Origin of the sequence: Halomonas sp. SCS19 (assembly GCF_040147015.1) — a bacterium.
Lineage (GTDB): Bacteria > Pseudomonadota > Gammaproteobacteria > Pseudomonadales > Halomonadaceae > Halomonas > Halomonas litopenaei.
Window position 1 is genome coordinate 4,350,122 of record NZ_JAMSHN010000001.1, and the last position, 115,343, is coordinate 4,465,464.

Genomic DNA, 115,343 nt, shown 5'->3' on the forward strand with positions numbered 1-115,343 from the left:
TGGCACTGGCCGAATCGAACCTGATCACCGAAGCCTCCAACCTGCACGATGTGTCTGCGCGATTCCAGCGTCTGGTGGGGGAATTGCCGCCGGAAGCGTTGGCGCCGGCGCCGACCTTCGCCGAGCAGCTACCCGCTGACGTCGCCCAGGCGTTGCAGCTAGCCTACGAGGGTAACCCGGACTTCCATGCCGCCATCGAGAACATCGAGGCCGCCCGCGCCGAGCGTGAAGGCACCAAGTCGCCCTTCCATCCCAGGCTTGACCTGGTGGGCCGCAGTGGTACCTACAAGGGCAGTGACACCGACGGCGACTTCATTTCCGACAATGATCATGAAGACCGTCACAGCATCGAACTGGTGGGTAGCCTCAATCTGTATCGCGGCGGCAGCGACCTGGCGTCGTTCCGCGCCGCCAGTGATCGCGTCGAGCAGGCGGTCAATCTGCGTGACAAGGCATGCGTCGACATTCGTCAGACCACCACCATCGCCTACAACGACACCCGTCGTCTGCGCGACCAGTTGGAATACCTGAACGAGCACCGTCAGACGACCGATCGCGTACGCGGAGCCTACAAGCAGCAGTTCGATATCGGTCAGCGTTCGCTGCTCGACCTGCTGGACATCGAGAACGAGTATTTCGAGGCGAGTCGTGCCTATGTGAACGCGCAGTATGACGTCGCTCTGGCAGATGCGCGCACCCTGCGTGCCACCGGTAGCCTGCTGGAGGTGCTGGAGGTGCGCAAGGATGGACTGCCGAGCCTCGCCGAGCTGGACAGCAACGGTGTGTCGATCACGCCGGATATCGTCTGTCCGGCGGTAGGTCCGCGGTCCTACAGCATCGAGGAGCTCACCGGCTCCACACGGGCTCCGGACGTCGTCATGCCTGCGGACGCTCTGTTCGAGATCAACAGCTACGTGCTGAGTGCGAGCGCCAAGCAGGAACTGAGTGCGTTGGCCGACCGTATCCGTGGCCGTAACGACCTGGTCCGGGTATTCATCGCTGGCCATGCGGACATCTCGGGTACCGATGCCATCAATGATCCACTGTCGCGTAATCGAGCGGCAGCGGTGGGCCAGTACCTGGTCAGCCAGGGCGTCAGTGCTTCGCTGATTGAAACCCGGGGCTATGGCTCGCATCGGCCTGTTCAGTCCAACGACACCGTCGAAGGTCGTCGCCAGAACCGTCGAGTGGAGATCACACTTGAACGCAGTGGCGAGAATCTGGACATGGGGGCATTGCCTGGTTCCGCCGGTGATGACAGTGTGTCCCTTGCCTGGGCGCGAGGGGAACACGGTCGCGGCCTGGAGGGCTAGAAGCTCAGTGGATGATCGCGTCCTCGCTTCTCGGGGACGCCATTTCCCGGAATATGGATGCAACTGCCACGTTCTGGTCCTTGCATTGCCGCAAAGGAAGCCGTGACGACAGCAGGGATGATAGGCCGGGTCGCACGGAAAGGGCGTTCTGGTACAGCCATCGGCCGACAGAGAGGTTTACGTGGACGATTCACGAGTTGCGGATGAAGCAGAATTTACAACACCTGAAGCGCAGGAGCAGGACGAAGACAGAGGCCCAGTCAAGGATGAGTTGCTGGAAGTGCTGCTGTCGATTGCTCACTACCACGAGCATGATGTCAGTGCGGATTCCCTGACAGCGGGCCTGCCGTTGGAAGATGGCGCACTGACGCCAGGGATATTTCCCCGGGCGTCGGAACGTGCCGGGCTGACGGCGCGACTCGTCAAGAGTCGCCTCGTTCAGTTGAACCCTGCGCTATTTCCTGTCGTGCTGTTGCTGGAGCCAGGGCGCGCCTGCGCATTGCTCGATATCGACGTCAAGGCGCGTACCGCGCAGGTGATTTACCCCGAATTGGGGCAGGCGTCTGTAGAAATCTCGCTGGACGAGCTTCACGAACGTTACAGCGGGACGGCGATCTATACGCGGCCGCGGTTCCGTTTCGACGCCCGGTCGAAGGATGTCAACGAGAAACGTTCTGGGCATTGGTTCTGGAGCGTGATCAAGGAAAACAGACGCCTTTACCGTGACGTGATACTGGGCTCCGTCGCCATCAACATCTTCGCGCTGGCGATGCCGCTGTTCGTTCTCAATGTCTATGACCGCGTGGTGCCCAATCACGCCACCGAGACGCTGTGGGTGTTGTCCATCGGTGCCCTGATCGTACTGGCATTCGACTTGACGCTCAGGTTGATGCGTTCGAGCTTTGTCGATCTTGCGGCCAGTCGAGCTGACGTCAAGCTCTCGTCGCGTATCATGTCTCGCGTCATGGGGATGCGGATGGAGGCCAAGCCTGCCTCGACCGGTTCCTTTGTCTCGATGCTGCAATCCTTCGAGTCGGTTCGGAGCTTTATCGGCTCCGCCACCGTGATCGCCATGGTGGACCTGCCGTTCGTTCTGATGTTCATCGCCATCATTGGCCTGATAGGACCTGCACTGGTCATTCCTATCGTGGTTGGCGTGCTGTTTATCTTGCTCTACGCCCTCGGTGCCCAGGGAAAGCTGCACGACTTGTCGGAAACGACCTTGAAGGTAGGGGCGCAACGTAACGCTACTCTGGTGGAATCGGTCTCCCAGCTCGAGACGGTCAAGACGCTGCGGGGCGAGAGCCGAGTTCAGGGGCAATGGGAGCAGGCCAGCGCCTTCCTTTCGCGTACCGGCGCTCAGCTGAAGTTTCTCGGAACCTCGGTCACCAGTATCGCCCAGTGGACCCAGAATACCGTCGGTATCTGCGTCATCCTTATCGGCGTCTATCTGATCATCGACGGCAATCTCTCCCAGGGCGGGCTGATCGCTGCCTATATGCTGTCGTCTCGTGCGCTGGCACCGGTCAGCCAGGCCGCCGCACTGCTTGCTCAGTATCATCAATCTGCCACGGCCCTGGAGTCGTTGGATAGAGTGATGGAAATGCCGGTGGAACGTGAGGAAAAGAGCTACATCGATCGTCCCGCCGTCAAGGGACTGGTGAAGTTCGACAAGGTTACCTTCCGCTACCCCCAGGCCGAGAATGACAGCCTTCGCGACGTCTCTCTGTCGATAGCACCAGGCCAGAAGGTGGCGCTGCTGGGACGAGTTGGCTGTGGCAAGACCACGTTGCAGAAGTTGCTGCTCGGTCTGTACCAGCCGACGTCGGGAGCGGTGCTGATCGACGATGTGGACATTCGTCAGTTCGACCCTCTGCAGTTGAGGCGACATATCGGCTATGTGCCTCAGGACGTTCGCCTGTTCTACGGCTCATTGAAGGACAACATCATCGCCGGTGCCGGCAGCGAAGGTGTGGATGACGATCTGCTGCTCAAGGCCATCCGTATCAGTGGGCTCGATGGACTCGTCAGCACACACCCTCAGGGCGTCGAGCTGCAGGTAGGCGAAGGCGGACAGATGCTTTCGGGTGGTCAGAAGCAGGCGGTAGCGATCGCGCGAGCCATCGTGCACGACCCGGCGATCTTGTTGCTGGATGAGCCGACCAGCGCCATGGACCACGCCAGCGAGGAGGCCTTCAAGCGCAACCTCAAGGATTACGCTGGGGGCAAGACGATGGTGGTGGTGACGCACCGCACGTCCCTGCTGTCGCTGGTGGATCGTATCGTGGTCATCGACTCTGGCAAGGTGGTCGCAGATGGTGAGCGTGACAGCGTCATGGATGCGCTGCGCAAAGGCCAGATCGGGAGGGCCAGCTGATGTCCAGCAAGAGTGCCGAACAGAAGGGATTCGAAGGCGTCGGTCGCGTATCACGCAAAGGTGGCAAAGTCTTTCGCCCCTTTATCGACCGGTTGTTTGCGCGTCGCGTCAGCGCATCCCATCTCAACAGAGATTGGGCGAGCGACGCTGACTGGGCGCGAATGCAGCAGGATCCTCTGCGCGCCAGGCTGATGCTGTACATGGTTGTCGTGGCGATCATCTGCGTGATCGTCTGGGCCTGCTTTGCGCCGATCGATGAGGTGACACGCGGCAGCGGCAGGGTCATACCCTCCAGCCAGCTTCAGCGGGTGCAAAGCTTCGATGGAGGCGTGGTTCAGGAGATTCGCGTCAGCGAAGGTGATTTTGTTTCCACCGGCGATCTGCTGATGCGCATCGACCCGACGCGTTTTCTCTCGAACTTCAACGAGAACCGGGCGAAGGCGGAAACCCTGCAAGCCAAGGCCGAGCGACTGAGGGCGCTGGCTACCGGGTCGGACTTCTCTCCGTCGGAGGCATTGATCGAGCAGGCGCCCAATATCGTCTCCCGTGAGCGCGAGCTATACCACAGTAGTCTGGAAACGCTGGATGAGCAGAAGCAGATACTGCAGGAGCGACTGGCACAGCGCCGGGCGGAGCTCAACGAGGCGACTGCGCGTCGCAACGCAGCCAGTCGCGAGCTGAATCTTGCCAGTCAGGAACTCAACATGACGCGCCCTCTGCTGTCCAGCGGGGCGGTCTCAGAGGTTGAAGTGCTGCGCTTGCAGCGTGAGGTCTCCAGGGCGAGTGGTGAGCGCAATCAAGCGACGGCTCAGGTGTCACGGCTGGAGTCGGCGATTCAGGAGGCGCTGGGTGAGCTTCGCGAGGTCGATGCGAAGGCACGCAATGAGTGGCGTCAGGAGCTGTCGGCGACCCTGGGTGAACTGTCGGCCCTGGACGAGTCCAGCGAGGGGCTCCAGGACAGGGTGCGTCTCTCCGAGATCCGCTCGCCGGTCGATGGTGTCGTTCAGCGTCTGGCGATCAATACGATCGGCGGGGTGGCTCAGCCCGGTCAGGAGGTGGTCGATATCGTCCCGACCGACGACGCCCTGGTGGTCGAGGCCAAGATCGCGCCGCAGGACATCGCGTTTCTACGCCCGGGCCTGCCTGCGACCATCAAGCTGACGGCCTATGACTTTTCCATCTATGGCGGGCTGGATGCCCAGCTGGAGCACATCAGCGCGGACACTACCACCGATGAAGAGGGAAACACCTACTATCGGGTTCGAGTACGAACCGAAGACAGCGCGGAAGCCGAAGCGGTGGATGTCATTCCGGGCATGACCGCTCAGGTGGATATCCTGACCGGCAAGCGAACGGTGATGCAGTTCCTGTTGAAGCCGGTACTGCGCGCCTGGGGTAACGCGATGGGAGAGCGGTGATGACTCGATACCTGGTCTATCAAGGAAGTAGCGAGGTACCGCGCTGGAATGATGCCTTCAGTGAACTGGAAGTGGTCGCTCCTCACAGTGTCATCGACCATGCCGTCAAGGGCGATCTCGCCTGGGTAGTGGTTGAAGGTGGCGACTGGACGGGACTGTGCACGCGTTTGGCCAGCAAGGGAGTGCTGGTGTCGGTGCTGTCCTTCAATCCGCATTCCGCTGAAGCGTATGAAGCCTTCACCGCTGGCGCCAGGGGCTATGTCCACGCGCTTTCTACCCCCGAAGTGCTGCGTCAGGTCGATGTCGTGCTGAGGCACCGGGGCATCTGGCTTTGGCCCGAGTTGATGGACAGCCTGGTGGGCGGTGTCTTCAAGGCCATGGGTGGGGCGCCTGCCGTGCACCACGACATGCTGGAAGGTTTGACCGAGCGCGAGAAGGATGTTGCGCTGGCTGTCGCGGAGGGCCAAAGCAACAAGCTGGTGGCGCGAGAGCTCGGTATTACCGAGCGAACCGTCAAGGCCCATCTCGGGGCAGTCTTCCGCAAGTTGGGGGTCAAGGATCGGATGCAGTTGATCCTGCGCCTCTCCAGGGATCGTTGACGGCGAAAGAAGTGGTCATTACCGCGCGACAGTTTGAAGGGGGCTTTTAGCCCCCTTTTTCTGTGGTAGAACGGTTGATCTGATGTCGTCCAGTGCAGGCGTCTCGTTCTCTGCACCTTACTCCGGAAATAGAGCCCTGGAATAGTGCCGTTACTTTTCGGTCTGGGAAAGTCGTTGGTTGAAGTAAGAGATTATCTTTATATTTTGCAATAAACACTTCTTAACTGTGCATTTGTGGGTTGTTCCGATGGAGAACTCTCCCACTTGACCTACTAGACAGTATCGCCCGCACGGGGCCGCCCCTATTTTCTGTGGAAACCCAATAAGCAGAAAGCACGGGGCTAAACCCATGAATATCATTGCTACCGCAGGAAGTGTGTGGATTGTCGACCAGGCAGGCGAACAGCGGGTGGCCAGGCCCGGCGATGTGCTGCAGCCAGGCCAGCGACTTGTCGCCGGAGATGACGGGCGAGTGGTTGTTTCGTCAAGTTCCGGACAGCTACCGCTGGTGCTTGAATCAGGCGAGACAATGGAAATGCCGCTGGGCCAGGGCGACGCCCAATCGTTTCCCTCAGATGAGTTGCTTCTTGCGCAGACTGTCCCGTCCGAGTTGATTCAGGCTTCGCTGCTGCAGGACGAGCAGTTGGAAGAAGTGTTCGAGGTGCTGGAATCGGGCCGGGACCTCTTCGATGTCTTCGACGAGCCTGACGCGGGTCCGGGTGCTGGCCCCGGCAACGACAATGGGCATTCTTTCGTCCGTCTTTTGCGTATTCTCGAGCAGGTTTCTCCACTCGCCTTCGAGTACGGCCTGGACTCGTCCGATGGACAGGAACCCCGACTATTCCTGGGAGATATCGTCGATGGCGACAACCCTGGCGAGGAGGGGGGCGAAGAGGAAGAAGACAACGATGTCAGCCTAGGCGGCTTGGAAGGTGGTCCAGACGGCTCCGGTATAGACCCAGACGCTGGTGATCTTCCGGGGGGGCTGGAAGGTGCCGAGCTCGTGGTACGAGAGTCTGCGCTAGCCCAGGGTAGTCGTCCATCGGCGGACGCCTTGGCGCAGTCCAGCAGTTTCAACTTCGACACTCCCGATGGTCTCGGCGCGCTGACGTTGGGAGGGACGCTCTCCTTGACGCTGGCGGACCTTCAGGCCCTGGAGGGGACTCCCAGGTCCCTCGATACGCCCCATGGCATCCTCTGGCTTGATGGTTTTCAGGGTGACGCCACTGGCGGGACCGTGCTTTACCACTTTGAGCTGACCAATACCGTCGACAATGACGAGACGCAGGGGGCCACCGATGGCGGCTTCCTGGAGCAGATCGAAGTGACGGTGACGGATGTCGATGGTGACGGCCGCACTGCCAGCCTGGATGTGCTGATTCTCGATGATGTTCCCGGCATCGAGCTGGGCGGTCCCGCCGAGGTGGGGGAAGGCAGTACCATCGAGGGGAGCTGGAGCGCCGTTGATTGTGCCGATGGTGTGGCCAGTCTCGTTGTGTCGGTCGCTGGCATCGATGAGTCCTTTGCGCTGGGACAGGAGATCGTGCTCGAGGAAGGACGGTTGATCGTGGAGGCTGATGGAAGTTGGTCATTCACCGCTGCCGTCGGACTCGATCAGGGAGCATCACCGTCGGTGGAGTTCAGTCTGGTACAGACCGACGGAGACGGTGATCAAGCCGATGCTCACCAGCGTATCGAGATCTTCGACGCAACCGTCCCGACCACCCCAACGGATGGCGGTGATCCGGATGCGGCACCGGACGAGGTGGTGCTCGATGAGGACGGCCTGGATGGCGGTATCCCCGGCGGTGATGGCGATGTCGCGGGCGAGGCCACGGTCATCACCGGTGCGCTCGGCTACGACTTCGGCGATGACGGGCCGGCAGTCAGCGGCGCCTTTGCCTGGTCGCAGGTGGGTCTGCCGGCGTTGAGCTCCCGCGGTGAGGTGCTGAATTTCGCCGTGTCGGATGATGGCCTGAGCCTGGTGGCGGCCACGGCAGCGGGCGAAGACGCGCTGCGCATCACCCTGACAGACCTCGCCAGCGGTGCCTTCGAGGTGAGCCTGCTGCGTCCGCTCGACCATCCGGAAAATTCCACCGAGGACGAACTGGCCATGTCGGTCGGCTACACCGTCGCCGATATTGACGGTAGCGAGGCATCCGGCCAGCTCGACGTTCGCATCGATGATGATACCCCGGTGGCGTCGGTGACCACGGGGAACACCCTGATCGACGCCAACGCCAGCTCAGGCGTTATCCAGGTGGCCGAGGGCGCCACCGTCGAAGGCAACTGGTCTCTGAGCCCCGGCGCGGATGGATTCTCCGTCATCGACGTACTGATCAATGGGGCGCCCCTGAGCTTTTCCAGTCTGCCTGGCAGTGACGAGCAGACCACGTTGACCCTGGCGCAGGGCGACCTGACCCTGAGAGGTGACGGTAGCTGGTCCTTTACAGCAGCCAGCGGGCTCGACAACAGTACGCCGCAGAACGTCGATGTCGTGCTTCGCGTGACCGATGGTGACGGTGACGTCGTCGAACTGGATATCAGTGGCGAGATCCTGGATGCATCGGGGCCCACCACCCCAACGGATGGCGGTGATCCGGATGCGGCGCCTGCCGAGGTAGTGCTCGATGAGGACGGCCTGGATGGCGGTATCCCCGGCGGTGATGGCGATGTCGCGGGCGAGGCCACGGTCATCACCGGTGCGCTCGGCTACGACTTCGGCGATGACGGGCCGGCAGTCAGCGGCGCCTTTGCCTGGTCGCAGGTGGGTCTGCCGGCGTTGAGCTCCCGCGGTGAGGTGCTGAATTTCGCCGTGTCGGATGATGGCCTGAGCCTGGTGGCGGCCACGGCAGCGGGCGAAGAGGCGCTGCGCATCACCCTGACAGACCTCGCCAGCGGTGCCTTCGAGGTGAGCCTGCTGCGTCCGCTCGACCATCCGGAAAATTCCCCCGAGGACGATCTGGCCATGTCGGTCGGTTACACCGTCGCCGATGTTGACGGTAGCGAGGCATCCGGCCAGCTCGACATTCGCATCGATGATGATACCCCGGTGGCGTCGGTGACCACGGGGAACACCCTGATCGACGCCAACGCCAGCTCAGGCGTTATCCAGGTGGCCGAGGGCGCCACCGTCGAAGGCAACTGGTCTCTGAGCTCCGGCGCGGATGGACTCTCCGTCATCGACGTACTGATCAATGGGGCGCCCCTGAGCTTTTCCAGTCTGCCTGGCAGTGACGAGCAGACCACGTTGACCCTGGCGCAGGGCGACCTGACCCTGAGAGGTGACGGTAGCTGGTCCTTTACGGCAGCCAGCGGACTCGACAACAGTACGCCGCAGAACGTCGATGTCGTGCTTCGCGTGACCGATGGTGACGGTGACGTCGTCGAACTGGATATCAGTGGCGAGATCCTGGACGCATCGGGGCCCACCACCCCAACGGATGGCGGTGATCCGGATGCGGCGCCTGCCGAGGTGGTGCTCGATGAGGACGGCCTGGATGGCGGTATCCCCGGCGGTGATGGCGATGTCGCGGGCGAGGCCACGGTCATCACCGGTGCGCTCGGCTACGACTTCGGCGACGACGGCCCGGCAGTCAGCGGCGCCTTCGCCTGGTCGCAGGTGGGTCTGCCGGCGTTGAGCTCGCGCGGTGAGGTGCTGAATTTTGCCGTGTCGGATGATGGCCTGAGCCTGGTTGCGGCCACGGCAGCGGGCGAAGAGGCGCTGCGCATCACCCTGACAGACCTTGCCAGCGGTGCCTTCGAGGTGAGCCTGCTGCGTCCGCTCGACCATCCGGAAAATTCCACCGAGGACGATCTGGCCATGTCGGTCGGTTACACCGTCGCCGATGTTGACGGTAGCGAGGCATCCGGCCAGCTCGACATTCGCATCGATGATGATGCGCCGGAGGGCATCGTCTCGGAAGCTTTACTGCTTGAAAATGGCAGCACTGGAGAACTGGCACTTCCGGGCGGGTATGGTGCGGATGGGCAAGGGGCCCCGATCCGCTTCGACGGTGCGCTGGATGGGGCGCCGGTGGAAGACGTCAATGGCAACACCATCATGTTGGATGGCGGACCACTGTCCTGGAGGCTGGCCGACAATGGGGTCGAGCTGGAGGCGGTGACAGCCACCGGACAGGTAGGCTTCAGCGTGGTGCTGGATGAATCAAGCAATCAGGCCCGTCTCGTTGTCGGGGAAGGTGAGCTGTCTGTTTTCAGTCGGCTTGATGGTGACATCGTGGCGACCGCCATTTCGCAGAGCGCGACCCAGGGTGTGCTGGATGTCTCCGAGGGCGGTCTTGATTCGCAGCTGGTGTTCTCCGCGGTGGCCGGCGTTGCGATTGCCGACGGATCACTCATCGTCGGGGCGGGACAGATTGATGAAGGAGACCAGCTGCGTGTCGATATGGTCGCGGGGGCCGAGGAAACCGGCGGTGTGGTGTCCTGGGACTCACATGTGCGCGTCGGCGAGTTTCGCCAGAGTATCTCGATGGCTGGCGCTGACAACGCGCGAGCCACCCTGCTGCTCAGTGCCCGGGCCTACTCGTCACAGCAGGGGGAAGATGAGCCTCTGCCGCTGTCGGCCGGGGACCTGCGCATTCTCGATCAACGGGGCGTGGATGTGACGTCGGAGGTTCAGATCGATGTCATCGATGGGGATCTCAAGGTTGAAGGCTTGCAGGATGGCTGGTCGTTTGTCATCAACAGCGCCGAGGGCATCCAGGCCATCATCATCGAAGGCGGGAACGGTGAACCCTTTGGGCTTGGCAGCGTCGACATCGTCCGTGGGGCTGCGCCAGGAGACGCATCGGTGCCGCTGCCCCTCGAGGCTGCCGATGGCGACGGTGACAAGGCGTCCGGTGAGCTTTCCTTGATCCTGTCAGGCCCGGGTGAGCTCGTGGTGAGCAACAATGCCAACAATACAATCACCACAGGTGGGGGCGACGATGTCGTCATCGCGGACAAGGGTGGGGCAACGATCATCATCGACCCAGCAGGCAACTATAACCTCTCCTTTATTCTCGACTCGTCGGTCAGCATGAATGCAGAAGTCGATACGCCCAGGCCGGATGGATCGGGCAACTATACCCGCCTCGAGCTGCTGAAGGCAGCAATGCTGCGACAGCTCGAGACCCTGGCAGACTTCGAAGGTACCTTGAATCTTCAACTGATCGATTTCGACGGCGTAGCACGAAATCCTGTCGTGTTCGAAGACTTCAGTAGTGCTGACCTGGCTGCGGCCAGGGCCTATATCCTCGGTATGGAAGCCAAGGGATCCACCAATTTCGATGCAGGCTTCGTTGCCAGTACGGACTTCTTCACCCGCATGTCGGATATCAACAGCTTCGAGTCAACGGCGGTCTTTGTCACCGACGGGCTACCGACAATCTGGCTGGACGAGGATGGCAAGCTGGTGATCCCGGATCCGCTGGAGCCCGGTTCTCTTGCGGCGGTGGAGGAATCGGTGGCGTCCTTCGAAGCACTGCTCGAAGTGGCCGATTCGGTCCACGGGATCGGCATAGGGGAAGATAGTCTGGTTGATTACATCCGCCATTTTGACAATACCGACATCCTGGCGAGTGACGTCGAGACTGCGTTGGAAGACGGCAATACCTATACCGGATCCGCCGGTGAGATCAACGTGGTCAACACCGAGGAAGATCTGAATCTTGCTCTTGATACGGGGTCAAGTACCTCGGATCTAGAACCCTTGGGGAGTGACCAGGTATTTGCCGGGGCGGGGGATGATCTTGTATTCGGAGACACGGTCAACTCCGATGATCTCGAATGGGGTAACGGCGATTCCGGGGAGGAGTTTTCATCGGGAGAGCACAATGGTCTAGGTTATGAAGGCCTCTATGAGTTTCTGAAGTGGTCTCCCGATTTTGGCAATGGCACCGCGCCAACGACTGATGAGGTCAAGGCGTATGTTCTGGCCAACGTAGATTCACTGATGAACCTGGAGCGCCAGGACGGTGGTATCGATGAGCTATATGGTGAACAGGGCGATGATGTCCTGATAGGCGGCGCAGGGCAGGATGTTCTGGTGGGCGGTAAAGGAGACGATGTTCTGTGGGGAGGCCTGGATAGTGATCAATTTGTATGGGATGCCGCAGACGCCGAGGTCCCTTCTGTTGATCGTATCGAGGACTTCACTCTCGGAACCACCGATCAAGCTGACAAGCTCGATCTGAGCGGTCTGTTGATCGATGGCGCTGCGTCGGACCTGTCCAGCTATCTGGTGGCTGTCGACGAAGGCGAGGATATTCTCCTGAAGATCAAGACCGATGGCGGGATTGACGCGTCCGGGAACAACGCTGACCTGACCATCGAACTGGGCGGCCTCGGTGTGGCCGGAAGTGGTGAACAGGTGCTGCAGCAGATGCTTGATGATGGACAATTGATCGTCGAGTGACGATGCGTTTTGCAAAAGGGCCTGGCGATGCCAGGCCCTTTTTGTATGCGTCAGTTCACATTCGAGTATCAACAGCAGGACTTTCCTTCAGAAGCAGCCAGTGATGACTGTGGTGGTCTTAGCGATGCCGGGAAAGGAGACATCATCCAGCTGCTGACGCCTTGTCATGTTTTGCTTTGCAGCTTCGCTATTTCTTCCTTCGTTTGTGCGAGGATTGTTCTTTAGTACGGTGCGTGTGCTCCCTTGCCTGTCATTTTTAGTGTTGTATGGATGAAATCACATTAGGAACAGGTAAAGTGTCATGGAAGATGCCGTAATCGTCGCCGCTTCAGGAGGCGTCTGGATAAAAGACGCCGAAGGAAATCTGAAGGTGGCCTTGGCGGGAGATTGCCTTGAAGAGGGGAGTGTTCTGGTAACAGGGCCGACGGGAGTGGCTCGAATAGATGGGGGAAAGGGCCTGCTCGACGAGCACAGCCTGCCCAAAGGTATCGCCGGCGGTCCCGGCGACGCCCCGGGAACCGAGGTGGTGAACACCGGCTGTAACGACAGCGCGAGCGCCAACCTCGGGTTCGACTCTGGGGCTGATGGTGCTGCCGTGCAGGGTGCTTTCCGCTGGGACCTCGACGGGCTGCCTGAGTTGACCAGCCGAGACTCTCCAGTCGAGTTTGTGGTGAGTTCAGACGGCTACACCGTGATGGGCAATGATGCTGATGGCGAGCGGGTCCTGACCATTAATCTGGTGGATGCCGAGACCGGTGATGTGGTGGTCTACCTGAGCAAGGATGTCGACCACCCGGAGGGCGCTCAGGAAAGCGATCTGTCGCTCGAGTTGGGCTACGCCATTACCGACAAGGACGGCTCGACAGTGCGCGGGACGCTTGAGGTGGTGATCAATGACGATACGCCAACCATCACCGGCATCGATCCGGAGGGATTCATTGCCGCGATGGAAGGGTCAAGCCGAGCAGCCGCGCTACCGCTATTGGCGGAAGAGGATGAGCTGGCCTGGAGTCTGGGAGAGCCTGCGTCCAGCGCTGACAGCTCCTATGCCACTGCGGTCGATGTCTTGGGCAATATGCTGGATCTAAGAGAGTTGCTCGAAGACATCGGTGATCTGGAAGGTGGTGAAAAGGTCCTGGCCATCGCAGATGGCGAAGACACCGTGGTCCACGTGAAGCTCGATGGAGGGCTCTTGCAGGACGGCAGCAATGCGGATGTTCAGGTGACGCTAACGGGGGTGTCCATGGACGGAAGCAGTGACGACTTTCTGGTCAGGCTGCTGGAGAGTTCACAGCCGGATATCGGTTGAGCGAGTGGCAGCACGCCCGGCTGTAGCCGGGCGTGCTGGCAGGATGACGGCAGTGCTTTCTGGCCAGACAGGGTTGTCAGGCCGGCTGCTGTCGGTCAACGGCAGGTTGCGGTGACGCCAGTCGTTGCACCATTGCCGTCACCATACGGCTGGAGTGATCCGCCGCCTGCTCGAGGAATTCCTCGAAGGACAGGTGGTTGTCACCTTGCCCGGCGATATCGGACAAGGCGCGAATCACCACGAAGGGGCAACCGTAGAGGTGGCAGGTCTGGGCAATCGCGGCCGCCTCCATTTCTGCCGCCAGCATGGTGGGAAAGCGGTTGCGGGTGCGCGAGACAAGATCGGGGCACGCCATGAAGACGTCGCCGGTCGCGATCAGGCCCTCGACCACCTTGACCTCAGCCATGCCTTCGACGCAGTCCCGTGCCACCCGAACCAGGCGTTCATCCGGGAGATAGGCCGCCGGCATATTGGGCACCTGGCCATGTTCGTAGCCGAATACCACCGCGTCGACATCGTGGTGGCGCACCTCGCTGGACACCACCACGTCGCCGATCGACAGTCCTTCGCCGAACCCGCCTGCGGAACCCGTGTTGATGATCGCCTCGGGCTGGTAGTTGTCCAGCAGCAGCGTCGCCCCGATGGCGGCGTTGACCTTGCCGATCCCGGATTGCAGCAGTACGACCTCGACCCCATGCAGGCGGCCGATGTAGAAGGTGGAGCCGACGTGGGTGCGGGTCCTGACGTCTTCCAGCTGGGCCGCCAGTTGGGCGACTTCCTGCGCCATGGCTCCGATGATGCCAATGCGTTTCATGCGATTCCTCTTGAGGTGGAGCTTCGGCTCAGGCGAAGACCTGGTGCCACTCGTCACGCTTGGCCAGCAGGCCTTTTGCCAGCTCCTGGGCGCCTTCCAGGCTGTGGGATGCGGCCCAGCCACACTGCATTTCGTTGCAGGCAGGAACTTCGGTCGCTGACAGCACGTCGTTGAGCGTACCCTCGATCAGTGCCAGCACGTCGTCGTAGTCGTCGTGGTTGATCATGGCGATATAAAAGCCGGTCTGGCAGCCCATGGGGCTGATATCGACAACCTTGTCCGAGTGGTTGCGCGACAGCTCGGCCATCAGGTGCTCCAGGGAGTGCAGGGCAGGCATCTCCATGTGCTCCTTGTTGGGCTGGCAAATCCGCAAGTCATACTTGTGGATGCGATCGCCGTTGGCGCCGGTCTTGATATCTGCCAGACGCACATAGGGGGCGCGAACCTTGGTGTGGTCGAGGTTGAAGCTCTCGACATTCATCTTCTTGTCGCTCATGGAGTGTCTCCGTGATCCTGTGTTGGATGGGCGCGATGCTACGTCAATTGAGTCCATCACGCATGGATGTCGCAAGTGCAGGTTCAGCCGTCGGGAGTTTCGCGATGCTGGCCGTCATGAATGTCTGCGGCCATCAAGGTGTTTTCCAGCAGGCTGGCTACCGTCATCGGGCCAACGCCACCCGGGACCGGTGTGATGTGACCTGCACGTCGGGCGGCCTCGTCGAAGTCGACGTCGCCCACCAGGCGCCCATCTTCCTGTCGATTGATGCCCACATCGATGACGATCGCGCCGTCACGTACCCATTCGCCTTTCACCAGTCCTGGTTTTCCGACCGCAACCACCAGCAGTTCCGCCTTGCGTACCTGGGCCTCGAGGTCACGGGTAAAGCGGTGACAGACGGTGGTCGTGCAGCCCGCCAGCATCAATTCCAGTGCCATCGGCCGTCCCACGATATTGGAGGCACCGACCACCGTGGCGTCGAGGCCTCGCACCGCTAGACCCGAGTGATGCAGCAGCGTCATCACGCCCTTGGGGGTGCAGGGGCGCAGCAGCGGCAGACGTTGGGCCAGCCGTCCCAGGTTGTAGGGATGGAAGCCGTCCACGTCCTTGCTTGGCAGGATGCGCTCGAGGATAGGGCGAGCGTCCAGGTGGTCGGGCAGCGGAAGTTGAACCAGAATGCCATCGATGGATGCGTCGGCGTTGAGCTGGTCGACCAGGGCTTCGAGCTCTGCCTGTGATGTGGAAGCGGGCAGGGCGTGTTGAACAGATGAAATACCCGCCTGCTCGCAGGCGCGATGCTTGTTGCGTACATAGACGTGGGAGGCGGGGTCTTCACCGACCAGCACCACAGCAAGCCCCGGGATGCGTTCTCCGGCATCGATCCGCGCCTGTACCTGACGGGCGACCTGCTGGCGTACTGTGGCGGCAATGGACTTGCCATCGATGAGCTGGGCGGTCATGGGGTTCCCTCGGTCAGAAGTGGGTGTGCTGGATGAAATTGGCGGCCACGGATTTTCGCACGCTCCGCCATCCAGGCAAAGCTTGAGCCCGAATGACAACAGGAATGTCTCGGTAGCCTGTTGACTTGGCGGGAAAGTTCCGTAGAATACGCAGCGCTTGCAGAGACTGCTTCGGCGGTTTGCATGGCCGAGCGGCTGGCCGGCGGGGTGTAGCGCAGTCTGGTAGCGCGCCTGCTTTGGGAGCAGGATGTCGGGGGTTCGAATCCCTCCACCCCGACCACAACAGCTTGTTGGAGAAGAAGTTTTTCTCGAAAAGCGGGTTGTGGTGAAGAGTTCGGTTCTGTAGAATGCGCCTATAGCTCAACCGGATAGAGCAACGGCCTTCTAAGCCGTAGGTTGCAGGTTCGAGTCCTGCTGGGCGCGCCAGTGAAGTTTGCTGGTAGCTGCTTTTGACAGGCTCGCGCAAAGGTTGTAGCGGTATTGTCCTGATATGGTGGATGTAGCTCAGTGGTAGAGCCCCGGATTGTGGCTCCGGTGGTCGTGGGTTCGATCCCCATCATCCACCCCATTCAGGCGATGCAAGTGTGGTCAAGCCCGAACGTGGGTTCGGTAGCTGACAGGTTGTGGTGGATGTAGCTCAGTGGTAGAGCCCCGGATTGTGGCTCCGGTGGTCGTGGGTTCGATCCCCATCATCCACCCCATCAACCTGATTCCTTCCCCGAGTTTCTTTCTTGAACAAGTCGTTGTCGAATCTGAAGCTGGCAGGCAAAGTTGCTTGTCCGGCGTTTTGTCGTGCCTGTGTTTCGCCCTCTGCGGCGGTCGTGTCGTCATTCGGTGGCCACGAATTTTCCGATAGCCCCTTGTAAAAGACATGCCAGGCCCCATGTTGTGGGCGTTGGCGCTTGCCAGTGCCCGGCGGGATTCTTAGAATCTCCCCTTTGACGTTTTCAATTTTTCAGTACGCCCCCAGTCGGTAGAGGATTATTCATGCAAGTTTCCGTCGATACGACCTCCCAGATCGAACGCCGCATCAACGTCCAGGTGCCGGCCGCCGAGATCGACGAGGCCGTCGCCGCCCGTCTCAAGGATGCCGCCAAGAACGTTCGTCTCGACGGTTTCCGCAAGGGCAAGGTGCCGATGTCGGTCATCCGCCAGCGCTATGGTGCTGATGTGCGCAACGAGGTGGTGGGCGAGGTCATGCGTGAGCGCTATGTTCGCGCCATTACCGATGAGAAGCTCAATCCGGCCGGCTACCCGCAGATCGAAGCCACCGTCAACGAGACCGGCAAGGACCTGGAGTTCACTGCCACCCTCGAGGTCTATCCTGAGTTCGAGCTGGCGACCATTGAAGGCGCCGAGGTCGAGCGTCCGGTGGTTGAAGTGACCGATGCCGACGTCGACGAGATGATCGAGACGCTGCGCAAGCAGAACGCTGCCTGGGAAGAGGTTGAGCGTGCTGCAGAGCAGGGCGATCAGGTCAATATCGACTTCCAGGGCTTCCTGGGTGACGAGCCGTTTGAAGGCGGCAGCGCCGAGAGCCACGATCTGGTGCTGGGTTCCGGCAGCTTCATCCCGGGCTTCGAGGATCAGCTCGAAGGTGCCAAGGCGGGTGAGGACAAGGTCATCAGCGTGACCTTCCCCGAGGACTACCAGGCAGAGCAGCTGGCCGGCCAGGAAGCGACCTTCAAGGTCAAGGTCAACGCGGTCAAGGGCCAGGCGCTGCCGGAAGTCGATGCGGAATTCATCGAGAAATTCGGTGTCGAAGGTGGTGACGTCGAGGCGTTCCGCGCCGAGGTCAAGAAGAACATGAGCCGTGAGGCTGACCAGGCGGTCGAGAATCGCGTCAAGCAGCAGGTGCTCGAGGCCCTCAAGCAGGCCAACGAGATCCCCGTTCCCGAGTCGCTGGTCCAGCAGGAGGTCGATGGCCTCAAGCGTCAGGCGGCGCAGCAGTTTGGTCTGGGCGAGGACTTCGACGTCAGCCAGTTGCCCAACGAGCTGTTTACCGAACAGGCCAAGAGCCGCGTGCAGGTCGGTCTGCTGCTGGCTGAGGTGATCAAGGTCAACGAGCTGGATGCTTCCGACGACGAGATCAAGGCAAAGGTCGAGGAGCTTGCACAGCAGTATCAGGAGCCCGAGCAGGTCGTCGAGTACTATATGGGCAACGAGCAGATGAAGACCCAGGTCAAGTCTGCACTGCTGGAAGAAAAGGCCGTCGACGCTTTGCTCGATCAGGCCAATGTGAAGGACGTGGAAATGTCCTACCAGCAGGCCCTGGCTGCCGCGCAGCAGCAGCCGGGCGACGAGGCGGAGGAAGGCGAGGACGCTTGAGGCGCCTCTCCTGGCCGGCCCCGTCGGGCCGGCTTCGTCGTTTTGTCACGCAAGGAAACAAGGACATCTCCTCATGAACACCGAGTTCGATATCAACGCTGCCGGCGGCCTTGTGCCCATGGTGGTCGAGCAGAGCGCCCGCGGCGAGCGTGCCTACGACATCTACTCCCGGCTGTTGAAGGAGCGGGTGATCTTCCTGGTGGGGCCGGTCGAAGACTATATGGCCAACCTGCTGGTCGCCCAGCTGTTGTTCCTGGAGTCCGAGAACCCGGACAAGGACATCCACCTTTACATCAATTCGCCCGGCGGTTCGGTGACGGCGGGGATGTCCATCTACGACACCATGCAGTTCATCAAGCCTGACGTCTCGACCGTCTGTATCGGTCAGGCGGCGAGCATGGGAGCCCTGCTGCTGGCCGGTGGTGCCGCTGGCAAGCGCTATTGCCTGCCCAACTCGCGGATGATGATCCACCAGCCGCTGGGTGGCTATCAGGGGCAGGCCTCGGACATCGAGATTCACACCCGTGAAATTTTGGGCATCCGCGAGCGACTGAACCAGATCCTGGCGCACCACACCGGCCAGGATATCGAGACCATCGCCAAGGATACCGATCGCGACAACTTCATGAACGGCGCCCAGGCCGCGGAGTATGGCCTGATCGACGCAGTGCTGGATAAGCGCCCGGCATCCTGATAGCGTGATAGCTCGCGCGATGACTACGTGATTACCGGTGGCCCCTGGGGCCACCGCTGCCAGAGAGGTACGCGAATGGCCGACGGCAAAGGCAAGGACGACAACGGCAAGCTTCTGTATTGTTCGTTCTGTGGCAAGAACCAGAACGAAGTACGCAAGCTGATCGCCGGTCCGTCCGTTTATATCTGCGATGAGTGTGTCGATCTCTGCAACGACATCATTCGCGAAGAAGTTCTCGATGCCGATGCCGAGAGCGACGAGGAGCGTCTGCCCGTTCCGCGCGAAATTCGACACACCCTCGACGACTACGTGATCGGTCAGGACCGCGCCAAGACGGTGCTGTCGGTGGCCGTGTACAACCACTACAAGCGTCTGCGTCACAGTGGCAAGGATGAGGTCGAGCTCGGCAAGTCGAACATCCTGCTGATCGGGCCCACCGGTAGCGGCAAGACTCTGCTGGCGGAGACCCTGGCGCGGTTGCTCAATGTTCCCTTCACCATCGCCGATGCCACCACGCTGACCGAAGCGGGCTACGTCGGCGAGGATGTCGAGAACATCATCCAGAAGCTGCTGCAGAAGTGCGACTACGACGTGGACAAGGCCGAGCGTGGCATTGTCTACATCGACGAGATCGACAAGATCTCGCGCAAGTCGGACAATCCGTCGATCACCCGGGACGTTTCCGGCGAGGGCGTGCAGCAGGCGCTGTTGAAGCTGATCGAGGGCACCACGGCCTCGGTGCCTCCGCAAGGTGGTCGCAAGCATCCGCAGCAGGAATTTCTGCAGGTTGATACCGGCAATATCCTGTTTATCGTCGGCGGTGCCTTCGCCGGCCTCGACAAGGTTATCCGGGATCGTGCCGAGACCGGTGGCATTGGCTTCAATGCCGAGGTCAAGAGCAAGGATGAGACCAAGGGTGTCGGCGATCTGCTGCTGGACGTGGAACCCGAGGATCTGGTCAAGTTCGGCCTGATTCCCGAGTTCGTCGGACGTCTGCCGGTCATCGCAACCTTGACCGAGCTGACCGAAGACGCGCTGATTCAGATCCTGACCGAGCCGAAGAACTCGCTGGTCAAGCAGTACGCTCGGTTGTTCGACATGGAAGGCGTCGAGCTGGACTTCCGCGAGGATGCCCTGCGCGCGGTGGCCCACAAGGCAATGGCGCGCAAGACCGGCGCCCGTGGCCTACGTTCGATTCTCGAGTCGGTGCTGCTCGACACCATGTACGAGATTCCCTCTCTCGAGGGCGTCAGCAAGGTGGTTATCGACGCCTCTGTCATCGGTGGGGAGAGTGATCCCCTGCTGATCTACAGCCAGGCCAGCGACGCTGAGGAAGACACTCGCGTGGACGGCACCGACGGCTAGTCCGTCAGCGCTTCCCGCGACGCCGTCAAAAGGGGCCGCAGACGCGGCCCCTTTGTCTGCCGGAGCCTTCGATGGCGATTCGGCTAGGCGTTTCCCCTTGCAATGCCTCGGGGCTGCCCCCATCCCCTTAGGTTTCACCCGCTAAGTTTGAGGAACGTCTGCGATGCAGCAGAACGCCGAACAGACTATGAGTCTGCCCCTTTTGCCACTGCGTGACGTGGTGGTATACCCGCAGATGGTCATCCCCTTGTTTGTCGGCAGAGAGAAGTCGATTCAAGCGCTGGAAGCCGCCATGGCGGATGACAAGCGGGTCTTGCTGGTCGCCCAGCGTGAGGCGAGCAAGGATGATCCCGATGACGAAGATCTGTTCGCCATCGGCACGGTAGCCGAGATCATGCAGCTGCTGAAACTCCCGGACGGTACCGTCAAGGTGCTGATCGAGGGCGAGTCTCGCGCCGATATCGGTGAGATCTCGGTAGCCGAAGAGGGTTACTCCACGGCCCAGGTGATACTGCGTTCCAGCGAGCCCCTGAGCGAGCGTGAGCAGGAGTCGTTGGTGCGGGTGCTGCTCAACCAGTTCGAGCAGTACGTCAAGATGTCGAAGAAGGTGCCCAACGAGGTACTGAATTCGCTGTCCGGGATCGAGGATCCCAGCCGCCTGGTGGATACGATCTGCGCCCATCTGTCGCTGAAGATCGGCGACAAGCAGGAATTGCTCGAGATGGATCGCGTCCGCGATCGTATCGAGCACCTGATGGCGCTGATCGAAGCCGAGATCGACCTGCTGCAGGTAGAGAAGCGCATTCGCTCCAGGGTCAAGGACCAGATGGAGAAGTCCCAGCGCGAGTACTACCTCAACGAGCAGATGAAGGCCATCCAGAAGGAGATGGGCGAGCTCGAGAACGCGCCAAACGAGGCCGACAAGTACGAGCAGGCCATCAAGGACTCCGGGATGCCCAAGGAGGCCGCCGACAAGGCCAACCAGGAGCTCGGCAAGTTGCGCATGATGTCACCTTCCTCGGCGGAGGCGACGGTGGTGCGCTCTTACCTCGACTGGCTGGTGTCGGTACCGTGGAAGAAACGTACCCGGGTCAAGCACGATCTGATCAATGCCCAGAAGGTGCTCGACGAGGACCACTATGGACTGGATGAGGTCAAGGAACGCATCCTCGAGTACCTGGCCGTGCACAAGCGGGTCAAGAAGCTCAAGGGGCCGGTGCTGTGTCTGGTGGGGCCTCCCGGCGTCGGCAAGACCTCGCTGGGCAAGTCCATCGCCCGGGCGACCAATCGCAAGTACGTGCGTCTGGCCCTCGGCGGCGTGCGTGATGAATCGGAAATCCGTGGGCATCGCCGGACCTATATCGGCTCTCTGCCCGGAAAGCCGATCCAGCGCATGGCCAAGGCGGGGGTGAAGAACCCGTTGTTCCTGCTTGATGAGGTCGACAAGGTTGGCATGGATCATCGTGGAGATCCTGCGTCTGCGCTGCTTGAGGTGCTGGACCCCGAACAGAACAACACCTTCAGTGACCACTACCTGGAGCTGGACTACGATCTGTCGGAAACTCTGTTCATCTGTACCGCCAACTCGATGAATATTCCGGGGCCGCTGCTGGACCGCATGGAGGTGATACGCCTCCCGGGGTACACCGAGGATGAGAAGCTGGCCATCGCCACGCGCTATCTGGTGCCCAAGCAGCTGGCCGCCAATGGCTTCAAGGAAGATGAGCTGAGCTTTGGTGAGGATGCGCTGCTGGAGCTGATTCGCTACTACACCCGCGAAGCCGGCGTTCGCGAGCTCGAGCGGCAGATCGCCAAGGTCAGTCGCAAGGTGTTGCGTGAGCGGCTCGAGAAGGAAGGCAAGGAAGGTGCCCTGGGCTCGCAGACGCTGGCGGCCGAGGATATCGAAGCCTACGCTGGCGTGCGGCGTTACAGCTACGGTCTGGCCGACCAGCAGGACCAGGTCGGTCGTGTGACCGGACTCGCCTGGACCTCGGTGGGAGGTGAGTTGCTCAATATCGAGTCGGTGGTGACGCCTGGCAAGGGGCGTCTCAACAAGACCGGTTCACTGGGTGACGTCATGAAGGAGTCGGTGAGTGCCGCCCAGACGGTGGTGCGGGCCCGCGCCGAGGCCCTGGGGATCGATCCCGAGCGGTTCGAGAAGGAAGACCTGCATATCCACGTGCCGGAGGGAGCCACCCCCAAGGACGGCCCCAGCGCGGGTATCGCCATGGTGACCGCCATGGTCTCGGCATTCTGCAACCGTCCTGTGCGTTGCGACGTCGCGATGACCGGTGAAGTCAACCTGAGAGGCGAAGTCATGCCGATCGGTGGGCTCAAGGAGAAATTGCTGGCGGCCAGGCGCGGTGGTATAAAGACGGTGCTAATACCCGAGGAGAACCGTCGCGATCTCAAGGAGGTCCCTGAAAATATCAAGGATGCTCTGACGATCCATCCGGTTCGCTGGATTGATGAAGTGCTCGAGCTCGCTCTGTCACAAAAGGTGGATCAAAAAACCGACGATTCACTGTCGACAGAGTCGTCTGCGACACACTCAATGGTCAGCACACACTAGTGACGTTTTTTCCATGATCTTGGGTGTAGAATGCCGAGTTCATGCGGATTGGCAAGGAAGGTTGCTTGACAGGTCTTTTGCAGCATTGCTATAAATTATCGCCATGCTGCGATCGAGCCTGTCGGCAAGAAGTATCGCCGTTTCGAATTTTTTTCTGTAATAGTCAAGGGGTGAAGTGTGAACAAGTCCGAGCTGATTGATGCCATTGCCGCGTCTGCCGATATTCCGAAGGCCGCCGCTTCTCGCGCGCTGGATGCTATGGTGGAATCCGTGACCGAGAGCCTGAAGCAGGGCGACAGCGTTTCACTGGTTGGCTTTGGTACCTTCTCCGTCAAGGAGCGCGCTGCACGTACCGGCCGCAACCCGCAGACCGGTCAGCCGATCGAAATCAGTGCCGCCAAGGTGCCGAGCTTCAAGGCCGGCAAGGCTCTGAAGGATTCCGTCAACTAAGACGCGTGGTCTCGGCGGCACGTCGAGCATCGTCACGTTGACACGAGTCTGGCGGCCACCGCCTACGCCGGACTCGCCAAGGGCGCATCGCTATCGCGGTGCGCCTTTTTCATGAGTTTGGGGGAGGTCGCGCCAGGCCCTCGGGTGCGTATACTGGTGCGCGACGAATCCCCATCCTTTCGCAGAGGCATGCATGCTGCAGAGTATTCGCGACCGATCCCAGAGCTGGATCGCAAAGATCATCATTGGTGCCGTGATCGTCACCATGGCACTGTTTGGCGTGGAGTCGTTGATTGGTCTATTCGGACAATCCGGCGATGAGGTCGCCACGGTCAATGGTGAGCCCATCAATCGCCAGCAGGTCGAACTGAATGTCCAGCGCGCCATGCGCTCCAACCAGGTGCCAGCCGACCAGGAGCGCGCGCTTCGCGGCGAAGTGCTTGAAGGCTTGATCAGTGACCGCTTGATGATCGATTACGCCAAGAACGGCGGACTAGCGGTTTCGGACAATCAACTCGACCAGTTGATCGTCAGTCGCCCGGAGTTTCAGAATGCCGATGGCCAGTTCGACCAGGAGCTCTTCCGCAGCCGTCTTTCCAGTGTCGGCTATACGCCATTGTCCTTCCGCGAGCAGCTCAGTCGTGACGTCATGCGCGGGCACATTCAGCAAGGCCTGATCGCCAGCGACTTCACCTTGCCAGGTGAACGCGAGCGGCTTGCCGAGTTGCAGCGCCAGACGCGTAGTTTCCGCTACCACCGGCTGACCGAGGCGGACCTCGAAGCGCCTGTCGAGGTGTCTCAGGCGGAAATGACAGCCTACTACAACGAGCATCAGCAGGAATTCCTGCGGCCGGAGCAGGTCAAGCTCGGTTACATCGTGCTCGATCAGGAGACCATGGCCGCCGATATCGAGGTGAGCGAGGAGGACCTGCGCGAAGCCTGGGAAGCCCAGGCGGAGAACGCCGATCGTCAGATATCACACATCATGGTGACCTTCGGCGACGAGCGCAGCAGAGACGAGGCCGAGGCCCGTATCGAAGCCATCAAGGCGCGACTGGCCGATGGCGACGCTTTCGACGATCTGGCGGCCGAGTTCTCCGATGACACATCCACCAGCGACGACGGTGGCGATCTTGGGGTGATCACCCGGGGTATCTTCGGCGAGGCCTTTGAAGAGGCCGCCTTTGCCCTCGACGAGGGCCAGGTCTCCGAGGCGGTCGAGACCGACAACGGACTGCACCTGATCAAGGTGACCGAGATCGATCGTGCGGACTTTGCCTCCGAGCGTGACCGTCTGCGTGATCAGCTTGCTCAGGCACAGGTGCGTGACGCCTTCAATGACAAGGCCCAGCAGTTGATCGACGAGAGCTTCGCTGCCGACGATCTTCAGAGTGTGGCTGACGACCTTGGACTCGAGCGTCAGACCAGTGATTGGGTCGGTCGTGAAGGCGCTGAAGGCGTACTGGCCGAACCTGGCGTGATGGATCAGGCCTTCAGCGATGAGGTGCTTGGAGAGGGCTTCAACAGCGAGGTCATCGAGCTGGATGGTTCACGGCGTCTGGTGCTGCGGGTACTCGATCACCGCGACGCGGCGACGCTCCCACTGGAGCAGGTGAAGGACCAGGTCGAAGCGGCGGTGCGTCAAGCCAAGACCCGCGACGCCTTGATCGAGCTTGCTGAAGAGCGAGTGTCGCAGCTGCAGGGGGGCCAGTCTCTGGACATCGATTGGCAGCGTGCTGACAACATCAGCCGTCAGGACGCGCCCAGCGTACCCGATGCAGTGCTGACCACCGCGTTCAAGCTGCCGCATCCTGAAGAGGGCCAGGTGGTTTACGGCCGGGCGGTCGATGGCGCCGATGTCAGTCTTATTGCCCTGGAGAGCATTGGCCAGGGTGAGGGTAACCAGCAGATGGAGCAGTTTGTCGCCAGCATGGCCGAGCGGCTGCGTGCCCAGGCGGTGCTGGATGGCCTGTTGACCCATCTACGCGATACCGGCGAGATCGAGCGTTACTAGCCAACTCGTCTAGCCAGCGCGGAGAGGGGCCGCACGCGTGTCGCGGTCCCCCTGCTGTCGAAAAGGAGCGCCATCTGGCGCTCCTTTTCGTTGGCGCCGGCCTGTGGAGTCCTGTTGGAACGATTGTTGGAGCGATGTTTCGGGTATTGCGTGCCTGCTCGATGGTTCTTTTTATACCGTTATCTTGCGTTCTATTGAAGCGCATACGGCGTTCAGGGTATAGCGTCGCACAAGGCCTCTGCATAGGCTGTTTATATTTATACCGTTATCTTATTGGTCGTCATCTGCTGCCAATCTTCTAGCCGGAGCCAAGAACCGTCATGCAACCACTGGCCAGCATCCCCACCCATGTCATCACCGGATTTCTCGGCAGCGGCAAGAGCCAGTTGATCCGCCATTGGATCGATCGCAAACCCGTTGGTGAGCGGTGGGCAATCCTGATCAATGAATTTGGTCAGGTGGGCATCGACCAAGCGATAGTCGGGGAGCGCGACGACGTCACCGTGCAGGGGGTGCCAGGAGGGTGTCTCTGCTGTCAGGTGGCGACGGTCTTCCGCTCGGTGCTGGTGCAGTTGCTGCGCCGCGAACGGCCAGATCGACTGCTGATCGAGCCCTCCGGGCTCGGCCACCCGGCCGGCCTGCTGGAGGTGCTGGGGGGCGGCGATCTTGCCCAGGTGCTGGATCTCCGCCAGGTCATCACTGTGCTCGATGCACGCCGTCTCGATGATCCCAGAGTCACTAACCACTCCACCTTTATCGATCAGCTGGCAGTGGCCGATGGATGGGTGCTGTCCATGCAGGACCTGCTCGAGAACGAGCATCGCCAAGGGGTCGAGCGATGGCGCCAGGAGAGTGGCTTGGCACCATCCTGGATGGTGCCAAGCGGCGCGAAAGGGTTGCCGATCAGCCATCTGCTCGACTCCCCGGCGCGAGGCCGTCAGAACGTCCGTGGCGATGCTCAGAGTCTGCTGCTGCGTCGGCCTTCGCTGCATGCCGAGGCGATCGACTCGTCGCCAGGTACGCCAGAGGTCCCGGCGCCCATCGCCGGTGGTGCAGCAAGACAGAACGGACACGGTCTGGGGTATCGCTCCGCAAGCTGGCATTGGCACGGCGAGGAGTGCTTCGCTCTCGCAGCGCTGGAGCAGTGGTGGAAGCAACTGCCATCTGGCGTGCGGGTGAAAGGGGTCATGCGAACCGGCCGGGGCTGGCGCACCTTCCCGCTTCCGTCCGTTCCCGGCAAGGAGGCTCAGGCGTCCTGGCGCAAGGATTCGCGGCTCGAGATGATCTGGCCAGAGGATATGGAACTCGATATCGATGGCCTGGAGCGGGCGCTCGAGCAGTGTCGACGTCGGCCGTCGGGTGAGGCGGGGCCGGACGCCTGAGCGTCCGGCGTGTCATCGATGCCCGAAGGCCCAGGGCGGGCAGGGCGTCGATAAAGACTGCGTCAGAAGGAAAAGCGGTTGAGTGATGGGGCCTCGCCGTCTTCGATGCGCACCTCCCAGCCCTGATCGCGGGTCCAGTCGCCGACCACGATACGTTGCGCCGACACGGGATCGCCCTGAGGACCGGCAAGGCTCAAGTCATGCACGGCGGGACGATGGGTATGACCGTGAATCAGCCTGCGAACCTCGTGGGCCTGCATCACGTCGACGACTTCCTCGGGGGTGACGTCCATGATGTCAGCGGCCTTGGTGCTGTTGGCCTCGCCGGACTGCTGACGCAACTGGCTTGCCAAGGCCAGACGTTCCGGGATCGGCATGGCAAGGACTCCAGCCTGCCACTGCGGGTCACGGGCCTTGGCGCGAAACGCCATGTAGGCTTCGTCGCTGGTGCACAGGCTGTCACCGTGCATCACCAGGGTAGGCTCACCGCCAAGGTCAAGTCGTTGTGGTTCGTCGAGCAGGGTGGCGCCGGCCCGCTGGGCGAAGCTTTCGCCCAGCAGGAAGTCGCGGTTGCCGTGCATCAGGAAAAGTCGCATGCCGGCGTCGCTGGCAGCCTTGAGGCGTTCGGCCACCTGGCAGGCCAGAGCCGCGTGGCCAGACGGATCCGCGGCGCCGAGATCCATCAGGTCGTCGCCGATCCAGGCGTCGAAGATGTCACCGATCAGGTAAAGATCGGTGCCTTCGGCGGTGTTGCGCTCGAGGTAGTCGAAGAATCCTTGGGTGATCTGCGGCGCCTCGGGATGCAGGTGCAGGTCAGCGATCAACAGAGTGGTCATGGTGTTCATGGTCTCCTGAACGCAGCACGCCCGCAGCGCGGGCGTGCTCGGTGGAAAGGCAGGAGGATCAGGCGTCGTCCTTGACGTAGGCGCGCTGGATGATCACGTCCTCGGCAGGGACGTCGGCGTGCATGCCGCGTCGGGTGGTGGCCACGTCCTTGATCCGGTTGACCACGTCCATGCCGTCGACCACACGACCGAAGACACAGTAGCCCCAGCCCTGCATGTTCTTGCCGGTATGATTGAGGAAGTCGTTGTCGGCCACATTGATGAAGAACTGGGCGGTGGCGGAGTGAGGGTCCTGGGTCCGCGCCATGGCCAGGGTGCCGGTGGCGTTCTTGAGGCCATTGTCCGCTTCGTTCTCGATGGGGTCACGCGTGGGCTTCTGCTCGAAGTTGCTGTCGAAGCCGCCGCCCTGGACCATGAAGCCGTCGATCACGCGATGGAAAAGGGTGCCATCGTAGAAGCCATCGCGGACGTACTGCTCGAAGTTGGCCGCGGTCTTTGGCGCCTCTTCATGGTTGAGTTCGATCGAGATGTCGCCAAAATTGGTCTGCAGAATGATCATGGAGTGGTCCTGTAGCGTTTACAGCGCCTCTTGGCGCCTTTCTCGTTCTCGGCCCGGCTTGGCGCCGGGCCCTGGCGTGACGCTATAATAGCCGTTTTGCTTCGCAGCGCGAAGCCGGGGGCGGATCTGTGCCCTTCAAAGCCCTTACTTCACCAGAGGTTGATTCATCAACATGACCACCGAGACCAGCAACGCGCCGAATTTCATTCGCAATCAGATTCGCGAGGAAATCGAGGCCGGACGGTCACAGAAGATCGTGACGCGATTCCCCCCCGAGCCGAATGGCTTCTTGCACATCGGGCACGCCAAGTCGATCTGTCTCAACTTCGGACTCGCGGAGCAGTTCGGTGGTGACTGCCATCTTCGCTTCGATGACACCAACCCCGCCAAGGAAGAGCAGGCCTACATCGACGCCATCAAGGAAGACGTGCACTGGCTGGGCTTCCAGTGGGCGGGCGACATTCGTTTCGCCTCCGACTACTTCGACCAGCTCTACGCCTGGGCGCAGCATCTGGTGAAGGAAGGCAAGGCCTATGTCGATGATCTGTCTCCGGACGAGATTCGCGAATACCGCGGCACCCTGACCGAAGCCGGTCGCCCCAGTCCCTACCGCGACCGCAGCGCAGAGGAAAACCTCGATCTGCTCGAGCGCATGCGCCAGGGGGAATTTGCCGAAGGCGAAAAGGTGCTGCGCGCGAAGATCGACATGGCTTCGCCCAACATCAACCTGCGCGACCCGATCCTGTATCGCATTCGGCATGCCAGCCACCACCAGACCGGCGACAAGTGGAAGATCTATCCGTCCTACGACTTCACCCACGGGCAGTCTGACGCCATCGAAGGGATTACCCACTCGGTCTGCACTCTGGAGTTCGAGGACCACAGGCCGCTCTACGAATGGTTTCTCGAGCAGCTGCCGGTGCCGGCCAAGCCCCGGCAGATCGAGTTTGCGCGCCTGAATCTGAACTATACCCTGACCTCCAAGCGCAAGCTCAAGCTGCTGGTCGACAACGGCATCGTCGATGGCTGGGATGATCCGCGCATGCCTACCATCTCCGGGATGCGTCGGCGCGGTTATACACCGGCGTCGATTCGCAAGTTCTGCGAGATGATCGGTGTGACCCGGGCCGACGGCGGTCTGGTGGACATCGCCATGCTGACCCATGCCATCCGCTCCGACCTCGAGGACAATGCACCTCGTGCCATGTGCGTGCTGAAGCCGCTCAAGGTGGTATTGACCAATGTCGACGCCGACCACGAAGAGGTCTACGAGGTGGCGGGACACCCGGCCCGTGACGACATGCCGGTGCGCCGTATCCCCTTTACCCGAGAGCTGTGGATCGACCGCGACGATTTCATGGAAGAGCCGCCGAAGAAGTTCTTCCGTCTGGCCCCGGGCAAGGAAGTTCGCCTGCGCAACAGCTACGTGATCCGTTGCGACGAGGTGATCAAGGACGAGGCGGGCGAGATCCAGGAGCTGCGCTGCAGTGTGGACTTCGACACCCTGGGCAAGAACCCGGAAGGGCGCAAGGTGAAAGGGGTCATCCACTGGGTCAGTGCCAGCTACGGGGTGCCGATCGAGGTGCGGCTCTACGACAATCTGTTCCTGGTCGAGCAGCCGGACAAGGACAAGGACGCCGATTTCCTCGAGCACCTGAACCCCGAGTCGCTGGTGACCGTCCAGGGTGTCGGCGAGCCGAGCCTGGCCGATGCCGGTAGCGAGGATCGCTACCAGTTCGAGCGTGTCGGCTACTTCTGTGCCGACCGCTACGCCAGCCGCCCCGATCACCTGGTGTTCAATCGCACGGTCGGTCTCAAGGACACCTGGGCCAAGATGCAGAAGAAGGGCTGACATGCAGATCTACAACACGCTGAGCCGCACCAAGGAAGAGTTCACGCCCATCGAGCCGGGCAAGGTACGCATGTACGTCTGTGGCATGACGGTGTATGACTTCTGCCACCTGGGACATGCCCGGGTCATGGTCGCCTTCGATGTCATCAGCCGCTATCTGCGCCATCGTGGCTATGACGTCACCTACGTGCGCAACATCACCGATATCGACGACAAGATCCTGCGTCGCGCCGAAGAGAACGGCGAGAGCATCGGTGAACTGACCGAGCGCATGATCGACGCCATGCACGAGGATGAAGGTCGGCTGTTTGTCCAGCGTCCGGACCAGGAGCCCAGGGCCACCGGTCACGTCGCCGAGATCATCGCCATGATCGAGGTGCTGATCGACAAGGGCTTTGCCTACGCGCCGGGTAACGGCGATGTCTACTATCGCGTGCGCAAGTTCGAAGGCTACGGCAAGCTCAATAATCGTAACCTCGACGATATGCGCTCCGGCGCCCGCGTCGAGGTCGACGAGCACAAGGAAGATCCGCTGGACTTCGTGCTGTGGAAGGGCGCCAAGCCGGGTGAGGCCAGCTGGGCCTCTCCCTGGGGCGAGGGGCGTCCGGGTTGGCATATCGAATGTTCGGCAATGTCCACCTGCTGCCTGGGCAACACCTTCGACATCCACGGTGGAGGTCCGGACCTGACCTTCCCGCACCACGAGAACGAGATCGCCCAGAGCGAGGCGGCCACAGGCGAGCGGTACGTCAATACCTGGATGCACGCCGGAGCGGTGCGGGTCGACAGCGAAAAGATGTCGAAGTCCCTGGGCAACTTCTTCACCATTCGCGAGGTGCTGGAGCACCACGATCCAGAGGTGGTGCGGTATCTGCTGGTGGCAAGCCACTATCGCAGTGCCATCAACTACGCCCCGGAGGCGCTTGGCGAGGCACGCAAGTCACTCGAGCGCTTCTACACCGCGCTTGATGGCGTCGCGCTGCCGGCGGAAATCGAAGTAGGGCCGGGCGACTACGCCGCCCGCTTCAGCGCCGCCATGGACGACGACTTCAACACGCCGGAGGCCCTGTCGGTGCTGTTCGAACTGGTACGCGAGCTCAATCGTGCGCGCAAGGAAGGCAGCGATGACGTTCCGGCCCTGGCGCTCGAGCTCAAGCGTCTGGGCGGCATCCTGGGCTTGTTGACCCAGGAGCCGGCCGCCTTCCTCAAGGGTGGTTCGGTAGCGCTGTCCGAAGACGAGATCAATGCGCGTATCGCGGCGCGGGCGGAGGCCAAGAAGGCCAGGCAGTTCGCCGAAGCGGACCGCATCCGCGACGAGCTCGCCGCCCTGGGGATCGTCCTCAAGGACTCCCGCGAAGGTACCACCTGGGTGGTCGACAAGGGCTGAGCTCAGCCCGTAGTCGCCTGTCGCTTGTGCACCGCACGGGGCGGCAGGGGGACCTGTCGGGGCCAGTCGTCGCCGACCACGAAGATGCGCCGTCCGCATGCCGCGGGCGGCGCATTTTTCATGTCCGGGGTGGCAGGCTCATCGGCATCCTGGCCAAGGACCCATGAGCCATCCAGCGGCGGGTCCAGTGCCTCTCGCTCGAAGCGCAGGGGGTCCTCGGTCAGCATCACCTGTACCGGTGTCGCATAGGTGGCAAAATGTGCCGCCAGCGCCCGTGTCAGGTCGTCACGGCTGCTCCAGTGTCGCGGTTGTGGCGGGGCCAGCCAATGGGGTTTCGCCAGGCAGGTACCGAAGCGCATGTTCTCGAATTGTCTGCACAGGGCCGACCAGTCGCGCCAGTGACACCAGAGCCCCTGTAGCGCCGAATCCGGCACGCCGCGGGGTAGCGCCATGGGACAGTGCCAGGGTTGAAACAACACCCCGGGCATCGCCAGGTGGGCCTCGATTCCGTGTTGCAGTGACGCCAGGGGAGCCCCTTTGATCGTGTTGGCGGGGCCATCATTCAGGCCCAGACGCAAAAGCTCTCGGGCGCGCTGGCTCTGCAGCAAGGGCAGTTGATGATGCAGCAGATGGCTGACCTTCAGCGCCAGGCTGTCCAGCCCCCCGGGCCCTATCCAGCGACAGGTATCGCCCGAGTCCCCCGGACCGCAGGGGAGGCCGAGAAAGAACTTGATCGCCACTTCCAGGTGTTGAAGGCGCCCATCGGCGTTGCGGTAGAGCAGGTCCAGTTCGCCCAGGGTCCGCTTTTCTTCTCGAATAGGCACATTGTGAGCCAGCAACTGGGTAGCCGGTGCCGTAGAGAGCAAAAATTGCCAAAGAAACTCGTGATATTGTCCAAGCCGGGTGGTGGCGGTGCGCCCCACCATCGCTTCCAGTGCGCTCGGGTCGGCGTCGATGGCCGCCAGATAGGCGTGTCGGTGCTCCGGCTCGCCCAGCCCGAGCTGGGTCAGACTCGGACGCCCGGGCCAGTCGGTGTCGATCAGGTCGGGAGCCGTCATCAGCCATGCCAGATCACGCACCATGGGATGGTTGGGTACTGCGCCGAGCTGGACGGCGGTGGTTGCGCCTTGGCATGAGGTCATGATGGACTCACGTTGGTGAAACGTTCAGCAGGCTTGGCCTTGCCTCCTTATACTCAGCATACACACACAAGGAATTGGGTGAGATATATGAAACGTCCCCTGGTGTTAGCCGTGATGGTCGCCTCTGCCCTGGCGGGGCAGGTTCAAGCACAGGACCCGCTGGTGGTGTCCTCCAAGATCGATACCGAGGGCTCCGTGCTGGGTCAGATGATCCTGCAGCGCCTGGAAGCGGCAGGGCTCGAGGTCGAGGATCGGCTTCAGCTTGGCGGCACCAGCATCGTGCGCGAGGCCTTGATCAACGGCGAGATCGATATCTATCCGGAATACACCGGCAACGGTGCCTTCTTCCACGACATGACCGACAGCCCGGTGTGGCATGACGCGGACAAGGCCTATGAAACGGTGAAGAGCAAGGACGCCGAGCAGGGGCTGGTATGGCTCGAGCCGGCCTCGGCCAATAATACCTACGCCATCAGCGTGCGCGGAGACGTCGCCCGTGACAACGGGCTCGAGACCCTCGAGGACATGGCTGACTTCATCAACCAGGGGGGCGAATACAAGCTCGCGGCCAGTACCGATTTCGTCGAGTCCGCCTTTGCCTTGCCGGCGTTCGAGGAGGCTTACGGCTTTTCTCTGGACGATGATGACCTGCTGGTACTCTCCGGGGGCAACACCGCCGCGACCATGCGCGCCGCGGCCCAGCAGACCAGCGGCGTGAACTCCGCCATGACCTACGGCACCGATGGTGGCCTGCAGGCGCTGGACCTTACCGTGATGACCGACACCAAGGGTGTTCAGCCGGTCTATCAGCCGGCTCCCGTCGTGCGCAAGGAGGTGCTCGAGGCTCACCCCGAAATCGAAGAGGCCCTGGCGCCGGTGTTCCAGTCGCTGGATCTGGAGACCCTGCAGCGTCTCAACGGTGACGTGGCGGTGAACGGTCTGGACCCGGCGAAGGTGGCCGCCGACTACCTGTCGACTCTCGAGGACTGAGCCATCGGTCTCTTGAGTGCAGTGAACGGTGAGCGCGGCAATACGGTATTGCTGACTCTGATGCTGGTGGGGCTCGGTGCCTGGTGGGCCTTGCCTGTGGTCAGCGTCGCACCGAATCGTATTGTGCCCGGCGAGACTCTCTACGCCTGGGAGGTGGCCGGGCCCGCCATGGCGCTGCTGGCCAGCCTGCCCATGGGCCTTGCGGCATTGTCGGCGCGTAGCGCTGACCCCGGCTGGCGCTCGCTTGGGCTGGTGCTGCTGGCGCTGGCAGGCCTGCCGCTGTGGCTGGTGTTGGCGGTGCACCAGCTTATCGATCCTGAGCTGCCCCAAGCGCGGCTCGGGATCGGTTCAGGCATCTGGTGTGCGCTGTTTGTGCTGATGTTGGCGCTTTTGGACCTGCGGACTCGACAGCGGCTGTCGACCGGGGTGTCCTGGCTCTTGATGCTGACTCCGCTGGCGCTGCTCGCCGTCTGCCTGCCGCTGGGGCTGAATCGTCTGGCGTTGTGGCAGGAGTACCAGGGCCGTGCCGATGACTTCTGGCTGGCCATCGGCGAGCACCTGCTGCTGGTCACTACCACCGTCGGCGTCAGTCTGGTCCTCGGCGCCGGCATCGCGCTGCTGATGCGGCGCTATCCCGAAGTGCAACGGGGGGCCTTCGCGGTACTCAATTTCCTGCAGACGATCCCCAGTCTGGCCTTGTTCGGCTTGTTGCTCGGACCGCTGGCCTGGCTTGCCAATCGCTACCCCTGGGTCGATTCGCTCGGCATCAGCGGCATCGGTTGGGCGCCGGCGCTACTGGCCCTGGTGGCCTACAGCCTGTTGCCGATGGTCAGAAACACCTTTGTTGCCCTGGAGGGCGTTTCCCCCGGTGTGATCGAGGCGGCGCGCGGCATGGGCATGAGTCGGTTGCAGATCTTCTTTCAGGTGCGCCTGCCACTGGCGGTGCCGGTACTGCTGGAAGGGGTGCGCATCACCACGGTGCAGGCCATTGGCCTGACCGCGGTGGCGGCCCTGATCGGCGCCGGTGGGCTCGGGCGTTTCATCTTTCAAGGGCTGGGTCAGGCCGCCATGGATCTGGTGCTGTTGGGGGCCTTGCCCATTCTGGTGATGGCAATACTCGCCGATGCGGTACTCGGCAACCTGTCGAGGCGACTGGGGAGAGGAGAGGCCGCATGATCGAATTGATCAATATCAGCAAGCGTTTCGGGTCGACCACTGCGGTGGACAGCATTTCGCTGAAGGTGGAGAGCGGGGAGTTCTGCTGCCTGGTGGGGACCTCCGGCTGCGGCAAGTCCACCACCCTGAGGATGATCAACCGGCTGATCGAACACAGCGATGGCGAGATCCATATCGACCAGCAGCCCATTCGCAGCTTCAGGGAAGAGACGCTGAGGCGTCGGATCGGCTACGCCATCCAGAGCACCGGTCTGTTCCCCCACTGGACCGTGGCGCGCAACATCGGCCTAGTGCCGCGACTGCTCAAGTGGCCAAAGGCCAGGATCGACGCACGGGTCGAGGAGCTGATGGCCTTGCTGGGGCTGTCGATGGACGAATTTGCCGGCAAGTACCCCGACCAGTTGTCCGGGGGGCAGGCGCAGCGGGTCGGGGTCGCCCGCGCCCTGGCGGCGGACCCGGATATCCTCCTGATGGACGAGCCGTTTGGCGCCCTGGACCCGATCACCCGCGAGAGCCTGCAACTGGAGCTGCGTGATCTTCAGGCGCGGCTGGGCAAGACCATCGTATTCGTGACCCACGACATGGACGAGGCCCTGACCCTGGCTGACCGGCTGGTGGTGATGCACGAAGGGCAGATCATGCAGCAGGGGCATCCATTGAGCGTGCTGAGAGACCCCGCCAACGATTTCGTCGCCTCGTTGCTGGGGGGCGAGGATCGCGGCCTCAAGGAGGCAGCGCTACTGCCGGTCAGCGAGCGGATGATGCCTCTGGGCACCGGTGGCGTGGCGCGCGAGCGGATCGACCAGGGCGCCTCGCTCAGGGAGGCGCTATCGGTGATGCTATGGCGCCGGGTCGAGCGCCTGGCAGTGGTCGATGACGATGATATTCCGATCGGCGAACTGAGCTTTCGTCGGCTGGTGGGAGCCCGGGGCCATGACTGAGCACTGGGCCAGCCGCTGGCGGGTTCCTGTCATCTGGGGGCTGTTGCTGCTGGCGGGTTGTCTGTTGATGGGGCAGCTGGAAGCGCTGTTTCGCTGGGTCGAGCCCGATAGCCGTGACGTGATCTTCTCGCGGGTGGACTTTCTGGTGTTGTTGGGACGCCATCTGCTGGTGGTCAGCGTTGCCGCCGTGCTGGCTACCTTGATCGGGGTGGGCGGCGCCATCGCCGTCACCCGTCCGGGAGGACGCGATTTTCTGCCGCTGGTCGCCCAGGTGGCATCGCTGGGACAGACGTTTCCTCCGGTGGCGGTACTGGCGCTGGCGGTGCCGGTGCTGGGTTTCGGCACCCTGCCCATCGTGGTGGCATTGCTGCTCTATGGTCTGCTGCCCATCGTGCGTAACACTCTCGCCGGGATCGAGGGTATCGATCCCTCGGTGCGGGAGGCCGCCCGTGGCATGGGCATGACCAGTGGCCAGATCCTGCGCCAGGTGGAATTGCCGCTGGCGGCACCGGTGATCCTGGCCGGTATTCGCACCTCGGTGACGATCAACATCGCCACCGCCGCCCTGGGTGCTACCGTTGGTTCAAGCAACCTTGGGGACCCGATCATCTCCGGTATCGTCAATGGCAACACCGCCTACATCGTCCAGGGCGCAGTGCTGATTGCACTGCTGGCGCTGACGGTGGACAGCGTGTTCGCGCGCCTGGCTCCTGCTCGCCGGGCCTGATGGCGTCGTCCGGGTCCGAACACCGAGACCTGGTCCGCTTTCCCTTTCCTGATCTCCGTATCCGCGAACCCCCCGTGCAGAGAGGGGGCTTCGTGGTGGCCTGCGTCTCTCACCAGCCGGTCTCCCCGTCACGGTGGCCCGGTTCGGGCGTCCCATGGTGCTCGCCGCAAAGCGGTCCATCGAGGCAATTCGAGACGAATTTTCGACCAAAGTCGCGGCTAGGCAGGCGTCTCAGTTTACGTTAACGTCAAGTCAGTGCGTTGGTCCCGCCACGGGCAATCCCCTGGCAAGGGGCGGGAATAAAGACAACACTGCCCTCAAAAGGGGCAAAGGAACAGCACGATGACGACGACCGCACAGACCCACCGCCCGGACTTTCTGTCCGGCGACGAATACAGCATTCCCACCTATGCGGTGCTATCCCAGGATGGCACCCTCCATGACGGCGCCGAAGGGCCGGATCTCGAGCGCGACAAGGCGCTGAGAATCTACCACGCCATGGTGGCCACCCGGGTGCTGGACGAGCGCATGATGGCGGCGCAGCGTCAGGGACGCCTGAGCTTCTACATGCAGTGCACCGGCGAGGAAGCGGCGGTCATCGGCAGCGCCGCCGCCCTGGACGACGCCGACATGATCATGGCTCAGTACCGAGAGCAGGGCGCCTTGGCCTATCGCGGCTTCAGCTTCGACGAGTTCATGAACCAGTTGTTCGGCAATGAACTGGACTACGGCAAGGGCCGGCAGATGCCGATCCACTATGGGTCGCGCAAGCTGCACTACATGACCATTTCATCACCGCTGGCGACTCAGATTCCCCAGGCCACGGGCTATGCCTATGGCCAGAAGCTGGCGGGAGAGGGCCTCTGCACCATCGTCTATTTTGGTGAGGGCGCTGCCTCCGAGGGCGATTTCCACGCGGCGCTCAATATGGCGGCGGTACACGAAGCGCCGGTGATCTTCTTCTGTCGCAACAATGGCTACGCCATTTCCACGCCGTCGGTGGAGCAGTTCGCCGCAGATGGCGTGGCGCCCAGGGCGCTGGGATATCGCATGCACGTGATCCGCGTCGACGGCAACGACGTGCTGGCGGTCTACCGGGCCACCGAAAAGGCACGACGTCTGGCGGTGGAGGAGAACAAGCCCGTACTGATCGAGGCCATGACCTACCGTCTGGCGGCCCACAGCTCTTCCGATGACCCATCGGGCTATCGTTCGCGCAAGGAAGAGGACGCCTGGCGGGCCAAGGACCCGATCCGGCGCATGCAGCTGTGGCTCGAGGCCCAGGGCTGGTGGAGCGAAGACGAGGAAAAGGCGTTGCAGGACGAACTGCGTCGCGAGGTGCTGGAAACCATGAAACGGGCCGAAAAGCGCCCACCTCCGGCGATCGATACCATGGTCACCGACGTCTATGCCGACGTGACGCCTGCGCTGCAGCATCAGCTCGATGCTCTCAAGCAGCATGTTCGTCGCTACCCGGAGGCCTATCCGCGTGGGGCCAGGTCGCTGGACCCGGCGTTGGGCCATCGCGATGCCGACCAGGGAGGGGACTGAGATGCCGACCATCAATATGCTGCAGGCCATCAACCAGGCGCTGGACATCGCCATGGCCGAAGACGACAAGGTGCTGTGCTTCGGTGAGGACGTCGGGGGCTTCGGTGGCGTCTTCCGTGCGACCAGTCACCTTCAGGAAAAGTACGGCAAGGCGCGCTGCTTCAACACGCCATTGGTGGAGCAGGGCATCATCGGCTTCGCCAATGGGCTGGCGGCCCAGGGATCGGTGCCGGTGGCGGAGATCCAGTTCGCCGACTACATCTTTCCGGCCTTCGACCAGATCGTCAACGAGACCGCCAAGTTTCGCTACCGCTCCGGCGATCTGTTCAACGTCGGCGGGTTGACCATCCGCGCGCCCTACGGCGGTGGTATCTCCGGTGGCCTCTATCACTCCCAGTCGCCCGAGGCCTATTTCGCCCACACCCCGGGTCTCAAGATCGTGGTGCCGCGCAATCCCTACGAGGCCAAGGGCCTGTTGCTGGCCGCCATTCGTGACCCAGATCCCGTGCTGTTCTTCGAGCCGAAGCGCCTCTATCGCGCCTCCACCGGCGAGGTCCCGGAAGAGGATTACCAGCTGCCGCTGGGAGAAGCCGAGGTGACCAAGGAAGGAGCCGATATCACGCTGCTGGGCTGGGGGGCTCAGATGGAGGTGATCGATCGGGCGGTGGAGATGGCTGAAAAGGACGGGGTGTCCTGCGAAGTGATCGATCTGCGCAGCATCCTGCCCTGGGACGAGGATACCGTCGCCGAGTCGGTACTGAAGACAGGCCGCCTGGTCATCACCCACGAGGCGCCCCGCACAGGGGGCTTCGCCGGAGAGATCGCCGCTGCCATTCAGGAGCGCTGCTTTCTTTACCTGGAGTCGCCGATCCAACGGGTGACCGGCATCGATACACCTTTTCCGCTGACGCTGGAGAAGGAGTATCTGCCCGACCATCTGAAGATCTACGAGGCCATCAAGACCTCACTCCACTACTGAGACGGCGCCGGGAGCCAAGACATGACAGAGTTCAAGCTGCCTGACATCGGCGAGGGCATCGTCGAGTGTGAGGTGATGGAATGGAAGATTGCCGAGGGTGATACCATCGCCGAAGACCAGCCTGTGGTCGAGGTGATGACGGACAAGGCGCTGGTGGAAATCACCGCCCCGGAAGCCGGCGTCGTTACCAGGCTGCACGTGGCGAAGGGTGAAATGGCGCGAGTCCATGCGCCCTTGTTTGCCTATCGTGGCGAGCCTCAGGGCGGCGATGGGCAGGGCGGAGAGGCCCAGGCAGAAAGCGAAGACAACACATCGGTGCAGGCGGAGAGCGCCGCAGAGGCGCCTGTCCAGGAGCCGGCAGAGCCAGTAGAACCGCCGTCGAGCTCCAGCGAAAAGGGCGGTGCGGGGCGACGGGTAGACTTTATTCTGCCCGATATCGGTGAGGGCATCGTCGAGTGCGAGATCGTCGAATGGCACGTGGCCCAGGGTGACGAGATCAGCGAAGACCAGCGACTGGTCGATGTCATGACCGACAAGGCCATGGTCGAGATCACTGCGCCGGAGGATGGGGTCGTCGCCGAGCTGTATGTGGCCAAGGGCGAGATGGCCAAGGTCCATGCGCCGCTGTTTGCCTATCAGGTGGCGGGTGCCGCCGCTGGTGAAGCGCCGGCGGTCGAGGAGGCGTCGCCCCCGACCCCGACCCGGAAGAGTGACTCTCCCGCGCACACGGCTGCGTCCGAGGGGGGCAAGGGCCCCTACGGGCGCATCCCGGCGAGCCCGGCGGTACGCAGACTGATCCGAGAACACCAGCTGCGACTCGAGGACATTCCCGGCAGCGGTCGCCAGGGCCGCGTGTTGAAGGAAGACGTGCTGAGCTTTCTCGATGGCGCTCGACACAGCGGTGCCGTCTCCGCGGCCGATTCCGGGTCCGATTCAGCAGGGGCGGAGTCTCCCGCCGGCACCGATGGAACAGCCCGCGACGAGGGAGAGGTGCGAGTGGAACCGCTGCGCGGGGTCCGGGCGGCCATGGCGCGCCAGATGGTGGCGGCGGCCAGCAGCGTGCCGCACTTCCAGTACGGTGAAGAGATCGACGTCACCGACCTGCTGGCCCTGCGCGGCCGGCTCAAGCCCCAGGCCGAAGCCAGGGACGTCAAGCTCACCCTGATGCCGTTTTTCATCAAGGCGCTGGCGCTGGCGATCGACGAACATCCCCTGGTCAATGCGCGTCTCAATGACGAGGCCACCGAAATCCACTATCCGCCCCACTGCAACGTGGGCATGGCGGTGGACGGCAAGGCCGGCCTGATGGTGCCCAATATCAAGGGCTGTGAGCGCCTGAGCCTGCTTGAGATCGCCGCCGAGGTGCAGCGCCTGACCGAGGCCGCGCGCGAGGGGCGGGTGGCTGCCAGCGACCTCAAGGGAGGCACGATCAGTATCTCCAACATCGGTGCCCTCGGCGGGACCTATGCCGCCCCCATCATCAATATCCCCGAGTCGGCGATCGTGGCCATCGGCAAGACCCAGTGGCTGCCACGCTTCGACGAGGCAGGGCAGGTCGTGCGTCGGGGCATCATGACGGTGACCTGGGCCGGTGATCATCGCTTGCTGGATGGCGGCACCATCGCGCGTTTCTGCAATGCCTGGAAAGGCTATCTCGAGGACCCTGAAAGCATGCTGCTTCACCTGTCCTGAACGGTTGTGACGGCGTGCGCCCGAGGCGCCGCCGTGGCATCGTGTATCGGTGGAGGATACCGCCATGCCCCAGGCCCCGTTGCAGCAGTTCTACATCCCGGAAGATCAGTCGATCTACCTGCTCAGCCAGGACGACGCGCGCAAGCTCAAGGAGTGGGTCGCGCTGTGTCGTACCCAGCTCGAGCAGCTGGGCTATCGGCGCATCGAGCTGGTCGGCAAGGGCGCCTACGGTTTCGTGTTTGCCGGGGTCAGTCCCGACCAGCGCCATCACGTCTTCAAGTTCAGCCGGGTCACGTTGCCGCAGCACCTGCAGGATCGCCTCGAGGAAGAGGCCTTCATGCTCGAGCAGGTGGTGCATCCCCGTGTGCCGGCGCTGGTCGCCTATCAACGGGTGCGCCACCAGGCGATTCTGGTGATGGAGCGGGCTCCGGGGCTCAATCTGGAAGAGGTATCGCTGCGTCAGGGTCGGCTGTCACCACGGCTGGTGGTGCGTATCGCCACCCAACTGGCCGATATCCTGCGTGAGCTGAGGCGTGAAACCACCCCCGCCGGCGCCCCGAGAAAGCCGGTGGTCCATGGCGACATCAAACCGTCGAATCTGGTGTTTGACGCCCGCGACGAAACGGTGGCGCTGATCGACTGGGGGTCGTCGGTATTTGCACAGCTCGACGCACGGCTGCAGTTCGTCACCGCCAACGTGATGGAGCTGATGTCCGACAATCTGCAGCAGACCAATGCCAGGCTCGGGGACGTCTATTTCATCGGCGAGGACCAGCTTGGGGGCGCGCTGTCATCACCGCGCTTCGACGAGCAGGGTGTCGCCGGGACCCTCTACGCCCTGGCCTCGGCGCAGTCCTGCCGTTTTGGACATCGCGCCATCCCCGCCACCTCGCTGGGTCTGCCGATGGAGTTTGCCAGGACCCTGGACGGGATGCTCGATCCCGACCCCGAGGTGCGGTTGAGGGCCGGCGACCACTTCATTACCGAAATGCCGCGCCTGGGACGGTTGGTGATGCTCGATCTGCCGCGGCCCCAGGAAGTGGCACAGGTGCCGGTGTGGAGCCGCGCGCTGAGTCGCGAGATCGATACCGTGGTGTACAGCTCGCGCAAGGCATTTCTGAGGGAAGAGGGCGTGGAGGAGACGCTCAATGACGTCAACGATGTTCAGCTCGATCGCTACTATCGCAACTTCATGCAGGGCATGGGGGAGACCGAAAAAGCCTTTCTGGCCGCCGTCAGCCGGCTGGGCAAGTACCCGGTGGTCGGAGGACTGGCGGTGCGCTGGGAGGCCGATGGCGTCTATATCGACTCGTCATTGAATCTGCACGACGCAGGGCTCAAGCGAGCCTTCGTGGCGGCGGTCAACAACATGGTGACCCTGGCGCGGGCGATCCATCGGCGGGGCATCTTCAAGAGCTGCCTGTTCAATGCCCGCGATACCCTGCACCTGGAACGGACCAGTCCGGATCACCCCTTCGTGGTCGATCCGTCGCTGAAACTGTCCTATGAGGTCAGCGCGGTACCGGAACTGGAGGATCGTTCTCGTCTGCACAGCTATTTCGAGGACGGACCCGACCCTGAGGAGTTGCTGGTCCTGCCGGAGGCGATCATCACCTCGCTGCAGGCGCTCAATGATATCCACCACACCGGCATGATCATCTTCGAGGTGCTGCCGTCGCATCTCAAGATTCACCACCACTATCGGCTGCTCGACCCTTCAAGGGAGCAGGAATTCCATGACTGTCTCGAGGACATCGTCGATGCGGTGAAGCTGATCGAGGGACTGGGTATCTCCGGCTTCATGAAGATGCCCTACAAGGACACGCGGTTCTTTCCCCACGTGGCGCGTCAGCCGGAACGCTACTATCCTCGCGACCCCAGAGCGGCGCTGGCAAGAGCGATGTCCGAGCAGCCGTCCGGGGGGGAGTCAGAAGCGCTGCGAGAAGGTCTGCACCAGGCGCAGCGCTAGCCTTTGTCCGAAAAGTTGACGAGCGAAGGTTAGACAAGGCAAAAATCGGTGAGAAAGCGCAGTTTACGCGGTGTAAATGAGCATTTTAACCGGGCTGGCGCACCAGCCGATTTTTAACGCCGTATTACCGAGCGCAGGCACTTTTCAGGCGAGTCGTCAGGCGCCTAGCCCGCTTTCGCGCAGAAGTTGATCGATGGAGCGCTCCGCACGCTGGCTGCCGGCGCCCTCGTGGGCCAGCTCGGCTTCGAGGACCTCGGCGCCTTCGTTGACCAGACGTTCGATCAGTGCAGCCTTCGACAGGCCGGTCTTTTCGGCCAGGAAATCCAGGCGTGCCTCCAGGTCCCGCGAGAATCTGAGTAGATGGGGCATGGTATTCCTCCGGTGGCAACGCGTACGGCTATCAGATTTATGAAAAGTCTAGGTGTTACGGGTGACAGTCCGGTGACAAGCCCGGGCCCTGTCTAGACGGTGCCCGCGCCCATCGAGGTTCAGGACCAGGCCCGGTGCACTTCCAAGTGTGCAGCTATCCGTCTGGCGCTGTCGCTCTCCCTTGGGGAGTAGCTCACTGCGCGCCGAGGCGGGAGTGTGGCCCTTCTTTGAGCGCAGGTGAGCGCAGGCCAACTGCCTTGCTCAAGCGTAAGCGCCGTCATGGTGACTCAATCCAGGCCGCGCCGGGCCATCACTTCGGTGATGATCGGTACCGGCGTCATCAGATGGTCACGCATCATGCGCCGGGCCTTGCCGGCGTCCCGACTCAATACCGCCTCGGTCAGTGCCGCATGTTCGTCACGCTTGACCGCCAGGGCCTCGCTGGAAAACACCGTCTCGCGAAGCCACAGGTGACGGTAGCGCTCGACCTGGTCGAACAGGGTGTCGCGCACCTGCATCAGATGAGGCGAGTTGCAACCGGCCACGATGGCACTGTGGTAGGCCTTGTGGCGACTGTCCCAGATATCGAGCAGCTCCTCGGAAGAGCTGACGCTTTCGACCTTGGCCAGGGTGTGCGCGGTAGCGATGATATCGGCTTCCCAGCGATCGTCACCGCGTTGGATGGCCAACTCCAGCATCAGCCCCTCGAGCTGGGCGCGGGCATCGTACAGATCCTCGAGCTCCGCCAGCGACATGGGGGCCACCCGATAACCGCGTTGACTGATGGCAACCACCAGACGGTCGGCAACCAGCTGGGACAGGGCTTCGCGCAGCGGCCCCACGCCCAGGTCGTAGCGTTCTTTCAGCCTTGCCATCAACAGCTTTTCGCCCGGGGCGAAGACGCCACGAATGATGTCCTGCTTGAGCCAGCGGTAAGCGCTGATGGCGAGGTTCTGCTTGGGTGAGTCTTCCATCTCGTGGCCCGTCCATGTATCACCGGGCCATCTTACCGCAATGCCGACAATGTCGATATTCTCCTAAGGCATCGGTCGGCACCCAGATGTGTCGATGGCAGCAGGTGTGGCTTTCCTATCTGCGGCAACGATGGCACGAGGCGGGCCCTTCGACCCGCAAGAGCGACGCGGCTCCGGCCTCGCCTGGTGGTTGTCGGGCAGCTACCGGGCATCGTCCGGCGAGGCGAGTCGGGTGGATCAGTCCCGGGTGCGTCGAAGCTCCGTCCAGGCGGCATAGGTACTCAGGAACACGCGGCCGGTCAATTCATCGAGAAAGTCGGAATGCTTCAGCCGGTCCATCACCGGCCCCTTGACCTCGGCCAGGTGTAGGGTGACGCGAGAGTCCTTCAGACGGGCGTTGATCGCGTCCAGGCTTTCCAGCGCCGAGGCGTCGATCAGATTCACTGCAGAGCAGATAAGTACCACGTCGCTCAGCTCGGGGCGCTGGGCCACCAGTGTATAGAGGGTGTCTTCGAGATAGCGGGCGTTGGCGAAATAGAGGCTTTCGTCGACCCGGAACAGGGCGAGATGGCTGACGGTCTCGACCTGATGCCGGGTGATCGAGCGGAAGTGCTCACTGCCAGGGATGCGACCGACGATGGCGCTGTGGGGGCGACTGGTACGGTACAGGAAAAGCGCAATCGAGAGACCTACCCCGGCGATGATGCCGGCTTCGACGCCCTCCACCAGCGTCAGCAGCATGGTCACCGCCAGGGCCGAGAAGTCGCTGCGGGAGTAGCGCCAGGTCTGGCGAATCAGCGGGATATCCACCAGCGTCAGTATGGCCACGGTGATGGTGGCGGCGAGGGTGGCGATCGGAAGATGTTCCAGCAGGGGGGTGAGCGCCAGCGTCACCACACCGATACCGATGGCGGCAAACAGACCGGCCATGGGGGTGCGTGCACCAGACTGCTGATTGATCACGGTGCGCGACAGTCCGCCGGTGACCGGCATGCCGGCGGTGACAGCAGCGGCCAGGTTGGCGCCGCCGAGTCCGATCAACTCCTGATTGGGGGAGACGCGCTCGCGGCGCTTTGCGGCCAGCATCTGGGCCATCGAGATGGACTCGACAAAGCCCACCACACTGATCAATAGCGCCGGCACCAGCAGCGCGTGCCACAGGCCCAGCTCGAATGTCGGCAGACCGAAGGCTGGCAGGCCGGCGGGGATCTGCCCCACGGTCGCAACCCCCCTGGAGGCAAGATCCCATCGCCAGCTGATCAGCGTGGTGACGACCACCGCTGCCACGGGACCTGCGCGTACCAGCATGCTGGCAGGCCCTCTGGGCAGGCCCAGTGCCGTCAGAGCGTGTTGCCCATAGCGGCGGGTCGCCCACAGGAAAAGCAGGGTCGAGGCGCCCATCGCCAGGGTCGTCAGGTTGGTCTGGTCGAGGTGGGATAGCTGGCTGTAGATCAGTGCCAGGGCGGTATAGCCACCGGCCTCGATGCCCAGCAGGTGAGATAGCTGACTGATGGCGATCAGCAGTCCCGAGGCCGAGAGAAAGCCACCGATGACCGGGTGGCTGAGAAAGTTGGCGAAAAAGCCCAGGCGCAGCATGCCCATGGCGGTCAGCATCAGTCCCGACAGCAGTGCCAGCACCAGCGCCGCCTCGACGTACGCGGCGCTACCGGGAGTGGCCACCTTGGTCAGAGCGGCGCCAGTCATCAGAGCGATGATCGCCACCGGGCCAACCGCCAGCGACCGGCTGGTGCCCAGCATGGCGTAGACCACCGCCGGTAGCAGACTGGCATAGAGTCCGACCACGGCAGGCAGACCCGCCAGAATGGCGTAGGCCAGCGACTGGGGGATCACCATGACGGTGACGATGATACCCGCCAGCAGATCGCCCCCCAGCAGACGCGGCGTATAGTGTGGCAACCAGGCAAGAATCGGAAGGTAACGCTTGATCATGGAAATGCCGACGTCCTAGTCAGGGTATTGGGGGCCTGGCGCAGGCGCTTGCCGAGAAACCTCTAGCCTAGCCGAAAGCGGTGAGCGAGTAGAGTCTTGTCAGCGCAGACGCCTGGTACGCTGCATGAAATTCAGGTCCAGATGACGTTTCAGACGGCTGGCCAGTCGTCCGCCCCACCAGGCGTTTCCGTAGAGCGCTAAAGCTTCGCCGTGGCCGAGATTGACGATGGACAAGGCCCGCGCAGGCGGGCGGTAAGAGGTCAGTGACGCCTGCGGGTCCAGCGATGCGATCAGGTTGCGAGCCAGTACGGGGCCCTGACGAACCCCGTGGACGCCCAGCCGTGGCAAGGGATGGTCGATCAGTGCAGCACAGTCTCCGCTGGCAAAGACGCCGTCGGTCCCCTGGACCTTAAGCGACGGGTCGATGGCTATGCCGCGACCATCGATCGTCGGCAGGCCGAACCTCTCGAGTCCTCGCGGAGGACCCAGCCCAGTGGCGTCGATGATGTCGGACGCCGGCAGATGTCGGTCATGGAGGCTGTCGACGACAAGGATTCCGCGACGCTCCAGGGCTGCCAACAGGTAGCGTCGGGCTCGCGCGGGCGCTTCTGGCAAGGGGCCAGAGCCGCGATGTCGCAGGCGAATGGTCAGAGCACCAGCGGCGAGCTGGTGGCGGCGGCCGAGTGCTTCGATGGCGCAGGCGATCTCGACCCCGCTGGCGCCGGCACCGAGAATCTCGACACTCACCGACTGTCGGCACTGAAACCGACGCTCGAGGCTGCGACGCAGCCGCACCAGGTGGGGGATGGGCTTGATCTGCCAGTGTGTCTGCTTGTCGCCTGGTAGCGAGGCTGCGCTATCGCCGCTGGCTTCATCATCGCTCGAACGCAACGCAGGAGCAGAGCCCAGATTCAGCCCCAGTCGATCAAACGCCAGAGAGGTCCCGTTGGACAGCAGCGCCTGGCGCATGTCGGTGTTCAGCCCACAAAGACGCGCCCTGACCAGCGCAACCCCTCGCCCATGACAGATCGCCGCTGGATCGATCCTGTCGGTCGCAGGGGAATGGTCGCCGGCCAGCACGCCGCTGGCCAGGCCCGAGTACCAGAAGGCGCCGGGGTCGACCAGGGTGACATCGAAGCGCGACAGCAAGGAGCTCTGGTGCAGCAGATGCAGATGGGCGTGGCCTGCCCCGATCAGCAGCAGCCGTGGCTTGCTGCCGATAGCGGTGGGGCGGGATCGCGCGGTGGTCGAGGACATGGGCGGCCGTCATCCTGAAAGCGAGTAGCGATCATCCCGGCTGACATGCGCGAGGTCAAAGACGGTGCGCGCTGGACCTAACCCCATCTTCAGTCCATCGCTACCTCCAAAGGGAGCGCGAGCGGAGCATCGGTGGCTTCTAGGCTTCATCTACGGGGCGAGACAGCACTTGATCGAACGTCGCCAGCAGACGCTCCCGTGGGAGCCTTACTCATGCACATCCTGCTCGGGCCGTGCCCTCTCCCGTGGTTGAGGTCACTGCTACTGGTGAGACTCAGGAGACTTGTGCCGACCACCCTTGGCCTGGTGGCCATGGTCGCTTCTGCGATGCTATCGGGTGATGAACTGGACGAGTCGCAGGGTGCTTCACTGACACTGTTGACCTCTTACCACCAGGGGTACCGGTGGAATGACGATGTGGTCAGCAGTGTCGAGGCGCGTTTTCGTCACGAAGCCAGCGCAGACCGACAACTGCTGGTGGAGTATGTCGATGCGCTGCGACTGGCGCGGCCGCTGGCCCATGAGGCCCTGCTCCAGCGATTGACCGCCAGCACCTTGAATGAAAGCGGCAGTCTGATCATTGCCGATGACCCCGCCATGGCCTTCTATCTGGAGTATCGTGACGAGCTCCCCTGGCCGCGCAAGGTGGTGGCACTGGGACTCAATGATGACCGCTTCAGGGAGCAGGCCCAGGCGCTTGGAGTGAAACTGCTCAAGTCCTACCCGGTCATGGCGCAGTCGCTCAATATGCTGGTGGAAACCTTTGGCTCACCGGTGCCTTTGATGCTGCTGGCCGAAGACTCCGAACACGCCTTCAATGTCGTCGATGACATGGTGGAGGTGATCGGCAGTGTCGCCGATGTGACCCTGGTCGATGTGGTCACTGGCTGGACCCCGGAAGAGGTGATCGAGCGATTGTCCCGAAGCCCGCCGGGTACTCGACTGTACATGCAAGGGGGGCAGGACTCCGGTTGGTCCGAAGGGGCGGGAAGTACCGCCCATCGACTGGAAGCGCTGGCCGCCCAGGGCTATCCGGTGTTCTGCCATTTCGAATTCCAGATGGCGATAGGCTGTGCCGGCGGGGCGATTCTCGATGTCGACTTCCTTGCCCACGCCGCCGTGGAACTGGCGCTGACGCCAGCCTTTGACCTGGTACCGGCCAGTTCCTCGGTGATGGCCCAGCGTCACCTGATCGATGCCCGCTGGTACCGTCTGTTCGAGGGCCATGACAACCTCCCGTTCCAGTGGATCGGCGTTCGCGGGCGGCTGGAGCAGGTCGCGCGGGAGTATCGTCAGGCGTTGTACGGGGTGTCGGTGGTGGCGGTTGGCTCGCTGCTGGGAGTGGGGGCCTTGCTGGTGGCGCGCAACAGGTCGCGACGTCTTCGTCGCAAGTTGATGGTCGATCAGCGCTTTGGTCTGCCTACCAGGCTGGCGTTGGTAAGCGACTATCGAGGCAGTCGATGCGAGGAGGTGGAGTGGCTGTTTGTGCTGGTCTCACCCGAACTCAGGAGCTATCGCAGGCGCTTTGGCAGCGGCAGTCTGGAGGGTCTTCTACGGATCAGTATCGATGTCTTCAAGGCGCACCTCCCCAAGGGCTGGCGGCTGTATCTGGGGGGCGAAGAGCAGCTGATCGGCATGGTCCCTGCCCAGGCCCACGGCCCCGATGTGGAATCCCAGCTCGATAGCTACCTGGCCCTGGTGGGGCAGTTTCAGCAACGCGACAGCGCACGGGTCCTGCGCTGGCATGCCAGTGTGGTGGTGGTGCCCGGACACTCCACGGACCTGAGCAACTGTCTGGCTTCGCTGGAAGAGGGGGTGCAGCGGCTGGAAAGCGAAGGTTGGGTACGTCCGGTGCTCAGGGTGACCGCGGCGGGTCCCTATCACGAGACTCAGCTGCGTTGGCTGTGCCGGCAGGTCAGTCTGCTGATCGAGAATCCCGGCAATCAATGGCGTCTGGTGGCCCAACCCAAGATGGCGCCCTCGAGCAGAACCCTGGTCGGCGCCGAGGTGTTGATCCGTTGGTGTCATCCCGACGCGGGCAATATTCCGCCGCCGGAGTTTCTTCCGGTCGTTCTGATGCTCGGCCTGGCGGAGCGTTTCGACCGTTGGGTGATCGGCCGCACCCTCGACTGGCTGATGGAACTGCGAGGCGCGGCCTGGCTCGGTACCGTCTCGGTCAATGTCCACCTTTCGACGCTCGTGGCCGATGACTTCCCCGATTTCATGGTGACTGAACTGGCGCGACGTCGGCTGCCTCCACGCTGCCTGGCACTCGAACTGGTGGAGCACGAGCATGTCGATGACGTCGAGCGGGTTCAGCGACAGATGAGGCGGCTCCACGAACGCGGTATTGGCGTCGCCTTGGACGACTTCGGTAGCGGCTACACCGCCTTCAACCTGCTTCAGCGCCTGCCCCTGGCGGCGATCAAGCTGGATTATTCATTACTTCACGCCGCGCGGCGTTTCGATCAGGCGCGTCAGGCTTATGCGGCGCTGGTGGGACTCTGCCATCGCATGGAACTGACGGTGGTGGCGGAAGGCGTCGAGACCGTCGAGGACGCAAGTTGGCTGATCACCTTGGGGGTCCAGGAAGGGCAGGGCTACTTCTTCGCGCCACCGATGGAGCTGGAGGATCTGGTCGCGGTCTATGGCGAGAAGCCAGCGGGCCCGATGCCGACGACGGTACTGCGTCAGGTGGGCACTCGGCGCTGCTGACGCAGGCTCGACCAGGAGTAGAGCGCCAGCGCGATCCAGATCAGCACGAAGGTAGTAAGCTGCTCGACCGCCAGGGGCTCGTTGAACACCCACAACGCAATCAGAAACTGCAGCGTCGGATTGATGTACATCAGAAATCCCAGAGTACCGAGGGTCAGCCGGCGCGCAGCGCCGGCAAAGGCCAGCAGCGGCAGGGCCGTCAGCACCCCGGAGGCCATCAGCAGCGCGGCGCTGTAGGGGGCGGTGAAGAATAGCGCCCCATCGAAGTGGCTGACCGGCAGCTGTTGTATCAGCAGCAGCGCCAGTGGAAGGAGCAGCAGCGTTTCGATGAACAGGCCCGACAGCCCGTCCAGCGCAAGCTGCTTGCGCAGCAGTCCGTAAGTGCCGAAAGACACCGCCAGGCACAGGCTCAGCCAGGGCAAGGTGCCCAACTGGAATAGCTGCAGCACGATGGCACCGAGGGCAAGGCCAATGGCCAGGCGCTGCGTCGGCGCGACGCGTTCCTTGAGCACCACCACGCCCAGCGCCACGTTGACCAGCGGTGTCATGAAATAGCCCAGGCTCGCCTGCAGCACCCGGTGAGTCTCTACCGAGTAGATATAAAGGCCCCAGTTGGCACCGATGAGCAGAGCGCAGGCGAGCGCCGGCAGCAGTTGTCGAGGTGCCTGGCGAATATTGGCGATGACCGACCAGCGCTTGAGCAGACTGATGACCAGTGCCAGAAACAGGCACGACCAGATGACACGATGGGCGAGTATTTCGAGTGCACCTACGCCGTCGAACAATGCGAAGAAAAGGGGGAATCCACCCCAGGTGCCATAAGCCAGCAGCGCAAAGGCGACGCCCTGGGCCGAGGGTGTGGAGAGTCCTTTCATGCCGCGAATTCCCGTTCAGAGTTGGTGCCGATGTTGATGTTGATAGCGAAGGTTGAGCTGATCGCCGCGTCGCGTCAGGCCGGATGACGGTGGGGTTTTCCGGGGCCTGGGGCATTCGACCGTTGCCACCTGCTGCGACAAGGCGCTGTGTCGTTTAGGCTAGGGGGACGACGTCAATTGATGAGACTACCATGACACAGCTGCGTACGACGCTTGTCCAGTGCAACCTTCACTGGGAAGATCCCGAGTCCAACTGCCGGATGCTGGAGGACAGCCTGGCGGACCTGGGCGCCAACGATACCGACCTGATCGTGCTGCCGGAAATGTTCGCCACCGGGTTCACCATGAACTCACGCGAGATGGCCCAGCCCATGGCGGACAGCAGCGTGGTGGCATGGCTTGTGGATCAGGCTCGCCAACGAGGCTGCGTGGTCACCGGCAGCGTTGCCATCGAGGAGCAGGGCGAGTACTTCAACCGCCTGGTCTGGGCGCGACCGGACGGCGACATCAGCTGGTATGACAAGCGCCATCTCTTCCGCATGGCAGGCGAGCATGAACGCTACGACATGGGTCGTGAGCGGGTGATCGTCGAGCTCAATGGCTTCCGCATCCTGCTGAGCGTCTGCTACGACCTGCGCTTTCCGGTATGGCTGCGTCAACGCCAGAACCCATCGACCCACTTCGAATATGACGCCCTTCTATGTGTTGCCAACTGGCCGGCGCCGAGGCGCCATCCCTGGCGCACACTGCTGCAGGCGCGTGCCATCGAGAACCTGGCCCCGGTGATCGGTGTCAACCGCGTCGGTGAGGACGCCAAGGGCCTCGCCTACTCGGGTGACTCCATGTTGATCGATGCCAAGGGTGAGGCGCTGATCGACGAGGCGCGTGATGAGCCCTTTGTCAAGACCGGAGTGCTCGACCGCGACGAATTGGCGGCATTCCGGGAGAAGTTCCCGGCATGGCAGGATGCCGATGCCTTTCAACTCGCCGATGACGAGGCCAACTGATGCGTCTGGACCGCTTTCTCAGCGAGACCACCGACCTGACGCGTAGCCTGGCCAAGCGGGCCCTGGTGCGCGGGGAGGTAACGGTCAACGGCGAGCTTGAAAAGAAGGCTGCGCGACATGTGGCGAGTGATGACGAGGTGCGCTGGGAGGGACGACTTCTTGAGCTGGTTGGACTTCGTTACATCATGCTGCACAAGCCCGTCGGGGTGGAGTGCACGGCCAGACGGGGACTCTACCCGCGGGCGGTTGACCTGATCGATCTGCCCAAGGCCGAGCGTCTGCAGCCGGTAGGGCGGCTGGACGTCGACACCACTGGCTTGCTGTTGTTGAGCGACGATGGCCAGTGGTCCCACCGCATCACCTCGCCTCGCCATCGCAGCGCCAAGGTATACCAGGCCCTGCTGGCACGGGACCTGGACGACCCTGACGAGGCCGTCGCACGTTTTGCCGAGGGCATCATGCTGGAGGGCGAGGAGACCCCGACGCGTCCCGCTACCCTGACCTGTCACGGGCCGAGGGAGGTCGAACTCGCCATCGTCGAAGGGCGTTATCATCAGGTCCGTCGCATGTTCGCCGCCATCGGCAACCATGTCGAAACGCTGCATCGCCACACGATCGGACCCTTGACACTGGATGCGTCACTCGAACCCGGCCAATGGCGCGAATTGACAGCCGAGGAACGCGAGCTGTTTTAACAGCGCTGGTTTGGATTGCAGCAGCGGGCGCTGGTGTGACAGCGCTGGTTTGGATCGCAGCAGCGGGCGCTGGATTGACTGCGCGGGGCCGGGTGCTGATTGGATAGCGCGGGGCCGGGCGCTGTAGCGAGAGCGCTTCAGGCCCCTCCAGGCGGCTTCCCCGGCCGGCTAGTCGTTCTCGTGAGGCGTGGCGAGTGCGATGCGAGCCCGCCCTGCGTGCTTGGCCCGATATAGGGCGCTGTCTGCCATCGCCAGCAGGCAGCTCGGATCGTCGCTGGTGGCCGGGAAGCTGGCGATGCCGCAGGATACCGATACCGTACCCAGGCTCTGGCCCTCGTGGCGGAAGCTCGCGCTGGCCAGGGCGTGGCACATGCGCTGCATGCGATGGTGAGCGTCGTCGGCCTCGGCGCCGGGCAGCAGCACGACGAACTCCTCTCCACCAAAGCGACAGACCACGTCGATGTCACGAAAGCTGTTGGCCAGCATTCTGCCAACCCCTTCAAGCACCGTGTCACCCGCCGCATGACCATAGCGGTCATTGAATTTCTTGAAGTGGTCGATGTCCAGGATGACCACCGCCAAGGGGCTCTTCTTGCGCAACGAAATAGCCGTCTCGTGGGCAAAAAGCTCATCGAAGTAGCGACGATTGTGCAGTCCGGTCAGATCATCGCGATAGGATAGCGCCGATAGTTCTTCCTGCAGGGCGATGCTCGACAATACCAGGGCCAGGCGGCTGACGCCGAGTTCGATGAAGCTGCGGGTGCGATCCCAGTACTGCGGGCGCTTGACCAGTGGCCCGTCGGGCACGACGCAGATCACGCCCAGTCGGCGGTGCTGGCGATCCGGGCCGGTCAAGTCCAACGGAAAGATCCAGTGAGGCAGGTTGTCGGCAGGGGAAGGTGCCGAAGGGTCCGAGGGCGGCCTCCTGGTGGAGATCGTGAGCAGGTCGTCCAGGGCGGGCAGGCTTTCTTCCGTGCGCGTTCGAAGCGGCGGAATCGCGGTGGTGTCCAGCCAAGCCGGGGGGCGATAGGTGGTGGGCCAGAACAGTTCCAGCGTCATGTTGTCCGGCTGATCCTGAGGCCGGTAGAAGGCGCCCTGCATCGGTTCCAGTATCTCCGGCATGGCCCGCTGGGTCAGGCATAGCGCTTCCTCGAGGCTGGTGCATGCCTGCAGCGTGTCGATCAGGCTGGCCAGTCGCTGGGTCTTGTGGTGTTCGGTGGCCAGCACCAGGGCACGTTGTCTCTCCTGTTCTGCGAGGCTTTCCAGTTGCCGGGTACGCTCGGCCACCTCTTGCTCGAGGTGATCGTTGAGTCGCTGCAACTGGCGTTGGGAGCGAGCATAGTGGCGCGTGGAGATGACGATCATGGCGACGATGAAGGCCAGGGCACCAAGATGCACCGGTACACTGATCCAGCCCACCAGGCCGTGGGCCACCAGCATGTCGGTGATGGCGATGGCAGCAAAGATGGCGTAGCTCGCGACGATCAGGCGTTGGTCGCTGTCGAACTCTCGTCGATAGCGAAACAGCCAGCGTGCCATATAGGCCAGCGCCCCGAGCAGTATCAGGTCGAACAAGGGAAAGGTCGGAGGAAGCGATACCACGTCCAGCATCGCCAGCGCCGGGGCGATGATGGCGTAGGCCAGCAAGCCTAGCCACAGACGTCGCATGCCCTGTCGCGGGATCTGCGGAAACCAGTGCTCGAGGATCAGCGCCATGGCCACCGGCAACGAAAAATAGGCGATGGCGGCCACATAGTCCCATGCCAGGGGCGCGAACACGATCAGTTGGCTGGCGTCGCTCTCGGCCAGCACCATGAGTCCGACCGCCAGCGAGAAGAGCCCGAGGCTACCCAGCCGCCAGCGTTCGGGCTGGGTCAGGATCAACACGAGCGCCAGGGCTGCGACGATCAGGCAGGCAAGCGCGATCACTAGTTCGCCCTTGGTGGCCTCGAGAATCGAGGGCAGTATCCGTGACTGTTCCATGATCACGACCTTGCCCCAAAGCCCGATGTCCTTGTAGGACGACTTCAGGCGCAGGTACAGGGTCTTGCCCTGGGTGGGCGAGGGCAGCTCGATGGCGTGCCAGGTCCAGCCGGCGAAGGCCCCGGCGTCCGGTCCTTCGAGCTGACCGTGGCGATAGACGTGTTGCCCATCGACGTAGGCTTCGGCGACCAGGTTGAGGCTTGAGACGAACAGCGCCGGCTGAAGCCAGTCACCGGCGGGCAACTCCCGACGCAGCCAGAGGCTGTCGCGACCGTCACGACCCGGGGGATTGCCGATGCCCTCCAGGGACTTCCATTCCCCTTCAGCGGCGGTGAGCCACTCAAGCTCTCCGTCAGGAGTGCGGGGCGAGTCCCCCCAACGATATTGCCAGTCATCATTCAACGCGAGCTCGCCAGCCAGTACCTGACTGCCGGGCAGCCAGAGCAGGGCGAGTACAAGAAGCGTGATGCAGCGGAACATGGCGAGACCTATGGACGGTAACCCGGCCAGTATAGAACGAGGTGGCAATAACAACATTCGACGGCATAGTCGAAAGAATAAACGTTTGAGGCCTGGACGGCCCCAGTCCCGACATGAACCGCCATGGAGCGCATTTGGCTGCAACCGCGCTCAGATGCCATGCCTTCTACCGCCCCCCTGTCGGGACACCTCTTGTCAGCCTTGCTTCATCTCTGGGGCTCAAGCCCCGCCGCCTTGACCAGAGCCCTGGTGTAGGGATCGGCCGGCCGGGAAAGTACGTCCATGCAGGCCCCCTGTTCGATCAGACGGCCTTCCTTCAGCACCATCACCCTGTGGGCCATGGCGCGCACCACCGCCAGGTCGTGGCTGATGAACAGATAGCTCAGTCCGCGCCGTGCCTGGAGGTCCCTGAGCAGGGCGATCAGTTGTTTCTGCACTGTCCTGTCCAGTGCCGAGGTCGGTTCATCGAGTACGATCAGGCGCGGCTCGAGGATGATCGCTCGGGCCACCGCGATGCGTTGGCGCTGACCGCCGGAGAACTCGTGGGGATAGCGTTGGGCGACGTGTTCCGGGAGCTCCACCTCTCGCAAGGTCGCACGGACCCGAGCGCTGACTTCCTGCTCGGAAAGCTCAGGCTGATGATAGCGAAGTCCCTCGCTGATGATATCCGCCACCGGCATTCGCGGAGAGAGAGAGCCGTAGGGGTCCTGGAACACGATCTGCAGATTTCTGCGCTGCTGGCGCAGTGCCTTGCCCGATAGCTGATCCAGCCTGGCGCCGGCGAAGTCGATGACCCCCTTGGCCTGGTTCAGGCGCAGTAGAGCGGAGGCCAGGGTGGTCTTGCCGGATCCCGATTCGCCGACCACGCCCAGGGTCTCGCCGGCGGCGATGTGCAAGTCCAGCGGGGCCAGCGCCTCGAAGCCAGGCTGGCGACGCTGGAACAGGCGTCGGCGTCGTTCGAAGGTGACGCTTAGCTGGCGGGCCTCGATCAGGGTCGGGGCATCGCCACAGGGGGCCGGGACACCTTGCGGCTCGGCGTCCAGCAACTCCCGCGCGTGGGCGCTCTGGGGCGATTGGAAGACCCGCTCGACGGTCCCGGTTTCCTGGTGCTCGCCATGACGCATGACACACACACGGTCGGCGTGTCGACGCACCAGGTTCAGGTCGTGGGTGATGAACAGCATGCCCATGCCGTGGTGATCACGCAGCTCGGCCAGCAGGGCGAGCACCTCCTGCTGTACGGTCACGTCCAGGGCGGTGGTGGGTTCATCGGCCACCAGCAGCTCAGGCTGGTTGGCGATGGCCATGGCGATCATTACCCGCTGACGCTGCCCGCCGGACAGCTGGTGGGGCCAGGCATCGAGCAGTTCCTCGGCTCGCGGCAGTTTTACCTGTTCCAGCAGTTCGCGGCAGCGGTGGCGAGCCCCGCGGCCTCGCAGGCCCTGGTGCAGGCGCAGGGTCTCCGCCAGCTGTCGTCCGATGGTGTGCAGCGGATTGAGCGAGGTCATCGGCTCCTGAAACACGAAACCGACGCGGTTGCCGAGCAGCCCCTGCCATTTGCGCGGCGTCAGCCGCGACAGGTCGGTGTCGCCGAGCCATCTACCGCCTTTGATTGTGGCGTTGGGCGGCAGCAGGTTGAGCGCGCCAAGCGCGGTGACCGACTTGCCGGACCCCGACTCACCCACCAGCGCCAGGGTCTCTCCGCGCCTGACGTCCAGCGACAGTTGCTTGACCACGGTGGTGTCGCCGAAGCCGATCGTCAGCCGATCCAGCGACAGCAGGGTGTCATTGTTCATGCGCGGGGCTTCCTTGCGGTGTCGTGTTGCCGCTGGCGCTTTGGACGTGGCGCGGATCGAAGGCGTCGCGGATCCCCTCGCCGATGAACACCAGCAGCGACAGCATGACCGCCAGGGTCATGAAGGCGGTAATCCCAAGCCATGGTGCCTGGAGGTTGTTCTTGCCCTGGGCCACCAGCTCGCCCAGGGATGGCGAACCTGGCGGCAGCCCGAAACCGAGAAAATCCAGCGCCGTGAGGGTGGTGATGGCGCCGGTGAAGAGGAAGGGTATGAAGGTCAGGGTCGCCACCATGGCGTTGGGCAGCACATGGCGCCACATGATCAGATGTGACGGCAGCCCCATGGCCTTGGCCGCCCGTACGTACTCCAGATTGCGCGCACGCAGAAACTCGGCACGCACGATATCCACCAGTCCGAGCCAGGAAAACAGCAGCATGATCCCGAGCAGCCACCACAGATTGGGTTCCACCAGGCTGGCCAGGATGATCAGCAGGAACAGCACCGGCAACCCCGACCATATCTCGGTCAGGCGCTGGCCGATCAGGTCGACCTTGCCGCCGAAATAGCCCTGCACCCCACCGGCCAGCACCCCCAGCACCAGCGACCCGGCGGTCAGCACCAGAGCAAAGATCACCGACAGGCGAAAGCCGTAGATCACCCGCGCCAGCACGTCACGACCCTGGTCATCGGTACCCAGCCAGTGGCGGCCATCCGGGGGTGACGGCGCAGGGTGGTCGAGATACTCGTCCAGGGTGTCGTAGGAGAATGGAATCGGCGCCCACAGCATCCAGCCATCCGACTCGATGGCGTTGCGGGTAAAGTCATCGTGATAGTCCGCCGCGGTCGGCAGAAAGCCGTCGAAAACGGTATCCGGATAGTCGACCAGCATCGGGAAGTACCATTGCTGCTGATACTGCACCAGCAGCGGCTTGTCATTGGCGATGAGTTCGGCCCCCAGGCTGAGCACGAACAGTAGGCCGAAGGCCCACAGTGACCACCAGGCACGGCGCTGGTGGCGAAAGACGGCGAGGCGACGGCGGGTGATGGGAGAAAGGCTAGGCACGATCAGGATTCCCGTGTCTCGAAGTCGATGCGCGGATCCACCCAGACGTACGTCAGGTCGGAAACCAGTTTGAGTATCAGGCCGATCAGGGTGTAGAGGTAGAGGGTGCCGAAGATCACCGGATAGTCACGCTGCATGACCGCCTCGAAACCGAGCAGGCCCAGCCCGTTGAGCGAGAAGATCACCTCGATCAACAGCGAGCCGGTGAAGAAGATCCCGATCAGCGCCGACGGCATCCCGGCAATGATGATCAGCATGGCGTTGCGGAAGACGTGGCCATAGAGCACCCGCCTGTCGCTGGCACCCTTGGCCCGGGCGGTCAGCACGTACTGGCGGTGGATCTCGTCGAGAAAGCTGTTCTTGGTCAGCATGGTCAGGGTGGCGAAGCTGCCGATGGCCGAGGCGCTGACCGGCAGCACGATATGCCACAGGTAGTCCTTGACCTTGCCCCAGGCGCTGAGCTCGGAAAAGTCCGGTGACGTCAGCCCTCGCAGCGGGAAGACGTCGAAGTAGCTGCCGCCGGCGAACAGCACGATCAGCAGGATAGCGAACAGGAAGCCGGGAATGGCGTAGCCGACGATGACCAGGCCGGAGGTCCAGACATCGAAGGCGGAGCCGTGTCTCAAGGCCTTGCGTACCCCCAACGGGATCGACACCAGATACACCAGCAGGGTCGTCCACAGACCTAGCGAGATCGACACCGGAAGTCGCTCGAACATCAGGGTGGTGACCGCCTCGCCGCGAAAGAAGCTCTCGCCGAAGTCGAAGGTGGCGTAGTCCACCATCATGTCGATAAAGCGTTCATGGGCCGGCTTGTCGAAGCCGAACTGCTGCTCAAGCTGGGTGATGAACTGCTCGGGGATCCCGCGGCTGCCGCGAGACTCGCCGCTATCGATGGTCTCGCCGCCACCTCCCTGCAGACGCGTACTGGCCTCGCTGGAAAAGCCCTCGAAACGTGCCAGCAACTGGTCGATGGGCCCGCCCGGCGCGGCCTGGACGATGATGAAGTTGAGCAGCATGATCCCCAGCAGGGTGGGGATCATCAGCAGCAGACGGCGCAGTACGTAGGCACCCACGGCATTTCCTTGAGGATTGGGTTTGCCAAGGCGAAGCGTCGTTTCGCACGACGCTTCGCACCACCAGAAACATTTTCTGTATCAGGGCCGCCGGCGTGGTCGGGCCTGCCGTTCGGGCTGGACACGTGCGCCTGCCCTCTGAATCTTTGACCTTCTTACCACAGCACAGCGCCCTTGGGCCGCCGTTGAATCAACGGCTACGCTGACGATCCTCGATGACCGCCTCGCGTTCAGGGTCTACCCACCAGGCGCTCAGGTCCAGCGTGTACTCGGGGAAGGGCTCCTGCCAGGCAAACTTGTCCCACACCGCGATGCGGTGGGCGGCCAGATGGAACTGCGGGACCACGTAGAAGCCCCAGCGCAGCACTCTGTCCAGCGCCTGGGCGGCGGTGTCCAGTGCCTGGCGCGAGTCGGCGGCGATCAGGCGATCGACCAGAGCGTCGATGACGGGATCCTGAAGGCCGATCAGATTCCGGCTCTGGGGGCGTTCGGCATACTCGCTGCCCCAGAACTCACGCTGTTCGTTGCCGGGACTCAAGGACTGCGGAAAGCTGCCCACCACCATGTCGAAGTCGAAGCTGCGCAGACGATTGAGGTACTGATTGACGTCGACGGTACGGATATTGCCCTGCACCCCCAGTCGGGCCAGCCTTCGCAGCAGCGGTTGGGCGATGCGCTCGAACTGGGTGCTGTAAAGCAGGATCTCGACGTGCAGTGGCTCGCCATTCTCGGGGTCGATCATTACCCCGTCACGGGCCTCGTAGCCGGCCTCACGCAGGAGTTCCAGGGCCTTCCTCAGGCGTGGACGCATCTCCTGGGGCTGCTGCATCGGCAGTGGCTCGCTGAAGACGCTCTCCGGCAGCTGGTCGCGGAAGGGCTTGAGCATTGCCAGCTCGTCTTCGGACGGCAAGCCGGTGGCTTCCATCTCGGAATTCTCGAAGTAGCTGTCGGTGCGCGCATAGGCGTCGTAGAACAGGTTTCTGTTCAGCCACGGGAAGTCGAAGGCAAGAGTGATCGCCTCGCGCACGCGGCGATCCTGAAACTTGGCCTTGCGCAGGTTCATGACGTAGGCCTGCATGCCGGCGGGCTGGCCGTCATGGACCTGAAGCTGCCTGACAAAGCCCTGCTCGCGCGCCGGGAATTCGTAGGCCGTGGCCCAGTTGCTCGCGGAATTCTCGAGGCGGAAGTCGAGATTGCCGGCCTTGAAGGCCTCCAGTGCCACCGTCTGGTCGCGATAGTAGTCGTAGATCAGCCGTCCGATATTGTGTCGGCCGACGTTGACCGGTACCTCGCTACCCCAGTAGTCGTCGACGCGCTCGTAGACGATGCGGCGGCCCGGATCGACCTCGGCGATCCGATAGGGGCCGGAGCCGAGCAGCGAATCGCGGGTCACCGCCTCGAAGTCGCGATCACGCCAGTAGTGCTCGGGCAGGATCGGCATCTGGCCCAGGATCAGCGGCAGTTCACGGCTTTCGCTGTCACCGAGGTCGAAGTGCACGGTGTCGCTGTCGATGGCGGTGACGCTGTCGACATCGCTGTAGTAGGCGCGGTAGAAGGGCTGCCCCTTGGTGGTCAGCGTCTCGAAGCTGAATACCACGTCCTGGGCGTCCATGGGTTCGCCGTCATGGAAGCGCGCTTCGGGGCGCAGGTCGAACTCGACCCAGCGCCGTTCGGGGTCCAGGCGGATACCCTCGGCCAGGAGCCCATACATGGTGAAGGGCTCTCCCGGGTTCGATTCGAGCAGGGTGTCGTAGATCTGTGTAAGGCCAGAGGCTGGCGTGCCACGAACAATAAACGGATTGGTCGAATCGAAGCTGCCCTGGGCGGCGCGAATCAAATCACCGCCTGACGGAGCATCAGGATTGGCATGGGGAAAGTGGCGAAAGTCAGCCGGCAGGGCCGGCTCACCATAGAGCGGAAGGGCGTGCACGGTGGGCACGCTGGAAACGTCTGCGGCCTCGCTGGCGGTCGCCAGCAGGGCGCCCAGCAGGCAGGCGCCAATTGCCACCTGTCGCATGGCGGTGGAGTCCTTGTCCTGAGGGGCGCCACCGTGGCGCCCGCTTTACCGACCGGAAAGTGTCAGTTGCTGACCGGGTTGAAGAGCCTGCGGGTTGTCGATGCCATTCCAGCGTGCCAGGTCCCGAGGCGAGATGGAATGAAGCATGGCGATGCGGTTCAAGGTGTCTCCGCTCTCGACGACATGGGTCTCGTCGGAGGCGCTGGCCACTTCGATCTGCCCCAGGTTGCTCAAGGCATTGCGCAGGGTGGCGGCGCTCTCTGCCGGCACCAGAATCTGACGGGTGTGACGCGGGTTGACGTTGCGCGACTTGAGTCCGGGGTTCAGTTCGCTCAGCTCGTGGGTGGTCACTCCGGCCAGAGCGGCTGCCTTGTTCAACGAGATCGGTGCGGTGACCGAGACCTTGGCAAAGGCCGCCGAGCCGCTGATCTCCGGAAGGTTGACGCCATAGCGCTCGGGATCATTGATGATCCGCGAGATGGCCATCAGCTTCGGCACGTACGCCATGGTCTCCGAGGGCAGGTTGAGATCCCAGTAGTCGCCGGCGAGTCCGCGAGCCTGTGCCGCACGGCGGGCATTGTTGACGGTGCCGGCGCCGGCGTTGTATGCCGCGAGTGACAACTGAAGGTCGCCCTCGTACCACTGATCCGCCTGCATCTCGATGTAGTCCAGGGCGGCGCGGGTGGAGGCCACGACATCATTGCGGCCATCCCAGGCACCATTGCGCTTGAGGCCGAGGGCGTCACCGGTACGCGGCATGATCTGCCACAGTCCGACGGCGCCAAAGTGGCTACGTGCCTTGGGATCGAAGGAGCTCTCGACGAAGGGGATCAGCGCGATCTCGCCCGGCAGACCACGAGATTCGACCTGCTGGGTGATCCAGGCGAGCCAGGGGCGGGCGCGCTCGGTGATCTCCGCCACGTTATGGGGGCTGTCCTGGTAGTAGTCGATCCATTCCTGCACGCGGGCATTGACCGGCTGGTCCTGCCACTGGAAATCCGCCCGCAGACTTGTCCAGGCATCCTGCGGCTCGAGTTCCAGGGCATCCCAGAAGTGGCGAGTCAGGTGTTGATGCGAAGGCGCGGCGCTTGCGTCAGCGCTGGTTCCGCCATATGGCATGGCGCCACCGGGGGGGAGTGGCGAGGCCTGGGATGCATAGGCACCGGCCATCAACGAGCCAAGGAGGGCCAGACTGCTGGCCGCGCCAAGAAGTCGTCTACGGGTCGTGTGAAATGTCATGCGTACAGAAACTCCTGGCCCGCGATGCTTATCGCGGGCGTCCTGTGGGACGATGGTTCAGGACGCCGAGCCGTTCAGAAGGAATCCTTCCAGGCTCTTAGCGTGGCAAAGGTGGCGTCCGTGCTATCGGTCGACCCATGGGCTGAGGCAGCGCGCTTGACATCTTCATCATCGCAACGAAGGAAGGGATTGATGCGGCGCTCACGTTCCATCGTTGTAGGCAGCGTGGGTCGGTCCAGATCTCGTGCCTTCTGACATTCGTCGAAGGCGGTGGCAACGTCGGGGTTGCCGGGGTTGGCCGCCTTCGCAAAAGCGAGGTTGGCCAATGTATATTCGTGCGCGGAGAATACCAGTGTATCCGCCGGCAGGGAATTCAGTCGGTCGAGGGACCCCTTCATCTGCTCCGGGGTACCTTCGAACAGGCGTCCGCAGCCACCGCTGAACAGGGTGTCCCCACAGAACAGCAGCGGCGGGATGCCTGCGGTAAAGAAGGCCAGATGGTCCAGGGTATGCCCAGGCACCGCCATCACCTCGAACAGGCGGCCCATGACGCGAAACTCGTCACCGTCACGCACGATCTCGTCGACGCCTGCGATCTCGGGGTTATCCGGCCCGATCACCCGGGGCGAATAGCGCTGGATCAGTTCGGCAACGCCGCCGGTGTGGTCATGGTGGTGATGGGTCAGCAGGATGCAGCCCAGGCTCAGCCCTTCACGTTCGAGAAAGCGCAGAACAGGCTCGGCGTCACCGGGATCCACGACGCAGACCTCTTGACTCGAATCCTGGCGCAGCAGCCAGATATAGTTGTCGCTAAAGGCTGGAATCGGTGTCACGCTTAACATGGTCGGCAGGGTCCTCGGAGCGAGCCTTGAGCGGGCAGCATCTAGCTGGGCGGCCGGCGCAGACTTCAGTAAACTTCGTTTTTTCGCCTTGCAAAATCAGACACTTTGGAGGCACAGGTCGACTATGTCAAATGCGTCGGAGCCGATGGAGCTCGCGTGCCTGGTGCGGCACGCTCGACGCTATTGGTCCAGTGACAGCGGGTGCGCCGTGCGGCGTTCCGAGCGAGCCTGCCTGGGCCCGCTGGCCGAACGCTGGTGCGGCCAGCACGGTCTTGAAATGTCACTGGCCGAGCCACTGGCCGACATGAGCGCGGTTCGCCACTGGATACGGTGGTCTCCGACCAGGGAGCTGGCGGAAAGTTCCAGCACGCTGGTTTGCCGCCCTGAGCGCTTGGCACTGCCCGACGGAGCGATGGACGTGGTGGTGCTCAATCACTTGCTGGAGGTGGTGTCCCACCCCCACCAGCTTCTGCAGGAGGCCGCCCGGGTGGTCTCGCCGCAGGGGCGACTGGTACTGCTTGGCTGGTCCCCGCTGTCATCGTCGGGTTTGATGAGGGTGCGGCCTCGCCGCCGGCGGCAGATGCCGGGGCAGGGCGTATGGCGAACGCCGCGGACGATGAAGGACTGGCTTCAGTTTGTCGACTTCGAGATCGAGCGGGTAGACTACTGCCGATTTCGCCTGCCGGGGCTCGCCGGTGGCAATGGCATGCTGGAAACCCTCGGCCGGCGCCACAACCTGCCCCTGGGCGATTGTTATATCATCCAGGCTCGCTGCCGCTCGCAGCTGGCCTGTACCCAGGGAAAACGCCCGCTGTTCGGCTTGCCGGTCGGTAACACCGCACTCGGCACCACCAGGCTCGAGCCCAGTGTGCGGCAGACCCCCAAGCAGAAGAAGGTAGCAATGCGTTGACCACTCCCGATTCACTCCCTGTCGTGACCATTTACACCGACGGGGGTTGCCGCGGCAATCCCGGACCCGGCGGCTGGGGAGCGCTGCTGGAAAGCGGGGATCACCGCAAGTCGCTCAAGGGCGCCGAGCGTGATACCACCAACAACCGAATGGAGCTGACCGCCGCGATCATGGCGCTGAAGACGCTCAAGCGCGAGTGTCACGTGGATCTCTGGACCGATTCGGAGTATCTGCGCAAGGGCATCACCGAATGGATCCATGGCTGGATCAAGCGTGGCTGGAAGACGGCTTCCAGGCAGCCGGTGAAGAACGCCGATCTGTGGCGCGAGCTGCATGAGCAGACACGCCGACACCAGGTCAGCTGGCATTGGGTCAAGGGGCACAGCGGCCACCCTGGAAACGAGGCCGCCGACGCCCTGGTCAACGAGGCCATCGACGAGTTGCTGGAAGGCGCCTGACGCCGTCGGCCCACACCCCACAGCCCATCCGACTTCAGGGACCCAGAATGCGACAGATTGTACTGGATACCGAGACCACCGGTATCGAGACGCGCGACGGCCACCGTCTCATCGAGATCGGCGCCGTGGAGATGATAAACCGGCGTCTGACCGGAAATTCCTACCATCAATACATCAACCCCGAGCGTGAGATCGATGCCGAGGCGATCGGTGTCCACGGCATCACCAACGAGCGGGTCGCCAATGAGCCGGTTTTCGCCGAGGTGGCGGCCGACTTCTGGGAGTTTATTCGCGGGGCCGAGCTGGTCATCCATAACGCGCCCTTCGATGTCGGCTTCATCGACCACGAATTCAAGCTGTTGAAGGCCACCCACCCCGAGCTATATGCAGGGCCCGTCAAGGATCACTGTCGTATCCTCGATACCCTGACCATGGCAAGGGGACTGCACCCGGGGCAGCGCAACAGCCTCGACGCCCTTTGCAAGCGCTACGATATCGACAATGGTCACCGCGTGCTGCACGGGGCCTTGCTCGATGCCGAGATCCTGGCAGACGTCTATCTGGCGATGACCGGTGGGCAGACCGCCCTGACCCTGGATGCGGGCAACGACAGCGACCAGCAGGCGGCGGTGCCCGGCGAGCTTTCGGTGCGTCGGCTGTCATTGGAGCCGGGGCGGCTGAGCGTGGTACGCCCGACAGATCAGGAGATGGCGGCCCATCTGGCCAAGCTCGACAAGGTGCGTGGCAAGGCAGGAGAGTGTCGCTGGGACGACCTGGACCCTGCCTACGCCGGCCCCGGCAGCGCCACGCAGGACGGTGTCTGATGCTGCATCGGGAGCTGCCAAGAGGTGTCGAGTCGGGGCGTATCATTCGCCTGTCGAAGGGCTGTATGGCGCCTGGCCTGGACAATACGCCGCTGGGGCCGGTCGAGCCCTGGGATGAGCGTGTTCAGCCGTTGTGCTGGTGGTCGGACGAACCGGTGGGGCTGCGTCTTGAAGACAGCCCAGGCGCCGACTGGCCAGACGGCCGTAGCTGGCTGTCGAGGTTGCCCGAGTCATGGTACGGGCTGGTGTCAACGGCGCTGCAGGTGGGTGCCTGGATGGGCAACCACCGGTTTTGCGGGCGTTGCGGCAGCCCAGCCAGGCGTCTGGAACACGAGTTTGCGATGCACTGCGACAATTGCGGCCATCGCAACTACCCGCGCATCTCGCCCTGCATCATCACCCTGGTGACCCACGGGGAGTCGCTGTTGCTGGCTCGTAGCCCGCGTTTTCCACCCGGACGCTATTCCACCCTGGCAGGATTCATCGAACCGGGAGAATCGGCGGAGCAGGCGGTGCATCGCGAGGTCCACGAGGAGGTCGGTCTGAAGCTGGGGCGGCTGCGTTATATTCGCAGTCAGGCCTGGCCTTTTCCCCACTCCCTGATGCTGGGCTATCTGGTCGAGGCGGCAAGCCGACGCATCGTGATCGACGGCCACGAGATCGAAGACGCCGCCTGGTTCTCGCCACGGCAGCTACCGCAGTTGCCGCCGCTTTATTCGATCTCGCGGGAGTTGATCGAGTTGCACCTGTCCGAGGTGCGTGACGGTCGGTCCTGACGGGCAGTCGCCGGGAGTAGCCACTGCCCATTTGAGCATCACTTCTCGGGAAACAGCTCGGTCAGGCGGGTCGCCAGCATGATATTGCCGGTCGCCTTGAGCTTGCCGGTCATGAAGGCTGTCATGCCGTTGATATCACCGGTCATGATGCCCTTGAGGGTGTCGCTGCTCATGCTCAGGCTGACAGAGGGATCGTCGTGCTCGCCCTGCTGGATGTCCAGTGCGCCATCGTCGATGACGACATAGTGATCCTCGGTATCGCTGAAGTGGAACTGGAAGATCTCGTGCATGCCCTGGGCAGCGTCAGGATTGAAGCGAGAGCGTAGCGTATCGAGTGTCTGTGACATGAGAATTCCTTGCAGTTGTGTGAGTCGCTGTCAGGCAGCGTATTTCAAACGAATGTTTCAATCAAGGCCGGGCGCCGTTCAGGGCCTATGACCGTCAAGGTCCAGGTCTTTGCAGAATTGTGCCGGCTGACAGGGAGAGAGCGATGGAAGACTGGCTGGGTGAGATCCTGACCTTTTTTGTTCAGCTACTGCTGGTGGCAGGGGTCGTGCTGTTGGCGCTGATCGTGCTTGCCCGGGCCAAGGGTGGCGGCAGTGTACCCAGGGAGCAACTCAGGATCGAGGACCTGGGTCAGCGTCAGCGTCAGTGGCGCGAGCGTTTGGTACAAGCCAGGACAGGCACAGAAAAGCGGTCTCGTCTGCGCTGGCCGTGGCGTCGGGATACCAAGCCCAGGCAGGACGAAGGCGTGGCATCGAACGCCACCACCTGGGTGATCGATTTTCATGGCAACCTCAAGGCCAGCGGCGTGGACCGCCTGGCTCGCGAAGTGTCCTTGCTGCTTGGTGTGGCTAAGGAAGGGGACGAGGTGGTCATTCGGCTGGAGAGCCCCGGAGGCCTGGTCCACACCTATGGGCAGGGGGCGGCGGAACTGCACCGGCTCACCGAGGGGGGCCTCAAGACGACGGTCTGCGTGGACAAGGTGGCGGCCAGCGGCGGCTACCTGATGGCGTGCAACGCACAACGCATCCTGGTGGCCCCGTTTGCGGTAATCGGCTCCATCGGGGTGGTGGCCCAGATCCCCAATATCCACCGCCTGCTCAAGCGCCATGACGTCGATGTGGAGCTGGTGACCGCCGGGCGCTACAAGCGCACGCTCACCGTGCTGGGCGAAAACACCGAGGAAGGCAGAGACAAGCTGCAGGCGGACCTCGACGCCATCCATGCCAAGTTCAAGGACTACGTCGACCAGCGCCGCTCCGGCGTGGATATCGACGCCGTGTCTACCGGCGAGGTCTGGTACGGAGAAGAGGCCGTGTCCAGAGGGTTGGCGGATGAGGTCACCACCAGCGAGGCTTATCTCAGCAAGGCGATGGAACGTGGCAAGGTGCTGAGCCTGAGGCTTGCGGCGGTGCCATCACTGGCCGAGCGTCTTGGTTTTTCCGCCTCTGGCATGGTCGAGCAGGCGCTCGATCGGGTGGAAGAGCGTGTCGATGCGTCCGGCTGGGAGCATCGGTAGGCGAAGCCCGCGTCGTGGTTCGTAATATTGGATCGCAATATTGGATCACAATGCTGCCTGACCTGAGCCGCCCCAGCTCCGCCTGCCCGTGTCGTTCTGTCCATCGAGCGAGCCCGATGCCCTCCAGTGAGGGCTATCGGGTGCGAAGCGCCTGCAAAGTCTGTGGTCGCGCCTCAGTCGTCGTTGGCTGCGTTCATCTTGACGATGGCGGCGATCATGATGCTCGCGCTGTCGCCTTGCAGCGAGTAGTAGATGGTCTGGGAGGAGCGCCGAGTACTGACCAGCTCGGCTCGCCTGAGGATGGCAAGGTGCTGGGATAGGGCCGACTGGCTCAGGCTCAGGCGTTGATTGAGCTCTGTCACGGACAGCTCGTTGCCTTCAAGTAGACACAGGATTCTTAGGCGATTGTCGTTGGCGATGGCTTTCAGCAGGCCGCTCGCTCTGTCTACCACGGCATCTCCACCCTCAAGCAGGCGGCCGGCAACACGTTGTGAGCTGTTCATCAGCACTCTCCCTTGCAGCGGTGACTGACACGAATTTCACCCGTTGGACGTCGTGGCGCTAGGCGCCACCCGAGATGGACGGCAATAGGGATCGAGGTGTTGTGCATGGATGGCTTGTCATCCTCATCGAAGAGATCCGCTAGTCGGATTCGGCGTATCCGGCTCCTCGGAATAGTGTTGGTCCGGGGCGCAGGACTCCTTTCATTTGGTCGCTGATGAAAGCCGAAGCCTTTCTTTCCGTTAGTGATTAAGAAACTTCTCAATAATAGCGCATTGTTGAAGTAAACGCGTCTTAAACGCGTGTTTGTGACCGTTTCGGCAGAATTAGATAATAAGTTTTTCAAAGTGTGTCCATCGCGTTGTTTCTTGTATTTGTATTTAGCAGACTGACAATATTGTGCAATATCAGGTTTCTCTAGGTATCCTGTATGGCGCATCTGGTGCCTGGATCTGCAGTTATCTGATTTTGCCCGTCTACCCGGGGTGGCCTGTGGGTAAAGGGGAAGGGGTCGAGCAAGGGAGTGCTGGCAAGGCGCAGGCTTGTCTCGTATAATTTCTGCCGCAAAATTTGCACCCCACGCGGTGGCGCGAGACTTATCGCCATACGGCTCGAAATCTTGCGCCATCCAGAGGTATCGCAGCCAGGCGTGCCTGTAGCCGTATTGTGGTTGTTCCCAGGGTTCCCTCACCCCTTGCGAAAAAGGAATCATGATGTTCACTCTGTCCTTCGAACAGCGCCGTCGCCTGCTGGCGCTGATGGTCGTTTTCCATATCGTCGTTATCGCCGCCAGCAACTACCTGGTCCAGCTGCCGTTTACGGTATTTGGCTTGCACACGACCTGGGGCGCTTTCAGCTTTCCCTTCATCTTCCTGGCCACCGATCTGACGGTACGCCTGTTCGGCAAGGGGCCGGCGCGCGCCATCGTGATGCGCGTGATGCTGCCCGCGCTGGTGGTGTCGTACGTTGTCTCGGTGGTCTTCCCGCAGGGCGGCTTCGCTGGCCTTGCAGCCTTCGATGGTTTCGATCTGTTTGTCGCCCGGATCGCACTGGCCAGTTTCATGGCCTACCTGCTCGGACAATTGCTCGACGTGCAGGTCTTCGACCGGCTCAGGCGACTCAAGCACTGGTGGGTGGCGCCGGCGGCGTCGACCCTGGTCGGTAATCTGGTGGATACCGTGGCGTTCTTCTCCATCGCCTTCGAGGCTGGCCCTGACCCGTTCATGGCGCAGCATTGGCCAGAAATCGCAGCGGTCGACTACGCCATCAAACTTGCGATCAGTCTGGCCTTTTTCCTGCCCCTGTACGGCGTGCTGCTGCGTTATCTGAGCCAGCGACTGGTGGCGGTGACCGGCAGTCAGGACGTCTGGCCGGAGCAGGTCGCTCGGGGAGAGGGACGCTGATAAGGGCCTCGATCCCCGGCGGTTGAGCCTGCTGGGCCGGTGTTGCGATCTAGCCCCGCCCTGGTTTGCTATGGCTGTGCTTGCTGCCTGGCTCCGCGCCCCGCCTGGCACGTTCAGTACTATGCTGGTGTCGTGAAGTACGACGTTCTACCGGCTCTCTACCAACCTTCGATCGCTCAAAGGAGTGCAGCTATGACGGTTTCCCTGGAATATACGGACAGTGGTGGTCAGGGAGAGCCATTGGTCATCGTTCATGGCCTGCTGGGTAGCGCCGACAACTGGCGCTCCCATGTCAAACAGTGGTCGGGCGAGCGCCGTGTGATCGCCCTGGATCTTCGCAATCATGGCCGTTCTCCTCATGCCGAGGGTATGGACTATGACCAGATGGCCGAAGACGTGGCAGCGGTGATGGACCGCTGCGGCGTCACCAGAGGGCACCTGCTTGGCCACTCCATGGGCGGCAAGGTGGTGATGACCCTGGCCAGGCTTCATCCTGAGCTGGTGGCGTCGCTGATCGTTGCCGATATCGCGCCGGTCGCCTATGAACACCGTCACGATAGCGTCTTCAGCGCACTGCGGCGTGTCGAACAGGGTGAGCCTACCGACCGGCGAGAGGCCGATGCCTTGATGGCTGAGGTGATCGACGACAAGCCCACCCGCATGTTTCTGGCTACCAATCTGGTGCGCGACGACGATCGCGTACTACGCCTAAGGGTCAATCTCGATGCGATCGAAGCCGGCTACGGCCAGATCATGGCACCGCCCGGTGGCGAAGGAAGCATCGATGTGCCGACGCTGGTGTTGCGCGGTAGTCGCTCCGACTACGTCGCCGATGACCTGCTTGAGTCGCTGCGCGCCGTCCTGCCCAGGGCCGAAGTCAAGACCCTGGACGCTGGTCACTGGCTGCACACCGAGCGGGCGCAGGAGTTTCAGGAGCAAGTGGCCGAGTTTCTGGCCTCTCTGGACGACTAGCCACTGCAATCAAGGCGTCTGTGGTTTAGCCGGGGTCCTTGCCCAGGCGCGAGATCGGGGTCAAGCGTTCGACGATCTTCTGGTCATGTAGATAGCGCTCCAGGCGACGATAGCGGCCGTGATCCATGGCGCCGGGGCGCAGGCTGAGTCGGCGCCTGATGTCGGGCCAGGCCTCGGCATTGGCGGGGCTGTCCATGGTCGGCTCGAGTCGAGTCATGATCTCCCAGCTCGCGGCGGGATGGTCGATGATCCAGCGTGTGGCTTGTTCCAGTGCGTCGACGAAGGCGCGAATGGCGTCCTTCTGTGCCTGAAAGTGGTCTTGGTTGGCCACGACGACCAGGCCGTCATGCACCGGGATACCCAGTGTCTCGGTCGGCATGGCGCGGGTAGCGATGCCGAGATCGGCGAGCTCTCGCGGCAGAGACAGTGCCGCGCCGCCGATAAAGGCATCGATCCAGCCTTCGTTCATCGCGCGTATCACGCTGAAGTGCACGTCCTTGGCCTCGACATGGGACAGGTTCAATCCTTCGTGTTGAAGGATGGCCCTGAGCAAGACGTCTTGTCCCGCGCGCTGCGCGTAGCCGATCCGGTGATCGATCAGTCCCAGCACCGAGTCGATGTCCGCATCTTCGCGTACCAGCAGCGCCGACAGTGGCAATTCGCTCAAGGTGGCTACCCTGATGATGGGGCGCCCCTGGTCCACCAGCCGGTGCAGGGTCAGCTGGTCGGTCAGTGCCAGATCCGCCTGGGATGCCGCCACCAGCTTGGCAGGTACGTCGGGATCGGCGGGGGTCTGCAGCACGACGTTCAGTCCGCGCCGCGAGAACAGCCCCCTCTCCTGAGCCACCAGCAAGGCAGCGTGCTGCGGCCCGGGTGACCATTCCAGCACTAGAGTCAGCTCGGTGACCGGTGGCGGTGCGATCGGATCGGCAGGAGCCGCCGTGGCCGACGGTGCCACCGGCATCGCGGGCGTGTCGATACCGGGTCCACCAGGCAATCCACGGTAGCGCTCGAGGATATCGCTCACCACCGCCGCTTCGGCGCTTGTAGGGGGCGTTCCGCCAATCTGCTCGGAAGAAGTCTCGACCTGTTGCTCCTGGGCAAGGGGCGGCGCTGCCTGTTGCTGCGCTGCGGCTTCAGCGGGCGCCTCCGGCTCGGCCAGGGCAGGGGGCAACGCGCCGAGGCTTGCCAGCAGCAAGCTCAAGCCCGCAAGCCGGATTAGCCGGTGTTGCCTGGGCGACGACTTGGGCATCAACAATCTCCATGGGTCAGGCATTCGTACCAGCGCGCTAGTGTATCCAAGGGCGAGCTTCGTTCACCAGCGGCATCCATCAACATCCTGGTAATTCGAAGTGCGCTCGATGAATCACGTTACACTCGACAGATCGCGGCGTGGGGCCGGGCGTGAGACAATCATGATGAACGTTGCAAGGGATGCGCATGGATTCGATCAATAGTCTCTTTCTTCTGTGTGGAACGCTGATTGCGCTGAGTGTGCTGGCCAGTCGGCTTTCCGCTCTGGCCGGTGTGCCACTGCTGGTGCTGTTCCTGATACTCGGCATGCTGGCGGGTGAAGACGGCCTGCTGGGTATCGACTTCGACAATTACTCGCTGGCCTTTGTCATCGGCCATCTCGCCCTGGCGATGATCCTGCTGGATGGTGGCCTGAGGACACGGCTCAAGACCTTTCGTGTCGGTTTCAAACCCGCCCTGGGGCTCGCTACCGTCGGGGTCTTCATCACCAGCGGTCTGGTCGGTCTGCTGGCGATGTGGGTCTTCGATCTATCGTTGCTGCAGGGCCTGCTGGTCGGGGCCATCGTCGGTTCTACCGACGCTGCGGCGGTCTTCTCGATGCTCAGTGGCAGAGGGCTCAACCTCAATGAACGGGTCGGCGCCACCCTGGAAATCGAGTCCGGCACCAACGATCCCATGGCGATCTTTCTCACCCTGGTGCTGGTCGAGGCGCTGGTGGGGGACCTCGGTGGCCCCATGGACATGCTGCTGTTCTTTGTTCAGCAGTTCGCCATGGCCATCGCCATCGGGCTTGGCGCGGGCTGGCTGATCGGTCGCTTGCTGCGCTATGTGGATCTTGCACCGGGACTTTACTCGCTGCTGGCCCTGGCGTTGGGGTTCTGCGTCTTTGGCTTGACCAGTGCCCTGGGGGGCAGTGGCTTCCTGGCGATTTATCTGGCCGGATTGATGATCGGCAATCAGCCGGGGCGGCACCTCAACTTCATCTTGCCGGTGCATGACGGACTGGCCTGGCTAAGTCAGATCGGGCTATTTCTGGTGCTTGGCTTGCTGGTGACACCTTCGGCACTGCTGGAGGTGCTGTTACCAGCTTCGATCGTGGCCCTTGCGCTGATCTTCGTGGCGCGTCCGTTGGCGGTGGTGCTGACGCTCAAGCCGTTCTTCCATTTCCGCTGGCGAGAGGTAGGGTTCATTTCCTGGGTGGGGCTTCGCGGTGCCGTTCCCATTGTGCTGGCGATCTTTCCTGTCATCGGTGGCGTCGAGCAAGCCGGCCTCTACTTCAATGTGGCCTTCGCGGTGGTGTTGCTGTCGCTGTTGATCCAGGGCGGAAGCTTGCCCTGGATGGCACGCCGCATGAAGGTCATGGTGCCGGACAGTGCCACTCCCAATCATCGGGGGCCACTTGGCATCCTGCCTGAAAACGACTTCGAGATGTTCGTCTACAAGGTCGAAAATGCCGATCTCGAAGACGTCCCGATTCGGCTGCTGCGCTTTCCCTCAGGTGCCTTGATCTCTGCCCTGTTCCGCCAGCACGTGATGCTGCACCCCAAGGGCAGTACACAGTTGCGCATCGACGATATCATCTGTGTCATCGGCAAGAGCGACGATCTGCCAGCATTGAACCGGCTGTTCAACGGCGACGCCAAGCATCGCCAGCAGCGAGCCTTCTTCGGCACCTTTACCCTGGATGCGGACGCCAGGATGGGCGATGTGGCCGATGCCTATGCGTTGACCCTGAGCCCCGGCGAGGCCTCGCTGACACTGGGCGAATTCATGGGGCTACGCTTGGGCGGGCATCCGGTGGTAGGCGACGACGTCGACTGGCATGGCATCCACTGGGTGGTGAGCGAGATGGAAGGCAACCATATCACCCGTGTGGGTCTGCGCCTCTACTGAGGCGCAGCGTTCCAGTATCGGAAAGAATCGAGCGGAAAGCATCGAGCGGAAATAACCGGGCGGAAATTATCGAGCGGGGTCTGTCGAGAAAGCCCCTTGCCAAGATGCCCTGGAAGAGCCCGTCAGGGCACCAGCAACTTGAACTGCAGCGAAAATTGGTCTTCGGGCACGGCGTAGTCGTCGGCGAAGTTGTGTTCATACAGACCACTGATCTGCAGCGGGGAGTCTCCCAGCTTTACCAGTTTGCTGAGTCGGCCACCCACGGGCAGGCTGCTCCAGTCGCTGTGCTCCCAGTCGTAGGTGATGTTCATCTCCGAAGTGCCCACTGACCAGCCCTGGCCGAGCCCGAGATTGATGATGGGCTGCAGGATGCTCAGGTTGACGTCCTCGCGATCGTCCTCACCGGCGACACTGAAGATGTTCTGGTTGAAGGCGCCATACAGGAAGGAGCCCCGCGAGGCCGCAAACCCGACCGCCGGACCCAGACCCCACTGTTCGGCGCCACGATGCTCACCGCCGGTCGGCAGAAGGGCGACCACACCGAAGCCAGAACGACCCCAGGAGTGTTCGAAGGTGGTGAGGTCGAACACCGTAGAATCGCTAAGGCCGGTGGAACCGCCGGGATCCTCGGTCAGTGAGGGCACCGTCAGGCGAAAGATGTGCTGGTGGCCCGCCAGCCGGTAGGGCAGCGCCGTTCTGAACTGGACGATGTTCTGTGAATCATTGGTGCCGTGGACTTCCGGGCTCCAGGAATTCTGTAGCTGGAAGTTCATCAGTGGCGCAGTGGGGTCGGAGGCGGCCTGTCCGAGTTCCTGCTCGGCCAGGACGCCGGGGCTGATCGCCAGTGTGCCGATCAGCAGCGCGGCACCAACGGATCTGCTGGCTAACGGAACGTTCACCCTCAGGCCATTCTGTTCGCAGAGCTCGCCGCCCCGAATCCTGACTCTTCCCTGATGCATCCCGACATTCCCCCAGCCGATGAGAGAGCCCCTGCAACGCGGGCTCGATTGCTATTTCGGCATAGTGTAGTCGGTCTTGCATGTAATATGCGTTTTTGTGCTTATCTGCCGGCGGGCGGATCGGCAGGGTCCTTGTTGCCAACCGTCCCCCGGACAAACCTGTCCCAGGATTTACCAGGCCCCCTGGTCGATCATGGCATTGGCGACGCGCCTGAATCCCGCAATGTTGGCGCCCAGCACCAGGTTGTGGGGCTCGCCGAATTCCTCTGCGGTGGACGCACAGCAGCGATGGATATTGGCCATGATCGCCTGGAGGTGGGCATCGACCTTCTCCAGCGGCCAGATCTGCATGCTGGCGTTCTGCGCCATTTCCAGTTGACTGGTGGAGACGCCGCCGGCGTTGGCCGCCTTGCCGGGGGCGTAGGCGATGCGGGCCTCCAGCAGACGGTCCACCGCCAACGGCAGGGTCGGCAGGTTGGCCCCCTCGCATAGACACTCGAGCCCATTGGCGAGCATCGCCTCGGCGTCGGCCAGGGTGACCTCGCCCTGGGTCGCGCAGGGAAAGGCGACCTGGCCAGGGATGCGCCAGACGGCGTGGCCGTCGGCGGGGTAGTCGTCCAGCGCAATGAAGCGGGCCCGGGGGTGATCCTTCAGGTAGCCTTCAAGCGAGACGCGCTCGACCTCCTTCAAGCGCTTGAGAGCCTCCAGATCGATGCCGTCCGGGTCGTGGAGGCAGCCACCGGAATCGCTGCAGGTGACCGGCAGGGCATCCAGCTGATGGAGCTTCTCGATGGTATAGATGGCGACATTGCCCGCGCCGGAGACCAGGCAGGTCTTGCCGCGCAGTTCTTCACCCCGGGCTGCCAGCATGTGCTGGGCAAAGTAGGCGGCGCCGTAGCCGGTGGCCTCCTTGCGGCCCAGCGATCCGCCCCAGTCCAGCCCCTTGCCGGTAATCACCCCTTCGTGACGTCGCGTCAGTCGCTTGTACTGGCCATAGAGGTAGCCGATCTCTCTGGCGCCGACGCCGATATCGCCCGCAGGGACATCCACGGTGGGCCCAAGATGATCCACCAGTTGGGTCATGAACGCCTGGCAGAAGCGCATGATTTCCCCGTCGGAGCGTCCGCGCGGGTCGAAGTTGGCGCCGCCCTTGGCGCCACCGAGTGCGAGTCCGGTCAGAGCGTTCTTGAAGATCTGCTCGAACCCGAGAAACTTGATGATGCTGGCGTTGACGCTGGGGTGAAAGCGAAGGCCCCCCTTGTAGGGGCCGAGAGCCGAGTTGAACTGGACACGGTACCCCTTGTTGACCTGGATCTTGCCGTTGTCGTCGGTCCAGCAGACGCGAAACATCAGCTGGCGCTCGGGCTCCACCAGTCGCTCGATGATGGCGTGCTCGAGGTAGCGGGAGTCTGACTCCAGCAGAGGCCTCAGGGACGCCAGGATCTTCTCTGCAGCGGCATAGAACTCCGCCTGGGCGGGACTGGTGGCTTTCAGCCCTTCCAGAGTGTTGTGCAGGTAATCCACGGCCGCGTCTCCTTTCTTGAGGCTTCCTTCGGCGTTGTGCCGTCGCTGGCTCGTTCACTATAGGAGTGGGGCGGCTGGTCAGACAGCAGGATGCGCTTTATGGCGAATTCCAGATGCGTCTGACTTCGGCCGTAGTCAAACACCGTGACAAACGGCATCATTCAGACGATAGGGCGATGGTCGCCCAGCAGCTTTTCATGAAAAGGTCAGGCTCGATGAAACGATCCTATTTTCCCGTGGTACTGACGCTATTGCTGGCCGTCGGGCTGGGGGGCTGCGACGAGACACCCACCGGGCGTAGCCAGCTTGCCTTGGTGCCTGGCTTCGTGATGAGCGACATGGGGGGTGACGCCTTTGAGCAGATGCGAAGCCAGCTACCGCTTTCCACCGATGCCGCCATCAAGGCCGAGGTCCAATGTGTCAGCGACGCCTTGATCAAGTCCGCGCGGCTCGTCTATCCCAAGGTCGAGATGCCTGACGACTGGCAGGTGGTCGTGTTCGACAATCCCTCGCCAAATGCCTTTGCCTTGCCGGGAGGGCGCATCGGCGTGCACTCGGGGCTGTTGCAGGTCGCTCAGACGCCCGCCCAGCTGGCGGCGGTGGTCGGTCACGAGATCGCCCATGTGCTCGCCGACCATGGCAACGAACGATTGACCCAGCAACTGGGCATCAAGGCCGTGCTGCTGGTGGTAGGACTGATGAGCGAGGGCGACGTGGGTCAGGAGCCCTTGCTCCAGGCGCTGGGCATCGGCAGCCAGCTCGGTATCGCCTTGCCGTTCAGTCGTGCCCATGAGTCCGAAGCCGACGTGATGGGGCTGGCCATCATGGCGCGCGCCGGATTCGATCCCGGCGAGAGCGTCGCCCTCTGGCGCAATATGGCATCGGTTGGCGGTGATCAACCGCCGGAGATCCTGTCCACCCATCCGGGGCATCAGTCACGTATCGAAGGGTTGCGTGCCGAGATGGTGCAGGCCAAGGAGGTTTACAGAGGCGTTTCGCCCAGCCGCTGCTAGGGCTTGTCTGAAAAGTGCCTGCGCTCGGTAATACGGCGTTAAAAATCGGATCAACATGCTCATTTACACCCCGTAAACTGCGCTTTCTCACCGATTTTTGCCTTGTCTAACCTTCGCTCGTCGACTTTTCGGACAGCGCCTAGGGCTTGTGCGAAAAGTGCCTGCGCTCGCTAAGACGGCGTGAAAATCAGATCAACAGGTGGGTCAGACGTTGGTGGGCGTGCGGCCGAGCTTGTCTTCAAAGGCCAGGGCCGCGGCGGCGGCCCTGGCTTCGTCCTGTCCATCGTGGCGAGAGACCACCCGCCGTGAGGCGTTGGGAGAGGAATCCGAAAATGCCACCACCGCCCAGCGGGTGCGCTTCATTGTTCTTGTTTGATAACTCTCCACACGATAATGCTTCATGTCCATCCATCTCGGCATAGTTCACGGGTATGACCCTGATTGCCGATGTAAAGTTCGAAAGCTTCACCAATTAGAGCAGCTCGATCGTAAAGGCTTCTAGCTTGCCGCCAAAGGCGAAAGGGCGTCGCTCTGCGTAGTGGCGTGAGACGGGGGAGCCCAGATCGCGGCCCACGTCGAAGGTCTCGCTGGCGCTGAAGGCCAGGGGAACCGTCGAGGGCACCTGACCTTCCGCCGCGGTCTGCCCATCCACCTCGATCGTCACCTGCGCCGCTTTACCGGGCACCGGGATCCGGGTGGTGATGACGATGTCGTGGCTGCCCGGGGCCAGGGCGGCTGTGCGAATGCGGGTATTCTCCATCAGCAGCATATTGTACTCGTAGGTCAGCCTGCCCTGATCAAGATAGACGCTGAGCCCGCCGCCGGCACCCCCGATGGCATACAGCACGCCCTCGGCATCGCCCTGGCCGGTGTCGATACGCAGGCTGGCCCGGGTGCTCTGGCGACCAACGCCGGGGGCCGAAAATTCCGGCATGCGTTGGGTCGTCTGGGTAAAGGTCCAGTGATCGTAGCGCGTCTTGACCCGGTCCTCGGGGTGGACGCGAAGCCAGTTGCCCGCACCGGTGGGGAAGGCCTTGTTGTCCTCGGCGATATCCATGAAGCGTTGTTTCATCATGGCCAGTCGCTCAGGCTGAGCGTGGGCCAGATCTCTGGCCTGGGAAAAATCGCTTCGCAGGTCGTAGAGTTCCCACACATCTTCGGCGGAATCCCAGTCGGCGATCCGCTGTGCCGCGCTCGAGGTATCCCAGGGAACCAGCGGGCCAAAGGTACCGGCAAAGTAGCCATCCAGGTAGAGCCCTCGACTGCCGTTATTGTCGAAGAACTGGTGGTGCTTGCGTCCGGGGGCATCGGCGTCGTCGAAGGTGTAGGCCAGGCTGATACCGTCCATCGGCATCTGCGGGTAGCCGTTGACGACGTCCGGCAGCGGGATGTCCAGAATGTCGTAGAGGGTCGGGGCAATATCCACCACGTGGTGGAACTGGTGACGTACCTGCTCATCCGGTGCGATATGGCCGGGCCAGGAGATGACCATGGGGTTGCGGGTCCCGCCGAAATAGGCACCGAGCAGCTTGGTGCCCTTGAAGGGAGTGCTGCCCGCCCAGGCCCAGCCGGCGTGGTACATGTTTTCGGTCTGGGGGCTGCCGAGAACATCGAGGCCGCCCATGCGATCCAGTACCTCCAGCTGCTGGGCGACACTGCTGCCGATATTGTTCTGGGCCAGCAGTTCGCTGATCGAGCCGTGCTGGCCTTCGGCACTGGAGCCATTGTCCCCGACGATGTAGATGACCAGGGTATTGTCTCTGAGCCCCATTTCCGCCATGCCCTCGAGCAGTCGCTCGACCTGGCTGTCGGTGTGCTCCACGAAGCCGGCGTAGATTTCCATCAGGCGAGTCTGGAAGTCGCGCTGGCTCTCGGGAATCTCGTCCCACCCTTGCAGGCTGTCGTCGCGTGGCGTGAGTTCTGTGCCCGGCGGAATGATGCCCATCTCGAGCTGTCGCTGGTGGGTGCGCACGCGGTAGGCATCCCAGCCATCGTCGAACTGGCCGTCGTAGCGATCGGCCCATTGCGGTGCAACGTGATGGGGGCCGTGGGCCCCACCCGGCGCCCAGTACATGAAAAACGGCTTGTCCGGATCGAAGGCCCGGTAGTCGGCGAGCCACGCGAGCGCCTGGTCGGTCAGGTCCTCGGTCAGGTGGTAGTCGGGATCGTCTTCGGGGGGCTCGATATGCAGGGTGTCCACGGTCAGGCGTGGCTCCCACTGGGACGTCTCGCCCCCCAGAAAGCCATAGAAGTGCTCGAAACCATAGCCGGTGGGCCAGCGATCCTTGGGGCCGATCGCTGTCGTCTCGACCGCCGGGGTATTGTGCCACTTGCCGAAGGCGGCGGTGTGGTAGCCGTACTGCTTGAGCACCTCGGCCATGGTGGCGGCATTCTTCGGAATCACGCCGGTATAGCCGTCGAAGGCCACCGCTCGTTCAGCAATGGTCCCGGAGCCCACCCGGGTATGATTGCGACCGGTCAGCAGAGACGCCCGCGTGGGAGAACAGATGGACGTGGTATGAAAGCCGGTGTACTCGATGCCTTCATCGGCCAGGCGCGACAGCGCTGGCATCCTGATCTCGCCACCGAAGACCTCGGACACCCCGAAGCCCACATCGTCCAGCATGACGATCAGAACATTGGGGGCGTCTTCCGGCAGGTGGGACGGCTCGTCCGGCCACTGCATGGTGGCGTCCTGGAGGCGAGGTGGTACATCGCTCGGCATGGGGGCGGGGGCGAAGGGTAATAACGCTCCGTCCGTCTCGGGCCGACCGGTCTCGGGCTGGCTTGCCCCAACCGGGCCCGATACGGGAGAGAGCAGTACCAGGCCGGCGAGGACGCCGACCATGACTTGCATGGACCTCTGCATGACACACCTTCCTCGATAGCGGATTGCTGCGCATGGAAACGCTGGCTCGACGGGCGTGTCCCTGGCGACAATCGTTGCTGTGTTTCGGTAGCGACTCGTTCAGAAATCGTTGAGCGCCTATCACAGCAGGCCGAGCTATCGGCGGCGATAACACTGAGGGGAGATGACGCGACGTTATCTGGGGTGATTGACCCCGGTCAGGATTGCCGCATGGTCCTGGCAGGGGCATGGCTTATGCCGGGCATAGCGCTATTTGGGGCTGCGCCGTGGGTCAGCCCCGTTCTTCTTTATGGCTGTGTTCAAGACCGGCGGTCGGCTCATCTCGTGGGTCTTCTCCAGCCAAGTATTCAGGGTCCTCCAGTGGCTCGCCCGCTTCGTTCTGAAGCTGTAGATCGTAGGCGGACTGGAGGCCCGGCGGATCTTCCACCTCTTCATCGCCCACCTGATGAATATGGCCTGGGTACAAGGGCGACAGCAGGGCAACCAGGATGCCGATTGACGCGAAAATGGCGAACCCCTCGGCATAGCTGACGACATTGAGCAGAGCGCCGATGACCGGCGAGCCGGTGGCCTGGCCAAGCGACACGGCCATGAAAGGCAGCACCGGCCCCATCGCCAGGCGTCCGGGCAGCAGGCGAATGCCGGTCATCAGGTAAAGACCCGTCAAGCTCATGTAGGCGAGGCCAAAGACCAGAGCGGAGAATGCCGCCAGCACGGGTTGGGCGGGGCTGGCGGCAAGCAATGCCAGGCTTGCCGCCAGCATGGTCAGCATCAAGGCCTGGGTGATGGGCGGATTGTTGCGGTCGGCCAGATCCGCCACCACCGCACCGCCTAGACCGGCGATGCCGACGGCGAGCCACAACCACCCCGTGGCGCTTGGTGACAGACCGCCAAGCGTCACCACCAGGTCCGGAGCAAAGATCCAGTAGGCGGCCGAGATGAAGCCCATCGCGTAGGAAAACAGGGTGAGCCTCACGAGCCGTGACCACGGCAGTTCACGCAATGCAGGTGGGTCGGCGGCGTTGGAAGGCGTGATGCGCGACACCGAGGGTAGGTACAGCCAGGTAGCGCACACGCCGATGACCGTCAGCAGGGCGAAGGACAGATAGGCCAGTCGCCAGGCGTCGGCCATGAACAGTACCGTTGGTACGGCGACGATCACGCCGATACTGGTTCCCGCATTCATGACCGAACTGACACGAGCATGCAGTGAGCGTCTCACCAGCGCCTGCATCCCGGCGGTGAGTGCGGGCATCATCAGGCCGGTACAGATGCCGCAGGCGAACACCCCGATGCTGAGCATGGTCGCATCGGCCGCTCGGCTGATCAGTGCCAGGCCGACGATACCGAAAAGCCCGGACAGTACCGCTGCGTAGCGGGCGCCAAGACGATCGGTGGCGTAAGGCGCCACCGCCGTGGACAGCAGGAAGCTGATGAGGGGAAGGGCGCCGATGATGCCGATGGCATCAGGCGTCAGCGACAGCTCATCGCGAATCTGGGGGACAAACAGGCCGAAGGCAAAACGGGCGAGTCCGTAGCTGATGGCGACCAGGGCCGCGCCGAAAATCGCAAAACCGGTGCTGGAAAGAGACCTCATGCTAGCTCCTCCGACATGCACGTTGCGCCACCTGAAGTGCTCTGGCGCCTTGATGCATCGTGTCTGGTTCGTCCCTGTCGTGCTGCCTGGAGCAACAGATGCAAGCAGGGTGCACGATTTGCGGCGTTGTCGCCAATCCATCAACGACAATCGGTGACCTTTTCACGACAACCGGTGAACAAACCTTGCTGCTGGGGGGCTGGTGTACAGAACCAGGTGTGCAGTAGCTGGTGTGCAGTCCCTGGTGTGAAGAACCATGGCGGGGCAGCGCCTCGAGACCGTCGAAGGACTGGCGTGCCGACAGGCAGGGAGCTGTTGTAGGAAGAGGGAAGAGGGAAGAGGGAAGAAACGAAGAAGGGGATCAGTCTGTCGACTGATCCCCTTCTGGATTCGAGGTGGCGGAGGGACAGGGATTCGAACCCTGGAAGGGCGTTAACCCTTGCCGGTTTTCAAGACCGGTGCATTCAACCGCTCTGCCATCCCTCCGGCTCACGGCGGTGTACTTTACCAGCTTTTCTCCTCACGTCAACACTTCTGTGCGATCAATGTCTTACGCGATAGAGCGACACCCCTCCCTGATGCCTTCAAAGGAGCTGTTGCAATAGGGTGACTGCGCAAAAATTGTGCAGCTAAGCAATTTTTTGTCGCCGATAGGAAACAGTGTTCGCGCCGCCCATGGCGGGCCCATGGGCCAGTCTGATCGCTTGAATGGCGTTGAAACCCCGTCGCCAGGCGGCTTGCGTCGGGAACTTGCTGGGGGCATGCTGTGTCGAATGCATGTCAACCAACAGGGAGCTCTGGATACATGGCTTATCAAGAGTCACAGGTGAATCGTCAGACCCAGACGCAGGTCGCTGCGACGAACAAGGTTCTGCGCAACACCTACGGCTTGCTGGCGATGACACTACTGTTCTCTGCCATCACCGCAGGGGCTGCCGTGGCCCTCGGTGTACAGCAGATGAACATTCTGGTGTTCTTCATCGGCGCCTACGGCCTGATGTTCCTGGTCCACAAGACCGCCAACTCGGCCCTCGGCCTGCTGGCGACCTTTGCCTTCACTGGCTTCATGGGCTTCACCCTCGGCCCGATCCTGAGCGCCTATCTGACGCTGTCCAACGGTCCCGAGCTGATCATGACCGCACTGGGCATGACCGGCCTGACCTTCTTTGGTCTGTCGGCGGTGGCGTTGATCACGCGCAAGGACTTCAGCTTCCTGGCGAACTTCATGATGGCTGGCGCCATCGTGCTGATCCTGGCCATGGTGGCGGCGTTGATCTTCAATATTCCGTCGCTGTCGCTGATGGTATCGGCTGGCTTCGTGCTGTTCTCCTCCGCGGCGATCCTGTACCAGACCAGCGAGATCGTGCACCGTGCCGGCGAGACCAACTACATCCTCGCCACCATCACTCTCTATGTGTCGATCTACAACCTGTTCATCAGCCTGCTGTCGCTGCTGGGCGTGGTAAGCCAGGACTGATCGTCGCAAGACGTTCTGGCACAACTGTCGTACACTGTCGGCCCCGCCTTGGCGGGGCCGACGTGTTTTTGATGACCCGCTTTGTTCAACTCCCGACATTGGCGGGAGCCAAGGGAATACCATGCGTTATGCCATCCTGCTGCTGGGTGCCCCCTACAGCCATCAGGCCGCACACAGCGCGCTGCGCTTCGCCCGTGCGGTGATCGCCCGCGGTCACCACCTGGAGGCCGTCTTCTTCTATCGCGATGGCGTTCACAACGCCGCGCGCCTGGCATCGCCGCCCCAGGACGAGCCTCATCTGGTCGACGGCTGGACCACGCTGAACCAGGAGCATGGCGTGCGTCTCGAGGTGTGCATCGCCGCCGCACTGCGCCGAGGCATCGTCGACGCCGACGAGGCGGCCAGGCACGGCAAGCAAGGCCACAGCGTCCAGGCGCCGTTCGAGCTGACCGGCCTCGGGCAGCTGGTGGACCTGGGCCTCGAGTGTGACAGGCTGGTAACCTTTGGTGCCTGAACAACACCGAGCTGCTGCCGACTGCCGCCACACAATGGGTCCCGAGCAGGGCAACGCTGAACCGAGAAGAGTGGAAGGTCGATGATTGAGGAACCCAACGACGATTCGGGGGATCTGCTGGTGATTCTTCGTCATGGCCCCCATGGCACCAGCTACCTGAAAGAAGGTCTCGACACGGCGCTGGTGGCCGCCGCCTTCGGACGCCGGGTATCACTGTTGTTCATGGCCAGTGGCGTGGCGGCACTGGTGCCGGGGCAGGGCGCCGGTCCGCTGGGGCAGAAGGGCACCCAGCCGACGCTGGCCATGCTCGAGATGTACGACATCGACCGGCTGTTCGTGGATGGGGCAGGACTTGCCGAGTTGGGCGTGGCGCCCGAGACGCTGACGCCGGATGCCACTGTCATCGAGGGTGACGCCATTGCCGCCCTGATGGCGGAGCACGCATTGGTGCTGACCTTCTGAATTGGCGTCACAGACGACTCGAGACCGCGTCTCTGTCGGGGCTCGCTCCCACCAGGTTTCACCCATCGACGTCAGCCACTGGACTCACCCACGACCACTACCAGGAATCGGGATGATACTGCACACCCTCAATCGTTCACCGCTGGAGTCGACGGTCTATCGGCAGGCGCTACGGGCGTTGGCAGAAGACGACAAGCTGTTATTGATCGAAGACGGCGTGCTTGGCGCTCTGCCGGCCCAGCAGGCGCTGTGGTCCTCTCTGCCCGGTCGTCTACTGGCGCTGGCCGAAGATCTCGAGGCGCGCGGCTTGAGCGAACACTGTGCCACCGGCATCGAAGTCGTCGACGTGGACGGTTTTGTCAGGCTCACCGAAGAGGCCGATAAAGTGGTCAGCTGGTACTGAGGTAACACGATGGCAAGCACTGAAACTGCACGAACCCTGGATCTCGGCCAGGCCTCAGTCCCCCTGGACCCGGAAGGCTATCTGGTCAATCTCGATGACTGGAGTCCCGCCGTCGCCGAGGCGCTGGCTGCGGAAGAGGGCATCACCCTCGGCGACGAACACTGGCAGGTGATCGACGTCCTGCGAGACTTCTATGCGCGCTTCGAGCAGGCACCGGCCATGCGCCCGCTGGTCAAGGCGGTGGGCCAGGCGCTGGGCAAGGACAAGGGGAGCTCGCTGTACCTGATGAAGCTGTTCCCCGGCAGCCCCCCCAAGCTGGGCGCCCGTTTGGCGGGCCTGCCCAAACCAACCAACTGCCTGTAGACGTGCGGCGTTGAACTTTCTCGCCCACGCCTGGCTCGCTCGTGCCGGTGACGACGACTTTCTGCTCGGCAACCTGATCGCCGACGGCGTCAAGGGGCGCGATCTCGGCCAGTGGCCCGAAGGCGTCGCAGCCGGCATACATCATCACCGGCGGGTGGACGCCTTCGTCGATCGCCATCCATCGGTACTTGCCGCTCGACGCCGGGCGCCGGCGGCGAGTCGTCGCGTGGCCGGTATTGCCCTGGATCTGATGTGGGACCACTTTCTCGCTCGGGATCTGGCTACCAGCGACCCGCACGAGCGCGAGGTCGTGATCGAGCGATGCTATCGACTGTTCGAGTACCACGGCGCACCGCAGCGGCTGGCCACCATGGTGCCTGTACTGGTGCGTGAGGACTGGCTGCGCCGCTACGCCAGCCTCGCCTTCACCTGCCGTGCCATCGCCGGCATTGGCTCACGACTGTCCGGGCCCAACCGACTGGCCGAACTGGTACCGCATCTGCGCGATGACTATCGTCAACTGGACGACGACTTCGCGACCCTGTGGCGCGATACCCGCGCGGAACTCGAGACCTCGGGTTCCTAGGGCTTGTCTGAAAAGTGCCTGCGCTCGGTAATACGGCGTTAAAAATCGGCTGGTGCGCCAGCCCGGTCAACATGCTCATTTACACCCCGTAAACTGTGCTGTCTCACCGATTTTTGCCTTGTCTAACCTTCGCTCGTCGACTTTTCGGACCGCGCCTAGCGACTACCGCGCTGCTTCAGCGGACCGCTACCAGGTCCGCAGCCACAGGCATTCCACCTTGTCGCCCGGCGCTATCTCGCAATGGGGCGGGATCACCGCCAGGGCGTCGGCATCAATGCAGGATGACAGTACCCCGGAGTTCTGGTCGGAAAACGCCAGGGCGCTGACGCCCTGTGGGCCGAAGGCGAGGCGCACCCGCATGTAATGCTGGCGCGGACCGGTGGAGGTGGCAAAGTCGCTGCGGGCCCATAGCCGCGGTAGCTCCGCCATGGACTCACAGCCCTGCAGGGCACCCAGCAGCGGGCGCAAGAATAGCCAGGCACCGACATAGCTGGACACGGGATTGCCGGGCAAGCCGACAAACCGCACCGGCGTGCCGTCAGGTCCTTCCATCTGGCCCAGGGCCAGCGGCTTGCCGGGACGAATGGCCAGGCGCCACAGGTTCAGCGTGCCCAGTGACTCCAGCGCCGCCTTGACGTGATCTTCCTCACCGACGCTGACGCCGCCGGTGGAGACCACCAGGTCCGCTACCTCGGCGGCCTCCTTCAGACAGGCGCGGGTACCCTCCGGGCTATCCGGCACGCTGCGCGTGAGCACTATTTCGGCGCCGAAGCGCTCCAGCAGGCTCTTGAGCATGGGGCGGTTGGAGTTGTAGATCTGGCCAGCTGCCAGGGGCTTGCCCGGATCGATGATCTCGTCGCCGGTGGACAGCAAGGCCACCCTGGGTCGGCGGTGGACGTCCACTTCGACGATACCCTGGCCTGCCAGGTGGCCAAGTGCGGCGGCGTCCAGCCGAGTGCCGGCGTCCAGCAGCGGGGCGCCTGCGCGTACGTCGCGGCCCCGCCGGCGCACGTTGTCGCCCGCCGGGATGTCGGCGGGAATGACGGCCTCATCACCCTCGCGCTGGACCTTCTCCTGCATAACCACACAGTCGGCGCCTTCGGGCAGCTGGCCACCGGTAAAGATGCGGGCACAGCGGCCGCGCTCCAGTCGCTCGCCCGGGGCCCCGGCGGCCACTCGCAGGGCCACCGGCAGGCGTTGTCCGGCGTCTTCATGGTGCAGGGCGTAACCGTCCATGGCGCTATTGTCGAACGGCGGTACATCCAGGGCCGCCACGACCGGGGCTGCCAGCACACGGCCTTCGGCCTGTTCGCAGGGCTGGCGCTCCACCGGCAGCGGCGCGACGCCATCGAGCAGGGTGGCCAGGGCGTCCTCCATGGGCGCCAGTGACGCTGCGTGGCTAGACGTCATGCTGCCCCCGCTCCGGTATCACCAGATTGGCGAAGTTGCAGGGCCGGTGACGGCTGTCGAGCTGCTCGGCAAGGATGCCGTCCCAGGCGGTGCGGCAAGCGCCGGTGGAGCCCGGCAGGCAGAACACCACGGTGTGATTGGCCATGCCTCCCAGGCAGCGGCTTTGCACGGTGGAGCTGCCGATTTCCTGATAGGACAGCTGGCGGAACAGCTCGCCGAAGCCCTCGATGCGCTTGTCGAGCAGGGCCGATACCGCCTCCGGGGTGGAATCCCGTCCGGTGAAGCCGGTACCGCCGGTGGTCAGGATCACCTGCACTTCGGGGTCGGCGATCCAGCCTGACACCACCGCACGGATACGATAGATGTCATCGATCACGATCTGCTTGTCGGCGAGCTGGTGGCCGGCGGCCTCGAGCCGCTGCACCAGCGCCTGACCGCTGCGATCGGTGTCTTCGGTGCGGGTGTCGGAGACGGTCAGCACCGCCACCTTCAACCCGATCATGGTGTCCTGACTCACTGGCGTCACTCCTTGTCACCGGTACGCTGCTGCTTGGCCTGCTGGCGAGCCTCGAAGGCCGCCATCTGTTCTGGGGTGGCCTTGGCCTGATACATGTCCTTCCATTCGCTGTAGGGCATGCCGTAGACGTGTTCACGGGCGCTTTCGTAGTCGAGCGTCTCACCGCGCTCTTCGGCGGCGGCGACCAGCCACTTGGACAGGCAGTTGCGGCAGAAGTCCGCCAGAATCATCAAATCGATGTTCTGCACATCCTTGTTGTCGTCAAGGTGGCGAAGCAGGCGGCGGAAGGCGGCCGCCTCGAGTTCGGTGCGAGTGGCCTCATCGAGGTGCTGCATGGGGGACTCCAGTAACAGAAAACGATCAGTCGGGCGACTGTCCCACGATGGTAACGCAAGACCGTCACAAGAACAGCGGCAAAAGAATGCCGCCCCGAGTGAGCCCGGGGCGGCGAGAGGGATAGCGGTCACCGTGGGTGGGGCTGCGCTCAGGAGGGGCTGGGAGATTCCGGTTTGGTATCGTCCGTTGCCTCGACGTCAGCCGGGGCCTCGGCCTGATCCTTGACCTCTTCGTACCACAGGTTGTGGTGCTGCTTGGCCCAGCTTTCGTCGACGTAGCCGGTGGTCATGCCCTCGAGCGCACCCTCGGTCCCCAGGGTGCCGATATAGATGTGACCGAAGGAGACGGCGGTAAGCGCGAGGGCACCCACCGCATGGATGATGTTGGCCCACTGCATGGTGTCCCGGCTCTGGTCGAAGTTCGGGAAGTCCAGTACCAGGCCGCTGACGAAGACAACCATGCCGGCCGTGGCCAACAGCCAGAACCAGGCCTTCTCGCCACCGTTGGCAAAGCCGGCGTCTGGATGCTTGTCGCCGACCATGCCGCCGCCTTGCTTGAACCACTCGATATCGTGGGCCTTGATCCAGTTGTGCTTGAGAAAGCGCAACAGCACGAAGATCAGCAGCAGACCGAAGAACGGACCGATGTAGTTGTGCAGGAACTTTGTGCCGCTGATCATCGCAGCCCAGAAGGCGTCGCCAAACACTGGCTTGAACACGAACTTGCCGTAGAGAATGTTGAGGCCCGTCAGCGCCAGGATGATGAACAGCGTCGCCAGGGTCCAGTGCAGCGCCCGGCTGAGTACCGACCAGCGCAACAGCTTACGCCCGGTGCGTGGCTCATCGAGGCGGCTGCGGCCGACGATCAGATAGAAGATGGTGATCATCGCCAGCATGCCGCCCACGGCGATCAGCCCGAAGGGCGAGACCCACTTGTTGCGCCATTGGCGCCAGCTCTCGCCGCTCTGGTTGATCAGGCTGTAGGTCGAATCGTGGCGGGTATCGATAAAGGACTCGCCATCCTTCACCTGGCGCCAGGTGTCGGCGTCGGCGCTGGGTACGGCGGTGGCGATCTCGGCATTGGGGTCGGCACCCATGGCGGGAGCGGCGCAGGCCAGCAACAGCAGCAGCAGTGCCGGCAGCACCAGCCCCAGGGCTCCACCCGGTCGAGGCAAGGCATCACGAAGGTTCATGGGGCCTCCTCACTGGTTACGTGTGGCGTCGTAGGCCATGGCGTCGATCGCCGAGGGCGAGCCATTGCCGATATCCGACCAGGCGCCATCCTTGTGACCACGGCGCACCACCCGCTCGCGGAAGATGTCGGCAACGGTCTGGGCATCGCCTGCCAGCAGCGCCTTGGTCGAGCACATTTCGGCGCACAGCGGCAGCTTGCCCTCGGCGATGCGGTTGGCGCCGTACTTCTCGTACTCTTCTTCGGGGCTGTCGGCGGGGCCACCGGCGCAGAAGGTGCACTTGTCCATCTTGCCGCGCTCGCCGAAGGCGTCCTGCTGGGGGAACTGCGGCGCGCCGAAGGGGCAGGCGTACAGGCAGTAACCGCAGCCGATGCACAGATCCTTGTCGTGCAGCACGATGCCGTCGTCTGTCTTGTAGAAGCAGTCGGTGGGGCAGACCGCCATGCAGGGTGCGTCATCGCAGTGCATGCAGGCCACCGAGATGGACACCTCGGACGGCTCGCCATCATTCAGGGTGACCACCCGGCGGCGCTGGATGCCCCACTCGACCTCGTTGGCGTTCTTGCAGGCGGTGACGCAACCATTGCACTCGATGCAGCGCTCGGCGTCACACATGAATTTCATCTGGGCCATGTCGAAACTCCTGTTGGTTCGGTGACGTCGGTGTCTAGCTGGCGAGTTCGATGCGACACAGGGTGCACTTGGTTTCCTGCATCTGGGTCACCGAGTCGTAGCCGTAGGTGGTGGCGGTGTTGACCGCCTCACCGATCACGTAGGGCGTGGTGCCATCCGGATAGCGATCGGCCAGGCTTTCGCCCTGGAACATGCCGCCGAAGTGGAAGGGCATGAACACCACTTCCCGCGCTACCCGAGGCGTCACCATGGCCTTGACCTTGATACGGCCGCCTTCGGCGCCTTCCACCCACACCATGTTGCCGTCCTTGACCCCCAGGTCGTTGGCCAGGGCAGGGTTGATCTCGACGAACATCTCCTGCTGCAGCTCGGCCAGCCAGGACATGGAGCGCGTTTCCTCGCCGCCGCCTTCGTACTCGACCAGGCGGCCAGAAGTCATGATGATCGGGTACTTCTTGCTGGCATCATTCTGCTGAATGCTCTGGTACAGCGTCGGCAGGCGGTAGTGCGAGGCGACGTCATCCCAGGTGGGGTAGTCCTCGACCAGATCCCGGCGTGAGGTATAGAGCGGCTCGCGGTGCTTGGGAATCGGGTCGGGGAAGGTCCAGACGTTGCAGCGCGCCTTGGCGTTGCCGAAAGGTGAGCATTCATGGGCGATGGCAACGCGCTGGATGCCGCCGGACAGGTCGGTCTTCCAGTTCTTGCCTTCCGCCGCGGCCTTTTCTTCGTCGGTCAGCTCGTCCCACCAGCCCAGGTCCTTGAGCATCTGGGCGCTGAACTCGGGGTAGCCGTCCTCGAGGTCGGAACCGGCGCTGAACGAGTTGTCGGCGAGAATCGGGGTGCCTTCGTGCTCGATGCCAAAACGCGCACGGAAGGTCAGGCCGCCCTGGGACACCGGTTTGCTGGTGTCGTACAGAATGGGGGTGCCGGGGTGATTGAGCTCCGCGGTACCCCAGCAGGGCCATGGCAGGCCGTAGTAATCGCCATCTGCCGGGCCGCCTTCGGCACGCAGATCGCGGAAGCTGAAGGTATGCCAGTTCTGCTGGTGGGTCTTGAGCCGCTCGGGGCTCTGCCCGGTGTAACCTACGGTCCACATGCCGCGGTTGAACTCCCGGGTAATGTCCTCGATCAGCGGCTCCTCGCCGTTGATCTGAATGTTCTTGAACAGCTCGTCGGCAAATCCGAGGCGCTGGCTCAGCAGGTACATGATGGTGTGGTCGGGCTTGGCCTCGAAGGCCGGCTCCACCACCCGGTCACGCCACTGCAGAGAGCGATTGGTGGCGGTGACGCTGCCGTAGGTCTCGAACTGGGTGGCCGCCGGCAGAAGATAGACGCCATCGCTGCGATCGTGCATGACCCCGGCGACGGTGGGATAGGGGTCGACGATGACCATCATCTCGAGCTTCTGCATGGCTTTCTGCATTTCGGTGCCGCGGGTCTGGGAGTTGACCGCGTGGCCCCAGTAGAACATCGCCTTCAGGCTGGTGCGCTGGGAGATGTCCTGGTCTTCCTCGAGGACGCCATCGATCCAGCGCGATACCGTGATGCCGCTGGAGTGCATGGGGTAGCCGTCGGCGTACTCGGTCTGATCGAAGCGGCTCTTTAGCCATTCGTAATCGAGGTCCCAGATCTGCGCCCAGTGCTTCCAGGCGGCTTCCGACAGACCGTAATAGCCGGGTAGCGAATGCGACATCAGGCCGAGATCGGTCGCCCCCTGGACATTGTCGTGCCCCCGGAAGATGTTGGCGCCGCCGCCAGACTTGCCGATATTGCCCAGCGCCAGTTCGAGGATGCAGTAGGCACGGGTGTTGTTGTTGCCGGTGGTGTGCTGGGTGCCACCCATGCACCAGACGATGCAGCCGGGACGGTTTTCCGCCAGCCGCCTGGCGGTATCGTACATGGCGGCTTCCGGCACCCCGGTGATGCGCTCCACTTCACTCGGCGGGAAGTTGGCGACCTCGTTGCGGACCTCGTCCATGGCGTAGACGCGCTGGTCGATGTACTGCTGGTCTTCCCAGCCGTTCTCGAAGATGTGCCAGAGCAGGCCCCAGATGAAGGCCACGTCGGAACCCGGCCGGATCCGCACGTAGTGGTCGGCCTTGGCCGCCGTGCGGGTGAAGCGCGGATCGACGACGATGATTTCGGCCTGGCTGCGCTCCTTGGCCAGCAGGATGTGCTGCATCGCCACCGGGTGCGCTTCGCTGGGGTTGGAGCCGATGAACATGATCGAGCGGCTGTTCTGGAGGTCGTTGAGCGAGTTGGTCATCGCTCCGTAGCCCCAGGTATTGGCGACGCCCGCCACGGTGGTGGAGTGGCAGATGCGCGCCTGGTGGTCGGTATTGTTGGTCCCGGCCAGCGCCGCGAACTTGCGCATCAGGTAGGCCTGTTCGTTGCTGAACTTGGCCGAGCCGAGCCAGTAGACGCTATCCGGGCCATGCTGCTCGGTCAGTTCCAGCACCTTGGCACCGATTTCGTCGATGGCCTGGTCCCAGGACAGACGTTGCCACTCGCCCCCGACCAGCTTCATCGGGTACTTGAGGCGGCGGGTGGAGTGACCGTGCTGGCGTAGTGAAGCGCCCTTGGCGCAGTGGGCACCGCGATTGATCGGGTGATCGAAGGCCGGTTCCTGGTGGGTCCAGACCCCTTCCTGGACCTCGGCGTAGACGCCACAGCCCACCGAACAGTGGGAGCAGATGGTGCGGCGGGTTTCCACCGGAGCATCGCTGTAGGGCGTCTTCTCGACCGCCTCGGCGCGTTGCATCATCGGTGAGCCGAACAGTCCAAGACCGGCGACACCGCTGGTCGCTGCGCCACTGCGCTTGAGGAACTGGCGCCGGGAAATGCCGAGACCGGAGACCTTGGGTGTGGTGGAGGTACGTGTCAGTCGCATGGCAGGCTCTCCTTGTTGTCAGTCGCGCAGGGATGCGTAGTAGGCACGTACGTGTTCTGTCTCGCGGTAACCGGCGCTGTCATCGGCTTTCTCGGTGGCGGTCGTGGCGCTGTCATCGCGCGCCACAGCAACCGAGGCCTGGCCGACCACCACCGCGGCACCGGCGGCCACGGTGCCGCCTCCCAGGGCCTTGAGAAGACGACGGCGTTGAGTGTTGGGCGTTGTGCTCATGCTCATTCTCCTGCTCCAAGGGCCTGGCCTCGGTCCTCGTGGACACTGGTGCCGGGCACAGGGGTTCCAAGGGTAGTGTTGTCGATCAGGATGGCGCTCTCGCGCTGGAAAAACAGCGTCGCCAGTTCACCCAGCGCCGCATAGAAGGGGGTGTCGACACGGGCTAGGTCGTGCATGCAGCGGCTGGCCCAGGGTGCCAGGTGGCGATGGAAGAAGCTGCCGGCTCGCTGATCGTTCTGGCCGATCAGCATCGCCATGACCTCGCACATTGCCGCCAGATGATCCTCCGGCTCCGAGACGTCGCCAGAGCGCTGGATGCCCAGCGTCTTGAGATCTCGGCGCAGTGCGACCAGTGATGCTTCCATCAGGCCGCCCTCGCGGTAGTAGGAGGCGTAGGGCAGCACGTCGCCCTGGATGACCCCGATCAGATGACGAAAGTGGGCACGCTCCAGGCGTTCGACGTCGCTGTCGGCAGCGGCGGCGGCCAGCCGGCTCCAGGCCTGGCTCAGACGAATGTCGTCCGGCTCTCCCTCGAGGCCGGCAAGCCACTGGCGAAGGGCTTCGCTGGGGGGCTCGCGCAGCAGTGCCGCCAGCAGGGCGTAGATGTCGGCCCGCAGTTCGGCTTCTTCGGTGCGGGAGTCAGGAATGTCGTGCGTGGTCATAGCTTGACCTGGGCCTCCGGATTGGTCGCCATCTCGTGCCATACGTCCTTGACCCGGCAGTCCTGACACATTTCCAGCCGACGTGCCTGGTCACCACTGAAGTACGCATGGTTGGCCAGCTTCTGCTGGATGGCGGCGATGGTGCGGGCGTTGGCGAAGGCGCTGCCACAGACGATGCAGTGAAAGGGTGCGTCTTCGTGGCACACTCGCCACTGGCTGCGTTCCGCGCTGGCAAGGAAGCCGGGAGACAGGCGGATGGCGGATTCTGGACAGCTCTTGCTGCACAGGCCGCACTGGACGCAGTCTGCTTCGCGAAAGTCGAGGCGCGGGGTGTCGCCTCCGGCGCCGAGCGCGCCGGTCGGGCAGCTGGCAACACAGCCCATGCACAGAGTGCAGGCATCGGCATTGACCTCGATGCCCCCGAATGGGCTGCCCGGAGGCATCGGGTGCCGCTCGCCGTCGACATGGCCAGTGGCGGCCAGATGGTCCAGTACCAGGGTGAGACGCTCGCGCTTGCCGGGCGCTTCTGCGCCATCTGTTGCCCCTGTATTGCCGGGTCGTCCGCCGGCCATTTGTACCGTGGCCGACGGGGTGTCCTTGTCGCTCCCGAACGCTTGAGCCTGTTCCAGGGAGCGCAGCCGGGGCGTCAGACCCGCATGGCGAGGCAGGGCGAGCGAGCTTTCCTGCTCCTCGTCGCTGAACCACTGCAGTCGGCCGGGATCCTGCCCCAGCGCCTCGAGGATCGCTCTGCCCTGGGCCAGCTGATCCTCCAGGTGAGCGACCAGCCTGTCCGGCATGTCGGAGTAGGCCTGGATGCGCACTTCGCAGGCGCCGGCGGCAATGGCCGACAGCCAATGGTCGACGCCGGCAGAACCCAGATCTTCCAGCGCCACATCGATGACGTGGCCGGCCGCGTCGGGTTGCAGGTGCTGGGCGTGATCGGCCTGAACGAAGCGCAGCACCGCCGACTGGCCGCCGGCCGCGTGGTAGTGGTCGAGCCAGGCGAGCAGGGTGTCCTGCTGACGCAGGCTATGCGGTTGGCGGAATTCGATGGCCCCGGTGGGGCAGGCGCTGGTACAGCTACCGACCCCCTGACACAGGTAGGGATCGATCTCGATGCGGGCATCGATGCGTCCGGGGACGCTCTTGATGGCGTCGGCGGGACACACTTCCAGACAGCGGGTACAGCCACCGAAGCCACGAGTGGAGTGGGCGCAGCGATCGGCGTGGACCTCGAAGTAGCGGGGCTTTTCGAATTCACCGATATAGTCGCCGAGGCCGTCGATCAGTGTCGTGCGCGCTTCACCGGCGACCGGGGCATGAAAATAGCCGGGAGGTGGCAGTTCCAGGGGCAGGCGCGGTGTCGGTGTCAGATCCAGCACCAGGTCATGGTGTTCTCGGCCCAGCAGTGCCCGGGCAAGCTCGATGGGGCCCTCATGGCCGTCGAGCCAGGCGCTGAAGTGGCCAAGGTAGCCTTCCAGGTGCAGCCGTCCGAGTTGGGAGGCGAGTAGCGGCTGGAGCTGCACATCGGCAGCCTCGGCACGCTGCAACAGAGCATCATCCGGCACATCGGTCACCACCAGCGTGATACTGGCAAGCCCTTGTTCAAGCCCTCGTGCACGCTCCAGCACTTCCAGCACTTCCAGCAGGGACGCGCTGTCGCCAATCGCCAGTAGATGGCCATGGCTTTGGTAACCCACCGTTGCTGCGACGAGATTGAGCGGCCAGGAGACGGCGCCAAGGGCTCGCTCACGGGCCTGCCGGTTGACCTCGGTGTCCACCGGCACGGTTGCGATTTTCTGGTTCATGCTGACTCACGGTCGAAAACTTTGTGTTCGTTATGAATTTTTTCTTATGTGTCATCCCCAAGTGTGAGCGCTGTACATCAAATGCGCCAACACTCCTTGGTCGAAGGCGGTAAGCACCGCTATGACGAGGTGGGACCAGGCCCCTCGGGATCTTCCTCGCTGGCAGCCAGCGCCCGGCCAGCGGCTGGCGCTGCGCGGCCTGCCTTGGCGGATGCGGAGGTGTGGCTGACACCTCGTTCGCCAGCTTGTGTCATGGCCTCCGACGTTGTGGCGTCGTCCGGTGACGGTGATGGCGTCGTGGTGGTATCGGCGACGTCCTCGTCGCTAGCGCCGTCTCCCTGATCGCTGTGCCCTGGCGGGGTGTCTGGCAGAGCGTCTGGCGGGGTGTCTGAAAGAGCGTCTGGCGTTTCGCCCGCAGAGTCGGCGACGCTATCTTCCGCGGCCTCCTCGTCATCGACGTTATCCCACCACCGGCGCAGGCGCTGGGCGGTCTCGCTGGGCAAGGGGGTCAGCTTGGCGCGAAAGTCATCATCATAGTCATCCAGCCCGTCGCGCAGGTTGTAGCGTTCACCGCGAAACAGCTGGCGCAGGGCGCGTTTCTTGAGCGCCCGGTCCACGCCCGAGGCGAGGTATGCCCGAATATCGCTGCCGGGCGCCAGCGACTCGGGAGGCGGTAGCTCGACGTCCGCATCAGAGGTCGCGTCCGCGGGTGGTGCGCCGTCGTGCGCATCGTGCTCGGGCGCGGCAGCGGTATCGACCTCGGAGTGGCACGGTTTGGCATCGCTGCTGGCAATTGGGGCGGCGGGGGCTCCCTGCGTGTCGAGAGCAGCATCACTGGCGGCGGTGGCGTCAGGGGGTGTGCCGTCAACAACCGACGGGTCCTTGAGCTTTCTGCGGGACCACTGTGACAGGCGACTCATGGGGTGTTCTCCCGGGCACGTCCGGCACCCTTGCGCTTTTTCTTGCGCCCCTCGATCGGCGCCTCGCCATGGGCCACCAGATAGGCCTCTATCCAGGCCTGGATCGCCAGTGGCATCTCTGTGGCGAGCACGCGGTGTTCTCCGTCCATCCAATTGGCCGCGACGTCCTGACTTGCGGTGATGGCATCGACATGGGGCTCTCCGTCGCTGTGTCCGGCGCGGATAAACAGACGTGGGGCAGCGGCCTGAAGGTTGAACCGATAAGCCGCCCGCTCGGTCAGGCTGAGCACCAGCGTCACGACGCTGGGCCCCTGATCGCCAGGCTCCAGACGCTCGACTGCCCAGCTGCGCTGGCGAAAGCCCTTGATTACCTTGTCCTGTGGCGTGATCGTCACACTGAGTGGCCGGCGATTGGCTAGCCTCGTCATGGCGTAATGTCCTTGGCAATGGCAGGATGCGGTCAGTCATGCCGTCGAACCTGATCCGTGGTTCCGACTGCTTTTATCGGCCGACTCGTGTCAGCAAGCAGTATTAGCAAAGCAGTTTCCGCATCACGCCGTCAATTCGACGTTATCCGGCCACCTCAGCGCTTATTGTCCGATGGGAAGGTCGATCGGAAAGGCCTATCGGAAATGTTTATCGGGGATCGAGATGTCGACCATACAACGTAGTCACGCCCTGTTGCCGCCCACCATCGAGATCGACGTCATCGATGAGTTCGGCGAATCGCACCGTCAGGCTATCGCCGCGGAGCGCTCGCTGACGGTCTACCTCAACCGGCGGGAAATCGTCACCCTGATGTCGCTGGGAGCGGACCCGGAGGCGTTGGTGGTGGGCTATTTGCGCAATCAGGGGTTGATTACGCAGCGCAAAGACCTCGAGGCGGTGATGGTCGACTGGGAAGTCGAGGCTGCGGCGGTTGTCACTCGCCATTCGCCGGAGGATCTGGAGCAACGGCTAGGCCAGCGCACCGTTACCACCGGCTGCGGCCAGGGCACGGTATTCGGCCGCCTGCTCGATGCGGTGCCACAGACCCGGCTTTCCCAGGCCAGGGTGAGTCAGTCGGTGATCTATCGGCTGCTCGACAACCTGGTAGACTACAACGAGACCTACCGCAGCGCGGGGGCGGTCCATGGCTGTGCGTTATGTCGCCAGACCGAGGTGCTCGACTTTGTCGAAGACGTGGGCCGGCATAATGCGGTGGACACCCTGGCTGGCCGAGAGTGGCTCGACGACCTTCCGCTCGGCCAGGCGGACATCTTCTATACCACCGGACGGCTGACGTCTGAGATGGTGCTCAAGGTGGCCCAGATGGGTATCTCGGTGCTGGTGTCGCGCTCAGGCGTTACCCAGAAGGGCGTGGAGCTAGCCCGGCGCTTCGGCGTGCTGCTGATCGCTCGGGCCAAGGGGCGCAGGCTCCAGATTGTCCATGGGCGCGAGCGCTTCGACTTCGACGCACAGCCGGCCCGGCGTCCCGGAGATATCAAGCGCCGGCAGACGAAAGACTAGGCGCCATCGGGGGCTTCCCAGACGTTGTCGCTCAGGTGTTCTCGCGACGGGTACAGACCGACAGTACGGTGGCGTCCTCTTCACTCACCGAAACCAGCGCGTGACCCATGTCGCTGTCGAAGTAGATGCTGTCGCCTGCAACCAGGCGCAGCGGCTCGTAGAATTCCGAGTACAGCAGAATCTCGCCGTCCAGCACCATCAGGAATTCCTCGCCATCATGGCGCACCCACTCGGAAAATTCCTCGAAGTGTCTGGCGCGCACGATGGTCTTGAACGGGATCATGCGCTTTTGCGCCAGCTCACAGCTGAGCAGCTCGTGTTCGTAGGTTGGGGTAGGGTGGCGCTGGCCTTCGCCGCGGCGCGTCATGTCTCGCCTGCCCATGGTGCGGGTCTGCTGCCTGGGCGGTGACAGCAGTTGGGGCAGGTCGATGTCGAGGCCGCCGATCAGCTTCTGAACGGCGGTAAAGGTCGGCGAGATCTGATCGTTCTCGATCTTCGACAGGGTCGAGCGCGCGAGACCGGTCTTCTGGCTGACGTCCTCCAGGGTCCACTGGTTGGCCAGACGAATCTCCTTGAGTCGCTCCCCCAGACGAAGGGGTTCGACGAAGGCCTTGCGGCCGGAGGCGATCTTGAGTGCCGCCTCCTGATCGGTGTGTTGCGCCATGTTGTGTTCACAATAGGAAACCAGGTTTCCTCTAGGCTACCACAGCGTCGCCACTCCCTGCCTGTGTCTCAGCGGGCCTTCGACCCGGGTTTTCTATCTGAGCTATCTGCCCCGGCCCGCTATTGGAGTTTGCTGACAGCCTGGCGGCCGAGTCCACCATGAGGCGGTTCGGCGCGTCGATATTTCCCGGACATGTTTCCCGGCATCGGGAAACACAGGCCGATGGCAGGGGCAGGGCAAAGCAAGGACAAGGCAAAGCAAGGGCAAGGGGTGAGCCAAGCCACCAGGTGAAAGGCGATTCGCCAAGACGGCTCCAGTCGCCGTCGTCAGGGCTGGTAGGCCAACCCCAGCAGGGCCCGCAGATGGGCTTCCACCGAACGTCCCAGCGCCGCCAGGTCATAGCCCCCTTCCAGCACCGAGACGACGCGGCCCTCGGCATGTCGCCGGGCAATATCGAGGATACCCTGGGTGATCCAGTGGTAGTCCTCGTCGGCGAGACACAACTCTGCCATGGGGTCGTCGCGATGGGCGTCGAAGCCCGCCGAGACCAGTATCAGCTCAGGGCCGAAGTCTTCAAGAGCGGGCCACCAGTCACGCTCGATGGCCGCGCGAAAACCAGCGCTTTCGGTGCCGGCGGGCAGCGGCGTGTGGACCACGTTGGGGTAAGGGGTATCCAGATAGCGCCAGGGGTAGAAGGGATACTGGAAGCTGGTGCAGACCATCACCTCGGGGTCATTCTTGAAGATGTCGATGGTGCCGTTGCACTGGTGGACATCGAAGTCGAGGATGGCGATGCGCCGCGCTCCGTGGACGGCGCGGGCGTGGGCCGCGCCGACGGCAACATTGTTGTAGAAGCAGAAGCCCATGGCCTCCTGGGCCTCGGCGTGGTGACCGGGAGGCCTGACCGCACAGAAGACATTGTCGGCCTGACCGCGGAACACCTGATCGACCCCCTTGACCACGGCGCCGGCGGCCAGACGTGCGGCCTGCAGGCTGTCGCTGTTCATCAGGGTATCGGCGTCGATCGAGGCGTGCCCCTCCTGGGGCGAAGCCTGCTCCAGCCGAGCGAGGTGCGCCTCGGGATGCACGCGCTGCAAATGCTCTTCAGTGGCCTCCCGAGCGTCTGCCTGCATCGCGTGTTGCAGCACGCCAGAGCGCATCAGTTGCGCCCTGATGGCATCGAGTCTCAAGGGACTCTCGGGATGATCCGGCCCCATGTCATGACGCTGGCAGTACGGGTGACTGAGAAAGGCTGTGATCATCGATATCTCCGACTGGTCTGGCGCCACCTTAGGAGTAATACGAACCCCGAGACAGTGGCAAATGGTCGAAGCGTGATGCCAAGGATGCCTTGTTCCTGGTCAAGCTAGCGCTGGACGTGGTTGTGGGGTAGCGCCACACTCCGGCACTATTTCCATAACGTTCAAGTGCGCAAGTCCGCACAATTCGCCGCCAGGGTGTCGGCTACCCGTCGCCTGAGGAGACCACCTGTGAGCACCCAGTTTCTTCGTCGCTTTTTCGATCCCGCCTCGATCGCCGTGGTGGGTGCCTCCGAGAAGCCAGAGTCCACGGGTGGGCAGGTCATTCGCAATCTGCTTGACGGCGGCTACGGCGGCAAGCTGTGGGCGGTCAACCCCAAGGGGTACGCCAGCGTCCACGGGGTCGAGTGCGTCGCTCGCACCTCTCAACTTCCCGAGGTGGTGGACCTGGCGATCCTGTGTTCGCCGGTCTCGACCCTGCCGAAACTGTTGAGCCGGCTGGGTGAACGCGGGGTGCGCGCGGCCCTGGTACTGTCCGGTGGCAGTCAGCTCGAACAGGACGAAGGCGGCAAGTCGTCGATCCGCCAGCGCATGCTCGATGCGGCCCGGTCCTCCGGCATCCGAATACTGGGGCCGGAGTGCATGGGCTTGATCGTGCCGGGACGACGGCTCAATGCGTCCTACTCCAGTCATACGGTGCCCAGAGGCAAGGTGGCGTATCTGGGGCAGTCGGGCATGCTGGCCAACGCCATGATCGACTGGGCGGCCGGGCGCGGGATCGGCTTTTCTCACCTGCTGACGCTGGGGGAAAGCGTCGATGTCATGCTTCCCGACCTGATCGACTACATCAATCAGAACTCGCCTACCCAGGCGATCCTGTTGCACCTTGAACGGGTCCACGACGCCCAGCACTTCATGACCGCCGTACGTGATGCGTCGCGCAATCGGCTGGTACTGGCAATCAAGAGTGGCAGGACCAGCCAAGCCGACCTCAGCGGCCTGCCACCGACACCAGGCGTCACCCACCGTGATCGGGTCTTCGATGCCGCCTTCGCGCGTGCGGGCGTGGTAAGGGTCAACGATTCTGATGAGCTGTATGACGCACTGGAGACACTGTCACGGATGCGCCCACTCAAGGGCGACCGTCTGGCGATCGTATCCAACGGGCTGGGACCGGCCATGCTGGCCATCGACAAGTTGATCAACGCCGGAGGTCGTCTGGCCGAATTCGAGGAGGCTACCCAGGCGTCGCTGCGCGAGCGAGACCTCGATATCAGCAAGCCCGGCGAAAACCCGGTGGATCTCGGGGGCTACGCCACCCCGGAACGCTTCGTCGCAGCGTTGGAGATCGTCGCCGCCGACCCCAATGTGGACGCCGTGCTGGTGGTCCATGCTCCGACACGTCTGGCGCCTTCGAAGGCGACCGCCGAGGCGCTGATCCGTGAACGCAAGCGCTTTCGGCGTAACTTGTTGACCAGTTGGATGGGCTTCGAACAGGCGATCGGCGCTCGTCACCTGTGTCACGAAGCGGGTGTGCCCACCTATCTGTCGCCGGAGAAGGCGGTGAAGGCCTTCATGCACATGGTCGACTATCAGCGGGTCCAGTCGCTATTGCAGCAGACGCCCCCGAGCCTGCCGTTTTCGACCTCTGCCGAGGTGCGAGAGCGTTGCCACCGGCTGATCGACGAGGTGCTCGCCGATGGTCGCGAGAGCCTGACCCATAGCGAGACCGCCCAGGTGCTCAAGGCCTACGGCCTGCCGGTGGCGGAGAGTCGCTATCCCGACAGTGCCCAGGCCGCCGAGGAGGCCGCCCGGGAGCTGACGGGACCCTTCGCGATCAAGATCGTGCACGACGGCAACAGTCGGCCATTTCGTTACCGGCGACATCCTCACAAGCTGTCGGCGGGGCTGGTCCAGGATCTGGCCAGACCCGGCGACGTGGCCGAGGCGGTGGATCGCCTCAGCGAGAAGGTCTCAGAGAAATTTCCCGGCTTTCGCGTGCGAGAGTTCTGCCTCCAGCCCATGCAACGGGGCAAGCATTCGATGCAGCTGTGTGCGGGCATCACCCGGGACCCGGTCTTCGGACCACTGATTCTATTCGGCATCGGCGGCTACAAGGTCAATATTCTGGCGGATCGACAGGTCTCTCTGCCGCCCTTGAACATGACGCTGGCCGCGGACATGGTGTCTCGTACCCACGCCGCGCGGCTGATTCGTGAGCACTCGAGTGATCCAGAGCGCGATGAACAAAGGCTGTGCCAACTACTGGTGACCCTGTCGCAGATGGCCACCGACCTGCCTCGGCTGCGTGGTCTCGAGATCAACCCGCTACTGCTCAATCGAGACGGCATGGTGGCGGTGGACTTCGCCATGGACCTCGGTTCTCCGGCGCGCTTCGCGATCATGCCCTATCCCGAAGAACTGAGGGAGTGGGTCAAGCTCAGAAACGGCTGGGACGTCGAGTTCAGGCCCATTCGGGCTGAAGATGCCCCTCTGATTACCGACTTCCACGGGCAGTTGTCCGAGGAGAGCATCCGCTTTCGCTACTTCCACAACAAGACCGATTTAAGCCAGGGCGATTTGTCGCGCCTGGCCCATATCAACTACGACCGACAGATGGCGTTTATCGCCGAGCGCCTTTGCGAAGACGGCAGCAAGGAGATGCTGGGGGTGGTTCGGGTCTGGAACGATCCCGACAATATCCGAACCGAGTTTTCGATCATCATCCGCGATGACCTTCAGGGGCTCGGTATCGGCAGTCGTCTGATGGAAAAGATGATCCGCTACTGCAAGGGGGTCGGCACCCTGGAAATGGTCGGCAAGATCATGATCGACAACCACCCCATGCGCGCACTGATGAAGCACCTCGGGTTCCGACAAAGCTTCAACATGGAGGAGCAGGTGGTGGACGCGGTGCTGCGCCTCAACGAGCCGGGCAACGATTGGCAGCGCCACCGCCTGGAACGGCCGATGGAGTAGCAGGTCGGTTCGATTCCACGACCGCCGGCCTGGCCTCCCGCCTGTGCTTGCAAGGCGGGAGCCGGTCGGATGATTCGTTCAGGGTGCCAGCCGCACCACTTCCCAGTGGCCATCGCGGCGGCCGTAGCGAACCCGGTCATGCAGGCGACTGGGCTGTCCTTGCCAGAACTCGATCATTTCGGGGACGACGCGGTAGCCGCCCCAGTGCACCGGGCGCGGGATATCCTGGCCTTCGTAGGCCTTCTCGAAGCGCCGCTGGCGCTGCTCGATCCAGTCGCGATCGGGGATGACCACGCTCTGGGTGGCGATCCAGGCCCCGAGCTGGCTGCCGCGGGGACGGCTTGCAAAATACTCGTCCGACTCCTGCTCGGCGACCTGCTCGGTGCGTCCCTCGATGCGCACCTGGCGCGCCAGCTTGGGCCACCAGAAGGTCAGGGCCGCATGGGGGACGTTGGCCAGTTCGCTACCCTTGTGGCTGTGATAGTTGGTGTAGAAGACCATCCCGTTTTGATCGAACCCCTTGAGCAGCACCACCCGCGCGTGGGGCAGGCCCTGGCTGTCCACGGTCGACAGGGTCATGGCATTGGCATCCTGGGGATCGGTATCCAGGGCCAGGGCGAACCACTCATCGAACATGGTGAAGGGATCCTTGGGTACCTGGCCTTCGTCCAGGCTGCCGCCTTCATAGTCACGTCGAATGTCCGCAATATCACGGGTCATCGGTATCTCCGGTGGAATCAGACAAAAAAAGGACGGCCACTACGGGTACCGTCGTCCAATTGATAAATCATCGCACCTTGTGTCCGAGATGTCGCCCCGCGTCGCCGGGAACACCACCGTCATCGTCGCGAGTCATGATGAATGTCAGCTGCTACAGCTTTAGCAAGTACCGCTTTGGCAAGGCGCCACCACAGGAAGTGGCTATCTTGAGTATATCGTCACTGGCGCCAGGCGTTGTGCCTTTATCAGCGAGGGGGAGCGACCATGCCATCTATCGAGTCAACGTCAGCCGCCGAGCACAGGCCATCAGGGCGTAGCCGGCGTGTCTGGAGCCTGGTCATCCGGCTATTTCACTGGGGACTGGTGGCCTGCGTTGTACTCTCATTTCTGACCATGAAGGTGGAGACCGACCTGTTCGACTTTCCGCAAAACGTGCACGCCAGGGCTGGGCTGATAGCGCTTGGGCTTTTGCTGTTTCGCTGGGGGTGGGCGCTGGTCGGCGATCACCACGCGCGCATCGGCTCCTGGTTGCGATCTCCCTCGGTAACGCTGTCTTATGCCAGAGACCTGATGAAGCGACGTGCCGATATCTTTGCCGGTCACAATCCGCTGGGGGGATGGGCGGTGCTGGCGATGCTGACGAGCCTGACGATTCAGGCACTGACGGGGCTCTTTGTCACCGATGACATCTTCTTCGAGGCGCCGCTGCATACCCTGGTGCCAGCAGCCGTCAGCGACACGGCTCTGTGGATTCATCACCTCAACGCGAATGTGCTGCTGGCGCTGATCGTGCTTCACCTGGGGGCACTGGTGGCCCATCGCTGCCTCGGCGAGCGACTGGTAGGCGCCATGTTCAGCGGCCGCAAGACGCTGCCGCGGGGTGCGCACTGGGCCGAGACGGACGCAGAGACCCACCAGCAACCAGAGCAACAGTCAGATCAAGAGTCAGATCGGGCGTCAGATCACCAGCAAGGGCAACGTGGAAGCAGCGGCAAGGGGGTAGAGCCTGGCCGCTCGGCCCTGATGGTGCGAGCGGCGCTGCTGGCCCTGTTCAGTACGGGGTGTGTGATGTGGCTGTGGGGGCGCTTGTGAAACGCCGAAGGCTCACTCGGCGCGGAAGTTGTCGTGACACCCCTTGCAGGTATTGCCGACGGTGGCCACCTGCTTGAACAGCGCGTCCTGGTCACCACCGTCGGCCATCTCGGCGAGTTTTGCGGTTTCCTCGATCAGGGTGTGGTAGCGCTGGTCGAAGTCTTCGTAGTCATCGGCGATGTCCGCCAGGGCATCGGTCTCGACGCCATGGTCGTCTCCCTGCAGTGAGCCCTTGACGAAACCTTCCCAGGGTAGCGGCGCCACGGCGGCGAGGCGACGCGCCTTCTCGAGAAACAGTTCGGCGTCGAAGTCGCGCTTGCCCTGGGCCATCGCGCCCAGCGGGCCGATCTGCCAGGCCATCACGCCCAGCGCGTCCTGACGGTATTCGATGGCGTCTTCGATCTCGACGCTGGCATCGGGGAGTTCCTCGGCGAGTGCACAGGCGCTGGCCAACGTTAGTCCAAGTCCGGTCACGAGGGCATGCAACGGGGTCACGGTCATTGTCCTTACTCCTTGCCTGGCGACATGGGCCGGGCGTTGTCGAGGATGGCGTCGCGAATGCAACGACATCCTCAAGATAGCAAGGAGAGCGGCTGCCGCCAGAAGGGCATGACGGTCGGGCTGAACAAGAGCTATGAATTGCCCTGGTGCTGTCGCATCTGACGAGAGCGAAAGCGTGCGTAGCCCATGCAGCCGGTAAACAGCACCAGCGCCACCAGTGCCTCTGCCACGCCACGCAGACCGAGTCCCGGCAGGGTGGCGATCATCACCCCCTGGGCGAAGTAGAGCAGACTGACGAAGGCCAGCCAGGCATGGCCCCGTGGACGGCGGGTCAGGATGGATGGCAGAAACAGCACAAGAGGCAGCACAAAGGCGATCATCGGGCCGAAACGATTGCCGTCGGCTTCCACCGCGATACCGCGGTACACCATCATTGCCAGCAGCAGGCCAAAGCCGACCAGCACCAGCTGGCGCGACTGCCGGGTCAGGCGGTCAAGCCCGCGGCGCTGTTCTACCCCCTCAAGCCAGGCTCTCATGAGGCCCCCTTGCGGGCGTCAGCCAGAGCGAGCGTCAGCCGCGCCAGGCGCGCGCCCTGGGCGAAGGCCAGCTCACGCTCGTGTTCATCCAGCGGGCGATCGCTGCGAACGCCAGCCAGGTGGCTGACGCCGTAGGGGGTGCCTCCGCCCTGGGTGCGGGTCAGGGCCGTCTCGCTGTAGGGCAGCCCGGCGTAGACCATGCCATGGTGGAGCAGCGGCATCAGCATCGTTACCAGCGTCGTCTCCTGGCCGCCGTGCAGGCTCGAGGTGGAGGTGAAGGCGGTGGCGGGCTTGTCGATCAGCGCTCCTGACAGCCACAGCTCGCTGGTGCCGTCGAGAAAGTGCTTGAGAGGAGCCGCCATGTTGCCGAAGCGTGTGGGGCTGCCGAGCGCCAGGCCACTGGCGTTGCGAAGATCGTCGAGGTCAGCGTAGATAGCGCCTTCGGCGGGAATTTCCGGGTCCACCGCTTCACAGGTCGGTGACACCGGAGCCACGGTACGCAGGCGAGCATCGACGCCGGCGACAGACTCGACACCGGCGGCGATGCGCTCGGCCAGCGCCCGGGTGGCGCCCTGGCGGGAGTAGTAGAGGACCAGAACGTAGGGCAGATCCGACATGCACTTTCCTTATGGCAAGAGCCTATGGGTTGACGAAAGCCCGAGGCAACGGGCGAAGAGGCTGGCTGGCCTCAACTCTCCAGCAGTGACGTGATGGCCTCGGGCGGGCGGCCGATTACCGCTCGCTCGCCGTTGTCGAGAATCGGGCGCTGGAGGATTCGAGGATGGGCCAGGATGGCAGCCACCACCTGGGATTCATCCTCACGGTCGGCGCCCAGACTCTTCCATTCGGTCTCGTTGGCGCGCACCAGGTCGCTGAGCTTGCCGTCCAGCCGGGCGATCAGGCCACGCAATTCCTCACCGTCCAGGGGATCGTCGAGGTAGCGGCGGACCTGGACCTCGGCGCCGGCCTGCTCCAGCAGGGCAAGGGCTTCGCGGGACTTCGAACAGCGAGGGTTATGCAATAGCGTGAGTGCAGCCATGACAGCTCCGGTCGAGTGGGAATCGGCGGCTATTGTAGATCGCCGGCGCGACCGGCCACAACGACGCGCCGCCAAGACAGGTCATTGCTCGAGAAGGCGATAGGCCCAGACCTCAGCGCCGCGAGCGAGGGTTAGCCTGACGCGCTCGTAGCGCACGCCCAGACGCTCGTAGCGGTCCAGTTCGGCCAGGGTCTCGCTATCCACCGCCAGTAGCTGTCCGGCCACCTGGTCGTCACGATCGACCTCCAGGTCGAGCCCCTCTCGGCGATACCCCGGGAGCAGTGCGGGCGTCGACTCGAGTCTTTCTCCGGTCACCAGCCAGCGCACCCATGGGGAGCGCAGGGTGCCGTAGACAAAGACTGGGTGGGGGCCGTCAGCGGACTGCTCCATGGCAGCCGGAGGTGTATAGCCATAGGGGCTCTGGTAGGTGTACCAGAACCAGCCATAAAGGCCGATGATCAGTGCGCCAACAAGACAGAGCAGGCGGGCAAGCCAGAGCGTCAGGGTGTTCATGGGGACCAGTGACAAATGAGCGGTGTGTGCCGGAAATCGAAAGGTGGCGTGTCTCGCTTGACTAGCCTCTCACCAGGCGGCCGGCTTGTCGAACCGAGGTCGCCCGCTATTCATTCCCGCTAGCCATTCCTTCTATCCTTTCCCTCTATCGGCGGCGGTCCCGGCCTTGCTAGGATAAAGATTCCCGCCAAGACGAGGAGGTGCCCCATGAGCGAATTTCTCCGCGCCGAGTCTTTTGATGGTGCCCATGATGATGTGGACTTCAAGGCCATGATGGGGGACGTCCAACCACTGCGCCAGGCCAACAATCGTGCCGATGCCGGCCGTCGCCGAGGCGCGCCAACCGAATCACAGCTGGCCAGGCGTCGTCATGCCCTGAGTGGAGACGACGGGCTTGATGGTCTCAGTGACGACTTCGTCGATCTGGTGCCTCCCTTCGATCCGCTGGAATACCGCCGCGATGGCATTCAGACCGGGGTGGTCGAGCGCCTGCGGCAGGGCGGCTATCCGGTGCAGGCCAGTCTTCACCTGCTGCGGCGCCCGTTGCATGAATGCCGGGGGAGTCTGCCCCAGTTCATCCGCGACGCCTACGCGGCCGATCTGCGCTCGGTGTTGATCGTCCATGGACGCAGCCGCGAGATCGATGGCGCCGCCAATGTGCTGCGCTCCTGTCTGGCCAAGTGGCTACCCGCCCTCGACGAGGTCCAGGCGTTCGTGTCTGCTCAGGAGGCTGACGGTGGACTCGGCGCCACCTGGGTGATGCTCAGGAAGAGCGAGCGTGCCCGCGCGGCGAACCGTGAACGCCAGCAGAAGCGTCGCGGATAGACCTGGCGAAGCCTGTTGCGGCTTCCCGGCCGCTTTCCTGCATCGATCCTCTTGTTACTTCCTTTCCACCCGGCGCCATCCTGCAGATGGCGCCGGATCGCTTGCGTGGCCTCGCCAAGGACGCCATCGAGACAATCGGCATCAAGTTGGAACAGTCTGCACTGGCTGCCGCGACTAGGGTTCCTATAGCGCGATAGTGGCAAGCAATGCGCTGGCAGGGTCACGGCAAGGTGGGGAGCGACTTGATGAGTCATCCACTGCCGGTGCAGTGGCCTTACGACGTCATTCAGTTGGCAGGGGGCTACATGATCATCGCGGAACTTCACGACCACTGGCAGTGGTTCAAGCATCACTCGATACCTACCTTGGGGCACCGCTACTGGCACTGTGATGAGCTGATGCCATTGCTGCGCCGGCTGGACCGGGCGAACCGGCGGATTCAGGACTTCGGCCCAGTATTCACAGATCAAGACCAGCAAAAACTGGATCGTCTGCGTAATCGCGCCATGGCACTTGTCGAGCAGGCGAGTGAAACGGCGACAAGGTGTCAGCAGCGACTGGCGCTGGGCGACCAGGGGAGCTCTCGACCGCTTGACGAGCAAGAGCGGGCCTTGCTGCTGTCTTTCTACATGCTTCACGTCATCGAGCCTCTGGAGGATGCCCGGGCCCATCTGCTCGAAGAGCTTGGCTAGTCGACCTCTGGCATCGGGGGCGGAGACGCCAGACACGGACATTGATGTCGCCAGACATCAGAGCAGCAACTGACGCTCGCACCACTCTCGGTGCCAGTCCTGGGGGCTGGCACCGTATTGACGCTTGAAGGCACGGGTGAAGCTGGCCGCGTTAAGGTAGCCACAGTGGTACGAAAGCTGATCGATGCTGGGCGGATGGCGAGTCTTGAGCCTGGCCCTTGCCTGTTCCAGCCGGGTTCGCCTGAGGGTCTCGGCCACGCTCTCTGGATGGGCCGCAAAGGCGCGGTAGAGCCCGGCACGGGAGCAGCCCAAGGCGTGAGCGATGCTGTCGACGTTCAACCGAGGCTCACCGGCGTGCAGTTCGATATAACGACAGGCGGCATTCATCAGGCTTTCGCGCTGGGTCGCCTCCCACTCGAGCGACAGCGGCCCTTTCAACTGTGCCAGCGCCACCAGGCTCATGTCGCAGGCGGTATCTAGCGCGCACTCCAGAGCCTCCCCAGCGAGGGCCTCTCGCTCCTTGATGACACCCAGCAGATGGGCCGTGAGCATGCGTGTCATGGCGTTGTCGGGCAGGGAGAAAGGGCTCGACCCGGCCAGCGTAAGCGCACCGGGCGCCTTGGCGTGGACCTGATCCCGAGGAATCATCAGGTACAGCATTGAATGCTGTATGGCGAGGCTGGAAAGTGGCTGGCAGCTATCCAGCACCACCAGGCCGCTCTGGCTGGTGACACGAAGTCGTCGGTCAGGGCCTTGCCGCAGGCGCGCCTCCCCGGCAAGCGTCAGACTGACCAGCACACAGTTGCCATTGTCCTGGGCAAAGTGAGCAGCGGTGTCGTCGTTGGTACACCAGCCAAGGACGGCACCACCAGCGCTTGAAGCACTGATCACGCAGGCTCGATAGTCGTCAGCGCGCCGGCCTTGGGGAAGCTCGAGCTGTATGTCGGAATGCAGGCTGCGCCAATAGTCAAAGCGTAACTCTGGTGCAACCACCATCGTCGAGTGACGCTGAAAGGCCGCCAGGGGGGATGGCACTTCGCTGGACATAAGGAGCCTTAACAAGGTCTGGGGTGCGTGATCATCATCTGTTGCGCGTTCGAGCAGCGGCGCTTGTTCAGCATAGATCACTACGCCAACTGGTTCGGCGGCCAGTGGCGAGCTACCTCCAATGCCTGAGAAAAAGATGAGATTGGCTCGTCTTTCAGGATTGCTGGCTTACATATTGTGCATTGATGGGCATGGACTGGCATGAAACGCGGCGCATCGATATCCCATCTGCTGGTGCCCCTTCCACCAGACACGACAATGCCGCGATTCCTGCTGGCGCCAGCCTGTCACCACTGAGGCGACGGCGCCGGAGATCGCGGCATTGTTGATGGTGATGCTTCCTGCTTGCCTGGCAGGAGGTCGATCGAACCAGGCAAGCTGTGCAACCCGGATAGGGTCAGGCGACGGCGGTTTCCCGCTGGCGTTCACGCGCCTCGCGCTGACGGCGCAGGAACATCGGCTCCGGGTTGTCGACGGACACCTGGTAGTGGCGCGAGAACACCGTGAGCGAGGCCAGGGCGTCTTCCACGACCTGGTCTTCGCGCAGCGAAAAGGCGTCGAAGCCACAGCGTGCCATATAGGACAACTGGTCGATCAGCACGTCGCCCACGGCACGGATCTCGCCCTTGAAACCGTGACGCTCCCTGAGTACCCGGGCCAGCGAATAGCCGCGGCCGTCGGTAAACTTGGGAAAGTCGATGGCGATCAGCGGCGCGTCTCTGAGTGCGGCGACGGTGTCCTCATCGAGCTGGGTGTCGCTGGGCAGCCAGGGCGCCAGGTCGTCGCGACGCTCGGCGGCCAGCCAGACGTCCAGGCGGACGATGGTCATGGGGTTAACGGGGGTTGCACCCTCGTCATCGACGTCAGACTGGAGCACCCAGGCGTCTTCCACCAGGCGGCGTTCCTTGATCAGCGGGCGTTGCGGCGTCTGCTCAGGCATAAACGTGCTCCTTGAAGGGTTTCAGACCGATGCGGCGATAGGTGTCGATGAAGGTTTCGTCGGCTTCGCGGGCGCCAACATACACCTGCAGCACCTTGTCGATGACCTCCGGCACATCTTCGCGGAAGAAGGAGGGGCCGAGGATCTTGCCCAGCGAGGATTCGTTGCCCTGACTGCCGCCGAGGGATATCTGGTAATACTCCTCGCCTTTCTTGTCCACGCCGAGAATGCCGATGTGGCCGACGTGGTGATGACCGCAGGCGTTCATGCAGCCGGAAATGTTGAGATCCAGCGGGCCAAGGTCGTAGAGGAAGTCGAGGCTGTCGAAGCGCTCCTGGATCGCCTGGGCCACCGGAATGGACTTGGCGTTGGCCAGGGCGCAGTAGTCGCCGCCAGGGCAGCAGATAAGGTCCGCCAGGGTGCCCACGGTGGGGTTGGCCAGGCGCAGCTCCTCGAGCTTGTGCCACAGTTCCTCGATGCGGTCGACGGCCACGTCGGACAGCACCAGATTCTGCTCGTGGGTCACCCGCAGCTCGCCGAAGCTGTATTCATCGGCCAGGTCGGCGATCTGGGCCATCTGCTCGGAGGTGACGTCACCCGGCGAGTGACCACTGCGCTTGAGTGACAGGGTGACGGCCTTGTAGCCCGGCACCTTGTGGTCGGTGACGTTGTTGGTGACGAAGCGGGCGAAGGCCCGGTTGTCCCGACGCAACGCCTCGAAGGCCTCGATGGCGGCGTCATCCACCTTGCGACGGGGCGGATCGACGAAGTGCGCCGCCATGTCGTCGATGGCCTGCTGATTGAGGGTCTGGGCGCCGTCCTTGAGGTGGGCCCATTCTTCCTCGACGCGCCGACGCATCTCGTCGATGCCGAGTGCCTTGGTCAGGATCTTGATGCGCGCCTTGAACTTGTTGTCGCGGCGACCGAACTGGTTGTAGACCCGCAGCACTGCCTCGAGGTAGGTCAGCAGGTGCTGCCAGGGCAGGTCCTCGCAGATGGTCTCGCCGATCATCGGAGTACGGCCGAGACCGCCACCGACCAGCACCTTCACGCGGACGTCGCCGGCGTCGTTGCGCCACAGACGCAGACCGATGTCGTGGACCTGAATGGCGGCACGATCCTCGGCGGCGCCGGTCACGGCGATCTTGAACTTGCGCGGCAGGTAGTAGAACTCCGGGTGGAAGGTCGACCACTGACGAATCAGCTCACACCAGGGACGCGGATCCACTTCTTCATCGGCAGCGATGCCGGCGAACTGGTCGGTGGTGGTGTTGCGGATATCGTTGCCGCTGGTCTGGATCGAGTGCATCTGCACGCTGGCGAGCTGTGCCAGCATTTCGGGCACGTCCTCGAGCTTCGGCCAGTTCAGCTGAAGGTTGGTACGGGTGGTGAAGTGGCCGTAGCCGCGATCATATCGGGCGGCCAGCTCACCGAGCTTGCGCAGCTGGTAGGAGGCCAGCATGCCATAGGGGATGGCGATGCGAAGCATGGGCGCGTAACGCTGTACGTACAGACCGTTCTGCACCCGGATCGGGAGGAATTCTTCCTCGCTGATCTTGCCTTCGAGGTAGCGACGCATCTGGTCGCGGAACTGTGCGACGCGTTCGTCGACCAGGGTCTGATCATGGTTGTCGTAGCGATACATTCAGCGCGTTCCTGCAGCCAGGGAATGACGGGACGTTGCGGGTTACTCTACCTGCACGCCATTATGCTATAAAAGAATAAATAGTCATGGTTTGGGTGCAAAAGGTAATTAAAAGGTGTTGATAGGCGTCGTGCGGGGCGCTACACCTTCAGGCTCTGCCAGCGGCGGCGTTGCCAGATCACCGCAAAGCACAGCGAGTTGAGCGCGCGGTAGCCTAGCTGACACCACCAGATGCCGGCCAGGCCGAAGCCTTCATGCACGCCGAACCACCAGGCCAGCGGCAGGAAGACCAGCCACTGACCGGTCAAGGTCAGTTGCATCACCGTACGGTTGGCGCCGGCGCCGAGCAACGCCTGGGTGAACACCAGGGCGGCGGCGTCGAGCACGATCATCAGCGCGGTCAGGCGCAGCGGATCGACGCCCAGGGCGATCAGTTCGGGGTCATGCAGAAACAGGCCCAGCACGGCTTCCGGCATCAACGCCATGGGCAGGGACAGGGCAGCGAGCAGCAACCAGGCCATGTGCACCACCTCCCAGCCCCAGCGGTGGGCTCTTTCCGGCGACTCGCGCCCCAGCGCCTCGCCGACCAGGCTCATCGCTGCCATGCCGAGGCCCACGCCGGGCAGAATCAGCAACAGCGATAAGTTGACCAGCACATGGCCCACCGCCACGCTGGCGGTGTCGACCTGGCCGAGGATCCAGAACAGCACGGCGTAGCCGGCGGCGAACCAGAGCTGCTGAAAGGAGTGCGGCGTGGCCAGCTTCAGGGTGGTGGCCATGGTGCTGCCGCCGAGTCGCCAAGGCGAATGACACGGCCTGTGACGAGTGCCGCGATGGCCAGGCGTATGGCTCAACCAGGCCCAGATGGCGACACCGGCAAACAGCGACAGGCTGCTGCCGAGCCCGGCACCGCTGACGCCCATGGCGGGCAGGCCCCAGTAGCCGAAGATCAGGCCGATGCTGGCCAGCAGGTTGACCAGATGCATTACCAGCATGATCCGCAGGTACAGGCCGGTCTGCTGGATGCCGTTCCAGTAGCCTCGGTAGCAGAAGATCATCGCCACCGGCAGCAGCGCGATCAGACGGCAGCGAAAGTAGTCCACCGCCATCGACGTCACCCGCGGATCGTCGTTGAGCCAGGCCATGATCGGACCGGCCTGCCACAGACACAGAACCATCAACGGCAGGCCGATCATGACGGCCAGGGTAAGTCCCGCCGCCAGCGGCTCCCCGCGTGGATCGTGGCGCAGCTCAACGCCAAGGTCGGCGGCCGCCGAGGCAACGGGCGTCTGATGGCGTTCGCCATGGCGCCGCGCTACCTGGGCCTGAACCCCCGACGACAGCCCGAACAGGCAGGCGGTGACCATGAACATGGCGTAGCCGCCGATGCCGGCGGCGGCCAGCTCGGTCTCGCCGAGCCGGCCCACCAGGGCGGCATCGACCAGGTTCATCAGGCTCTGGCTCAACATGCCGGCCATGATCGGCAGCGCCAGGCGCAGGATCAGACGCCAGCGCGTCAGGTCGGGCAGCAGGGCCTGTTGTTGCAGGGAACGCATCAGGCGTCGTAGGACAGTACCGGCGACAGCCAGCGTTCCATGACGTCCAGCTCCATGCCCTTGCGACTGGCCAGGGCCTCGACCTGATCCCGGGTAATCTTGCCGGTGGCAAAGTACTTCGACTGCGGGTGGGAGAAGTACCAGCCGGACACCGCCGCCGCCGGCCACATGGCAAAGCTCTCGGTCAGTTCGAGTCCGGTGCTGGCCTCGGCGTCGAGCATGCGGAACAGCGTCGCCTTCTCGGTGTGGTCAGGGCAGGCGGGGTAGCCGGGGGCAGGGCGGATGCCCTGGTACTTCTCGGCAATCAACGCCTCGTTGTCGAGCTGTTCCTCGGGTACGTAGGCCCAGAACTCCTTGCGCACCCGTTCATGGATCAGTTCGGCGAAGGCCTCGGCCAGGCGATCGGCCAGCGCCTGCACCATGATGGCGTTGTAGTCGTCGCCCTTGGCCTTGTAGGCCGCAGACAGCTCCTCGACGCCGTGACCGGCGGTGACCGCGAAGCCACCGATCCAGTCCGGCTTGCCGCTGTCCTTCGGGGCGATGAAGTCGGCCAGGCTGTAGCAGACTCCCTCTCGGTTCTTGGTGGTCTGCTGGCGAATATGGTGCAGACGCTCGATCACCTCGCCGCGGGTCTCGTCGGAATAGACTTCGATGACGTCGTCATCGACGCTGTTGGCGGGCCACAGGCCAATGACCCCGCGCGCCTGGATCAGGCGTTCGTCGATCAACTTGCGCAGCATCACCTGGGCCTCGTCGAACAGTTGGCTTGCGGCTTCGCCGACCACCTTGTCGTCGAGGATCTTCGGATACTTGCCGACCAGCTCCCAGCTCATGAAGAAGGGCGTCCAGTCGATACGATCGACCAGTTCGTTGAGGTCGTAGTCCTCGAACACCTTGAGACCGGTAAAGGTCGGCGCCGGCGGGGTATACCCCTGCCAGTCCAGCGCCGGCTTGCGCGCCCGGGCATCGGCGTAGGACAGGTCGGCGGCCTTGGGGCGGCGCTTGGCGTTGCGCTCGCGGACCTTGACGTACTCGTCTCGAATCTCGTTGACGTAGGCCTCTTTCAGCCCCGGTGACAGCAGCTTGCCGGCCACGCCCACGGCACGTGAGGCGTCGGTCACATAGATCACCGGCTGCTCGTACTGGGGTTCGATCTTGACCGCGGTGTGCGCCTTGGAGGTGGTGGCGCCGCCGATCAGCAGCGGCAGCTCGAAGCCCTGGCGCTGCATCTCCTTGGCTACATGGACCATCTCGTCAAGCGAGGGGGTGATCAGTCCCGACAGGCCGATGATGTCGGCGTTCTCTTCCCGGGCGGTCTTGAGGATCTTGTCGGCGGGCACCATCACGCCGAGGTCGATCACCTCGTAGTTGTTGCACTGGAGCACCACGCCGACGATGTTCTTGCCGATGTCGTGGACGTCGCCCTTGACCGTGGCCATGACGATCTTGCCCTTGGCCTGGGTGTCTTCGCTCTTTTCCGCCTCGATGTAGGGGATCAGGTAGGCCACCGCCTGCTTCATCACCCGCGCCGACTTGACCACCTGGGGCAGGAACATCTTGCCGGCACCGAACAGGTCGCCGACCACGTTCATGCCGTCCATCAGCGGCCCCTCGATCACCTCGATGGGGCGGGTCGCGCGCTGGCGGGCCAGTTCGGTGTCATCCTCGATGTAGGCGGTGATGCCCTTGACCAGAGCATGCTCGATGCGCTTCTCGACCTCCCAGCTACGCCACTCGAGGTCCTCCTTCTTCTCACCGCCGGAGCCGTCGCCCTTGTACTTGTCGGCGATATCGAGTAGCCGCTCGGTGCTGTCATCACGGCGATTGAGCACCACATCCTCGACGGCTTCGCGCAGTTCTTCCGGCAGGTCGTCATAGACCGCCAGCTGGCCGGCGTTGACGATGCCCATGGTGAGCCCTGCGCGAATCGCGTGGTAGAGAAATACCGAGTGGATCGCCTCGCGCACCGGATTGTTGCCGCGAAACGAGAAGGACACGTTGGAAACGCCACCCGACACCATGGCGTGGGGCAGGTGTTCGCGAATCCAGCGGGTGGCCTCGATGAAGTCCACCGCGTAGTTGTTGTGCTCGTCGATGCCGGTGGCGATGGCAAAGATGTTGGGGTCGAAGATGATGTCTTCGGCGGGGAAGCCGATATCGTCCACCAGCACCCGGTAGGCGCGTTGGCAGATTTCGGTCTTGCGCGCGAAGGTGTCCGCCTGGCCGGACTCGTCGAAGGCCATCACCACCACGGCGGCGCCATGACGGCGGCACTCGGTGGCCTGGTG

General features: G+C 63.0%; 96 protein-coding genes and 5 tRNA genes (2 of these 101 running past the window's edge). 50 read left to right on the forward strand and 51 right to left on the reverse strand.

Features of this window, described 5'->3' with window-relative positions; all coding sequences use genetic code 11:
• The 6 genes from NFH97_RS18905 to NFH97_RS18930 all read left to right on the forward strand — a co-directional run.
• Positions 1-1,313 carry the 3' portion of a TolC family outer membrane protein gene (locus tag NFH97_RS18905; protein WP_249742783.1) on the forward strand. The gene continues 631 nt to the left of window position 1, outside the view, so only the last 1,313 of its 1,944 coding nucleotides appear in the window; its start codon lies off the left edge, out of view; the stop codon is at positions 1,311-1,313.
• A gap of 271 nt (positions 1,314-1,584) precedes the next feature.
• Positions 1,585-3,690, forward strand: a complete 2,106-nt coding sequence (locus tag NFH97_RS18910) for a type I secretion system permease/ATPase (protein ID WP_108133366.1) — start codon at positions 1,585-1,587, stop codon at positions 3,688-3,690.
• A complete protein-coding gene (locus NFH97_RS18915; protein ID WP_045993760.1) occupies positions 3,690-5,108 on the forward strand; it encodes an HlyD family type I secretion periplasmic adaptor subunit in 1,419 nt (472 codons plus the stop codon). The genes NFH97_RS18910 and NFH97_RS18915 overlap by 1 nt, the downstream gene beginning before the upstream one ends.
• Complete coding sequence (locus NFH97_RS18920) at positions 5,108-5,707, forward strand: helix-turn-helix transcriptional regulator (RefSeq protein ID WP_349625373.1); 600 nt, start codon at positions 5,108-5,110, stop codon at positions 5,705-5,707. The genes NFH97_RS18915 and NFH97_RS18920 overlap by 1 nt, the downstream gene beginning before the upstream one ends.
• A 349-nt stretch (positions 5,708-6,056) precedes the next feature.
• Entirely contained in the window at positions 6,057-12,125 is a 6,069-nt protein-coding gene (locus NFH97_RS18925) for a retention module-containing protein (protein WP_349625374.1), read from the forward strand.
• A gap of 301 nt (positions 12,126-12,426) precedes the next feature.
• Positions 12,427-13,434 (forward strand): DUF5801 repeats-in-toxin domain-containing protein, encoded by a 1,008-nt coding sequence (locus NFH97_RS18930; RefSeq protein ID WP_349625375.1) that lies wholly within the window; start codon positions 12,427-12,429, stop codon positions 13,432-13,434.
• A 76-nt stretch (positions 13,435-13,510) separates the two neighbouring features.
• On the opposite strand, the gene mtnN is transcribed toward NFH97_RS18930, so the two are convergent.
• The 3 genes from mtnN to folD form a co-directional block, all read right to left on the reverse strand.
• Positions 13,511-14,248, reverse strand: coding sequence for a 5'-methylthioadenosine/S-adenosylhomocysteine nucleosidase (gene mtnN / locus NFH97_RS18935; RefSeq protein WP_045993756.1), 738 nt, complete (start codon positions 14,246-14,248; stop codon positions 13,511-13,513).
• Between the two features lie 28 nt (positions 14,249-14,276).
• Positions 14,277-14,744: an S-ribosylhomocysteine lyase gene (locus NFH97_RS18940; protein WP_108133369.1), complete on the reverse strand. Its 468-nt coding sequence runs from the start codon at positions 14,742-14,744 to the stop codon at positions 14,277-14,279.
• Between the two features lie 83 nt (positions 14,745-14,827).
• Complete coding sequence (folD, locus tag NFH97_RS18945) at positions 14,828-15,706, reverse strand: bifunctional methylenetetrahydrofolate dehydrogenase/methenyltetrahydrofolate cyclohydrolase FolD (RefSeq protein ID WP_045993754.1); 879 nt, start codon at positions 15,704-15,706, stop codon at positions 14,828-14,830.
• Positions 15,707-15,909: 203 nt separating this feature from the next.
• Here folD and NFH97_RS18950 point away from each other — a divergent pair.
• The 11 genes from NFH97_RS18950 to NFH97_RS19000 all read left to right on the forward strand — a co-directional run bounded on the left by NFH97_RS18950 (position 15,910) and on the right by NFH97_RS19000 (position 26,511).
• Positions 15,910-15,986 (forward strand) — tRNA-Pro (locus NFH97_RS18950).
• A gap of 69 nt (positions 15,987-16,055) precedes the next feature.
• Positions 16,056-16,132, forward strand: a tRNA-Arg gene (locus NFH97_RS18955).
• Positions 16,133-16,199: 67 nt separating this feature from the next.
• Positions 16,200-16,274: transfer RNA gene (locus NFH97_RS18960), tRNA-His, on the forward strand.
• A gap of 58 nt (positions 16,275-16,332) precedes the next feature.
• Positions 16,333-16,407 (forward strand) — tRNA-His (locus tag NFH97_RS18965).
• A gap of 286 nt (positions 16,408-16,693) precedes the next feature.
• The gene (gene tig / locus NFH97_RS18970) at positions 16,694-18,034 is read left to right on the forward strand and encodes a trigger factor (RefSeq protein ID WP_045993753.1); all 1,341 of its coding nucleotides are present in this window, start codon (positions 16,694-16,696) and stop codon (positions 18,032-18,034) included.
• Between the two features lie 73 nt (positions 18,035-18,107).
• Complete coding sequence (clpP, locus tag NFH97_RS18975) at positions 18,108-18,728, forward strand: ATP-dependent Clp endopeptidase proteolytic subunit ClpP (RefSeq protein WP_045993752.1); 621 nt, start codon at positions 18,108-18,110, stop codon at positions 18,726-18,728.
• Positions 18,729-18,803: 75 nt separating this feature from the next.
• Positions 18,804-20,093 carry an ATP-dependent Clp protease ATP-binding subunit ClpX gene (clpX, locus tag NFH97_RS18980; RefSeq protein WP_045993751.1) on the forward strand — a complete coding sequence of 430 codons (1,290 nt, stop codon included), beginning with the start codon at positions 18,804-18,806 and terminating at the stop codon, positions 20,091-20,093.
• A 163-nt stretch (positions 20,094-20,256) separates the two neighbouring features.
• Positions 20,257-22,665 carry an endopeptidase La gene (gene lon / locus NFH97_RS18985; RefSeq protein WP_045993750.1) on the forward strand — a complete coding sequence of 803 codons (2,409 nt, stop codon included), beginning with the start codon at positions 20,257-20,259 and terminating at the stop codon, positions 22,663-22,665.
• Between the two features lie 177 nt (positions 22,666-22,842).
• Positions 22,843-23,115 carry a nucleoid-associated protein HU-beta gene (hupB, locus tag NFH97_RS18990; RefSeq protein WP_045993749.1) on the forward strand — a complete coding sequence of 91 codons (273 nt, stop codon included), beginning with the start codon at positions 22,843-22,845 and terminating at the stop codon, positions 23,113-23,115.
• A gap of 193 nt (positions 23,116-23,308) precedes the next feature.
• Positions 23,309-25,129 carry a SurA N-terminal domain-containing protein gene (locus tag NFH97_RS18995; protein WP_349625376.1) on the forward strand — a complete coding sequence of 607 codons (1,821 nt, stop codon included), beginning with the start codon at positions 23,309-23,311 and terminating at the stop codon, positions 25,127-25,129.
• A gap of 320 nt (positions 25,130-25,449) precedes the next feature.
• Positions 25,450-26,511, forward strand: a complete 1,062-nt coding sequence (locus tag NFH97_RS19000) for a CobW family GTP-binding protein (RefSeq protein WP_349625378.1) — start codon at positions 25,450-25,452, stop codon at positions 26,509-26,511.
• A 62-nt stretch (positions 26,512-26,573) separates the two neighbouring features.
• Here NFH97_RS19000 and NFH97_RS19005 read toward each other — a convergent pair whose 3' ends face one another.
• Together NFH97_RS19005 and NFH97_RS19010 are read right to left on the reverse strand one after the other, a co-directional pair.
• Entirely contained in the window at positions 26,574-27,356 is a 783-nt protein-coding gene (locus NFH97_RS19005; protein ID WP_311767537.1) for a UDP-2,3-diacylglucosamine diphosphatase, read from the reverse strand.
• Between the two features lie 58 nt (positions 27,357-27,414).
• A complete protein-coding gene (locus NFH97_RS19010; protein WP_045993746.1) occupies positions 27,415-27,915 on the reverse strand; it encodes a peptidylprolyl isomerase in 501 nt (166 codons plus the stop codon).
• A 172-nt stretch (positions 27,916-28,087) separates the two neighbouring features.
• On the opposite strand from NFH97_RS19010, the gene NFH97_RS19015 reads away from it, so the two are divergent.
• Positions 28,088-29,767, forward strand: coding sequence for a glutamine--tRNA ligase/YqeY domain fusion protein (locus NFH97_RS19015; protein WP_349625379.1), 1,680 nt, complete (start codon positions 28,088-28,090; stop codon positions 29,765-29,767).
• Position 29,768: 1 nt separating this feature from the next.
• On the forward strand, positions 29,769-31,154 hold the full coding sequence (gene cysS, locus NFH97_RS19020; RefSeq protein WP_108133375.1) for a cysteine--tRNA ligase: 1,386 nt from the start codon (positions 29,769-29,771) through the stop codon (positions 31,152-31,154).
• A gap of 2 nt (positions 31,155-31,156) precedes the next feature.
• Here the strand turns inward: cysS and NFH97_RS19025 are convergent, their stop codons facing one another.
• Positions 31,157-32,296: a DUF1853 family protein gene (locus NFH97_RS19025; RefSeq protein ID WP_349625380.1), complete on the reverse strand. Its 1,140-nt coding sequence runs from the start codon at positions 32,294-32,296 to the stop codon at positions 31,157-31,159.
• 87 nt (positions 32,297-32,383) lie between these two features.
• Here NFH97_RS19025 and osmF point away from each other — a divergent pair, with 87 nt between their 5' ends.
• From osmF to NFH97_RS19065, 8 genes are all read left to right on the forward strand, one after another.
• Entirely contained in the window at positions 32,384-33,286 is a 903-nt protein-coding gene (osmF, locus tag NFH97_RS19030) for a glycine betaine ABC transporter substrate-binding protein OsmF (protein WP_045993742.1), read from the forward strand.
• Positions 33,287-33,307: 21 nt separating this feature from the next.
• Positions 33,308-34,462, forward strand: a complete 1,155-nt coding sequence (locus NFH97_RS19035) for an ABC transporter permease (protein ID WP_349625516.1) — start codon at positions 33,308-33,310, stop codon at positions 34,460-34,462.
• On the forward strand, positions 34,459-35,403 hold the full coding sequence (locus NFH97_RS19040) for an ABC transporter ATP-binding protein (protein WP_045993740.1): 945 nt from the start codon (positions 34,459-34,461) through the stop codon (positions 35,401-35,403). Before NFH97_RS19035 ends, NFH97_RS19040 begins: the two co-directional genes overlap by 4 nt.
• Positions 35,396-36,130: an ABC transporter permease gene (locus NFH97_RS19045; RefSeq protein WP_045993739.1), complete on the forward strand. Its 735-nt coding sequence runs from the start codon at positions 35,396-35,398 to the stop codon at positions 36,128-36,130. Before NFH97_RS19040 ends, NFH97_RS19045 begins: the two co-directional genes overlap by 8 nt.
• 342 nt (positions 36,131-36,472) lie before the next feature.
• Entirely contained in the window at positions 36,473-37,681 is a 1,209-nt protein-coding gene (locus NFH97_RS19050) for a thiamine pyrophosphate-dependent dehydrogenase E1 component subunit alpha (protein WP_349622643.1), read from the forward strand.
• A gap of 1 nt (position 37,682) precedes the next feature.
• Positions 37,683-38,660, forward strand: coding sequence for an alpha-ketoacid dehydrogenase subunit beta (locus tag NFH97_RS19055; RefSeq protein WP_045993737.1), 978 nt, complete (start codon positions 37,683-37,685; stop codon positions 38,658-38,660).
• A 21-nt stretch (positions 38,661-38,681) separates the two neighbouring features.
• Complete coding sequence (locus NFH97_RS19060; protein WP_349625381.1) at positions 38,682-40,352, forward strand: dihydrolipoyllysine-residue acetyltransferase; 1,671 nt, start codon at positions 38,682-38,684, stop codon at positions 40,350-40,352.
• A 64-nt stretch (positions 40,353-40,416) separates the two neighbouring features.
• Positions 40,417-42,321, forward strand: a complete 1,905-nt coding sequence (locus NFH97_RS19065; RefSeq protein WP_349625382.1) for a protein kinase domain-containing protein — start codon at positions 40,417-40,419, stop codon at positions 42,319-42,321.
• Between the two features lie 156 nt (positions 42,322-42,477).
• On the opposite strand, the gene NFH97_RS19070 is transcribed toward NFH97_RS19065, so the two are convergent.
• The 4 genes from NFH97_RS19070 to NFH97_RS19085 form a co-directional block, all read right to left on the reverse strand.
• Positions 42,478-42,690: a YlcI/YnfO family protein gene (locus tag NFH97_RS19070; protein ID WP_349625383.1), complete on the reverse strand. Its 213-nt coding sequence runs from the start codon at positions 42,688-42,690 to the stop codon at positions 42,478-42,480.
• Positions 42,691-42,977: 287 nt separating this feature from the next.
• On the reverse strand, positions 42,978-43,664 hold the full coding sequence (csiR, locus tag NFH97_RS19075; protein ID WP_108449393.1) for a DNA-binding transcriptional regulator CsiR: 687 nt from the start codon (positions 43,662-43,664) through the stop codon (positions 42,978-42,980).
• Positions 43,665-43,901: 237 nt separating this feature from the next.
• Positions 43,902-45,614, reverse strand: coding sequence for a SulP family inorganic anion transporter (locus NFH97_RS19080; protein ID WP_348828105.1), 1,713 nt, complete (start codon positions 45,612-45,614; stop codon positions 43,902-43,904).
• 99 nt (positions 45,615-45,713) lie between these two features.
• Positions 45,714-46,871, reverse strand: coding sequence for an NAD(P)/FAD-dependent oxidoreductase (locus NFH97_RS19085; protein ID WP_349625384.1), 1,158 nt, complete (start codon positions 46,869-46,871; stop codon positions 45,714-45,716).
• A 285-nt stretch (positions 46,872-47,156) separates the two neighbouring features.
• On the opposite strand from NFH97_RS19085, the gene NFH97_RS19090 reads away from it, so the two are divergent.
• The gene (locus NFH97_RS19090; protein ID WP_348828103.1) at positions 47,157-49,586 is read left to right on the forward strand and encodes an EAL domain-containing protein; all 2,430 of its coding nucleotides are present in this window, start codon (positions 47,157-47,159) and stop codon (positions 49,584-49,586) included.
• Here NFH97_RS19090 and rarD read toward each other — a convergent pair.
• A complete protein-coding gene (rarD, locus tag NFH97_RS19095) occupies positions 49,562-50,461 on the reverse strand; it encodes an EamA family transporter RarD (protein WP_045993729.1) in 900 nt (299 codons plus the stop codon). The two genes, NFH97_RS19090 and rarD, sit on opposite strands and share 25 nt — an antisense overlap.
• A 191-nt stretch (positions 50,462-50,652) precedes the next feature.
• Here rarD and NFH97_RS19100 point away from each other — a divergent pair, with 191 nt between their 5' ends.
• Both NFH97_RS19100 and NFH97_RS19105 read left to right on the forward strand, forming a co-directional pair.
• Positions 50,653-51,468: an amidohydrolase gene (locus NFH97_RS19100; RefSeq protein WP_108133382.1), complete on the forward strand. Its 816-nt coding sequence runs from the start codon at positions 50,653-50,655 to the stop codon at positions 51,466-51,468.
• Entirely contained in the window at positions 51,468-52,163 is a 696-nt protein-coding gene (locus NFH97_RS19105) for a pseudouridine synthase (RefSeq protein ID WP_349625385.1), read from the forward strand. Before NFH97_RS19100 ends, NFH97_RS19105 begins: the two co-directional genes overlap by 1 nt.
• Positions 52,164-52,331: 168 nt before the next feature.
• Here NFH97_RS19105 and NFH97_RS19110 read toward each other — a convergent pair whose 3' ends face one another.
• The 7 genes from NFH97_RS19110 to gloB form a co-directional block, all read right to left on the reverse strand.
• Positions 52,332-54,626, reverse strand: a complete 2,295-nt coding sequence (locus NFH97_RS19110) for a sensor domain-containing diguanylate cyclase (protein ID WP_162816497.1) — start codon at positions 54,624-54,626, stop codon at positions 52,332-52,334.
• A 206-nt stretch (positions 54,627-54,832) separates the two neighbouring features.
• Positions 54,833-56,422 carry an ABC transporter ATP-binding protein gene (locus NFH97_RS19115; protein ID WP_349625386.1) on the reverse strand — a complete coding sequence of 530 codons (1,590 nt, stop codon included), beginning with the start codon at positions 56,420-56,422 and terminating at the stop codon, positions 54,833-54,835.
• On the reverse strand, positions 56,412-57,485 hold the full coding sequence (locus NFH97_RS19120) for an ABC transporter permease (RefSeq protein WP_231498690.1): 1,074 nt from the start codon (positions 57,483-57,485) through the stop codon (positions 56,412-56,414). The genes NFH97_RS19115 and NFH97_RS19120 overlap by 11 nt, the downstream gene beginning before the upstream one ends.
• A 2-nt stretch (positions 57,486-57,487) precedes the next feature.
• Positions 57,488-58,561, reverse strand: a complete 1,074-nt coding sequence (locus NFH97_RS19125) for a microcin C ABC transporter permease YejB (protein ID WP_083970510.1) — start codon at positions 58,559-58,561, stop codon at positions 57,488-57,490.
• Positions 58,562-58,751: 190 nt separating this feature from the next.
• Positions 58,752-60,578: an extracellular solute-binding protein gene (locus NFH97_RS19130; protein ID WP_045993724.1), complete on the reverse strand. Its 1,827-nt coding sequence runs from the start codon at positions 60,576-60,578 to the stop codon at positions 58,752-58,754.
• A gap of 45 nt (positions 60,579-60,623) precedes the next feature.
• Positions 60,624-61,817 carry a transglycosylase SLT domain-containing protein gene (locus NFH97_RS19135; protein ID WP_502878705.1) on the reverse strand — a complete coding sequence of 398 codons (1,194 nt, stop codon included), beginning with the start codon at positions 61,815-61,817 and terminating at the stop codon, positions 60,624-60,626.
• 74 nt (positions 61,818-61,891) lie between these two features.
• Positions 61,892-62,659: a hydroxyacylglutathione hydrolase gene (gene gloB / locus NFH97_RS19140; protein ID WP_045993722.1), complete on the reverse strand. Its 768-nt coding sequence runs from the start codon at positions 62,657-62,659 to the stop codon at positions 61,892-61,894.
• A 208-nt stretch (positions 62,660-62,867) separates the two neighbouring features.
• Here gloB and NFH97_RS19145 point away from each other — a divergent pair, with 208 nt between their 5' ends.
• From NFH97_RS19145 to nudC, 4 genes are read left to right on the forward strand one after another with little or no spacing between them, the layout of a single operon-like run.
• On the forward strand, positions 62,868-63,569 hold the full coding sequence (locus NFH97_RS19145; protein WP_315900829.1) for a class I SAM-dependent methyltransferase: 702 nt from the start codon (positions 62,868-62,870) through the stop codon (positions 63,567-63,569).
• Positions 63,570-63,592: 23 nt separating this feature from the next.
• Positions 63,593-64,027 carry a ribonuclease HI gene (gene rnhA / locus NFH97_RS19150; protein WP_231498692.1) on the forward strand — a complete coding sequence of 145 codons (435 nt, stop codon included), beginning with the start codon at positions 63,593-63,595 and terminating at the stop codon, positions 64,025-64,027.
• 47 nt (positions 64,028-64,074) lie between these two features.
• Positions 64,075-64,851 (forward strand): DNA polymerase III subunit epsilon, encoded by a 777-nt coding sequence (gene dnaQ / locus NFH97_RS19155; RefSeq protein WP_222516779.1) that lies wholly within the window; start codon positions 64,075-64,077, stop codon positions 64,849-64,851.
• Positions 64,851-65,627, forward strand: a complete 777-nt coding sequence (gene nudC / locus NFH97_RS19160) for an NAD(+) diphosphatase (protein WP_222516780.1) — start codon at positions 64,851-64,853, stop codon at positions 65,625-65,627. Before dnaQ ends, nudC begins: the two co-directional genes overlap by 1 nt.
• A 38-nt stretch (positions 65,628-65,665) precedes the next feature.
• Here nudC and NFH97_RS19165 read toward each other — a convergent pair whose 3' ends face one another.
• Positions 65,666-65,974, reverse strand: coding sequence for an SCP2 sterol-binding domain-containing protein (locus NFH97_RS19165; protein ID WP_045993717.1), 309 nt, complete (start codon positions 65,972-65,974; stop codon positions 65,666-65,668).
• 143 nt (positions 65,975-66,117) lie between these two features.
• On the opposite strand from NFH97_RS19165, the gene sohB reads away from it, so the two are divergent.
• On the forward strand, positions 66,118-67,149 hold the full coding sequence (gene sohB / locus NFH97_RS19170) for a protease SohB (protein WP_045993716.1): 1,032 nt from the start codon (positions 66,118-66,120) through the stop codon (positions 67,147-67,149).
• Between the two features lie 173 nt (positions 67,150-67,322).
• Here the strand turns inward: sohB and NFH97_RS19175 are convergent, their stop codons facing one another.
• Positions 67,323-67,652: an ArsR/SmtB family transcription factor gene (locus NFH97_RS19175; protein ID WP_045993715.1), complete on the reverse strand. Its 330-nt coding sequence runs from the start codon at positions 67,650-67,652 to the stop codon at positions 67,323-67,325.
• 711 nt (positions 67,653-68,363) lie between these two features.
• Between NFH97_RS19175 and NFH97_RS19180 the strand changes: the two genes are divergently transcribed.
• Positions 68,364-69,053: a 7-cyano-7-deazaguanine/7-aminomethyl-7-deazaguanine transporter gene (locus tag NFH97_RS19180; RefSeq protein WP_045993714.1), complete on the forward strand. Its 690-nt coding sequence runs from the start codon at positions 68,364-68,366 to the stop codon at positions 69,051-69,053.
• A gap of 192 nt (positions 69,054-69,245) precedes the next feature.
• Positions 69,246-70,025, forward strand: coding sequence for an alpha/beta fold hydrolase (locus NFH97_RS19185; protein ID WP_045993713.1), 780 nt, complete (start codon positions 69,246-69,248; stop codon positions 70,023-70,025).
• Positions 70,026-70,050: 25 nt separating this feature from the next.
• On the opposite strand, the gene NFH97_RS19190 is transcribed toward NFH97_RS19185, so the two are convergent.
• The gene (locus NFH97_RS19190; RefSeq protein ID WP_052704430.1) at positions 70,051-71,277 is read right to left on the reverse strand and encodes an ABC transporter substrate-binding protein; all 1,227 of its coding nucleotides are present in this window, start codon (positions 71,275-71,277) and stop codon (positions 70,051-70,053) included.
• A gap of 188 nt (positions 71,278-71,465) precedes the next feature.
• Between NFH97_RS19190 and NFH97_RS19195 the strand changes: the two genes are divergently transcribed.
• Positions 71,466-73,172 (forward strand): potassium/proton antiporter, encoded by a 1,707-nt coding sequence (locus NFH97_RS19195; RefSeq protein WP_349622634.1) that lies wholly within the window; start codon positions 71,466-71,468, stop codon positions 73,170-73,172.
• Between the two features lie 122 nt (positions 73,173-73,294).
• Here NFH97_RS19195 and NFH97_RS19200 read toward each other — a convergent pair whose 3' ends face one another.
• Positions 73,295-74,131: a hypothetical protein gene (locus NFH97_RS19200; RefSeq protein ID WP_108133393.1), complete on the reverse strand. Its 837-nt coding sequence runs from the start codon at positions 74,129-74,131 to the stop codon at positions 73,295-73,297.
• Positions 74,132-74,302: 171 nt separating this feature from the next.
• Positions 74,303-75,655: an NADP-specific glutamate dehydrogenase gene (gene gdhA, locus NFH97_RS19205; protein WP_349622633.1), complete on the reverse strand. Its 1,353-nt coding sequence runs from the start codon at positions 75,653-75,655 to the stop codon at positions 74,303-74,305.
• A 215-nt stretch (positions 75,656-75,870) separates the two neighbouring features.
• Between gdhA and NFH97_RS19210 the strand changes: the two genes are divergently transcribed.
• The gene (locus NFH97_RS19210; RefSeq protein ID WP_045993710.1) at positions 75,871-76,668 is read left to right on the forward strand and encodes a M48 family metallopeptidase; all 798 of its coding nucleotides are present in this window, start codon (positions 75,871-75,873) and stop codon (positions 76,666-76,668) included.
• Between the two features lie 204 nt (positions 76,669-76,872).
• On the opposite strand, the gene NFH97_RS19215 is transcribed toward NFH97_RS19210, so the two are convergent.
• From NFH97_RS19215 to NFH97_RS19230, 4 genes are all read right to left on the reverse strand, one after another.
• The gene (locus tag NFH97_RS19215; protein WP_124804775.1) at positions 76,873-77,070 is read right to left on the reverse strand and encodes a hypothetical protein; all 198 of its coding nucleotides are present in this window, start codon (positions 77,068-77,070) and stop codon (positions 76,873-76,875) included.
• 70 nt (positions 77,071-77,140) lie between these two features.
• Entirely contained in the window at positions 77,141-79,537 is a 2,397-nt protein-coding gene (locus NFH97_RS19220; protein ID WP_157033156.1) for an arylsulfatase, read from the reverse strand.
• Between the two features lie 271 nt (positions 79,538-79,808).
• On the reverse strand, positions 79,809-81,134 hold the full coding sequence (locus NFH97_RS19225; RefSeq protein WP_045995203.1) for an MFS transporter: 1,326 nt from the start codon (positions 81,132-81,134) through the stop codon (positions 79,809-79,811).
• A 396-nt stretch (positions 81,135-81,530) separates the two neighbouring features.
• Positions 81,531-81,620: transfer RNA gene (locus NFH97_RS19230), tRNA-Ser, on the reverse strand.
• A gap of 319 nt (positions 81,621-81,939) precedes the next feature.
• Here NFH97_RS19230 and NFH97_RS19235 point away from each other — a divergent pair.
• The 6 genes from NFH97_RS19235 to NFH97_RS19260 all read left to right on the forward strand — a co-directional run bounded on the left by NFH97_RS19235 (position 81,940) and on the right by NFH97_RS19260 (position 84,939).
• A complete protein-coding gene (locus tag NFH97_RS19235) occupies positions 81,940-82,611 on the forward strand; it encodes a Bax inhibitor-1/YccA family protein (RefSeq protein ID WP_045991749.1) in 672 nt (223 codons plus the stop codon).
• 121 nt (positions 82,612-82,732) lie between these two features.
• Complete coding sequence (gene tusD / locus NFH97_RS19240) at positions 82,733-83,125, forward strand: sulfurtransferase complex subunit TusD (protein ID WP_045991750.1); 393 nt, start codon at positions 82,733-82,735, stop codon at positions 83,123-83,125.
• Between the two features lie 81 nt (positions 83,126-83,206).
• On the forward strand, positions 83,207-83,587 hold the full coding sequence (locus NFH97_RS19245) for a DsrE family protein (RefSeq protein ID WP_045991751.1): 381 nt from the start codon (positions 83,207-83,209) through the stop codon (positions 83,585-83,587).
• 112 nt (positions 83,588-83,699) lie between these two features.
• Positions 83,700-83,990 carry a sulfurtransferase complex subunit TusB gene (gene tusB, locus NFH97_RS19250; RefSeq protein WP_052704269.1) on the forward strand — a complete coding sequence of 97 codons (291 nt, stop codon included), beginning with the start codon at positions 83,700-83,702 and terminating at the stop codon, positions 83,988-83,990.
• A gap of 9 nt (positions 83,991-83,999) precedes the next feature.
• Positions 84,000-84,353: a TusE/DsrC/DsvC family sulfur relay protein gene (locus NFH97_RS19255; RefSeq protein ID WP_045991752.1), complete on the forward strand. Its 354-nt coding sequence runs from the start codon at positions 84,000-84,002 to the stop codon at positions 84,351-84,353.
• Between the two features lie 10 nt (positions 84,354-84,363).
• Positions 84,364-84,939, forward strand: coding sequence for an acyl carrier protein phosphodiesterase (locus tag NFH97_RS19260; RefSeq protein WP_045991753.1), 576 nt, complete (start codon positions 84,364-84,366; stop codon positions 84,937-84,939).
• Between the two features lie 186 nt (positions 84,940-85,125).
• Here the strand turns inward: NFH97_RS19260 and NFH97_RS19265 are convergent, their stop codons facing one another.
• The 11 genes from NFH97_RS19265 to NFH97_RS19315 all read right to left on the reverse strand — a co-directional run bounded on the left by NFH97_RS19265 (position 85,126) and on the right by NFH97_RS19315 (position 95,966).
• The gene (locus NFH97_RS19265) at positions 85,126-86,349 is read right to left on the reverse strand and encodes a molybdopterin molybdotransferase MoeA (RefSeq protein ID WP_045992217.1); all 1,224 of its coding nucleotides are present in this window, start codon (positions 86,347-86,349) and stop codon (positions 85,126-85,128) included.
• Complete coding sequence (gene moaB / locus NFH97_RS19270; protein ID WP_108133422.1) at positions 86,339-86,851, reverse strand: molybdenum cofactor biosynthesis protein B; 513 nt, start codon at positions 86,849-86,851, stop codon at positions 86,339-86,341. The genes NFH97_RS19265 and moaB overlap by 11 nt, the downstream gene beginning before the upstream one ends.
• Before the next feature lie 20 nt (positions 86,852-86,871).
• Positions 86,872-87,201 carry a DUF1244 domain-containing protein gene (locus tag NFH97_RS19275; RefSeq protein ID WP_108133399.1) on the reverse strand — a complete coding sequence of 110 codons (330 nt, stop codon included), beginning with the start codon at positions 87,199-87,201 and terminating at the stop codon, positions 86,872-86,874.
• A 149-nt stretch (positions 87,202-87,350) separates the two neighbouring features.
• Positions 87,351-88,394 carry a formate dehydrogenase subunit gamma gene (locus tag NFH97_RS19280; protein ID WP_108133400.1) on the reverse strand — a complete coding sequence of 348 codons (1,044 nt, stop codon included), beginning with the start codon at positions 88,392-88,394 and terminating at the stop codon, positions 87,351-87,353.
• 9 nt (positions 88,395-88,403) lie between these two features.
• Complete coding sequence (gene fdh3B / locus NFH97_RS19285) at positions 88,404-89,027, reverse strand: formate dehydrogenase FDH3 subunit beta (protein WP_045992214.1); 624 nt, start codon at positions 89,025-89,027, stop codon at positions 88,404-88,406.
• 34 nt (positions 89,028-89,061) lie between these two features.
• A complete protein-coding gene (locus NFH97_RS19290; protein ID WP_348816134.1) occupies positions 89,062-91,917 on the reverse strand; it encodes a formate dehydrogenase subunit alpha in 2,856 nt (951 codons plus the stop codon).
• Between the two features lie 18 nt (positions 91,918-91,935).
• Positions 91,936-92,148, reverse strand: a complete 213-nt coding sequence (locus NFH97_RS19295; protein WP_349622631.1) for a twin-arginine translocation pathway signal — start codon at positions 92,146-92,148, stop codon at positions 91,936-91,938.
• A 2-nt stretch (positions 92,149-92,150) separates the two neighbouring features.
• Positions 92,151-92,810 (reverse strand): TorD/DmsD family molecular chaperone, encoded by a 660-nt coding sequence (locus NFH97_RS19300; RefSeq protein WP_349622630.1) that lies wholly within the window; start codon positions 92,808-92,810, stop codon positions 92,151-92,153.
• Positions 92,807-94,618, reverse strand: a complete 1,812-nt coding sequence (locus NFH97_RS19305; protein ID WP_349622629.1) for a 4Fe-4S binding protein — start codon at positions 94,616-94,618, stop codon at positions 92,807-92,809. The genes NFH97_RS19300 and NFH97_RS19305 overlap by 4 nt, the downstream gene beginning before the upstream one ends.
• Positions 94,619-94,737: 119 nt before the next feature.
• Positions 94,738-95,538, reverse strand: coding sequence for a DUF3306 domain-containing protein (locus NFH97_RS19310; protein ID WP_349622628.1), 801 nt, complete (start codon positions 95,536-95,538; stop codon positions 94,738-94,740).
• On the reverse strand, positions 95,535-95,966 hold the full coding sequence (locus tag NFH97_RS19315) for a DUF3305 domain-containing protein (protein ID WP_349622627.1): 432 nt from the start codon (positions 95,964-95,966) through the stop codon (positions 95,535-95,537). The genes NFH97_RS19310 and NFH97_RS19315 overlap by 4 nt, the downstream gene beginning before the upstream one ends.
• 223 nt (positions 95,967-96,189) lie before the next feature.
• Between NFH97_RS19315 and NFH97_RS19320 the strand changes: the two genes are divergently transcribed.
• Positions 96,190-97,047 carry a formate dehydrogenase accessory sulfurtransferase FdhD gene (locus NFH97_RS19320; RefSeq protein WP_349625387.1) on the forward strand — a complete coding sequence of 286 codons (858 nt, stop codon included), beginning with the start codon at positions 96,190-96,192 and terminating at the stop codon, positions 97,045-97,047.
• A 31-nt stretch (positions 97,048-97,078) separates the two neighbouring features.
• Here NFH97_RS19320 and NFH97_RS19325 read toward each other — a convergent pair whose 3' ends face one another.
• Entirely contained in the window at positions 97,079-97,711 is a 633-nt protein-coding gene (locus tag NFH97_RS19325; protein ID WP_045992207.1) for a helix-turn-helix domain-containing protein, read from the reverse strand.
• A 326-nt stretch (positions 97,712-98,037) separates the two neighbouring features.
• Entirely contained in the window at positions 98,038-98,973 is a 936-nt protein-coding gene (locus NFH97_RS19330) for a histone deacetylase family protein (RefSeq protein WP_349625388.1), read from the reverse strand.
• 228 nt (positions 98,974-99,201) lie between these two features.
• On the opposite strand from NFH97_RS19330, the gene NFH97_RS19335 reads away from it, so the two are divergent.
• Complete coding sequence (locus NFH97_RS19335) at positions 99,202-101,949, forward strand: bifunctional acetate--CoA ligase family protein/GNAT family N-acetyltransferase (protein ID WP_349625390.1); 2,748 nt, start codon at positions 99,202-99,204, stop codon at positions 101,947-101,949.
• 78 nt (positions 101,950-102,027) lie between these two features.
• Here the strand turns inward: NFH97_RS19335 and pdxH are convergent, their stop codons facing one another.
• Positions 102,028-102,669, reverse strand: a complete 642-nt coding sequence (gene pdxH, locus NFH97_RS19340; RefSeq protein WP_108133409.1) for a pyridoxamine 5'-phosphate oxidase — start codon at positions 102,667-102,669, stop codon at positions 102,028-102,030.
• A gap of 264 nt (positions 102,670-102,933) precedes the next feature.
• Here pdxH and NFH97_RS19345 point away from each other — a divergent pair, with 264 nt between their 5' ends.
• Complete coding sequence (locus NFH97_RS19345) at positions 102,934-103,761, forward strand: cytochrome b/b6 domain-containing protein (protein WP_349622626.1); 828 nt, start codon at positions 102,934-102,936, stop codon at positions 103,759-103,761.
• 12 nt (positions 103,762-103,773) lie between these two features.
• Here the strand turns inward: NFH97_RS19345 and NFH97_RS19350 are convergent, their stop codons facing one another.
• From NFH97_RS19350 to NFH97_RS19370, 5 genes are all read right to left on the reverse strand, one after another.
• Positions 103,774-104,262 (reverse strand): c-type cytochrome, encoded by a 489-nt coding sequence (locus NFH97_RS19350; RefSeq protein ID WP_045992202.1) that lies wholly within the window; start codon positions 104,260-104,262, stop codon positions 103,774-103,776.
• A gap of 131 nt (positions 104,263-104,393) precedes the next feature.
• Positions 104,394-104,798 carry a DUF2069 domain-containing protein gene (locus NFH97_RS19355; protein ID WP_045992201.1) on the reverse strand — a complete coding sequence of 135 codons (405 nt, stop codon included), beginning with the start codon at positions 104,796-104,798 and terminating at the stop codon, positions 104,394-104,396.
• The gene (gene wrbA, locus NFH97_RS19360) at positions 104,795-105,415 is read right to left on the reverse strand and encodes an NAD(P)H:quinone oxidoreductase (protein WP_045992200.1); all 621 of its coding nucleotides are present in this window, start codon (positions 105,413-105,415) and stop codon (positions 104,795-104,797) included. The genes NFH97_RS19355 and wrbA overlap by 4 nt, the downstream gene beginning before the upstream one ends.
• Before the next feature lie 71 nt (positions 105,416-105,486).
• On the reverse strand, positions 105,487-105,837 hold the full coding sequence (locus tag NFH97_RS19365; RefSeq protein WP_108133412.1) for an arsenate reductase family protein: 351 nt from the start codon (positions 105,835-105,837) through the stop codon (positions 105,487-105,489).
• A gap of 81 nt (positions 105,838-105,918) precedes the next feature.
• A complete protein-coding gene (locus NFH97_RS19370) occupies positions 105,919-106,350 on the reverse strand; it encodes a gamma-glutamylcyclotransferase family protein (RefSeq protein WP_124804750.1) in 432 nt (143 codons plus the stop codon).
• Positions 106,351-106,557: 207 nt separating this feature from the next.
• Here NFH97_RS19370 and smrA point away from each other — a divergent pair, with 207 nt between their 5' ends.
• Both smrA and NFH97_RS19380 read left to right on the forward strand, forming a co-directional pair.
• Positions 106,558-107,175 (forward strand): DNA endonuclease SmrA, encoded by a 618-nt coding sequence (gene smrA / locus NFH97_RS19375; protein WP_108133414.1) that lies wholly within the window; start codon positions 106,558-106,560, stop codon positions 107,173-107,175.
• Positions 107,176-107,420: 245 nt separating this feature from the next.
• Positions 107,421-107,867, forward strand: a complete 447-nt coding sequence (locus NFH97_RS19380; RefSeq protein WP_349625391.1) for a hypothetical protein — start codon at positions 107,421-107,423, stop codon at positions 107,865-107,867.
• Positions 107,868-107,924: 57 nt separating this feature from the next.
• Here the strand turns inward: NFH97_RS19380 and NFH97_RS19385 are convergent, their stop codons facing one another.
• The 5 genes from NFH97_RS19385 to metH all read right to left on the reverse strand — a co-directional run.
• On the reverse strand, positions 107,925-108,758 hold the full coding sequence (locus tag NFH97_RS19385; protein WP_349625392.1) for a helix-turn-helix domain-containing protein: 834 nt from the start codon (positions 108,756-108,758) through the stop codon (positions 107,925-107,927).
• A 553-nt stretch (positions 108,759-109,311) separates the two neighbouring features.
• Positions 109,312-109,854 (reverse strand): DUF934 domain-containing protein, encoded by a 543-nt coding sequence (locus NFH97_RS19390; protein ID WP_213227867.1) that lies wholly within the window; start codon positions 109,852-109,854, stop codon positions 109,312-109,314.
• Entirely contained in the window at positions 109,847-111,499 is a 1,653-nt protein-coding gene (locus NFH97_RS19395) for a nitrite/sulfite reductase (protein WP_045992193.1), read from the reverse strand. Before NFH97_RS19395 ends, NFH97_RS19390 begins: the two co-directional genes overlap by 8 nt.
• A 140-nt stretch (positions 111,500-111,639) precedes the next feature.
• Positions 111,640-113,055, reverse strand: a complete 1,416-nt coding sequence (locus tag NFH97_RS19400) for an MATE family efflux transporter (protein ID WP_349625393.1) — start codon at positions 113,053-113,055, stop codon at positions 111,640-111,642.
• A protein-coding gene (gene metH / locus NFH97_RS19405; protein WP_349625394.1) for a methionine synthase crosses the window boundary here: on the reverse strand, positions 113,055-115,343 show its 3' portion. The gene runs 1,413 nt beyond the window's last position; only the last 2,289 of its 3,702 coding nucleotides appear in the window; its start codon lies beyond the right edge, outside the window; its stop codon occupies positions 113,055-113,057. Before metH ends, NFH97_RS19400 begins: the two co-directional genes overlap by 1 nt.

Bases quoted from the DNA above. Each gene is read 5' to 3' on its own strand.
- NFH97_RS19210 (WP_045993710.1), top strand. From the start codon at position 75,871: ATGAAACGATCCTATTTTCCCGTGGTACTGACGCTATTGCTGGCCGTC.
- NFH97_RS19330 (WP_349625388.1), bottom strand. From the start codon at position 98,973: ATGATCACAGCCTTTCTCAGTCACCCGTACTGCCAGCGTCATGACATG.
- NFH97_RS18940 (WP_108133369.1), bottom strand. From the start codon at position 14,744: ATGAGCGACAAGAAGATGAATGTCGAGAGCTTCAACCTCGACCACACC.
- NFH97_RS19055 (WP_045993737.1), top strand. From the start codon at position 37,683: ATGCCGACCATCAATATGCTGCAGGCCATCAACCAGGCGCTGGACATC.
- NFH97_RS19010 (WP_045993746.1), bottom strand. From the start codon at position 27,915: ATGATCATTCTGCAGACCAATTTTGGCGACATCTCGATCGAACTCAAC.
- NFH97_RS18930 (WP_349625375.1), top strand. From the start codon at position 12,427: ATGGAAGATGCCGTAATCGTCGCCGCTTCAGGAGGCGTCTGGATAAAA.
- NFH97_RS19050 (WP_349622643.1), top strand. From the start codon at position 36,473: ATGACGACGACCGCACAGACCCACCGCCCGGACTTTCTGTCCGGCGAC.
- moaB (WP_108133422.1), bottom strand. From the start codon at position 86,851: ATGATCGGGTTGAAGGTGGCGGTGCTGACCGTCTCCGACACCCGCACC.
- NFH97_RS19350 (WP_045992202.1), bottom strand. From the start codon at position 104,262: ATGACCGTGACCCCGTTGCATGCCCTCGTGACCGGACTTGGACTAACG.
- smrA (WP_108133414.1), top strand. From the start codon at position 106,558: ATGAGCGAATTTCTCCGCGCCGAGTCTTTTGATGGTGCCCATGATGAT.
- NFH97_RS19040 (WP_045993740.1), top strand. From the start codon at position 34,459: ATGATCGAATTGATCAATATCAGCAAGCGTTTCGGGTCGACCACTGCG.
- NFH97_RS19165 (WP_045993717.1), bottom strand. From the start codon at position 65,974: ATGTCACAGACACTCGATACGCTACGCTCTCGCTTCAATCCTGACGCT.
- NFH97_RS19315 (WP_349622627.1), bottom strand. From the start codon at position 95,966: ATGACGAGGCTAGCCAATCGCCGGCCACTCAGTGTGACGATCACGCCA.
- wrbA (WP_045992200.1), bottom strand. From the start codon at position 105,415: ATGTCGGATCTGCCCTACGTTCTGGTCCTCTACTACTCCCGCCAGGGC.
- NFH97_RS19325 (WP_045992207.1), bottom strand. From the start codon at position 97,711: ATGGCGCAACACACCGATCAGGAGGCGGCACTCAAGATCGCCTCCGGC.
- NFH97_RS19195 (WP_349622634.1), top strand. From the start codon at position 71,466: ATGGATTCGATCAATAGTCTCTTTCTTCTGTGTGGAACGCTGATTGCG.
- NFH97_RS19390 (WP_213227867.1), bottom strand. From the start codon at position 109,854: ATGCCTGAGCAGACGCCGCAACGCCCGCTGATCAAGGAACGCCGCCTG.
- dnaQ (WP_222516779.1), top strand. From the start codon at position 64,075: ATGCGACAGATTGTACTGGATACCGAGACCACCGGTATCGAGACGCGC.
- rarD (WP_045993729.1), bottom strand. From the start codon at position 50,461: ATGAAAGGACTCTCCACACCCTCGGCCCAGGGCGTCGCCTTTGCGCTG.
- NFH97_RS18925 (WP_349625374.1), top strand. From the start codon at position 6,057: ATGAATATCATTGCTACCGCAGGAAGTGTGTGGATTGTCGACCAGGCA.
- NFH97_RS19015 (WP_349625379.1), top strand. From the start codon at position 28,088: ATGACCACCGAGACCAGCAACGCGCCGAATTTCATTCGCAATCAGATT.
- NFH97_RS19185 (WP_045993713.1), top strand. From the start codon at position 69,246: ATGACGGTTTCCCTGGAATATACGGACAGTGGTGGTCAGGGAGAGCCA.
- gloB (WP_045993722.1), bottom strand. From the start codon at position 62,659: ATGTTAAGCGTGACACCGATTCCAGCCTTTAGCGACAACTATATCTGG.
- NFH97_RS19190 (WP_052704430.1), bottom strand. From the start codon at position 71,277: ATGCCCAAGTCGTCGCCCAGGCAACACCGGCTAATCCGGCTTGCGGGC.
- NFH97_RS19220 (WP_157033156.1), bottom strand. From the start codon at position 79,537: ATGCAGAGGTCCATGCAAGTCATGGTCGGCGTCCTCGCCGGCCTGGTA.
- NFH97_RS19395 (WP_045992193.1), bottom strand. From the start codon at position 111,499: ATGTATCGCTACGACAACCATGATCAGACCCTGGTCGACGAACGCGTC.
- NFH97_RS19265 (WP_045992217.1), bottom strand. From the start codon at position 86,349: ATGACGTCTAGCCACGCAGCGTCACTGGCGCCCATGGAGGACGCCCTG.
- NFH97_RS19255 (WP_045991752.1), top strand. From the start codon at position 84,000: ATGGCAAGCACTGAAACTGCACGAACCCTGGATCTCGGCCAGGCCTCA.
- NFH97_RS19310 (WP_349622628.1), bottom strand. From the start codon at position 95,538: ATGAGTCGCCTGTCACAGTGGTCCCGCAGAAAGCTCAAGGACCCGTCG.
- lon (WP_045993750.1), top strand. From the start codon at position 20,257: ATGCAGCAGAACGCCGAACAGACTATGAGTCTGCCCCTTTTGCCACTG.
- NFH97_RS19005 (WP_311767537.1), bottom strand. From the start codon at position 27,356: ATGAACACCATGACCACTCTGTTGATCGCTGACCTGCACCTGCATCCC.
- NFH97_RS19245 (WP_045991751.1), top strand. From the start codon at position 83,207: ATGATTGAGGAACCCAACGACGATTCGGGGGATCTGCTGGTGATTCTT.
- NFH97_RS19235 (WP_045991749.1), top strand. From the start codon at position 81,940: ATGGCTTATCAAGAGTCACAGGTGAATCGTCAGACCCAGACGCAGGTC.
- cysS (WP_108133375.1), top strand. From the start codon at position 29,769: ATGCAGATCTACAACACGCTGAGCCGCACCAAGGAAGAGTTCACGCCC.
- NFH97_RS19295 (WP_349622631.1), bottom strand. From the start codon at position 92,148: ATGAGCACAACGCCCAACACTCAACGCCGTCGTCTTCTCAAGGCCCTG.
- NFH97_RS19000 (WP_349625378.1), top strand. From the start codon at position 25,450: ATGCAACCACTGGCCAGCATCCCCACCCATGTCATCACCGGATTTCTC.
- NFH97_RS19080 (WP_348828105.1), bottom strand. From the start codon at position 45,614: ATGATCAAGCGTTACCTTCCGATTCTTGCCTGGTTGCCACACTATACG.
- NFH97_RS19115 (WP_349625386.1), bottom strand. From the start codon at position 56,422: ATGAACAATGACACCCTGCTGTCGCTGGATCGGCTGACGATCGGCTTC.
- NFH97_RS19290 (WP_348816134.1), bottom strand. From the start codon at position 91,917: ATGCGACTGACACGTACCTCCACCACACCCAAGGTCTCCGGTCTCGGC.
- NFH97_RS19275 (WP_108133399.1), bottom strand. From the start codon at position 87,201: ATGCAGCACCTCGATGAGGCCACTCGCACCGAACTCGAGGCGGCCGCC.
- NFH97_RS19105 (WP_349625385.1), top strand. From the start codon at position 51,468: ATGCGTCTGGACCGCTTTCTCAGCGAGACCACCGACCTGACGCGTAGC.
- nudC (WP_222516780.1), top strand. From the start codon at position 64,851: ATGCTGCATCGGGAGCTGCCAAGAGGTGTCGAGTCGGGGCGTATCATT.
- NFH97_RS19300 (WP_349622630.1), bottom strand. From the start codon at position 92,810: ATGACCACGCACGACATTCCTGACTCCCGCACCGAAGAAGCCGAACTG.
- csiR (WP_108449393.1), bottom strand. From the start codon at position 43,664: ATGGAAGACTCACCCAAGCAGAACCTCGCCATCAGCGCTTACCGCTGG.
- NFH97_RS19320 (WP_349625387.1), top strand. From the start codon at position 96,190: ATGTCGACCATACAACGTAGTCACGCCCTGTTGCCGCCCACCATCGAG.
- NFH97_RS19370 (WP_124804750.1), bottom strand. From the start codon at position 106,350: ATGAACACCCTGACGCTCTGGCTTGCCCGCCTGCTCTGTCTTGTTGGC.
- tig (WP_045993753.1), top strand. From the start codon at position 16,694: ATGCAAGTTTCCGTCGATACGACCTCCCAGATCGAACGCCGCATCAAC.
- NFH97_RS19025 (WP_349625380.1), bottom strand. From the start codon at position 32,296: ATGACCTCATGCCAAGGCGCAACCACCGCCGTCCAGCTCGGCGCAGTA.
- NFH97_RS19175 (WP_045993715.1), bottom strand. From the start codon at position 67,652: ATGAACAGCTCACAACGTGTTGCCGGCCGCCTGCTTGAGGGTGGAGAT.
- sohB (WP_045993716.1), top strand. From the start codon at position 66,118: ATGGAAGACTGGCTGGGTGAGATCCTGACCTTTTTTGTTCAGCTACTG.
- clpP (WP_045993752.1), top strand. From the start codon at position 18,108: ATGAACACCGAGTTCGATATCAACGCTGCCGGCGGCCTTGTGCCCATG.
- NFH97_RS19305 (WP_349622629.1), bottom strand. From the start codon at position 94,618: ATGAACCAGAAAATCGCAACCGTGCCGGTGGACACCGAGGTCAACCGG.
- NFH97_RS19355 (WP_045992201.1), bottom strand. From the start codon at position 104,798: ATGAGAGCCTGGCTTGAGGGGGTAGAACAGCGCCGCGGGCTTGACCGC.
- tusD (WP_045991750.1), top strand. From the start codon at position 82,733: ATGCGTTATGCCATCCTGCTGCTGGGTGCCCCCTACAGCCATCAGGCC.
- NFH97_RS19225 (WP_045995203.1), bottom strand. From the start codon at position 81,134: ATGAGGTCTCTTTCCAGCACCGGTTTTGCGATTTTCGGCGCGGCCCTG.
- mtnN (WP_045993756.1), bottom strand. From the start codon at position 14,248: ATGAAACGCATTGGCATCATCGGAGCCATGGCGCAGGAAGTCGCCCAA.
- osmF (WP_045993742.1), top strand. From the start codon at position 32,384: ATGAAACGTCCCCTGGTGTTAGCCGTGATGGTCGCCTCTGCCCTGGCG.
- folD (WP_045993754.1), bottom strand. From the start codon at position 15,706: ATGACCGCCCAGCTCATCGATGGCAAGTCCATTGCCGCCACAGTACGC.
- NFH97_RS19365 (WP_108133412.1), bottom strand. From the start codon at position 105,837: ATGGCTGCACTCACGCTATTGCATAACCCTCGCTGTTCGAAGTCCCGC.
- NFH97_RS19110 (WP_162816497.1), bottom strand. From the start codon at position 54,626: ATGTTCCGCTGCATCACGCTTCTTGTACTCGCCCTGCTCTGGCTGCCC.
- NFH97_RS19045 (WP_045993739.1), top strand. From the start codon at position 35,396: ATGACTGAGCACTGGGCCAGCCGCTGGCGGGTTCCTGTCATCTGGGGG.
- NFH97_RS19135 (WP_502878705.1), bottom strand. From the start codon at position 61,817: ATGACATTTCACACGACCCGTAGACGACTTCTTGGCGCGGCCAGCAGT.
- NFH97_RS19085 (WP_349625384.1), bottom strand. From the start codon at position 46,871: ATGTCCTCGACCACCGCGCGATCCCGCCCCACCGCTATCGGCAGCAAG.
- NFH97_RS19180 (WP_045993714.1), top strand. From the start codon at position 68,364: ATGTTCACTCTGTCCTTCGAACAGCGCCGTCGCCTGCTGGCGCTGATG.
- NFH97_RS19400 (WP_349625393.1), bottom strand. From the start codon at position 113,055: ATGCGTTCCCTGCAACAACAGGCCCTGCTGCCCGACCTGACGCGCTGG.
- NFH97_RS19380 (WP_349625391.1), top strand. From the start codon at position 107,421: ATGAGTCATCCACTGCCGGTGCAGTGGCCTTACGACGTCATTCAGTTG.
- tusB (WP_052704269.1), top strand. From the start codon at position 83,700: ATGATACTGCACACCCTCAATCGTTCACCGCTGGAGTCGACGGTCTAT.
- NFH97_RS19215 (WP_124804775.1), bottom strand. From the start codon at position 77,070: ATGAAGCATTATCGTGTGGAGAGTTATCAAACAAGAACAATGAAGCGC.
- NFH97_RS19345 (WP_349622626.1), top strand. From the start codon at position 102,934: ATGCCATCTATCGAGTCAACGTCAGCCGCCGAGCACAGGCCATCAGGG.
- NFH97_RS18995 (WP_349625376.1), top strand. From the start codon at position 23,309: ATGCTGCAGAGTATTCGCGACCGATCCCAGAGCTGGATCGCAAAGATC.
- NFH97_RS19060 (WP_349625381.1), top strand. From the start codon at position 38,682: ATGACAGAGTTCAAGCTGCCTGACATCGGCGAGGGCATCGTCGAGTGT.
- NFH97_RS19200 (WP_108133393.1), bottom strand. From the start codon at position 74,131: ATGCATCAGGGAAGAGTCAGGATTCGGGGCGGCGAGCTCTGCGAACAG.
- NFH97_RS19070 (WP_349625383.1), bottom strand. From the start codon at position 42,690: ATGCCCCATCTACTCAGATTCTCGCGGGACCTGGAGGCACGCCTGGAT.
- pdxH (WP_108133409.1), bottom strand. From the start codon at position 102,669: ATGACCCGTGATATTGCGGACATTCGACGTGACTATGAAGGCGGCAGC.
- NFH97_RS18920 (WP_349625373.1), top strand. From the start codon at position 5,108: ATGACTCGATACCTGGTCTATCAAGGAAGTAGCGAGGTACCGCGCTGG.
- NFH97_RS19100 (WP_108133382.1), top strand. From the start codon at position 50,653: ATGACACAGCTGCGTACGACGCTTGTCCAGTGCAACCTTCACTGGGAA.
- NFH97_RS19130 (WP_045993724.1), bottom strand. From the start codon at position 60,578: ATGCGACAGGTGGCAATTGGCGCCTGCCTGCTGGGCGCCCTGCTGGCG.
- NFH97_RS19065 (WP_349625382.1), top strand. From the start codon at position 40,417: ATGCCCCAGGCCCCGTTGCAGCAGTTCTACATCCCGGAAGATCAGTCG.
- clpX (WP_045993751.1), top strand. From the start codon at position 18,804: ATGGCCGACGGCAAAGGCAAGGACGACAACGGCAAGCTTCTGTATTGT.
- NFH97_RS18915 (WP_045993760.1), top strand. From the start codon at position 3,690: ATGTCCAGCAAGAGTGCCGAACAGAAGGGATTCGAAGGCGTCGGTCGC.
- NFH97_RS19280 (WP_108133400.1), bottom strand. From the start codon at position 88,394: ATGAACCTTCGTGATGCCTTGCCTCGACCGGGTGGAGCCCTGGGGCTG.
- fdh3B (WP_045992214.1), bottom strand. From the start codon at position 89,027: ATGGCCCAGATGAAATTCATGTGTGACGCCGAGCGCTGCATCGAGTGC.